Raw genomic sequence first — 104749 nt, forward strand, 5'->3', positions numbered from 1 at the left:
CAGCGCGGTGAGCTATCACATGATGGGCGTGCCGACCGCGATGTTCACGCCGCTGTTCGTGATCGCGCGTACGTCGGGCTGGGCGGCGCACATCATCGAGCAGCGCATCGATAACAAGATCATCCGCCCGAGCGCCAACTACACTGGTCCTGAGAACCTCGAGTTCGTGCCGATCGAGAAGCGTTGATCACATCGCGCTGACTGGGGAACGTGGATCGGGGCGCATGCGCCCTGCTCCACGCGTCCTTGTGCATTACCCCGTATTCCTCCCCACGCCATGAACACTGCACACCGCAAACCACTGCCGGGCACCAAGCTGGATTTCTTTGACGCGCGCGAAGCTGTCGAGGCAATCCAGCCGGGTGCCTATGACAAGCTGCCCTACACGTCGCGCGTGCTGGCCGAGAACCTCGTGCGCCGCTGCGACCCGGCCACGCTGACCGATTCGCTGAAACAGCTCATCGAGCGCAAGCGCGAGCTGGATTTCCCGTGGTTCCCGGCGCGCGTGGTATGCCATGACATCCTGGGCCAGACCGCCCTGGTGGACCTGGCCGGCCTGCGCGACGCCATCGCTGACCAGGGCGGCGACCCCGCCAAGGTGAACCCCGTGGTGCCGGTGCAGCTGATTGTCGACCACTCGCTGGCCGTGGAATGTGGCGGCTTCGACCCTGACGCCTTCGCCAAGAACCGCGCCATCGAGGATCGCCGCAACGAAGACCGCTTCGACTTCATCAACTGGACCAAGAAGGCCTTCCAGAACGTCGACGTGATCCCCCCGGGCAACGGCATCATGCACCAGATCAACCTGGAGAAGATGTCGCCCGTGATCCACGCTGACAAGGGCGTGGCCTACCCCGACACCTGCGTGGGCACTGACAGCCACACGCCGCACGTCGACGCCCTGGGCGTGATCGCCATCGGCGTGGGCGGCCTGGAAGCCGAGAACGTCATGCTGGGCCGCGCTTCGTGGATGCGCCTGCCCGACATCGTCGGCGTGGAGCTGACCGGCAAGCGCCAGCCCGGCATCACCGCCACCGATATCGTGCTGGCCCTGACCGAATTCCTGCGCAAGGAAAAGGTCGTCGGCGCCTACCTGGAATTCCGCGGCGAAGGCGCCTCGAGCCTGACGCTCGGCGACCGCGCCACGATCTCGAACATGGCGCCCGAATACGGCGCCACGGCCGCGATGTTCTTCATCGACGACCAGACGCTGGATTACCTGCGCCTGACCGGCCGCGAGGACGAGCAGGTCAAGCTGGTCGAGACCTATGCCAAGACTGCAGGCCTGTGGGCCGACACGCTGAAGAACGCCGAGTACGAACGCGTGCTGAAGTTCGACCTGTCGAGTGTCGTGCGCAACATGGCCGGCCCGTCGAACCCGCACAAGCGACTGCCGACCTCGGCGCTGGCCGAGCGCGGCATCGCCGTGAACCTCGACCAGGCCCAGGCGCAAGAAGCCGAAGGCCTGATGCCTGACGGCGCCGTGATCATCGCGGCTATCACCAGCTGCACCAACACCAGCAACCCGCGTAACGTGATTGCCGCAGCCCTGCTGGCGCGCAACGCCAACGCGCGCGGACTGACGCGCAAGCCGTGGGTCAAGTCGTCGCTGGCACCGGGATCCAAGGCCGTTGAGCTGTACCTCGAAGAATCGAAGCTGCTGCCGGACCTGGAAGCGCTGGGCTTTGGCATCGTCGCCTTTGCCTGCACGACCTGCAACGGCATGTCGGGCGCGCTGGATCCGAAGATCCAGCAGGAAATCATCGACCGCGACCTGTACGCGACTGCCGTTCTGTCGGGCAACCGCAACTTCGACGGCCGCATCCACCCGTACGCCAAGCAGGCCTTCCTGGCCTCGCCGCCGCTGGTGGTCGCCTACGCCATCGCCGGCACGATGCGTTTCGACATCGAACGCGACGTGCTGGGCACGGACAAGGAAGGCAAGCCGGTGTACCTGAAGGACATCTGGCCGACCGACGAAGAGATCGACGCCATCGTCGCGCAAAGCGTCAAGCCTGAGCAGTTCCGCAAGGTCTATGAGCCGATGTTCGCCGTCACCGCGCAAAGCGGCGAGAAGACCGACCCGCTGTACGACTGGCGCCCGCAGAGCACCTACATCCGCCGCCCGCCGTACTGGGAAGGCGCGCTGGCTGGCGAGCGCACGCTCAAGGGCCTGCGTCCGCTGGCAGTGCTCGGCGACAACATCACCACCGACCACCTGTCGCCGTCGAACGCGATCCTGGCTAACAGCGCCGCAGGCGAGTACCTGGCCAAGATGGGCCTGCCGGAGGAGGACTTCAACTCCTACGCGACCCACCGCGGCGACCACCTGACCGCGCAGCGCGCGACGTTTGCCAACCCGACGCTGATCAACGAAATGGCCGTGGTCGACGGCCAGGTCAAGAAGGGTTCGCTGGCGCGCGTCGAACCGGAAGGCAAGGTCGTGCGCATGTGGGAAGCGATCGAGACCTACATGGACCGCAAGCAGCCGCTGATCATCGTCGCGGGTGCCGACTACGGTCAGGGCTCGTCGCGCGACTGGGCGGCCAAGGGTGTGCGCCTGGCGGGCGTGGAAGTGATCGTCGCCGAAGGCTTCGAGCGCATCCACCGCACCAACCTGATCGGCATGGGCGTGCTGCCGCTCGAGTTCAAGCCGGGCGTGAACCGCCTGACGCTGGGCCTGGACGGCACCGAGACCTACGATGTGACCGGCGAGCGCCAGCCGCGTGCCAACCTCACGCTCGTGATCCACCGCCGCAATGGCGAGCGCGTGGAAGTGCCGGTGACATGCCGCCTGGACAGCGACGAGGAAGTGTCGATCTACGAAGCCGGCGGCGTGCTGCAGCGCTTCGCGCAGGACTTCCTTGAATCCGCAAAAGCGGCTGCTTAAGGTAGCGAAATAAGCGGGCGGTGCGGCAACGTACCGCCCGCTGCAGTTTTGACCAGGACAAAGATTTCCATGGCCCACGTACCCCAGATCAAGATTCCCGCCACCTACATTCGTGGTGGCACCAGCAAGGGCGTGTTCTTCCGCCTGCAGGACCTGCCCGAAGCCGCCCGGGTCCCCGGCAAGGCGCGCGATGCGTTGCTGATGCGCGTGATCGGCAGCCCCGACCCGTATGGCAAGCAGATCGACGGCATGGGCGCCGCCACATCGAGCACCAGCAAAACGGTGATCCTCTCGAAGAGTAGCCGCCCGGACCACGACGTCGACTACCTGTTCGGCCAGGTCTCGATCGACCAGCCTTTCGTCGACTGGAGCGGCAACTGCGGCAACCTGTCCGCCGCGGTCGGCCCGTTCGCGATCAGCGGCGGCCTCGTCGATGCATCGCGCGTCCCTCAGAATGGCACGGCTGTCGTGCGTATCTGGCAGGCGAATATCGGCAAGACCATCATCGCGCACGTGCCCATCACCAACGGCGAAGTGCAGGAGACCGGTGACTTCGAACTGGATGGCGTGACCTTCCCTGCCGCCGAAGTCCAGCTCGAATTCATGGACCCCGCTGCCGAAGAAGAAGGCGACGGCGGCGGCGCGATGTTCCCGACCGGCAACCTGGTCGACGACCTCGAAGTGCCGGGCGTCGGCACCTTCAAGGCGACCATGATCAATGCCGGCATCCCGACGATCTTCGTCAATGCGGAAGCCATCGGCTACACCGGCACCGAACTGCAGGAAGCCATCAACGGCGACCCCAAGGCACTGGCGATGTTCGAGACCATCCGTGCCTACGGTGCCGTGCGCATGGGCCTGATCAAGAACGTCGATGAAGCCGCCAAGCGCCAGCACACGCCCAAGGTCGCCTTTGTCGCAAAGCCGAAGGACTATGTCGCCTCCAGTGGCAAGCCGGTTGGTGCCGGTGATGTGGACCTGCTGGTGCGCGCGCTGTCGATGGGCAAGCTGCACCATGCCATGATGGGTACGGCGGCCGTGGCCATCGGCACCGCCGCGGCTATTCCGGGCACGCTCGTCAACCTGGCGGCGGGTGGCGGCGAACGCAATGCGGTCCGCTTCGGCCACCCGTCCGGCACGCTGCGCGTGGGTGCCGAAGCCAGCCAGGTCAATGGCGACTGGACGGTCACCAAGGCCATCATGAGCCGCAGCGCCCGCGTGCTGATGGAAGGCTGGGTGCGCGTGCCGGGCGACGCGTTCTGATCCGACGCGGCCTGACCGGCCGCTCCTGACCTTTGCCGGAGGCCGACATGCAGTCCACCGGACGTCCCGACCCGGACCAGGTCCTGGTCGACATTGCCGACTATGTGACGCGGTACAAGGTCAGGAGCGGCGTAGCCTATGACACCGCCCGGCTGTGCCTGATAGACACGCTGGGCTGCGGGCTGGAAGCCCTTTCCTACCCCGCCTGCACCAAGCTGCTCGGCCCTGTCGTGCCTGGCACCATCGTCCCGAACGGGGCCAGGGTGCCAGGCACCCAGTTCCAGCTCGACCCCGTCCAGGCTGCCTTCAACATCGGCGCGATGATCCGGTGGCTGGACTTCAACGACACCTGGCTGGCCGCGGAATGGGGACACCCTTCCGACAACCTCGGCGGCATCCTCGCCACCGCCGACTGGCTCTCCCGCACGAATCTCGCTGCCGGCCGCAAGCCGCTGATCATGAAGGACGTGCTCACGGCCATGATCAAGGCCCATGAGATCCAGGGTTGCATGGCGCTCGAGAACGCGTTCAACAAGGTCGGGCTGGACCACGTGGTGCTGGTCAAGGTCGCATCCACGGCCGTGGTCGCGCAGATGCTCGGCCTGTCGTATGACGAGATCATCAACGCGCTGTCGCTGGCGTGGGTCGACGGACAAAGCCTGCGCACGTACCGCCATGCGCCCAATACCGGCAGCCGCAAGAGCTGGGCCGCCGGCGACGCCACAAGCCGTGCCGTACGGCTGGCGCTGATGGCCCGCACTGGAGAGATGGGCTACCCCTCGGCGCTGACCGCGAAGACCTGGGGCTTCTACGATGTGCTGTTCAAGGGGCAGCCGTTCCGTTTCCAGCGGCCCTACGGGTCGTACGTGATGGAGAACGTGCTGTTCAAGATTGCCTATCCGGCGGAATTCCACGCGCAGACGGCAGTGGAAGCGGCCATGTCACTGCACGGCCAGCTCGCCGCGCTTGGCATGTCGGCAGCCCGGATCCGGGCCGTGACCATCCGCACGCACGAGGCCTGCCTGCGCATCATCGACAAGCAGGGGCCGCTCGCCAATCCGGCCGACCGCGACCACTGCATCCAGTACATGGTGGCCGTGCCGCTGCTGTTCGGCCGTCTCACGGCCGAGGATTACGAGGACAACGTGGCTGCCGATCCACGCATCGACCCGCTGCGCGCCCGCATCCGCTGTGTGGAGGACTCCACCCTCACCGCGGACTATCACGACCCCGACAAGCGCGCGATCGCCAATGGGCTGACGGTGGAACTGGACGACGGCACGGTGCTGCCTGAAGTCCTGGTCGAGTACCCGCTTGGCCATCGGCGCCGCCGCGCCGATGGTACCCCCCTGTTAGTCGAAAAATTCCGCACCAACCTGGCACGCCGCTTTCCGCCGCGGCAACAGGACGCCATCCTTGCCGTGTCGCTGGACCAGGCACAACTGGAGCGAATGCCCGTCCATGAATATGTCGACTTGTATGTGATTTGAGTTATCAACTCACCAGGGTCATGCCGAATCGGCATAACCCTGGCATTCCCCCTCCCGCGGCCATTTCTCCTACCTTATAGTTTCAGCCGCTGTCGGCAGCGGCCCTGAAACCCAGGCCGTGCCCGGCAGCCACTGACCGAACATGGACGGCGGCGTCCTGCCCAAAAGGCGCGCCATGCCCTTCCGACACCGAGGAGAATCATGAAACGTCTTGCCCGAACCACGACGCTGGCCGCCGCCCTGCTCGCCGCCAGCCTGCTCACCGGCACCGCCCACGCACAGCTTGCCCCGGCCAGCCAGCCATCGGGTACGCCTGCCGCGGCCCAGGCAGAAGCCCGCAAGGCCAATATCGTCATTATCGGCACGGGTGGCACCATTGCAGGCGCCGGCGCGTCGGCCATCAACACGGCGGCCTACCAGTCGGCGGTGGTGCCCGTCGACAAGATCATTGCTTCGGTCCCGGAGATCTCGAAGGTGGCCAACGTCAAGGGCGAACAGATCTTCCAGATCGGTTCGGAGAGCTTCAACAACGAGCGGCTGCTCAAGCTGGCCAAGCGCGTCTCTGAACTGCTCAAGCAGCCCGACGTGGACGGCATCGTCATTACCCACGGCACGGACACCATCGAGGAGACCTCCTACTTCCTGAACCTTACGCTCAAGAGCGATAAGCCCGTTGTGGTGGTTGGCTCGATGCGCCCCGGCACCGCACTCGGCGCGGACGGCGCGCTGAACCTGTATGACGCCGTGCTGGTGGCTTCGAACCCGGCCTCCAAGGGCAAGGGCACGCTGGTGGTACTGAACGATGAAATCCACACCGGCCGCGACGTGACCAAGAGCAACACGTTCAAGACTGAGACGTTCCGTTCGCCGTTCGGTCCGCTCGGCTATGTGGTCGAAGGCCGTACGCTGTTCTTCCGCCTGCCGGCACGCCCGCACACGGTGCAAACGGAGTTCGACATCGACAAGATCGACAAGCTGCCTGAAGTCGCCGTGGTCTACGCCTACGGCAACGTGAACCCGGCCAGCATCGATGCCGCCGTGAAGAATGGCGCCAAGGCCATCGTCTACGCCGCCACCGGCAACGGCAGCGTCGGCGACTACATGGTCGAGCCGCTGAAGGCCGCGCGCGCCAAGGGCGTGCAGATCGTGCGCGCCTCGCGCACCGGCAGCGGCGTGGTGATCCGCAACGCCGAGCAGCCGGACGACAAGTACGACTGGATCGTCACCGACGACCAGTTGCCGCAGAAAGCGCGCATCCTGATGGCCCTGGCGCTGACCAAAACCAACGACAGCAAGCAGCTGCAGCAGATCATGTGGAAGTATTGAGCTCGCGTGGATACGCCAGTCCTTGTCGTCTTGGGTTGCTGCCGGCCTTCCCGGGCTGGCAGCCAGATGGGCGCGCCGAATTTCCGGCGCGCGTTTTGGTCTGGGCTTTTATCTGTCGGTTAATTGCGTTAATGCAATGAACAGGCGTGGCTTGGCGCCCCGCGCATTGCAGCATCACCCGAACAGCGTGCTGCTCATCAGCGCCTTCGCCACCAGGGTGCCGCCATCCGAATCCTCGGCATACACCTCGACATCGCTGATCACCTGCCGGCGGCCGCGCCGCACCACGCTCGCGACGGCACGAAGGCTGGTACCGTTTGCCGGCGCCAGGTACTGGATACTCAGGGACCCGGTCGCCCCGCCCTTCACCTGCCCGGGGTCGGCGCCAGAGGCTGCGGCAGCGGCACCCGCAATGTCGATCAGCGTTGCGATCACCCCGCCATGGACCGTATTGCCGAGGGTGACGTTTCCGGCGCTGTACGGCAACACCAGTTCGACATGTTCCGGCATCAGCACCTCGAGCTGCACGCCCAGCGTACGCGCGACGGGAGAGCCCATCAGGACCTCCTCCACCATCTGCCGCATGCGCGGATGCGTCACGGCGGGAACAGGAACGGCTTGGGCGACGGCTTCACGCATCTCTGGCTCCTTCGGATCGATGGTTGACGGAATGCAGCGTACTGGGCATGGCGCAGCCGCTCAACGACCTTTGAGGTAATCGGGACGATTCCATGCCGGGCTGGCGGCAAGGGCCACAAGCCTGGCCGCCGGTGAAACCCGGGACGTCCGGGCGGCCCGTTTATAATGCCGGACTGCCTGTCCCTTTCACTTCTGCATGTCGTCCTCCCCCTCCGATTCCGCCCTGCCCGCCGTCCAGTCCGACGCCACGGGACTGGCTGACCGCCCTGACAGCCCCTGCATCGGCATCTGCTCGACGCTGTTCGACGAAATCTGCCAGGGCTGCGGACGCACGGCGGCCGAAGTCAGCAACTGGGTGTTCCTTAGTGATGAGGAAAAGCAGGCGGTCTGGGAACGCATCATCTGCGAGGGCACGGCCCGGCGCTTCCGCCAGGGCTGAGCACGGCCAGCCGCTTCAGCCGCCGGCCAGGCGTTTTTCCATGTCTTCCACTTCATGCCTCGCGACGCGCTGGCGGGCCAGCTTGCGCCAGCTCTCGGCCAACGGCGGCAATTCGGCCATCCCGGCCAATGCGGCGTAGTCCAGGCGATCCACATAGAGCACCCGCAGCAAGCGCGAGAGGCTCCAGTCCGGATACGGACGGCTGACCAGCGTCAGCGCATCGCCCACGCGCAGTTCTCCCTCCTCCAGCACGCGGTAGTACCAGCCCGTGCGCAGGCTCTGCTGCACCGCGCGCGACATTCCCGCATGGCCGAAGCGATGATTGAGCTTCCAGCACGGTTGGCGTGCCTGTGACACTTCGACCAGGGCGGTGCCAAGGCGGAAGCGGTCGCCAATGCAGACGTCCGCTTCGGTCAGACCGGTTGTGCTCAGGTTCTCGCCAAAGGCCCCCGGCGCGGAAAGGACCGTGCCCGCCTGTGTCGAGATTTCCTCAAGCTCGGCCCGCCAGGCCGGGTAATGGTCATACGCATAGTGATGCAGCGCCTTCTCCGGGCCGCCATGGTGCTTCGGGTCGCCCTGGCCATCGCCGGACAGCCCGAGCGCGGCCACCGGCACGGGACCAGCAAGCGGCAGCTTGCCGATGCCGCTCGGCACGCCCTTCGGGCCGAACGGGCGAACCTGGCCGATCAAGACTGTATCGACCGTGACTGCAGGCGGCAACGCTGCCAGGGCTGTCCGGTTCACAGGCCGACCTCGTCCAGCCAGCGCGCGAACATGCGCCGGCCCGCCGCCGCAACCCGCTCGCCGACCTCCGCAGTACGGGCACGGATGGTGCGCGGATCGATGCCAGCCTTGCCCAGCTCAACCGTGTGGCCGATCAGCCAGGCTTCGATATCGCGCGGCAGCACTTCGGGATGGAACTGCAACGCCAGCACTTGCTTGCCGATGGCGTACGCCTGGTTGGGCACTGCAGCGGTCGACGCCAGCAGCTCGGCCCCCTCTGGCAAGTCGAAGGTATCGCCGTGCCAGTGCAGGACTTCCCAATTGGCGGCGGCCAGTTCGGCCAGCGCGGAATCGTGGCCGCGGGCTGTCGGCACAATCGGTGCCCAGCCGATTTCCCGGGTTCCCGGGTAGACGCGTGCCCCACAGGCTCTCGCAATCAGCTGTGCGCCGAGGCAAACCCCGATCGCCTTGCCACCGGCTGCGAGGCGCGCGCGAATCAGCGCGATTTCCTGCTCCAGCCACGGATAGGCCTCGGTCTCGTAGACGCCAATCGGCCCGCCCAGCACCAGCAGCAGGTCGGGCGAGTTGTCAGCGATGGACTGGAGGTCATCCACGCCCGCCTGGAACACCTGCAGGGCGTGGCCGCGTGCGCGCAGCGCTTCGGCAATCACGCCGCCATGCTCAAAGGCGACGTGCTGGATGATGTGGGTGGTACGCGAAGGGGTGGACGTTGCCATGCACGGCTCCTGCCGAGGGGATGGCCCGAAATGGTACCGCCATTCGGCAAGGGACGTCCGACACCGCGGCTATTTGCCGCGACTGGCCCCATCCCGTGTCGCCGCGGGCTCGAGCACCAGCGTGTCGAACGGTTCGCGCACCGGTTCCCGCCGCCGCGCAAGCGTGATGTATTCGACGGCGGCCCACTTGCCAGTCCAGTCCCGGTAGTTCGGCGACACCGGGTTGCCCGACTGCCCGGTCGAGTCCATGAAACGCGACGCATCCAGGTCAGCCAGGTCATAAAGCGCCCGCAGGCTGGCGGCATGCGTGCTCTCGAACGGAGCCTGCTCGTCGCGCAGGTTGTTGCGGCCGACATTGACCGTGTACGTATCGCCCCCCGTCGGCACGCGCAGGTTGAACAGCCCCGACAGGTACGGTTGCTTGCCGAACGGCTTGTGTTCGGAGCGGGCCGCGTGCGCCTTGCCCCAGCGCCATTTGCCCGGGTTATCGCCATAGCGCCGCGACAGGTCGGCGACCGCGAGCGTCCAGGCGTCCGCAACGGCATCGGCGCAGGACTCGTGCTCCGTCGTACCGGACCTGTCGCACCAGAAGCTGCCCAGCGAGCCGGAGCCGGCGGCATTTCGCAGGATGTTCAGCATCGGCTGCTGCACGTTGCGCTGCTCCCACATCCGCATGAACAGCGCCTCGCCCACCTTGTCCTCGAACAGCCGGCGCGACAATTCGCGCAGCCAGGCGGAGATCACGAGCGGCTCCGACGCCCCCGCATCCATGGTGCCGTCCCACTTGCGCAAGGCATCGAAGAGTTCGCGCTCGCGCTGCGGCCGGGTCGTGTCACTGGCCACGGGCGATGCCAGCAGCAAGGGCAGGAAATCACGCACGGCCAGCGAGACCACATCCTTCTGGATCGCGCCGAACGACTCGAACGTATGGCGCGGCACGGCATCGAGCAACGACCGGATACGCTGGTAGCGATACGGCACGGTCCATTCGCTCGTGATGAAGTACGGATAGTCCGTCCCCACGATACGCTGGTTGGCCGTCGCGATGATGCCGCTGGCCGGGTTGTAGGCGCGCGGCAAGTGCTCGAACGGAATAAAGCCATTCCAGTCGTAGCGCGCGTCCCAGCCTGGCGCCGGCGCCAGGCCCTTGAGATCGTTGTCGGCACGGCGCAGCGGAATGCGCCCCGGCGCGATAAAGCCGATGTTGCCATCGACATCGGCATAGACCATGTTCTGCTGTGGCGCGTGGAAGTCCCGCAGCGCCTGCGTAAAGCTGGCCCAGTCCGTGGCCAGGTTCATCTTCAGGCTGGCCTGGAAGGTACGGTCGTCGGGGCGTAGCGCCGTCCACTGGAACGCCACGACGTAGCGCGCACCCAGCGGCGAAGCGGCATTGGCCACGGGCTCGGACACGTCGGAGATGACTGGACCGTGCCGCGTCTGGCGCACCGTCAGCACGACATCCGCCGCGCCTTTGACATGGATGGTCTCGGTACGCGTCACGAACGCCGCCCAGCCGTCCGGTGTCTGGTAGTTGTCGGTGCTGCCCGGCTGCAGGCGTTCGAGGAACAGATCCTGCACGTCCGGCGCAGTATTGGTGAAGCCCCACGCGATGCGCGCGTTATGGCCCAGCACCACCAGCGGCGCGCCCGGCAGTGTGGCGCCCGCCACGTCCAGCCCCGGTGCCTGGAGCCGCGCCAGGTACCACAGGGCCGGAGCCTGCAGGCCCAGGTGCGGGTCATTGGCCAGCATGGGCTTGCCAGACTGCGTATGCGCGCCGGATACCACCCAGTTGTTCGAGCCCATTCCTTCCACGTAGCTGGCCGGCGCCACTTCGCCGACACGGGCGAGCGCCGAGGCGAGCGGCGCCAGATGCCGGTACAGGCTGCCGTAATCCAGCGTCCGAACGGGCCGCTCGCCCGGATACGGCGCCAGCAGCTCACTGATGCGAACAGTAGGCAATGCCTGCGACAGCGACATGCGCAGGGTTTCCTGGGTCCAGTTGCCGCCCAGGTCCCAGGCCATCATGGTCTGCCATCCCAGCGTATCGGCGGGCTCCCAGTGCTCTGGACGCGTACGCAAGATCAGGAACTCCGGCGGCAGCGGCCCTTTGCGCTGGTCGATATAGGCATTCACCCCTGCCGCATATGCCTGCAATGCGGCACGTGTGTCGGGCTCGAGCTGCGCGAAGATGGCCTCGGCGTTACGGCGCACGCCCAGTGTGCGCAGGAAGCGGTCGGTATCGAGCGCCTTGGGGCCGAGGATCTCGGCCAGCCGGCCCGCCACGACGCGCTTGTTCATCTGCATCTGCCACAACCGGTCCTGCGCATGCACGAAGCCCAGCGCGTAGTACGCATCCAGGCGCGAGGCTGCGCGGATGTGCGGCACGGCGTTGCGGTCGCGCACGATCGTGACGCGTCCCTGCAGCCCCGGCAGCGCCAGGGTGCCCGCGGCCTGCGGCTGCGATGCCTGCCGGTACCAGATATAGCCGCCCGCCAGCGCTGCCGCCGAAACCAGTAACAGCACTGCCACCAGCCAGGCCAGCCGTCGGAACCAGCGCATCTGTCATCTCCCCCAGAGGATTCTTGTTTGCCGGCAATTATCGCCACCAATGCGGTCAAATAAGAAGCCCCGCATGCTGCCATGCGGGGCTTTGTGCAGAAATGCCCGTGCGGGCAATCAGGCCGGCTTCTTGAGTTGCAAGGCCTTGTACTCCAGGAACTCCTCTAGCCCGTACCTGCCTGCCTCGCGCCCGTTGCCGGACTGCTTGTAGCCGCCGAACGGCGCCTGCATATTGAACGGGCCGCCGTTGATGTCGACCTGGCCGGTACGGATGCGTCGTGCCACGCGAATCGCACGCGCCTCGTCACCGCCCCACACCCCGCCGCCGAGACCGTAGATGCTGTCGTTGGCGATACGCACGGCGTCTTCCTCCGTGTCGTAGCAGATGATGGACAACACCGGGCCAAAGATCTCTTCCTGCGCCACGATGGCACGCGGCTCCACATTGCCCAGCACGGTCGGCTTGACGAAAAAGCCCTTCTCCAGACCCGCCGGTGTCTCCGGACCGCCCGCGACCAGATCCGCGCCCTCTTCCAGGCCGCGACGGATATAGCCCGTCACACGGTCCTTCTGCACAGCGGAAATCAGCGGTCCGAGCTTGGTGGTTTCCTGCAGCGGGTCGCCGACGGTGAAGCCTTCGACCACCTTGGCGGCAATCGCTTTCACTTCGTCATAACGGCTGCGCGGCACCAGCATTCGGGTGTGCGCCGAGCAGGTCTGGCCGGAGTTCAGGAAGCACGCATTGATAGTGCCCTTGACCGCGGCAGGCAGGTCGGCATCGTCCAGGATCACCGAAGCGGACTTGCCGCCCAGCTCCAGCGCCACGCGCTTGACGGTCTGCGACGCCAGTTCGGACACGCGCTTGCCGGCACGGGTCGAACCGGTGAACGACACCATGTCCACCTCGGGATGGCTGGCCAGCACCTCGCCCACCACCGGCCCGTATCCGGTCACCAGGTTGAACACGCCAGGCGGCAGGCCCGCCGCTTCGATCACCTCGGCCAGCACGAACGCATTGAGCGGAGCCACTTCCGACGGCTTGAGCACCACCGTGCAGCCAGCCGCCAGCGCGGGGGCCACCTTCAGCGTGATCTGGTTGAGCGGATAGTTCCACGGCGTGATCGCCGCCACGACGCCAACCGGCTCGCGCACGACCAGCGAATTGCCGACTTCCTCCTCAAAGGCAAAGCCTTCCAGCAGTTTCGCGGCCTGGCCCCAGTTGTAGACGGGGCCGCCCACCTGGATCGCGCGCGCCAGCTTGATCGGCATGCCAACTTCGCCCGCGATCAGTTGGGCCAGTTCTTCGGTCCGCGCCTTCAGCCCTTCGGCGATTTTCCTGATATAGCCGGCGCGTACCGCCGGCGGCGTGCTGGCCCAGCCGTCAAACGCGGCGCGGGCGGCCTGGATCGCATCTTCCGCGTCGCGCGCGCTGCCTTCGGGGATGCGGCCCATGACCGCTTCGGTGGTGGAGTGGATGACGTCGATCAGCCCCGTGCCGTGCGGGGTGACCCATTTACCGTTTATGAAGAGTTTGTCTCGTTGTTGCATGGCCACAGTTGTCAGATTGGTCAATCAGCGGTTGCAAGTTTTTTGTTACTTTTATGGTGCACGCACATTGTAGAGCGGATTGCGGCGGGCGTTTTTTTGCGCCGCGCAAACGCCGGAACAACAGATGGCGATAATCGGCCGCACCTCAAGGGATCTCGCAAGCGCGGCCGATACATAACAAGGAGCGAGACGTGGTCAATCCGATTTACCGCAAGACAGAAGCCGGCCTTGACGAGATCAAGACCCGCGCACGCAAGCTGGATCACAAGCTCCGCGCCCTGCTGTTGATCGTCAATGGGGAACGGCGCGCACAGGAACTGCTGGCACAGCTCGGCGACATGGGCGTGGGCCCCGAATCGCTCAACCAGCTCCTGCAGATGTCACTGGTCGAACCGGTGCCGGAGCCTGCGCAGACCACACCCGCCGCCGTGCAGGCAGCGCCGCCTGCCGAGGACAGCAATCTCTTCTCGCTGTACGCCATGCGCCGCGTGGAAACCTCGGCGCCCGCGAGCCGGGTTGCAGCTCTAGCTCCGGCCAGTGCCGACACACCATATTCGCAGGCTGAGATCCAGGCCTACCAGCGCCTCTACCACTTCTACACAGAGGTTATCGGCCAGCACCTCGGCCTGCGCGGGTACCTCATGCAGGTCAAGGTGGAAAAAGCCACGGATCTCCCTGCGCTGATCGCCCTGCGCGACCCGCTGCACGCGGCGCTGCTCAAGGCCAAGGGCGAGATTACGGCGAAGGCGATCACCGGGCAGCTCGATGAGATTGTCGAGTCGATCGAGATGCAGGCAGGGGAATAGAACGCGCGGCCCCGGCAAGCACAAAGGCCGCCCGTAGGCGGCCTTGTCATGTCTTGGTTTCCCTGGCGCTCAGCCGTCGATCCCCTGCGACTGCAGGTACTCGTCATACGTGCCGAGGTAATCCGTCACCGTGCCGTCGGTACGCACTTCGATCACCCGCGTGGCCAGGCCGCTCACGAACTCGCGGTCGTGCGAGACGAAGATCAGCGTGCCCTGGAACTTGTCCAGTGCGATCTGCATCGACTCGATCGATTCCATGTCCATGTGGTTGGTCGGCTCGTCCAGCGCCAGCACGTTATGGCGGCCCAGCATCAGCTTGCCCCAGATCATGCGGCCCTTCTCGCCGCCGGACAGCACCTTGACGTTCTTCTTGATATCGTCCGCCGAGAACAGCAGGCGGCCCAGCGTGCCGCGCAGCGACGTTTCATCGTCGCCCGCCTGCGTCCACTGGCTCATCCAGTCCATCACGTCGCGGTCTGCAGGGAATTCCTCGTACGTGTCCTGCGGCATGTAGCCGACGTTGGCGTTCTCGGCCCACTTGACCGTGCCACGATCGACTTCGACGCCACGCTGCACGCCGGTCTGCACGGCACCATTCAGCAGGCTGCGCAGCAGCGTGGTCTTGCCCGCGCCGTTCTCGCCGATGATCGCCACGCGCTCGCCTGCCTGGATCGCCATCGACAGGTTGTTGATGATCTTGCGGTCGTAGGTCTTGGTGATACCTTCCACCTCAACGGCAAGGTTGTGCAGCTTCTTCTCGAACTCGAAGCGGATGAACGGGTTCTGGCGCGACGACGGCTTGATGTCCTCGACCTTGATCTTCTCGATCTGCTTGGCGCGCGAGGTGGCCTGGCGCGCCTTGGACTTGTTGGCCGAGAAGCGGCGCACGAAGTCCTGCAGTTCGCTGATGCGTTCCTTGGCGCGCGCGTTGGCGGCCATCTGGCGCTCGCGGGCCTGCATCGACGCTTCCATGTACTCGTCGTAGTTGCCCGGGTAGACCTTCAGCGTGCCGTAGTCCATGTCGGCCATGTGGGTGCAGACCGAGTTCAGGAAGTGGCGATCGTGCGAGATGATGATCATGGTGGAGTTGCGCTCGTTGAGCACGGTCTCCAGCCAGCGGATCGTGTTGATGTCCAGGTTGTTGGTCGGTTCGTCCAGCAGCAGCACGTCCGGGTTCGAGAACAGCGCCTGCGCCAGCAGCACGCGCAGCTTCCAGCCCGGCGCGACGTCGCTCATCGGGCCCTGGTGCTGGCTGGTGGGGATGCCTACGCCCAGCAGCAGTTCGCCGGCACGCGCCTCGGCGGTGTAGCCGTCGTACTCCGCATACTTGGCCTCCAGTTCGGCGGCCTTCATGTAGTCTTCGTCGGTCGCTTCCGCGTTGGCATAGATCGCGTCGCGCTCCTGTGCGGCGGCCCACATCTCCGTGTGGCCCATCATCACGACATCCAGCACGCGCATGTCTTCATAGGCGAACTGGTCCTGGCGCAGCTTGCCCAGGCGGATGCCCGGCTCCAGCATGACATTGCCCGACGACGACTCGAGGTCGCCACCCAGGATCTTCATGAAGGTGGACTTGCCACAGCCGTTCGCGCCGATCAGGCCGTAGCGGTTGCCCTCGCCGAACTTGACCGAGATATTCTCGAACAACGGCTTGGGGCCGAACTGCATGGTGATGTTTGCGGTAGAAAGCACGTCTGGAACCTTGTCTGGAAACGGGGTATGGCGCCAATGCGCCAGGCTTGCCGGAACGGGGTGGCGTCGATGCGCCCCGGTTCATGGGAGAACCCGGCAGGAAATGGGGAAATAACCGATTATTTTACCATCCGGACGCCTTTCCGGCGACCGGTTGGCGCGGATCGAAACGCTGTCAGGACAGCGCCGGAAGCACCGGATAGCCTGACATGGCCAGCTTGAAGCCTTCCGCGTGTGCGCTGAGCTGCGCCTGACCGCCTACCGGCAGGGTCAGCTTCTGCGCGCAGTGGCCAAACGGCAGGCCGGTCAGTATCGGCACCTGCAACTGGTCGCGCAGATAGGCAACCACGGCATCCATGTCGTAGCCGTTGTCGTAGTCCGTCACGCGGTAGTTGGAGAAATCACCGAGGACAATGGCCCGCTGCGCGCCCAGCACGCCAGCCTGGTGCAGTTGCACCAGCATGCGCTCCACGCGGTACGGAGGCTCGTTGATGTCCTCCAGAAACAGGATGCCACCTTCCACCCGCGGCATGAACGGCGTGCCGAGCAGGCTGCACAGCATGGCCAGGTTGCCGCCCCACAGCGTGCCCGCGACCGTGCCCGAGAATGGTTGCCCGCCGTCCTGCGGCGCCAGCACCGTCACCGTGTAGGCCGGATCGCGCAGGATGCCCTCGAAGTGCTCCCACATGAACGGGTCGACCGTATCAGCGCCAAAGTCCGCCAGCAGCATCGGGCCGGCGAAAGTCACGCCGCCGGTGGCCGCCAGGTAGGCCAGCTGGAACGCCGTGAAATCGCTATGACCGACGATGGGCGTGCCGCTGGCGCGCGCCTGTTCGGCGATCTGCGCGAAATCGAGCCGCGCCAGCAGCCGCGCAATGCCGTAGCCGCCGCGCACGGCCAGTGTCAGCTCATGGGGCGTACCGGTGCCGATCGCATGCAGGTCCGCGAGCCGTTCGGCATCCGTGCCGCCGAAGCGCAGGTAGCGCCGCGCCAGCACGTCGGGGTTGGTCGTGTGGTACCCATGCGCCTTGAGCCAGGCACAGCCGCGTGCCGCAATGGCGACATCATGCGGGTAACCGGACGACGCGATCAGGCGGACTTCGGTATGCGGCTGGATGCTCGGTGTGCTCATGCGGGCTCGCTATCGTCAGGTCGCCAGGTTTCGTCAGGGTTGTTCGGGATCGGACAGCGTTCGTGCGGCGAGCTGCGCGGCCTTCTGCGCGCGGCGCCGGGCACCGAAGAAGTCCTTCAGCATCTGCCCGCATTCAGCCGCGAGCACGCCGTTCGTGATGGTGGTCTGGTGGTTGAGCTGCGCCTGCTCGAACAGGTTCACCACGCTGCCGGCCGCACCCGTCTTCGGATCCGTCGCGCCGAACACCACATGACGCAGGCGCGCATGGAGGATGGCGCCGCTGCACATCGCGCATGGTTCCAGCGTCACGTACAGCTCGCACTCGGGCATGCGGTAGTTGCCGAGCACCTGGGCGGCCGCACGCAGCGCCTGCATCTCGGCATGGGCCGACGGATCCATCGACTTGATCGGCAGGTTGTGGCCGCGCGCGATGATGGCATCGTTCCACACCACCACCGCACCGACCGGCACCTCGCCCGCGGCTTCGGCCAGGCGCGCCTCGTCCATGGCGGCGCGCATGTAGCGCTCGTCGCGCGCGATTTCCTCCGCCCTGCGGGTATCCGTCATTGCTGGCTCAGTCCTGTGCCGGCAGCTCCGCCGTGGCGGTGACTTCGGCCCAGCAGTTGGGCGTTTCGAACAGGACCAGGCGGGTCAGTTGCAGATGGTGGCCGAAGCAGTCCTTGAACACGGGCGCCAGCATGTCAAAGGCGATCTGCGCCAGGTTCTCGACCGTCGGGATGGCGTCCAGCACCACGGTCTTGTGCCCTTCCATCGATTGCAGGAAGTTCAGCAGCGCCGTGTCGCCACGATAGATCAGGAACGCATGGTCCCACTTCGACACTAGGTGCTCCTGCGCCAGCGTCTTGATATCGCTGAAGTCGAGGATCATGCCGTCGTCCGACGCGCCCTCACGGTGCAGTACCTCGCCCGACAGGGTCAGGTCCAGGCGATAGCGATGGCCGTGGATGTTGCGGCACTGGCCGCAGTGATTCGGGATACGGTGGCCGGAATCGAATTCCAGCCTGCGAGTAATGGAAACTTGTTTGCTCATGAGTACGGGCGCTTGCAAGGCGGCCTGCATTGGGTGGACTTCGGGCCGGGGTCCGCGGGCTCTATTGTGGCCCACGGTGAGACCGCACGGCAGCAATCAGCGTCGATCAGCGGATGCCAAGCAGCTTGTGGGTCTGCAGCGACAGGCGCCAGCGCGGATGCTGCTGGCAGAACGCCACGGCGGCGGCGGTATTTTCGCGGGCCAGCGGGCCGTCCATGGCCTGCACCAGGAAATACTGGAAATCCAGCTGCTCGTATGCGGCGAAGTCCTGCCCGGCCTGCGGAATGACGACCTTCAGCTCGTTTCCCTTCCGGACCACCAGTTCGGAACCCATCTTCGGACTCACGCAAACCCAGTCGATGCCCGGCGGCACCGCGATCGTGCCATTGGTTTCGATCGCGATCTCGAAGCCCTGCGCGTGCAATGCGTCGATCAGCGGGGCATCGATCTGCAGCAGCGGTTCGCCGCCTGTGCACACCACCAGCGGCTTGCCACCGGCGCCCTGCGGCCATTCGGAGGCGACCGTGGCGGCCAGCTCCCCAGCCGTGCGGTACTTGCCGCCCCGCGTGCCATCGGTGCCGACAAAGTCCGTGTCGCAGAACTGGCAAACCGCCATCGCCCGGTCCTCTTCGCGCCCGCTCCACAGGTTGCAGCCGGCAAAGCGGCAGAACACCGCGGCACGGCCGGCGTTGGCGCCTTCGCCCTGCAGCGTATAGAAGATTTCCTTGACGGCGTAAGTCATGCTTTGCGGCGCGCTCCGGTCGGGAACGCAGTGGTTTCGGCGCCCGATGGCGGCCGTTCTTTCATGGGTCGGGAGAGCGAGGCCAGGACTCCGGATCAGAGATGGCTTGAGGGAAGGCGGCCTCCGGCAGTTGATCGGGGCGGTGGTCCGCATGGCCTCTCGCAGGCTGTATCCGGCAGCGGCCAGACATCATGCAAGTATACCAGACGAGTCAGGGTTTCCGCTGATATGGCGACCGGACGGCACGTGGCGCGAAGGCAGACGTCATCACTCCGCCCCTCGCCGGATCCACGATGCCGCATAGTGGCTCAAGACCTTATTCTTGAATTTTTCTCAAATATATTCTGCCGATCACCACGTTAATCTGCAAAGATATTGCAGGCACACTGCCGCCATCCCATCTTCGGAGTCTGGAGGCAGACCATGCCCATTGCCCTGTTAGCGCTGACCATCAGCGCATTCGCCATCGGTACGACAGAATTCGTGATCGTCGGCCTGATCCCCACTATTGCCGCGGACCTGCACATCAGTCTGCCGTCCGCCGGGTTGCTGGTCAGCCTGTACGCGCTGGGCGTGGCTGTCGGCGCGCCCGTGCTGACTGCGCTGACCGGCCGCCTGCCCCGCAAGATGCTGCTGCTGTCACTGATGGCACTCTTTACGCTCGGCAATCTTCTGGCCTGGAAAGCGCCCAGCTATGAATCCCTGGTCATGGCGCGGATCCTGACAGGCCTTGCCCATGGCGTGTTCTTCTCGATCGGCTCGACCATCGCTACCGGCCTCGTACCGAAGGAAAAGGCGGCCAGCGCCATCGCCATCATGTTCACCGGGCTGACCGTCGCGCTGGTGACGGGTGTCCCGCTGGGCACGTTCATCGGCCAGCATTTCGGCTGGCGCGAGACCTTCCTGGCCGTCTCCGGGCTCGGCATGATCGCCTTCGTCGGCAGCCTGCTGTTCGTGCCGTCGTCGATCCGGCACACGCCGCCGGCATCGCTGCTGCAGCAGGCGCGCGTGCTGGCGGAGCCACGCTTGTTGCTGGTGTACGCCAAGACGGCAATCGGCTATGGCGGCTCGTTCATCCCGTTCACCTTCCTGGCGCCGATCCTGCAGGACGTGTCGGGTTTTAGCGCCAACGCTGTCGGACTGGTAATGCTCGTGTATGGCGTATCCGTGGCCGTGGGCAATATCTGGGGTGGCCGCCTGGCCGACCGCCATGGCCCGATTCCGGCACTGCGATTGGTGTTCCTGCTGCTGGCGTTCGTGCTGTTCGTGCTGACCTTCACCGCGCCGCACCCATGGCTGGTCGTGGCTACGGTGCTGGCCTGGGGCGCCGTGGCTTTCGGCAATGTGCCGGGCTTGCAGGTCTACGTGGTCAAGCAGGCAGAGCGCCATACACCGCACGCTGTCGATGTGGCCTCCGGCCTGAACATCGCGGCATTCAATCTCGGCATTGCAGGGGCAGCCTGGGCTGGCGGCCTGATCGTCACGCACCTGGGCCTGATGCATACGCCGTGGATCGGTGCGCTCGTCGTGCTGGTGGCGCTGGGCCTGACGGAATTGAGCGGCCGGCTGGACCGCGCCGCCGGCTTCGATGCACGCGGCAGCCTGCCTGCCGGCGCCGCCATGCACTAAACCCCGGCGTGGCCGGGGCAAGGACAGAGCTTCAGCGTGTGCCGAGGAAGTCCACCTTGCCGATCTGCACCCCCTTATGGCGCAGGATGTCGTACGCCGTGGTGATATGGAAATAGAAGTTCGGCAGAGCAAAGCCCAGCAGGTAGCTCTTGCCGTCGAAGGTCATCGTGCCCTGCCGCAGCTTCAGCTCGATGACTCTCGACTCGCTGCCTTCGAGCTGTTCGGGGCGAATCGACTTCAGGAAACCCACGGTTTTCGCGATACGCTCCTGCAATTCGGGAAAGGTTGCCTCGTTGTCGGCATAGGACGGCACATCGATACCTGCGAGCCGCGCCGCGCAGCCTTTCGCGGCATCGCTGGCACGCTGCACCTGGGCCGGCAGCGCGTCCATGTCCGCGATCAGGCGCGTCTGGATCAGGTCGGCTGGATCCATTCCCTGCGCCTGCGCATGCGCCGCCCCTTTCTCGAGGATGGCGGACAGGTTGGTCAGGGCGCGGATGAACGCGGGAATCGATACGTCATACATCGAGAGGGCCATGTGGTCTCCTGGCATGGGTCGTGTCTGGTTTTCCTGTGCGGCGGCTCGGCACCGCCGGTGGCAGCATAAATCGAATCGGCGCCGCGTGCAGTCATCCTGCTGCCGTGCCCGGCCACCGCTTCCTGCCTTAAGATATCCGGTTACCAGCCCCAAAACGGGGCCACGCGAAGCCGCCACGCCCCGATGAACGCCCCCTTCCCGATCCGCACGGAATGCCCGCCCGGCGCCTGCACCTGCCGCAGGGAAGAACTGCTGGCCGATCCGAACGCCGATATCCGCGTCCTGCGCCTGACACGCGAGGAGGAAAAACGGCTGGTGGCACGGCTGGAAAGCGTGACGAGCCTGGCGGACTTGCGGCACGTGGGCAGCCGCTTGCAAGCACAACTGGGCATCGTCCTGACCATCACGCCGAGCGCGAACGGCGTGCGTACGCTGCGCGGGATCAATATCCAGCTGGAGGACCAGCCAGGGCTGTGCCGGAAGACGAGGCAGGCGATTCCTGCCGCGGTCCGGCGGGCGATGGAGGCTACGCCGGAGATTGCTTATGCGCTGCTGGATGAGCAGGATCTGTTGGGTGGGGGGTGAACCTGCCGGGTTCGCCCGGTTTGGAAAGTCAGGATTTTGATAATCCTGAGTGCTCTTTTTCCAACAATTTCAAACCACAGGGACAGGCGCCGCCCACGGCTGCGAAATCCCGTGATCGCCAAGAAACACGAAGCCCGCGCATCAGCACGGGCTTCTGGGGCAAGCTCAATCGTTCGATCAACAGCCTGGAGTAGCTATCGGCTCACGCCACATCACTCCCACTCGATCGTCGCAGGCGGCTTGCCCGACACGTCATACACTACCCGGTTCAGCCCACGCACTTCATTGATGATCCGGTTCGAGCACCGTCCCAGCAGCGAATACGGCAGGTGCGCCCAGTGCGCCGTCATGAAGTCCGTAGTCTGCACTGCGCGCAGCGCGACGACGTAGTCATAGGTACGGCCATCGCCCATCACCCCCACCGACTTCACCGGCAGGAACACGGCAAAGGCCTGGCTGGTCAGGTCGTACCAGCTCTTGCCGACCTGCTGCGGCTCGCACAGGCCGGCGGCAGCGTCTTGCTCCGTCGCGATGGTCTTGCGCAGTTCCTCGATGAAGATGGCATCCGCACGGCGCAGCAGGTCGGCGTAGTCGCGCTTGACTTCGCCAAGGATGCGCACGCCCAGGCCCGGACCCGGGAACGGATGGCGGTACACCATCTCGGGTGGCAGGCCGAGCGCCACGCCCAGCTCGCGGACTTCGTCCTTGAATAGGTCGCGCAGCGGCTCCAGCAGCTTCAGGCCCAGCGTTTCGGGCAGGCCACCGACATTGTGGTGGCTCTTGATGGTAGTAGCCTTCTTGGTCTTGGTGCCGCCCGACTCGACCACGTCGGGGTAGATCGTGCCCTGGGCCAGCCACTTCGCGTTGGTGAGCTTCTTCGCTTCGGCCTGGAAGACCTCGACGAATTCGCGGCCGATGATCTTGCGCTTCTGCTCGGGGTCGGTCACGCCGGCCAGGTGGCCGAGGAACTGTTCCGAGGCATCGATATGCACGACCTTGGCATGCAGGCGGCCGGCGAACATCTCCATCACCATCTTGCCTTCGTCCAGGCGCAGCAGGCCGTGGTCGACGAACACGCAGGTGAGCTGGTCACCGATCGCACGATGGATCAGCGCGGCAGCCACCGACGAATCCACGCCGCCGGACAGGCCGAGAATCACCTCTTCGTCGCCCACCTGCTTGCGGATCAGCGACACGGCTTCCTCGATGTGGTCCTGCATCACCCAGTCCGCGTTGGCGCGGCAGATGCCCAGGACGAAGCGCTCGAGCATCTCGCGGCCCTTCGACGTGTGCGTGACTTCCGGGTGGAACTGCACAGCGTAGTAGCCGCGCGCCTCATCTGCCATGCCGGCGATCGGGCAGCTCGGCGTGGATGCCATCAGCTTGAAGCCCGGCGGCAGCGCGGCAACCTTGTCGCCGTGGCTCATCCAAACCTTCAGCATGCCGTGGCCTTCGGCCGTGGTGAAATCCTCGATGTCCTTGAGCAGCGGGGTGTGGCCATGGGCACGCACCTCGGCGTAGCCGAACTCGCGGTGATCGCTCCACTCCACCTTGCCACCCAACTGCACGGCCATGGTCTGCATGCCGTAGCAGATGCCCAGCACCGGCACGCTCAGATCCCAAACCGCCTGCGGCGCGCGCAGCTGGTGGTCTTCATAGGTGCTGGCGTGGCTGCCCGACAAAATGATGCCCTTGGGCGCGAATTCGCGGACGAATTCGTCGCTCACGTCGTTCGGATGGATCTCGCAATAGACGTGCGCCTCGCGAACGCGGCGGGCAATCAGCTGCGTGACCTGCGAGCCGAAATCAAGAATAAGGATTTTGTCGTGCATGATGGGCGGGTGGCGTATCTTCCGGTTCGGGTTCGGTTGTCACTTCCGTGCCCGGGCCATAGCCGGGCGGCGGCGTGATGACCGGCTCGCGCCGGGTGTCGGGGAATTTCGATGTTTGCGCGCGGCGCACGGCGCCGGATTGGTTGCGCGGGTCATTGGCTTCGGTGGCCTGCTGCAGCTCACGCTCCGCCTTCAGTTGCCGCTCCCGGTTGCGTACACGCTTGGCCGCTGGTATCTGCACCAGCGCGAAGAAACCAAGCATGACCACAAGCACGGGCAGCCAGACTTTGCCAGCGCCCTCAAGCGGCAGCTCCAGGAAAATCATCCAGGAGAGAATCAGCAGCGCGCTGGCCAGGTTGACATAGCCGGCGGTCCGCGCCACCGTCACCGTCATTTGTCCGTTGAAAGTCGCGTGCCACAGCAGCCAGGCCAGACCTATGAGCGCCACGCCCAGCAGCTGTCCGAACAGCGCCGGTTGTGGCTGCGGCAACTGCAAGGCCGCATACAGCGTGGTAAACGGCGACATCAGCAGCAGCACACCGAGCAGCAGGTCGAGCAAGGCATCGAAGAACAGCACGGCTCGCAGCAGTACCTTCATGAGCGTTCCTCAGCGGGCCCGGCAGGCTTGCCTGCCGGGATGCCCTGGCATCTGGCCTGGCACGCCTGCCGCGCGGGTCAGTCGATGTGGTAGTTCGGCGCTTCCTTGGTGATCTGCACGTCGTGCACGTGCGACTCACGCATGCCGGCCGCAGTGATCTGCACGAACTGGGCGTTTTCGTGCCAGTCGGCGATCGACTTGCTGCCGCAGTAGCCCATGGAGGCGCGCACGCCGCCGGTGAGCTGGTGGATGATGGCCATGACCGAGCCCTTGTAGGGCACGCGGCCTTCGATGCCTTCCGGAACCAGCTTGTCGACGTTGGCGGTGTTGTCTTCCTGGAAGTAACGGTCGGCTGCGCCGTCCTTCATGGCGCCCACCGAACCCATGCCGCGGTAGCTCTTGAACGAGCGGCCCTGGTACAGGAACACTTCGCCCGGCGCTTCCTCGGTACCCGAGAACATGCCGCCCATCATCACGGTGTGGGCGCCGGCTGCCAGCGCCTTGGCCACGTCGCCGGAGTAGCGGATGCCGCCATCGGCAATCAGCGGCACGCCGGTGCCCTCCAGGGCCTCGGCCACGTTCGACACGGCGGTGATCTGCGGCACGCCCACGCCGGCCACGATACGCGTAGTGCAGATCGAGCCGGGGCCGATGCCGACCTTGACGCCGTCCGCGCCATGCTCGACCAGTGCCCGTGCGGCATCGCCGGTGGCAATGTTGCCGCCGACCACCTGCACCTGCGGGAAGTTCTGCTTGACCCAGCGCACGCGGTCCAGCACGCCCTGGCTGTGGCCGTGCGCGGTATCGACCACGATCACGTCCACGCCGGCCTTGACCAGCAGTTCAACGCGCTCGTCATTCTCCGGGCCCACACCGACGGCCGCACCGACACGCAGCTGGCCGTGGTCATCCTTGCTGGCCAGCGGGTTTTCCACGGCCTTCTGGATGTCCTTCACCGTGATCAGGCCGCGCAGCTCGAATGCCGAGTTGACCACCAGCACGCGCTCCAGGCGGTGGCGATTCATCAAGCGCTTGGCTTCTTCCAGCGGAGCGCCTTCGTTGACGGTCACCAGCTTCTCGCGCGGGGTCATCTTGGCGCGCACCGGGGCATCCAGCTCTTCCTCGAAGCGCAGGTCGCGGTTGGTGATGATGCCGACAACCGTCTTGCCTTCCAGCACCGGGAAGCCCGAGATGCCATGCTGCTGCGACAGCGCGATCACTTCCCGCACCCTCATCTCCGGAGAAATGGTGATTGGATCACGCAACACGCCCGATTCGTAGCGCTTGACGCGAGCCACTTCGCGGGCCTGGTCCGCCGGCTTGAAGTTCTTGTGGACGATGCCGATGCCGCCGGCCTGCGCCATGGCAATGGCCAGGCGGGCTTCCGTCACAGTATCCATGGCGGCGGACACCAGCGGAATGTTCAGGTCGATCGAACGAGTCAGGCGGGTACGAAGGGAGACATCCCGGGGCAGGACGGCCGAATAGGCCGGCACGAGCAGCACATCATCGAACGTGAGTGCTTTCTGGACAAGACGCATAGCAAATCCTCTAGGCGCAAAACCGAATTATACAGGAATGCGCGTGTCTTGACGCGGCGCAAACGCCCGCGCACGACGGTCTCTGCTATGCTCGACGTCTTTTTCTTCGAAGCGTGGCAGGAATGGGGATCGGCGTACTGTGCGGACTGCTGGCGGGGGCATTCTGGGGCATGGTATTCATCGCACCCAAGCTTCTGCCGGTGTTCTCGCCCTGGGAACTGGCCATCGGGCGCTACCTGGCCTACGGGCTGGTCGCGTTCGTCGCCGCCCTGCCCCTGATGAAGCGCCTTGCGCGCAAGCTCACGCGCGCCGACTGCGTGGCGCTGCTGCGCCAGGCCTTCACCGGCAACCTGCTGTACTACGTGCTGCTGGCCTTTGGCGTGCAACTCGCCGGGGTGGGCCCGACCTCGCTGATCATCGGCATCCTGCCGATCTCCGTGACCATCATGGGCCGGCGCGACCATGGCGCGGTGCCGCTGGGCCGGCTGATCTGGCCGCTGCTGGTGGTCGCGGCCGGCATTGCCTGCATCAATATCGACCTGTTCGGCGGCGGCCAGAGCGCCCATGGCGCTGCGGCCGGCGCCGTGGCCCGCCCAGTCTGGCAGAAGCTGGCAGGCGTGGCCTGCGCAGCAGGCGCGCTGGTCTGCTGGACGCTCTATGCCGTGGACAACGCGCGCTACCTGCAGCGCAACCCGCACTACAGCGGCAACGAGTGGTCGGCGCTGTACGGACTGTCGACCGGCGCGGTCTCCGCCGTGCTCGCCGTAGTGGGTTGGCAGCTCGCAGGCGACACACTCAGTGCCCCGGACACCGGGCGCGACTGGCAATGGTTCTGGATGGTCAACGCCGCGGTAGCACTCGGAGCGTCGCTGATTGGCAACAACCTTTGGAACATCGCCAGCCGCCGATTGCCGCTGACGTTGTCGGGCCAGATGATCGTATTCGAGACGCTTTTCGCGCTGGCATACGGGTTTGTGTTCGATCACCGCTGGCCACGGCCACTGGAAATCGCCGCCATCGTCCTGCTCATGGCCGGCGTCGCCTGGTCTGTCCGCTTGCACGCCAACGACAAGTCTGCGTAGACTTGCATGCGATGCCGCCGGGGTCACATCGATGACGTCCGGCCTGGCCGGCAAGCCATTGCCGGCCACCGAAAATCGTCCAGTCACTACCGACACCCAGCCATGATCCGTTCGTCCGCGCTGTCGCTTTCGCTGCTTGCCGCCGCCCTCGCCACCGTGCCGGCACCGGCATCCGCCCAGTGGCAATGGCGCGATGCCAGTGGCCGCATGGTGTACAGCGATATCCCCCCGCCGCCGTCGATCACGCGCATCGTGAAGTCCCCCGGACAGCTCTCAGGAGAATACAGGCCCGTCGAGGCACCCCCCGCGAATGCCGAAAGCGCTCCCGCCAGGCCGGCTCCCGTAAAGGCGGCCGCAGCACCAGCGCCCACGGCCGAGGAGGCGTTCCAGAAGCGCCGCGCGGAGCGACTCGAGGCGGCTGCCAAGGAAGCACAGAAAGAGGCTGAGGCCAACGAGCGCACCACGCGCTGCGCCCAATTGCGCAACTACGCGCAGGGTCTGCAACAGGGCGTGCGCACCGGCGTAATGACCGCTGACGGCAGCGTGCAGTATCTCGGCGGCGAAGAGCGCCAGGCCGAGATACTGAAAACGAACGCCAATATCGAGAAGAACTGCGGCTGAGGCTCGTACCGGGCGCCAACCCCGGCGCGCCCCGGATTCAGCCGCCGCGCAACCACTTCTGCCCCTCGCGCGTGCCGCTCTCGCGCGTTTTCTGCACGCGCCGGCGCCGGGCCAGTTTCGGATCAGCGGTCAGGGGCCGATAGACTTCCACGCGGTCGCCTGCACGCACGACGGTATCGGGTGTCTTGAGCTTGCCGTAAATGCCGACCCGCATGGTCGAGGGATCGACTTCCGGACAGGCCTGCTGCAGTCCGGAGCCGACGATGGCCGCGGCAATCGTGGTGCCCACCGGCACGTCGAGTTCCTTCAGGAACACCGAATCCGGCCTGGCGTAGCACACCGAGATGCGCACCGTACCCGGTGCGGCCTCAGCTTGCGCCATAGACCACCTCCGCGCGCTTGACGAAGGCATCCACGAAGGTATTGGCGATGATGCTAAATACCGGGCCGATGATCTTTTCCAGCAGCAGGCTGGAGAACTCGTAGTGCAGGTGGAATTCGATCTTGCAGGCGTCCTCGCGTAGCGGCGTGAAGCGCCAGGAGCCATTGAAGGTCTTGAACGGACCGTCGGCAAAGGTCATGTCGATGCGGGTTGGCCGCTCCTGCGTGTTGCGCGTGTGGAAGAACTGCTGGATGCCCTTGAACTGGATGTGGATCTTGGCGTCCAGCGTGGCCTCGGTCTGCTCGAACACCTCCACGCCGCCGCACCACGGGAGGAACTTGGGGTAGTCCTCCACGCGCGTGACCAGGTCGTACATCTGCGCGGCCGAATAGCCGAGCAGCACGGATTTATGGACGTCTGCCATGAATGGGAAAATCAGGCATCCGGCCATACCGCACTGCAATATCGCGCCAGTCGGACCTGGCGCGCCGCGGGCATGGACCGGTACCGGGGCTGGTTTGCTAAAATCCGGATTTTAGCCGACGCAGGCCTCCGCGGCATCCCCGCCGCAGAACGGGCCACTGCCGGCAAGACATTCCACTTACGAATCCCTTACCCGCACGCATGACCATCGCAGATAACAAGAAGGCCTTTTTCGACTACTTCATTGAAGAGCGATACGAGGCCGGCATCGTGCTGGAAGGCTGGGAAGTCAAGGCGATCCGCGCGGGCCGCGTGCAGATCAAGGAAGGCTACGTGGTCGTGCGCGATGCCGAGATGTACCTGATCGGCGCCCACATCAGCCCGCTGCAGAGCGCCTCCACCCACGTGACGCCCGACCCGGTGCGCACGCGCAAGCTGCTGCTCAAGGCCGACGAAATCAAGAAGCTGATCGGCAAGGTCGAGCAGCGCGGCTATACGCTGGTGCCGCTGAACCTGCACTACACGCGCGGCCGCGTGAAATGCGAGATCGGCCTCGCCAAGGGCAAGAAGCTCTTCGACAAGCGCGAAACCGAGAAGCAGCGCGACTGGCAGCGCGAGAAATCGCGCATCATGAAGGGCGGCGGCAAGGAATAAGAGCCTTTGCGTCGTTCCCGCGAAAGCGGGAACCCAGTGGCTTTGAAAGGCACTGGATTCCCGCCCACGTGCCCTTTGGGTATGCGCGGGAATGACGGTCGGTCAGTGCGGACCGTGCCCTCAGCTGGCCTTCTGCCCTTTCACGATCTGCAGCGCGGAGGCAATCATGCTGCTCATCTCACCAAGGTTGCCCGGCACGATCAGCGTATTGCCCTGCTTGGCAAGGTTGCCGAAGGCCGTGACGTATTCCTCGGCCACCTTGAGGTTCACGGCTTCCATGCCGCCTTCCACACGAATGGCCTGACCAATTTTCTGGATCGCCTGCGCATTGGCCTCGGCCACCGCCAGGATGGCCGCCGCCTCGCCCTGCGCCTTGTTGATGGCGGCCTGCCTCTCGCCTTCGGATTTCTGGATGGCCGCTTCGCGCGCGCCGGCAGCGAGGTTGATCTGCTCCTGGCGCTTGCCCTCGGACGCGGCGATCAACGCCCGCTTCTCACGCTCTGCCGTGATCTGCGCCTGCATGGCGTGCAGGATTTCCTTGGGCGGCGTCAGGTCCTTGATCTCGTAGCGCAGCACCTTCACGCCCCAGTTGGCAGCGGCCTCGTCCAGCGCGTTGACCACGCTGTGGTTGATGAACTCGCGCTCCTCGAAAGTCTTGTCGAGTTCCAGCTTGCCGATGACCGAGCGTAACGTGGTCTGCGACAGCTGCGTGATCGCCACCACGAAGTTGCTCGATCCATACGAAGCCTTCATGGGGTCCGTGACCTGGAAGTACAGCACGCCATCGACCTGAAGCTGCGTATTGTCCTTCGTGATGCAGACCTGGCTGGGCACGTCGAGCGGGATTTCCTTCAGGATGTGCTTGTAGGCGACGCGGTCGATGAACGGCACCACGATCGATAGCCCCGGTGTCAGCGTCGCGTGATAGCGCCCCAGGCGCTCGAGCACCCAGGCATGCTGCTGGGGCACGATCTTGATGCCCTTCGCAATCAGCACGATCGCGGCAATCAGGATGATCAGCGGCAACAGGCCAAGCTGAAAGACTTCCATGTAAGACCCTCCGGACAATGGACAGCGTCGCCGCACCAGCGCGGCACAAGAGAAAAGGGGAATCAGCGCGGCGATACGATCAACGTCGCGCCTCGCACCTCGACGATGCGGAAGCGGCCCGGTGCGGGCTCGGCGCCCGGCACCAACTCGACAGTCCAGTCAGCGCCGCGGTACGGCACGCGGGCGCGCCGGTAGACATCCCACGCGGGCACTTCGAGTTCCTGGCCGATGTCGAGGTTCACGCCCGGATCGGCAGCGGCGTTCCCGCGCCGCTGCCTGCCGAAGCGCGAGCGGCGCAATACCGCAATACCGATGACGGCCACCACGGCGGCCACCAGCGTCTGCGCCGGCGGCGCCAGCCCGGACAGCGCCGCCAAACCACCCGCGGCGAGCCCGAGCGCGACCATCAGCAGATAGAACGTACCGGTAGCCAGCTCCGCGATCACCAGCGCGACCACGGCCACGAACCACATGTAGTGCGAAGCCATCCGTCCCCTTCCCGCCCGGGCAGCCGGGCATCCGTCATCCAATGCAGAAGGCAAAGAAAAACCCCCGCAACGCCAGCGGCGCCTGCGGGGGCCTTTGTTCACACCTGCCGCAGGGCCGGTGCTACCCGGCACACAACGGCGCCGGCAGTTCTCGTTATTGTGACGCCAAATGCATCAGGACGCCAGCTGTTGCCAGGTTTCCACCACGGAATCCGGGTTCAGCGAGATCGACTGGATGCCTTCCTTGGCCAGCCAGACAGCGAAATCCGGATGGTCCGAAGGGCCCTGGCCGCAGATGCCGACGTACTTGCCGAGGCGGTTGGCCGTGGAAATCGCGCGCGACAGCATGAAACGCACGGCAGGATCGCGCTCGTCGAAGTCCTTGGCCAGCAGCTCCATGCCGGAGTCGCGGTCCAGGCCCAGCGTGAGCTGGGTCAGGTCGTTCGAGCCGATCGAGAAACCGTCGAAGTACTGCAGGAATTCCTCGGCCAGGATGGCGTTGGACGGCACTTCGCACATCATGATGATGCGCAGGCCGTTCTCGCCGCGCTTCAGGCCGTGCTTGGCCAGCAGCTCGACGACCTTCTCGGCCTGGCCCAGGGTCCGCACGAACGGCACCATGATCTCGACGTTGGTCAGGCCCATTTCGTCGCGCACGCGCTTCATGGCCAGGCATTCCATCTCGAACGCCTCGGCGAAGTCCTCGGCAATGTAGCGCGAGGCACCGCGGAAGCCCAGCATCGGGTTTTCCTCATCCGGCTCGTAGCGCGAACCGCCGATCAGCTTCTTGTACTCGTTCGACTTGAAGTCCGACAGGCGCACGATCACGGGCTTCGGATAGAAGGCCGCGCCGATCGTGGCAATGCCTTCGGCCAGCTTGTCGACGTAGAACGCGCGCGGGCTAGCGTGGCCGCGGGCCACGCTCTCCACGGCCTTCTTCAGGTCGGCATCGACCTGCGGATAGTCGAGGATAGCCTTCGGGTGTACGCCGATGTTGTTGTTGATGATGAATTCCAGGCGGGCCAGCCCCACGCCCTGGTTCGGGATCTGCGCAAAGTCGAACGCCAGCTGCGGGTTGCCGACGTTCATCATCAGCTTGACGTCGATCTCGGGCATCTCGCCGCGCTGGACTTCGGTAACTTCCGTTTCCAGCAGGCCGTCGTAGATGCGGCCTTCGTCGCCCTCGGCGCACGACACGGTCACCAGGGTGCCATCCTTCAGGATGTCGGTCGCATCGCCGCAGCCGACCACGGCCGGTACGCCCAGTTCACGCGCAATGATGGCTGCGTGGCAGGTACGGCCGCCGCGGTTGGTGACGATCGCCGAGGCGCGCTTCATCACCGGCTCCCAGTTCGGGTCGGTCATGTCGGCCACCAGCACGTCGCCGGGCTGCACGCGTTCCATTTCGGACGGGTCGTTGATGACGCGCACCGGGCCGGTACCGATCTTCTGGCCAATGGCGCGGCCGCTGGTCAGCACGGGAGCGGTGCCCTTCAGCTTGAAGCGCTGCTCGGCCTTGCCGGCCGACTGGCTCTTCACGGTTTCCGGGCGGGCCTGCAGGATGTAGATCTTGCCGTCCTTGCCGTCCTTGCCCCACTCGATGTCCATCGGGCGGCCATAGTGCTTCTCGATGATCATGGCGTACTTGGCCAGTTCCGACACGTCTGCATCGGTGATCGAGTAGCGGTTACGGAGTTCGGCGGGAACGTCCACCGTCTTCACACGGCCGGCTTCACCCGGCTTGGTGAATTCCATCTTGATCAGCTTGGAGCCGATCGAGCGGCGGATGATCGGGTACTTGCCGGCTTGCAGCGTCGGCTTGAAGACGTAGAACTCGTCCGGGTTCACGGCGCCCTGCACCACCGTCTCGCCCAGGCCGTAGCTGGAGGTGATGAAGACCACGTCCGGGAAGCCCGACTCGGTGTCGATGGTGAACATCACGCCCGAGGCAGCCAGGTCCGAGCGGACCATGCGCTGCACGCCGGCCGACAGGGCCACCACGTCATGGGCGAAGCCCTTGTGCACGCGGTAGGAAATGGCGCGGTCGTTGTACAGCGATGCGAACACGTGCTTGATCTTGTCCAGCACGTCGTCGATGCCGCTGACGTTCAGGTAGGACTCCTGCTGGCCCGCGAACGAAGCGTCCGGCAGGTCTTCCGCGGTAGCGGAAGAACGCACGGCGAAAGATGCCTCCGCGCCTTCGCGTTCGGCGGCGCGTGCGTAGAACTCGCGGATTTCCTGTTCCAGGCGCGGCTGGAACGGCGCCTCGACGACCCAGCGGCGGATCTCGGCGCCGGCTTCGGCCAGGGCCTTGACGTCATCGACGTCCAGGCTCTTCAGGCGGTCGGAAATACGGTTGGTCAGGTCGTTGTGGGCGAGGAAATCGCGGAATGCCAGTGCGGTGGTGGCGAAACCACCGGGGACGCGGACGCCGGCTTCGGCCAGCTGGGAGATCATCTCGCCCAGCGACGAATTCTTGCCGCCGACCGTTTCCACATCCGACATGCGCAACTGCTCGAACGGCTGCACGTAGGCGCCGTTATTTGCCTGGTTAGTCATGAAAGCCTCAAAACAAAGTAAGAAATCTGGCGCGGGTGTCCGGTATGTTCTTGGTGTTCTGTTCCCGGAACGATCGCTTGGCTAAACAACCCCGGAGATCTCAGGGGAATTGCGTTTTGTGGCTCTCATCTCGCAGCGCACATTGTCAACAATTCCAGCCGGGATGGCCGCACCGGCAAAGGCTCACCGGAATTGCTTAGCGAAAAGATCGCCGCTATTCTACCGTGCTGTGCCGCACTTTTCTGCGGAAGATTAAATCTATTTACTCTGCTCGCCCATGTCTGAGCCAGTCGCGCCGGACGGCGCCCAACCGGCCACCGCCGGTGCCACGCCGCAGTCTCCCCAACCTGCCGCGGGCGACCGCCCCGCCACCCGAACCGTATTCATCGTCTCGGACGGCACCGGCATTACCGCCGAAACCTTCAGCCATTCGATCCTGGCACAGTTCGAGATGCGCTTCCGCAAGGTGCGCATGCCATTTGTCGACACCCCGGAAAAGGCACATATCGCCGTCGGCAAGATCAATGAGGCATTCCAGACCGAAGGGGTGCCGCCCATCGTCTTCACCACCCTGGTCAACCAGGAAGCGAACAAGGCACTGCGCCGCGCCAAGGCGATGATCCTGGACATGTTCCAGACCTTCATCGAACCGCTCGAAAAGGAACTCGGGCTGAAATCGACGCACGCCATCGGCCGCTTCCACCAGAATGCGGATACCGAGGCGTACAAGAACCGCATCGAGGCCATCAACTTCTCGCTGGCGCATGATGACGGCCAGTCACACAAGAACCTCGAGGAAGCCGATGTGATCCTGGTGGGCGTATCGCGCAGCGGCAAGACACCGACCAGTCTCTACCTGGCCATGCAGTACGGCCTGAAAGCGGCGAACTATCCGCTGATCCCGGACGATTTCGAGCGCGGCAAGCTGCCCAAGGCCCTGTACCACTACAAGAACAAGATCTTCGGGCTGTCCATCGATCCGCAGCGCCTCACGGAAATCCGCAACGAGCGCCGCCCCGGCAGCAAGTACGCCGCGCTGGAAAACTGCCGTTACGAGGTCAACGAGGCCGAGGCCATGATGCGCCGGGAAGGCATCAAGTGGCTGTCTTCGACGCACAAGTCGATCGAGGAAATCGCCACGACCATCCTGCAGGAAATCAAGGTCGACCGCGACAACTACTGAACGCTGAACGGCGCTACCGAGCCGTGCGCCGCTGTCGCACTGCCTCGAACAGGCAGATCGCGGTGGCAGCGGCCACGTTCAGCGATTCCAGGCCGCCCGGCTGCGGAATGCCAACGGTGCGCGTGACGCGCTCCATCCATGCCGCGCTGACGCCGGCGCCTTCGTTGCCGACAATCCATGCCACCGGCCCGCGCAGGTCGGTATCGAACACCGCCGCGTCGGCATGCGATGACGTCGCCAGCAGCGGTACCGCCAGCCGTGGCGCCAGCATGTCGATAGTGCAGTGCTCGACAATGTTCAGGTGGAAATTGGCACCCATGCCTGCACGCAGCGTCTTGATCGACCACGCAAACGCGCAGCCGGTACCCAGGAAGGCGTGACGGATGCCCGCCGCCGCGGCGCTGCGCAGGATCGACCCGACATTGCCGGCATCCTGCAGGCCATCAAGGATGATGCAGTCTTCCTCGATACGCGCCGGCAAGTGCCCCGACGGCGTCTCGATCACCAGCATCAGGTCGATGCCGTTGGCCACGCCACTGATCTGCGTGAACAGCGCATCGGCGAGCACCACGATCCGCTGGCTGTCCATTTGCGCCAGCAGAGGCGCCACTTCGGCATGGTCGTAGTGCCGCTCCGACACCAAGCAGCTGACCGGCTGCCCCAGCGCCGCGATATAGGCCTGCGCGAGGTGCACACCATCCAGCAGCGACTGCCCCGCCTTGCGGCGCTGATGCGTCGACGTGGCCAGGGCCTTGAGATGTTTGAACAGCGCGTTGTCGCGCGATGTAACGTGCTTCACAGGTGTAATTCTCGATTCGCGCGCCGCGCTCAGAAGGCCACCGGGCCGCGGGCCAGCGCCTCGCGCACGGGTGCGAAGGAACGCCGATGGTGCGGCGTGGCGCCGAACTGCGCGAGGGCCGCAAGATGCTGTGGTGTCGGATAGCCCGCGTGAGCGTCGAAGCCGTACTGCGGATAGGCATCGTGCAAGACCAGCAGCTCACGGTCCCGTGCCACCTTCGCCAGGATGGACGCTGCCGAGATTGCCTTGACCAGCGCATCGCCCTTGACCACCGCCTCGACCGGGAACGGCACCTGCGGGCAGCGGTTGCCGTCCACCTGGACCAGATCTGGCGTGACGCCTTTTGCGGCCAGCCCTTGCACCGCGCGTTGCATCGCAAGCATGGTGGCATGGAGGATATTCAGCGTATCGATCTCCTCCACGGTGGCGAAGGCGATATGCCAGCCCAGGGCGCGCTCGCAGATCTTGTCGTAAAGGTCTTCGCGCTTGCTGGCGCTGAGAACCTTCGAATCCGCAAGCCCGCGAATCATCGGCTTGCCCGGATCGAGCACCACCGCGGCGGCGTACACCGGCCCGGCCAGCGGCCCCCGGCCGGCCTCGTCCACACCGCACAGGAGCTGAACGCTTGCCGCGACCGGCGCAAGGTCGAGCCCCATCTGCGGCGACGGCAACTTGCGGCGAACCATCAGAGCAGCCCCCTCGCGCGCACCAGGTCGATGACCACATCGGCGGCAATCTGCGCCGTATTGCACTTGAGCGTTTCGTGCATCCGCGTGAAGTGTTCGTACAGGAAGGCGATATTGCCCTGGTCATTGAGCTGCAGCAGCGTCTCGCGCGCCAGCGCTTCCGGCGTGGCATCGTCCTGCAGCAACTCGGGCACGACGAAGCGCCCTGACAGAATATTAGGCAAGCCCACGTATGGCAGGTAGCCCTGCCGCTTCATGATCTGCGCGGTGAGCCACGGCACCTTGTACGAGATCACCATGGGCTTCTTGTAGAGCGCCGCTTCCAGCGTCGCGGTGCCGCTGGCCAGCAGTACCACGTCGGCCGCCTCCATTGCCTGGTGTGACTTGCCGTCGACAATGGTCAGGCGGAGCTCGGGGTACTGCTGGTGCAGGCTTTCCACGATGGCGCGCAACGGGGCGCTCGCGGCGGGGAGCACAAACGCCAGGTTCGGGTCCATGCGCTGCATCTGCGCCATGGCGGCGAAGAACGTCGCGCCAAGATTGCGCACCTCGGACTGCCGGCTGCCCGGCAGCACCGCCACCACGCGGTGGCCGGCAGGCAAGCCCAGCGCCGCGCGCGCGCCTGCGACATCGGGCACCATCGGAATCACGTCGGCCAGCGGATGGCCGACATAGGTGGCCGGGATGCCAGCCTTGGCATAGATCTCGGGCTCGAACGGAAACAGGCAGAGGATGTGGTCGACCGCGCGCGCGATGGTGCGGATGCGGCCGCCTCGCCAGGCCCAGATCGAAGGACTGACGAAATGGACCACCGGAATCCCGGCGCGCCGCAACGGCACCTCCAGCCCGAAATTGAAGTCCGGCGCATCTACGCCGATGAAACACATCGGCGGATTCGCCAGCAGCGAATCACGGATGGCGCGGCGCGTTGCCAGGATCTCGCGCAGCGAGCCCAGGACTTCGACGTACCCGTTGACCGACAGCGTCTCCATCGGCCAGTGCGAGACAAATCCCTCCGCCATCATGCGCTTGCCGCCAATGCCGGCATAGCTGACCGTATCGCCCAGGCGAGCCTTGAGCCCGCCCAGCATCAGCGATGCCAGCAGGTCGCCGGAAGCTTCGCCGGCCACCATGGCAATCGTGCCACGCTGGCTGGCATTGGTTCCGGTACCGGCAGGCAGCGTACCCCGAATCGCGGCGTCGACCATGTCCAGGCCAGTCTCAGCGTACGATGCCGCGCTGGGTAGCGGCAATGAAGTCGAGGAACGCACGCAGCGGCTCAGCGGCACTCGCATCGGCCTGCGTCAGCAGATCGCCGATTTCCTTGCGCGCGTCGTCGAAGCTGAGATCCGACTTGTACAGCAGCTTGTAAGCCTGTCGCAGCACGGCAATCTGCCCGGCGTCGAAGCCGCGGCGGCGCAAGCCCTCCACGTTGACACCATGCGGCGTGGCCTTGTTGCCGTTCTTGTCACTGGCCGCGATCACGAACGGCGGCACGTCCTGCACCAGGGCCGACGCACCGCCCAGCATGGCATGCGCGCCGATGCGCACGAACTGATGCACGCCGCTCATGCCGCCGAGGATGGCCCAGTCGCCCACTTCCACGTGTCCGGCGATCTGCGCATTGCTGGAGAACACCGTGTTGTTACCCACCGTGCAGTCATGCGCGATGTGTACGTAGGCCATGATCCAGTTGTCGCTGCCGATCGTGGTCACGCCGCGGTCCTGCACCGTGCCGGTATGGATCGTGGTGAATTCGCGGATGGTGTTGCGGTCGCCGATGTCGAGCCGCGTCGGCTCGTTGCGGTATTTCATGTCCTGCGGCACGCCGCCCACCGACGCATAAGGGCCGATATTGTTGCCCTCGCCGATCGTGGTATAGCCTTCAACCGTGGAATGCGCGCCGATATGGGTGCCGCTGCCAATCCGCACATTCGGGCCGACAATGGAAAACGGGCCAACGGTCACGTCGGCCGCTAGTTCTGCTTTCGGGTCGACCAGTGCGGTGGGATGGATTTGCGTCATACGTCCTGTCCTGTTGGTCTGGTGTCTGGGGGGCTGAACCGCCCGGCCCTGGCGTGGCGGTATGAGGCCGCCATGCCCGCAGCGCTGCCGCGGGCGGGCGGACTCAGGCGTCAGCCTGCTTGACGGTGCACATCAGCTCCGCCTCGCATGCCACCTTCTCGTCCACCGTGGCGAACGCCTTGAACTTCCAGATGCCGCGGATGTAGCGCTCCACGGTCACGTTCATGTGCAACTGGTCGCCCGGGTAGACGACCTGCTTGAAACGCGCGCCGTCGATGCCGACGAAGTAGTACAGCGCGCCTTCCTTGCGCTCCAGGTCGGCACCAAATGTCAGCAGGCCGGCCGACTGCGCCAGCGCTTCCAGGATCATCACGCCGGGCATCACCGGCTGCTCGGGAAAATGCCCCTGGAAGAACGGTTCGTTCATGGTGACGTTCTTCAGCGTCTTGATCCTCTGCTGCGGTTCGAACTCCAGCACGCGGTCCACCAGCAGCATCGGGTAGCGATGCGGCAACAGCTTGAGGATCTGGCGGATGTCGATTTGGGCGGCGGTCATGATGTTTCTCTTAGTCTTGTGAGGTTTGGGTCCCGGCGGGCTGACCGCGCAGGCGGCGCTCCAGTTGCATGACGCGTTCACGCAGCTTGGTCAGGCCACGCACGATGGCAGCGTTGCGCTCCCATTCGCCGTGCGGCAGGAACGGGAACACGCTGGTGAAATGGCCACCGGGCTTGGTAATGGATTTGGTGATCGAGGTCCCGCCGGACACCGTGGTGCGATCGGCAATGGTCAGGTGCCCCGCGAAGTTCGCGGCGCCGCCGATCACGCAGAACCGTCCGATGCGCGTGCTGCCCGAGACCGCGGCACAGCCCGCAATCACCGTATGGGCACCGACCCGCACGTTGTGTGCGATCTGTACCTGGTTGTCGATCTTGCAGCCGTCTTCAACCACGGTGTCTGCCATCGCACCACGATCGATGGCGGTATTGGCGCCGACTTCGACATCGTTGCCGAGCACGGCCCGGCCGGTCTGCGGAATCTTCACGTACTCGACGCCGGCGGGGCCGATGTCCGGCGCAAAACCGAACCCGTCCGCACCGATCACGACCCCGCTGTGCAGGATCGCCCGCGCGCCGACCACGCAATGGTGGTAGACCGACACGTTGGCGTAGATCAGCGAGTCGTCGCCAATCTGTGCATTCGCGCCAACAAAGCTGTTGGCCAGGATGCGCACACGCTCGCCAATGCGCGCGCCGGACTCGATGACCACGTTCGGGCCGACAAAGCACGAAGCCGGAATCGTGACATCCGGGGCAACGCTGGCCCGCGGGTCGATGCCTGTGCGCGCGTCGCGGCTGGCCTTGTCAAAGCGCTGCGCAATCCGTGCGAAGCAGACATATGGATTGCGTGCCACCAGCCAGTTGCGGCCGTCGGCCTGCCCTTCGGCGCGGATGCGCTCCAGGTCGGCCGCGGACACGATCACCGCGCTTGCCTTGGAAGACAGCGCCTGCGAAAGGTAGAGCGGATTGGAGAGAAACGAGAGTTCGCCGGGACCGGCCTGGTCCAGCGGGGCCAGGCCCGTGATCGCGAGGTTGGGATCACCCACAACCTGCGCGCCGTTCTCGGTGGCGAGCTGCCCCAGTGTGGGTGTCTGCATGGCGGTACTTCCTGAAAAAAGAACGGCCAGCGGCTTACTTGCCACCAGCGTTCAGCGCCTTCATCACATCGTCGGTGATGTCGATGCGCGGGTTCACGTACACCGCTTCCTGCACGATCAGGTCGTACTTGCGCTGTTCGGCAAGCTGACGGATCACGCGATTGGCGCGCTCGAGCACCTGCGCCAGTTCCTCATTGCGGCGCTGGTTCAGGTCCTCTCGGAATTCGCGTTGCTTGCGCTGGAACTCGCGGTCCAGGTCGGCCACTTCACGCTGGCGGCGCTGGCGGTCCGAATCGGCCAGGACGGCCGTGTCCTTGTCCAGCTTGTCGGCCATGGCCTTGATCTTCTGGGCCATGTCCTGCAGCTCGCGGTCGCGCTTGGAGAACTCCTGCTCCAGCTTGACCTGTGCCTGCTTGGCGGGCTGCGAATCACGCAGGATGCGCTCGGAATTCACGGCGGCAATGCGGGCTTCCTGGGCCATTGCGGGAGCCGCTGCGCACAGCGCTGCGGCAGCCACGGCGGCGGCGCTCAGGGATTTGACCAATTTGGATTTTGTATTCATGAAACGGATCCTTTTACAGAATCAGAACGCAGTGCCGATCTGGAACTGGAAGCGCTGAACCTTGTCGGTATCGTCCTTCTTCAGCGGGAAGCCCATGCTGATCTTCAGCGGGCCGATCGGCGACAGCCACGACATACCGAAACCAGTGGAGTACTTCAACTCGCTGAACGACAGCGGCGCGCCTTCCTGGTACACGTTACCGAAGTCGAAGAAGGTGAACAGGCGCAACGTGCGGTCCACGCCCGAACCCGGCAGCGGGAAGATGAATTCGACGTTACCGATCATCTTGGACGCACCGCCCACAGGGTTGCCGTTCTGGTCCTTCGGACCCAGCGTGCTGGTCTGGTAGCCGCGCACCGAGCCGATACCACCGGCATAGAAGTACTTGTACACCGGGAACGGCGTGTTGCCATAGCCATGGCCATAGGCAACTTCGCCGTTAAGGGCCAGCGTGAAGGCCTTCGACAGCGGATAGAAATACTGCTGCTGGACGCTGGCACGGTAGTACTGCACGTCCCCGCCGGGGATGCCTACTTCCAGGTTGGCCTGGGTGTAGGGGCCCTTGGTCGGAACCAGCGCCGAGTCGCGGCGGTCGCGTGCCCAGCCGATCGTGAACGGGAAGTTGTTGATCGGCGAAGCCGTACCCACGGTCTGGCCAGGCGACATCTTGCCGATGTCCTGCAGGAACTTCACGTACTGGCTCGGCGTGTTCGGCGAGACCGAGATACGAGTCCATTCGTAGCCGATGCCGAAGAACACGGTATCGACTTCCGAGAACGGCACGCCGAACTTGAAGCCGCCGCCGGCCGTTTCGATCTTGTAGTCCTGGTCGCCGGTGTAGTACAGCGGGCGGGACGTACGGTAGTAGACGTCGGTCGAGCGGCTGATCCCGTCCACCGTGAAGTACGGGTCGTACTGCGTCAGCGCAATGGTACGGAACGACTTGGCGGTGTTCACGTCCAGGCCCAGGCTGGTACCGGAACCGAACACGTTGTCCTGGCGCAGGCCTGCCTGCAGCACCAGCTTGTCCGTGGACGAGAAGCCCACGCCCAGGCTGATCTGGCCGGTCGGCTTTTCGGTCACATTGACGTTCACATCGACCTGGTCGGGCGCGCCCGGCACGTCCTCGGTGGTAATGTTGGTGTCGGTGAAATAGCCCGTGCGGTTGATACGCGCCTGCGACTGCTGCAGCTTTTCGCTGTCGAACCAGGAGCTTTCCATCTGGCGCATTTCACGGCGCACTACTTCGTCGCGGGTCTTGCTGTTGCCGACCACATTGACGCGGCGCACGTACACGCGCCTGCCCGGGTCGACCATCAGCGTCAGCGCGACTTCACGCTTTTCCTGATCGATCTGCGGCTGCGGGTTGATCGTGGTGAACGCGTAGCCATAAGTGCCCAGCAGGTCGGTAATGGACTTGGTACTTGCCGTCAGCTTCTCGGACGAGAAAATATCGCCCTTCTTCAGCTGCAGCAGCTTTTCCATTTCCTCCTGCTTGCCGAGCAGTTCGCCGGCCAGGCGGATATCGGACACCTTGTACTGCTCGCCTTCCTTGATGTTCAGCGTCAGGTAGATGTCCTTCTTGTCCGGCGTGATCGAAACCTGAGTCGACTCGATCGCAAATTCCAGGTAGCCACGGTTCAGGTAATACGAACGCAGCGCTTCCAGGTCAGCCGTGAGCTTCTGCTTGGAATAGAGGTCGTTCTTGGTGTACCAGGACAGCCAGTTCGGTGTGGAAAGCTGCATCTCGTCGCGCAGCGTGCTTTCCTTGAATGCCTTGTTGCCGACGATATTGATCTGCTTGATCTTCGCGACCGGGCCTTCTTCCACGTTGAACACCACTGACACGCGGTTGCGGTCGACCGGCGTCACCGTGGTCTGCACGTCGGCCGCGTAATAGCCGCGGGCCACGTACTGGCGCTTGAGTTCCTGTTCGGCCTTGTCGATCAGGGCCTTGTCGTAGTAACGCGCTTCGGCAACGCCCACCGCGCGCAGCGAGCGGCGCAGCGTGTCCTTGTCGAATTCCTTGATGCCGACGAATTCGAGCTGCGAAATGGCGGGGCGCTCTTCCACCTGCACGACCAGCACGCCGTCTTCGGCGCGGATCTGCACGTCCTTGAAGAAACCGGTGTTGTACAGCGCGCGGATGGCGTCGGCGCCTTTGTCGTCGGTGAACGTCTCGCCGACGCGGACAGGAAGGTAGCCAAAGACCGTACCGGGTTCCACGCGTTGCAGGCCCTCAACGCGGATGTCCTTGACGACAAACGGATCGGCGGCCCAGCCCGCCGGGCTCCAGGCTGCAATAACGGCACTCGCGAGCAAGCCCAGCGAGACGCGCTTATGTCTGATCAATCTTGATCCCCTCTTTGATTCCATCCAGGATTGCGCTCCGATGCTTCGTGGGGCTGCGCCTGCCAATAGCGTCCCGGGCGACGGTGTCGGCAACACGATCGCCCTGTTTGCCGTTACCTGTTTCTAGCCATTGGCCAGGAACATCCGGCTGACGTCATTGAACAAAGCGAGCGAAGTCAGGAGCAAGATGCAGGCGATGCCTACCTTCTGCAGCATTGCCTGCCAGTGGTCTGGGACGGGCCTGCCGGTCAAAAATTCCACGCAATAATACAGCAAATGCCCCCCATCCAGAACCGGAATAGGTAACAAATTCAGCACGCCGAGGCTAACGCTGACCAACGCCAGGAAGCTGATGAAGGCCTGCAATCCCAGATGCGCGGCACGTCCGGCATAGTCGGCCACGGTCAGCGGACCGCTCAGGTTCTGCAACGAAGCCTGCCCGATCAGCATCTTGCCGAGCAGCTTGAGCGACAGCACGCTTGTGTTCCAGACCTGCCCCACGGCGCGGCCCAGGGCCTGCGCCGGCGCATAGCGCACGGTCTCCATCTCCACCGCCTGGCTGAGTGCCGCGCCCAGCTTGCCGGTCACCGCCGTCCCGGGGGCATCGCCCTCGCGGGGCTTCGCGCTGTCGAGCGTTACCGGGATATCCAGTCGCTGGCCGCGGCGCTCGATGCCCAGCGCCACGCGCTGCCCCGGCTGCGCACGCACCGCCTTGATCAGTTCGGCAGCCTGCGTGAGCGGCTTGCCCTGCCATGCCACCACCCGATCGCCCGGTTTCAGGCCCGCACGTTCCGCTGCGGAACCGGGCAGAACCTCGGTGATCGTCACAGGGCCGCCCTTCAGCGAAAGGCCGAGCATGGCCAGCGGATCCTGCTCCGGATTGCTCCCGGTGCTGGGCAGCCGCGCCAGCGCCAGGTCGCGCTCGCCGCCGTCGGTACCGCGCACCCGCAGCACGGCGCGGGCGTCACCGAAGCCTTCGGCGAATACCGCCATGCGCAACTCGTTCCAGGAACGCACGGCCTCTTCCCGGCCGTTGGCCCGCAATGACAACACCCGGTCGCCTTCGCGCACGCCGGCCTGGGCGGCCATGGTGCCGGCAGCAGGTGCCGCGAGGATCGGCGCCGGCTCGCGCATCCCGCCGGTAAAGAGGCCGAAGTACAGCACGATCGCCAGCGCAAAATTGGCCAGCGGCCCCGCCGCGACAACGACAAAGCGCTTGCCCACGGGCTGCCGGTTGAAGGCGCGCGGCAACTCGGCCTGGTCGATGGGCGCGTCATGCTCGGGGTCCCGCTCGCGCTCGTCCAGCATCTTGACGTAGCCGCCCAGCGGAATGGCCGCGACGGTCCATTCCGTGCGGTCCCGCCCCTTGGAAGTCCAGCGCAGCAGTGGCCGGCCGAAGCCGATCGAGAACCGCAGCACCTTGACCCCGCACGCGCGTGCGGCAAGGTAGTGGCCCATCTCGTGCACGAAGATCAGCACGCAGAGGGCGACGACAAAGGCGATTACGGTTTGCATGGCAGGGTCGTCAGGAAAATTGGCCGGACTGGCGGTGGCCAGGCCGCACGGCCGGCCGTCCCATCATGGGCGCCAGCCGCCGCGGCACTGCCATTGTCGCAGATGCCACCGGCCGCACCGTCAGCGCAGGACGCTTGTTGTCAGCTCCTGCAGACATGCACGCGCCGACTGTCGCGCCCTCTGGTCGGCATCGAGCACGGTTTCGAGCGAGTCGGCTGCATTATTGGGTGCATTTTCCAGCACATTGCCGACGATCCGCGCGATGTCGGTAAAGCGGATGCCGCCCTGCAGGAATGCCTCAACAGCCACTTCATTGGCAGCGTTCAACACGGCAGGCGCCACGCCGCCTGCGCGCAGCGCGTCGAAGGCCAGCGCCAGGCAGGGAAAGCGCGCCAGGTCGGGCTTCTCGAAATTCAGCGCACCGGCCAGTGCCAGATCCAGCTGCGATACGCCTGCGTCGATCCGCTCCGGGTATGCGAGCCCGTAGGCGATCGGCGTGCGCATGTCCGGATTGCCCAGTTGCGCGAGCACCGAACCGTCCATGTAGGCAACCATCGAATGCACGATGCTCTGCGGATGAATCAGCACTTCGATGTGCTCGGCAGGCGCCTCGAACAGCCAGTGGGCCTCGATGACCTCCAGGCCCTTGTTCATCATGGTCGCTGAGTCTACCGAGATCTTGCGCCCCATGACCCAGTTAGGATGGGCGCAGGCCTGGTCTGGCGTGATGTCGTGCAGCGTAGCCGGATCGCGCGTACGGAACGGACCTCCCGACGCGGTCAGCACGACCTTGGCCACTCCGGCACGATAGCGCTGATCGTTCGCCGGCAGGCACTGGAAGATAGCGTTGTGCTCGCTGTCGATCGGCAGCAGCGTGGCGCCGTGTTCGCGTACCGCATCCATGAAGATACGCCCTGACATGACCAGCGCTTCCTTGTTGGCCAGCAGCACGCGCTTGCCGGCACGCGCGGCAGCCAGGGTCGGGCGCAGCCCCGCCGCGCCGACGATCGCAGCCATGACCGAGTCGGTTTGCGCGTCGCTGGCGACCGACTCCAGAGCGGCCTCGCCATGGCTGACTTCCGTCGTGACACCGGCCGCGCGCAGCAGCGCTTCCAGCTCGCGTGCGGCTTCCGGCGTTCCCACTACGGCGCGGGCGGGCCGGAACTCGATGCAGCTCGCCGCGAGCTTCTGCACCTGCCGGTGCGCAGTCAGGGCATGCACGGCATACCGGTCGGCGTGGCGCCGCACCACATCGAGCGTGCTTTCGCCGATCGAGCCGGTTGCGCCGAGGATGGTAATTCGATGCATATCAGAACAGAACGGCTTCAGAAATAGGTCACCATCAGGGCTGCCAGCGGAAACACCGGCACCAAGGCGTCAATGCGGTCAAGCACGCCGCCATGGCCCGGCAACAGCCGGCTGCTGTCCTTCTTGCCGACCTGCCGCTTGAGCAGCGACTCGAACAGGTCGCCGACAATACTGGCGGCAACCAGCAGCGTGGTCAACAGCGCCACCAACACCAGGCCGCCGCGGTCGGCCATGACCGAGAACCAGGTCGGCGCAAACGCATGCGTAGCCGCCAGCCCCAGGCCAATCAGCATCGCCAGCAGCCAGCCGCCGATGGCGCCCTCCCAGGACTTGCCCGGACTGATGGACGGAGCGAGCTTGCGCCGGCCGATTGCCTTGCCGACGAAATAGGCGCCGATGTCGGCCGCCCACACCAGCACGGCCGCCGTCAGCAACACGCCGATGCCGGCGCCGCGCAGGATCATCGTGGCGTGCCCGAATGCAGGCAGCATGATCAGGCCGAGGATGGCGCCCAGCACGGTGAACCCCGGCGTCGCCGTCCGCACGCCGCGCGCGAGGAGCACCAGCGCCACGCCCCAGCAGACCACGGCTGCCTGCAGCAGCCAGGTCAGGCCGTGGCGGGCCGGCAGGTCATGCCAGGCGATCAACGCGATCAGGCAGGCCACCGCATAGACGTACGGCCAGACGCCGCCCAGCCCGATGAGCCGCCCGAATTCCCAGCCGCCGAGCAGCACGATCACGGCGATGAGCCCGGCCAGCGCCGCGGGCGGTGCCAGGAACAGGATCGGCAGAATCAGCAGCAACAGGCACAGGGCGGTGATGACGCGGGTGAGAAGCATGCGCTGCTAGTCCCGTGGAAAGGTGGATTGGCCCGACACTCAGGCAGTGCCGGACAGCCCCGGCGCAACCAGCTGGGCGCTGGTGCGGCCAAAGCGGCGTTCGCGCTGGCGGTACGAGGCAAAGGCCTTGTCCAGCTCGGCGGCATCGAAATCCGGCCAGAAGACGTCGGTGAAGTACAGCTCCGAATACGCCAGCTGCCACAACAGGAAATTGCTGATGCGCTGCTCGCCCCCGGTCCGGATGAACAGGTCCGGCTCCGGCGCGTAGGACATGGCCAGGTGCGGCGCCAGCACCGATTCGTCGATCGACTCGGGGTCGAGCATCGGCGAGCGGGCCAGCATCTTGCGCATGGCCTGCAGCAGGTCCCATCGGCCGCCGTAATTTGCGGCGATGGTCACTGTCATGCCAGTGTTGCCCGCCGTGCGCGCTTCGGCGTCCTTGATCAACTGCTGGATGCGCGGGCTGAAGCGGCCCAGGTCGCCCACCACGCGCAGGCGGATACTGTTCGCGTGCATCTTGACCACTTCGCGGCGCAGAGCGGTCATGAACAGGCGCATCAGGAACGATACTTCGTCCGCGGGACGGCGCCAGTTCTCGGAGCTGAACGCAAACAGCGTCAGGAACTGCACGCCGCGCGCGGCGCTGGCCTCCACCACGGCACGCACGGCGTCCAGCCCGCGGCTGTGACCGGCCACGCGCGGCAGATGGCGCTGCGTCGCCCAGCGGCCGTTGCCATCCATGATGATGGCAACATGGCGGGGCACATAGGCGGTGTCGGGGACGGCGAGCGTAGAACTGATGTGCTGCATGATGGCAGACGACACTGAAGGTTCCGGCGGCAAGCCGCCGGACGGCCTCAGACCGTCATGATCTCCTTCTCTTTTTCGGCGACCATCTTGTCGATCTCGGCCACGTACTTGTCGGTCAGCTTCTGAACGTCCTCCTGGCCACGGCGCTCGTCGTCCTCGGAGATGGCCTTGTCCTTGACCAGCTTCTTGAACTGCTCGTTGGCGTCGCGGCGCAGGTTGCGCACGGCCACCTTGGCGCCTTCGGCTTCGCTCTTGACAACCTTGGTCAGCTCCTTGCGGCGCTCTTCGGTCAGGGCCGGCATTGGAACGCGAATGACTTCGCCCAGGGTGGCCGGATTCAGGCCCAGGTCGGAGTCGCGGATGGCCTTCTCGACCGCGCCGACCATCTTCTTTTCCCAAGGCTGGACAGTAATGGTACGGGCGTCGCCCAGGCCGATGTTCGCCACCTGGCTGATCGGCACCATCGAACCGTAGTAGTCCACCTGTACGTGGTCGAGCAGGCCGGTGTGGGCACGGCCGGTGCGGACTTTGGCCAGATCGGCCCTGAAGGCCTCGATCGACTTCTGCATCTTCTGCTCGACGCTCTTCTTTGTTTCGGCGACGCTCATGATTACCTCCGGAAATCAGCTACCAGGATCCCGGCATCCCGGGACCGAAAATGAACCATTCTACTCTTTGCCGGACCGCGCACCAGATTCCGCGCCCGGCACCCGCGTTCAGACGTGGACCAGCGTGCCTTCGTCCTCGCCCAGGATCACCCGCTTGAGTGCGCCCGGCTTGACGATCGAGAACACCTTGATCGGCAGCTTCTGGTCGCGGCACAGCGCGAAAGCCGTGGCATCCATGACCTGCAGGTTGCGCGAGATGGCCTCGTCGAACGAGATCGTGGTGTAGCGTGTGGCGCTCGGATCCTTCTTCGGGTCAGCCGTATACACACCGTCCACCTTGGTCGCCTTGAGCACGATCTCGGCGCCGATCTCGGAACCCCGCAGCGCCGCGGCCGTGTCGGTGGTGAAGAACGGGTTGCCGGTACCCGCGGCGAAGATCACAACCTTGCCCTCCTCAAGCTGACGGATGGCGCGGGGACGGATGTAGGGCTCGACCACCTGGTCCATGCGCAGCGCGGACTGGACGCGGCCTTCGATATTGGCGTGGCGCATGGCGTCCTGCAGGGCCAGCGCGTTCATCATGGTGGCCAGCATGCCCATGTAGTCGGCCGTGGCGCGGTCCATGCCGGCGGCACCGCCCGCGACACCGCGGAAGATGTTGCCGCCGCCGATCACCACCGCCACCTGGACGCCGAGCTTCACGATCTCGGCAATGTCATTGACCATCCCTTCGATGGTGGCGCGGTTGATGCCGAAGGCATCATCGCCCATGAGGGCTTCACCGGAGAGTTTCAGTAGGACGCGCTTGTAGGCTGGCATGTTCACCCTCGGACAGGAGCAATTCGCTCGATTTGAGACGAAATTTGAGACGTATTGTTTTGATACACCCATGTGGCCTGGGCCAAGTGGATGCCGGAGATAAGCCGGTTTTCGGGGGCACCCGCGACAGGCGGATGGCCCCGGAAACTGGCTGGCTGTTGCATTGCACACGGCTCACGCCATGTGATCCTACTTAAGCAGAGGGGCACCTTGCGGCGCCCCTTCGGCATTATAGGCGGCGTGCCACCCCCGAAGGGAGGCACCGAACCGCCCCGGACATCAGCCCTTCTGTGCAGCGGCCACCTGGGCGGCCACTTCGGCAGCGAAGTCGTCCTGCTTCTTCTCGATGCCTTCGCCCACGACGTACAGGGTGAAGCCCTTCACGGTCGTGTTGGCAGCCTTGAGCATCTGCTCGACGGTCTGCTTGTCGTTCTTCACGAACGGCTGGTTGAACAGCGACACTTCCTTCAGGTACTTCTGGACCGAACCTTCCACCATCTTGGCGACGATTTCGGCCGGCTTGCCCGACTCGGCAGCCTTCTGCTCGGCGATGCTGCGCTCCTTGGCGATCAGATCCGCGGGAACCTGCTCGGCCGACAGCGACACCGGCTTCATGGCGGCCACGTGCATGGCGACGTCCTTGGCGGCGGCTTCATCGCCGTCGAACTCGACCATCACGCCGATGCGGGTGCCGTGCAGGTACGAAACCAGCTTGCCGCCATTGGCATAGCGGGTGAAGCGGCGGATCGTCAGGTTCTCGCCGATCTTGCCGATCAGGGCGGTGCGGGTGGCTTCCACGCTCACGCCGTCGATTTCCAGCGCCGACAGCGCAGCCACATCAGCCGGATTCTGCTTGGCGATCAGCTCGGCGACCGTGGCCGAGAAAGCCAGGAAGTCGTCGTTCTTGGAGACGAAATCGGTCTCGCAGTTCAATTCGACCAGGACACCGGTGGTGCCATCGATGAACGAGGCAACCACGCCTTCCGCGGTCACGCGCGATGCGGCCTTGCTGGCCTTGTTGCCCAGCTTGACGCGCAGCAGTTCTTCAGCCTTGTTCAGGTCGCCGTCGGCCTCGGTCAGGGCCTTCTTGCATTCCATCATCGGCGCGTCGGTCTTCGCGCGCAGTTCAGCCACCATGCTTGCGGTAATTGCCGCCATTTGTCACTCCTTGAATGGTTCGCGCCGGGTGCCCCAGTTTCCTGTCTGGCAACCGGCCGGGGGGTGTACAGCCTCACCCGCGGCAGAGCTTGCCTGCGGCGGATGACAACAATCCAGATACTGCAAATTCAAAAAAAGGGGGCGCCGGATGTGCCCCCTTTTTCTTTCCGACTTGCCGAGGCCGGCATTCGCCGGCTCCGCGCAACGCCCCGCACCTTTTGTCAGGTCCGGTGGCCGATGCCTTGTGATCGTTCCGTGGCGATGCGCGTGATCGGGGTCCTCTCGGCAGCCGGCAATCAGCCTTCCTGCACTTCGACGAAATCGTCACCGCCGCGAGCGGCTTCGACGACTTCCTGCACGGCGTTGGCACGGCCTTCCAGGATCGCGTCAGCCACGCCGCGCACGTACAGGGCCACGGCCTTGGACGAGTCGTCGTTGCCCGGGATCACATAGTCGATGCCTTCCGGCGAGTGGTTGGTATCGACCACACCGATCACGGGAATGCCCAGCTTGTTGGCTTCGGTCACGGCGATCTTGTGGTAGCCGACGTCCACCACGAAGATGGCGTCAGGAATGCCGCCCATTTCCTTGATGCCGCCGATCGATTTTTCCAGCTTGAGCATCTCGCGCTCGAACATCAGCGCTTCCTTCTTGCTCATGGTTTCCAGCGCGCCGGCTTCCTTGGCGGCTTCCATGTCCTTCAGGCGCTTGATCGAAGTCTTGACCGTCTTGAAGTTGGTCAGCATGCCGCCGAGCCAGCGGGCGTCGACGTACGGCATGCCGGCACGGCCAGCTTCTTCAGCCAGGATTTCGCGCGACTGGCGCTTGGTGCCCACAAACATGATGGTGCCGCGATTGGCAGCCAGCTGACGCACGTACTTCAGCGCGTCCTGGAACATCGGCAACGTCTTTTCGAGGTTGATGATGTGGATCTTGTTGCGATGGCCGAAGATGAAGGGGGCCATCTTCGGGTTCCAGAAGCGGGTCTGGTGGCCGAAGTGGCAACCGGCTTCCAGCATTTCGCGCATGGTAACGGACATGTAATTCTCCAATAGGGTTGGGTCTGAAGTCCGCCCCGACATTCCTGAAGAGGAACACCCCGGATGGGCGGACCAGCGATTTCACGACTTCAAAAATCGACCGGCAGCGGCAAATGCTGCGCCGCAAACAAGTCAGCCCGCTATTCTAGCAACAAATGCCCGCACCACTCAAGCGGACCACAAATCTGCCAGTGCAGGCACGGGGAAGCGGGAAGTGCCGCTCATCTGACCCCGATTGCACGGACAACCGCTGCGATCAAGCGCCGATGGTGCGATAATCCCACATTACCTATCTGATTCCGGCGCGGCCCATGGCCCCGCCTTCACTTTTTCTGGCGAAGCAGCATGAGCATCCACCTGAACACCGCCGAAGACGTCGCCCAAATGCGCGTGGCTTGCCGCCTTGCCTCGGAAGTCCTCGACTACATCACGCCGTTCGTCAAACCCGGCGTGACCACCGGCGAACTCGACCGGTTGTGCCACGCCTATATGCGTGACGTGCAAGGCACCGTACCGGCGCCGCTGAATTATGCGCCCCCGGGCTACCCACCCTTCCCCGGCGCCATCTGCACTTCGGTCAACGACGTGATCTGCCACGGCATTCCCGGCGACCGCGTGCTCAAGGGCGGCGACGCCATCAACCTGGACATTACGGTCATCACCAAGGAAGGCTACTACGGCGACACCAGCCGCATGTTCATCGTCGGCGAGGGGTCGATCCTGGCCAAGCGGCTCGCGCAGGTGACCTACGAATGCATGTGGAAGGGCATCGCGCAGGTGCGCGCCGGAGCCCGCCTGGGCGATATCGGCCACGCCATCCAGGTGCACGCGGAAGCTGCCGGCTACAGTGTGGTGCGCGAGTACTGCGGCCACGGCATTGGCAAGAACTTCCATGAAGACCCGCAGGTCCTGCATTACGGCCGCGCGGGAACCGGCGCCGAGATCAAGGCAGGCATGATCTTCACCATCGAGCCGATGATCAACGCTGGCAAGCGCGACATCCGCACCATGCCAGACCAGTGGACGGTCAAGACCCGCGACCGCAGCCTGTCCGCGCAGTGGGAACATACAGTGCTCGTGACCGAAACCGGCTACGAGGTGCTGACGGTGTCCGCCGGCACGCCCGCGCCGCCCGCATTCATTACGGAGTCGGTCGCGGCCTGAGCCGCAACCTGGTTGGGGGCGCCTGACGGGCGCCTTTCTTTTTCCAGCCGTGCCCACGAACCATCCTGCCCAGCCCATGGACACCACGCCGGAACTCCTGCTCGCCGCACGCGTTCGCGACCAGTTGAAGGCCGACAAGCAGGCCCTGTTTGCCGATTTTGGCCAGACCGTCCAGGTCGGCACGCTCATCACGCGCCTGCGCCGCGCCGTGGACGCCGCGCTCATCGAGGCCTGGCGCGGGCTGGACATGCCCGCCGACGCCGCGCTGGTGGCCGTCGGCGGCTACGGCCGCGGGGAACTGTTCCCGTACTCTGACGTGGACGTGCTGCTGCTGCTGCCGTCCGAACCCGATGCCGGCACCGCGAGCCGGCTCGAACGGTTCATCGGCATGTGCTGGGACCTGGGGTTGGAGATCGGCTCCTCGGTCCGCACCGTGGAAGACTGCATCCGTGAAGCTCGCGCGGACATCACCATCCAGACCTCGCTGCTGGAAGCGCGCCTGCTGACTGGCGAGCGCAAGCTGTTCAACGCGCTGCGCACGCAGCACCAGGCCGACCTGGACCCGGCAGCCTTCTTCCAGGCCAAGCTGCTGGAGATGCGCCAGCGCCACGCCAAGTACCAGGACACACCCTATTCGCTCGAGCCCAACTGCAAGGAGAGCCCGGGCGGCCTGCGCGACCTGCAGGTAATCCTGTGGATGACCAAGGCCGCAGGCCTCGGCGACAGCTGGAAAGAGCTGTTCGAAAAAGGGCTGCTGACGCAGCGCGAAGCGCAGGAACTCGCCCGCAACGAACGCCTGCTGAAGACCATCCGCGCCCGCCTGCATCTCGTCGCCGGGCGCCGCCAGGACGTCCTGGTGTTCGATCTGCAGACCGCGCTGGCCGAATCCTTCGGCTACCGCCAGAACGACAACAAGCGTGCCAGCGAGCAGCTGATGCGCCGCTACTACTGGGCCGCCAAGGCAGTGACCCAGCTCAACAGCGTGCTGCTGCTCAACATCGAGGCCCTGCTGTTCCCGAGCGAATCGCAGGTGACGCGCGTGGTCAACGAACGTTTCGTCGAGCGCCAGGGCATGCTGGAGATCACCAGCGACAGCCTCTACGAAAGCGACCCGCACGCCATCCTCGAGACCTTCCTGCTGTACGAGCGCACGCCGGGCATCAAGGGATTGTCCCCGCGCACGCTGCGCGGCCTTTACAACGCGCGCACCGTGATGGATGCACGCTGGCGCAACGACCCCGAAAACCGCCGCCTGTTCCTGGCCATCCTGCAGGAACCGCAAGGCATCACCCACGCGCTGCGCCTGATGAACCAGACCAGCGTGCTGGGCCGCTACCTGATCAACTTCCGCCGCATCGTCGGCCAGATGCAGCACGACCTGTTCCACGTCTACACCGTGGACCAGCACATCCTGATGGTGGTGCGCAACATGCGCCGCTTCGCCATTGTCGAGCACACGCACGAATTCCCGTTCTGCAGCCAGCTGATGGCGAGATTCGACAAGCCCTGGGTGCTGTGGGTCGCGGCGCTGTTCCACGACATCGCCAAGGGCCGCGGCGGCGATCACTCGAAGCTGGGCACCGTGGATGCACGCCGCTTCTGCAAGCAGCATGGCATTGCGCGCGAGGACGCTGACCTGATCTGCTGGCTGGTGGAGCACCACCTGACCATGAGCCACGTGGCGCAGAAGCAGGACCTGACCGATCCCGAAGTCGTGCACGCCTTCGCACGCGTGGTCGGTGGCGAACGGCACCTGACGGCGCTGTACCTGCTGACCGTGGCCGATGTCCGCGGCACCAGCCCCAAGGTGTGGAATGCCTGGAAAGGCAAGCTGCTCGAAGACCTGTACCGCATCACGCTGCGCGTGCTGGGCGGCGCCAGGGTCGACCCGCATTCGATCTGGGCGCAGCGCCAGGAGGAAACCATCGCGCAGCTGCGCCTGAAGGCCTTCGACCCGGAGCTGGGCAAGCCACTGTGGGCGCAGCTCGACGTGGCTTTCTTCCTGCGCCACGATTCGCGCGATATCGCCTGGCTGACCCGTCACTTGTTCAACAAGGTGGACAGCCCGGTGCCGGTGGTGAAGGCACGGATTTCCCCTGCCGGCGAGGGCTTGCAGGTAGCGGTCTATGTCAAGGACCAGCCTGACCTCTTCGCCCGCATCTGCGGCTACTTCGAACGCAAGGCATTCTCGATCCAGGACGCCAAGATCCACACCACCCGCCACGGCTACGCACTGGATACGTTCCAGGTGACCGACCCGGGCATGGCCGGCGATGGCGGCAACTACCGTGACATCCTTGCGCTGGTAGAGCACGAACTGGGCGACCGCCTGCAGCAACAGGCCGCACTCCCGGAACCCAGCCAGGGCCGCCTGTCTCGCCAGTCGCGCAGCTTCCCGATCAAGCCGCGCGTGGACCTGCGTCCGGACGAGCGCGGCCAGTATTACCTGCTGTCGCTGTCGGCCAACGACCGCACCGGCCTGCTCTACGCCATCACGCGCGTGCTGGCCAAACATCGCGTGTCCGTGCATACGGCGCGCATCAACACCCTTGGCGAACGCGTCGAAGACGTGTTCCTGGTCGACGGCAGCCGTCTTGCCGCCGATAACCGATTGCAGATTCAGCTTGAACAGGACCTGCTCGCCGCGCTGGAAATCTGACCCGGCCGCGCAGCATTGAAGATATGACCGACAGCAATTCGCCGAAGCGCAAGACGCTCGGCATCAAGCCGCCCGCCGGCACTGCCCCCCGCAAGCCGGCCGGCAACCGGCCCGTGCGCGTCTCCGACCTGAACCGCAAGCGCGTCCAGGCCGTGGCCGAAGGCATCCGGCGCGCGCAGGGCGGCGCTGGAGCCAAGTCCGCCAAGGGCGCGACGTCCCCCGCCGACCCTGCCGCGGGCCGCTCCCCGCGGCCTGCTCGCGGCGACGGAGAACGTCCGCCGCGTCACGGCCGTCCCGCCGACGGCGAGCGGCAGGCACGTCCGCGCCGTTTCGACGATGACCAGCCACGTCCTCGCCGCTTTGGCGACAACGAGGCCCGTCCACGGCGGTTCGGCGATGACGACCGTGCACCGCGCCGGTCTGGTGATGACGAGCGCCAGGCGCGCCCACGCCGCTTTGCCGATGACGACGCACGCCCTCGGCGTTTCGGCGACGACAACCGGCCGCCGCGCCAGCAGCGCACCGAAGGCCGCGAACCGCAGCGCCGTTTCCGGGATGATGAGGCACGCCCTCGCCGCTTCAGCGACGACAGCCGTCCGCCGCGACCGCGACGCACCGAGGGCGGCGAGACGCCGCGCCGTTTCAGCGATAACGAGGCACGCCCACGCCGTTTTGGCGATGACGACACGCGCCCCCGGCGCTTCAGCGACGACAACCGCCCGCCGCGCCAGCGACGCACCGTAGGCGGAGAACCGCCGCGGCGCTTCCGTGACGACGAGGCACGCCCACGCCGTTTTAGCGATGACGACGCGCGCCCCCGGCGCTTCCGCGACGACGAGTCGCGCCCACGCCGCTTCGGCGATGACGATGCGCGTCCGCGACGTTTCAGCGATGACAATCGCCCGCCGCGCCGCTATGGCGACGACGACCGCCAGCGCCGCGCACCGGGCACCGGTGGCAGGCAAGGCGATGCGCCGGCGCGCCGCTTCAGCGACACTGCCGACCGCTCGCGCCCGGCCCGCGCCGACAAGCACCCCGCCCACGCCGGCGGCAGTGATACACCCGGGTCCAGCCACGATGACGGCCTCGTCCGCCTGTCCAAGCGCATGTCGGAACTGGGCCTGTGCTCGCGGCGCGAAGCGGACGAATGGATCCCGCGCGGCTGGGTGCTGGTCGACGGCAAGCCCGTGACCGAGCTCGGTTCGCGAGTGCGGGCCGACGCCAACATCGAGATCCTGCAAGCCGCGCGCTCCGAGCAAGGCGAGCGAGTCACGGTGCTGCTGCACAAGCCTGTGGGCTATGTCTCCGGCCAGGCTGAAGACGGCTACGAGCCAGCCGTCGTCCTGTTCACTGCGGAAAACCAGTGGTCGGAAGACCCCACGCGCAAGCGCTTTGCGCCGTGGCAGCGCAAGAGCCTGGCTCCTGCCGGCCGCCTGGATATCGATTCGACCGGCCTGCTGGTCCTGACCCAGGATGGCCGCGTGGCCCGCGCCCTGATCGGCGAAGACTCGACCATCGAGAAGGAATACCTGGTGCGCGTGCAATGGCACTCGCCCGAGGGCGTGGTCGAACGCAATGTCAGTGAAGTCTTCCCGGCAGAGAAGCTGGAACTGCTGCGCCACGGCCTGTCGCTCGACGGCGTGGCGCTCAAGCCGGCCAAGGTGAGCTGGCAGAACGAGGAGCAGTTGCGGTTCGTGCTGCGCGAAGGCCGCAAGCGCCAGATCCGCCGCATGTGCGAGCAGGTGGGCCTGCAGGTGGTGGGTCTCAAGCGCGTGCGCATGGGCCGCGTCGTGCTGGGCGACCTGCCGCCGGGGCAGTGGCGCTTCCTTGGGCCGTTCGAGAAGTTCTGAGACACTTGCATCGCATTGTCGGCGCGTCGCCGGCGACGACGTACCAATAGAAACGGGGCGCCAGTTGGCGCCCCGTTTCTATTGTGGACATGCTGCCCTTCAGTCGTCGCTGTTCGGCGGCAGGTCCGGGAACAGCACCTCGGTAAAGCCGAAGCGCGTGAAGTCGCGCACACGCATGGGATACAGGATGCCTTGCAGGTGGTCGCACTCATGTTGCACGACGCGTGCGTGAAAGTCTTCCGCCACGCGCTCGATGCGGCTGCCCATCAGATCGTAGCCACTGTATTTGAGGCGCGTGTAGCGCGGCACGACGCCGCGCAAGCCGGGCACCGACAGGCAGCCTTCCCAGCCATCCTCCAGCTCGTCGGACAGCATCTCCAGCACCGGGTTGATGAGCACCGTCTTAGGCACTGTCGGCGCGTCAGGATAGCGCGGATTGCGGTCGAAGCCGAAGATCACCACCTGCAGGTCCACGCCGATCTGCGGCGCCGCGAGGCCTGCACCGTTGGCATGGTCCATGGTGTCGAACATGTCTTCGACAAGCGTGCGCAACTCCGGCGTATTGAAGCGCTCGACCGGCCGCGCCACCTGCAGCAGGCGTGAATCGCCCATCTTGAGAATCTCGCGGATCATGGCTGTTCCCCCGGTTGGTCCACGCCGGCCGATTCCAGCAGCGCCAGCATGCCGGCCTCATCGAGCACCGGCACGCCCAGGGCCTCGGCCTTGTCGAGCTTGCTGCCGGCCTCGGCGCCGGCCACCACGTAGTCAGTCTTCTTCGAAACCGAACCGGCCACCTTGGCGCCCGCGGCCTCCAGCATTTCCTTGGCGGCCTCGCGCGACAGGCTCGGCAACGTGCCGGTCAGCACAAAGGTCTTGCCTGCCAGCGGTGCGGGCGCCCGTGCGGCAGGCTCGCTTTCCGGCCAGTGTACGCCTGCCGCGCGCAGCTGCTCGATGACCTCCACGTTGTGCGGCTCGCCGAAGAAGTTGACGATCGACTGCGCCACCACCGGGCCCACATCGTTGACCTCCAGCAGCGCCGCCTCATCGGCCGCCATCAAGCCGTCGAGCTTGCCGAAATGGCGCGCGAGATCCTTGGCCGTGGCCTCGCCCACGTGACGGATGCCCAGCGAAAAGATGAACCGGTTGAACGTGGTGCTGCGCGAAGCTTCGATTGCCGCCACCAGGTTCGTGGCCGACTTGTCCGCCATGCGATCGAGCGCCGCCAGCTTGGCCACACCGAGCTTGTAGAGATCGGCCGGCGTGCGCACGATGCCCTGGTCGACCAGCTGCTCGACCACCTTGTCGCCCAGGCCCTCGATATCCATGGCACGGCGCTGCGCGAAATGCAGCAGCGCCTGCTTGCGCTGCGCCGCACAGATCAGGCCGCCCGTGCAGCGCGCGATGGCTTCGTCTTCCAGGCGCTCGATGTGCGAACCGCACACCGGGCAGGTGGTCGGCATCACGAATGCTCGCGCACCTTCCGGACGCCGCTCCAGCACCACGGCGACGACCTCCGGAATCACGTCGCCGGCGCGGCGTACGATCACGGTATCGCCGATATGCACGTCCTTGCGGCGCACCTCATCCTCGTTGTGCAGCGTGGCATTGGTCACTGTCACGCCGCCGACGAACACCGGCTGCAAGCGTGCCACCGGCGTAATGGCACCGGTGCGGCCGACCTGCACTTCGATGTCCTCGACGATGGTGGTCATCTCCTGCGCAGGGAACTTGTGCGCCAGCGCGAAGCGCGGCGCGCGCGACACGAAGCCGAGCTGGTCCTGCTCGGCCAGCGCGTTGACCTTGTAGACCACGCCGTCGATGTCATACGGAAGCTGGTCGCGCTGCTCGCCCACCTTGCGGTAGAAATCCAGCAGGCCTTGCGCGCCCTTCACCACCGCGCGTTCCTTGCATACCGGCAGGCCCATGGTGGCAAAGCCGTCCAGCATGGCGCTATGGGTCGCAGGACGATCGATGCCCTGCAATTCGCCCAGCCCATAGGCAAAGAACGACAGCGGACGCTTCGCGGTAATGCGCGGATCGAGCTGCCGCAGGCTGCCGGCCGCGGCATTGCGCGGATTGACGAAGGTCTTCTCGCCGGCCTCGGCCTGGCGCGCATTGAGCTTGTCGAAATCGCGGCGGTACATGAAGACTTCGCCGCGCACTTCCAGCACCGCGGGCGCAGCACCGCGCAGCTTGAGCGGGATTGCCTTGATGGTGCGCACGTTGGCCGTCACGTCTTCGCCGGTCTCGCCGTCGCCACGTGTGGCCGCCTGCACCAGGCGGCCGTCCTCGTAGCGAAGCGACATCGCCAAGCCGTCGAACTTCAGCTCGCATGCATACTCTACGGCTTCCGCGGCACTGAACAGGTCCTGCTCGGCGCCGGCCGCAACGTTGCGGCCGAGTCCTTGTGCGCAGCGGCGGTCAAAGCCGACCACATCCTCGTCGGAGAAGCCGTTGTTGAGCGACAGCATCGGCACGCGGTGACGTACGGTATCGAACGCCGACAGCGGAGCGCCACCCACACGCTGCGTCGGCGAATCGGGCGCCAGCAGTTCCGGATGCTCGGTTTCCAGCGCCTGCAGCTCGGAGAAAAGCGCGTCATACTCGGCATCCGGGATGGTCGGTGCATCCAGCACGTAGTACTGGTAGTTGTGGCGGTCCAGCTCCTCGCGCAGCCATTGCACACGTTCGGCGGCGGCTACGGGCGGCAAGCCGCCGGCCGGCGCGGAGGCATCAGCCGGCGCACCGCGATGGGTTGCGTTCATGACAGGCTCCGGCTAGACGCTGAACAACCGTGCCGCCACTGGCGAACCGGCGGGCATGCCCCGCGCTTCCAGCTTCTGGTAGAGGGTCTCGAGCTGGTTGAAGATCGCGACGAACGACGCCTCGGTCAGTGGCCGCATATTGTCGTCGACCAGTTGCGCGCCCATGCGCTGGGCCAGCGAGTAGCCGTATTCGCAGACGGTCTTGAACGGCTTGCCGCCCTGGTCCGCCTGCGGCACGTCAAGCAGCAGCGTGATCTGTCCACCGCCCTTGACGGTCAGGTCATCGCGCAGGAAATTCGTGTCGCCGAACTGCAGCGCGAACAGCGGGCGCTGTACGCCCTCTGCGTTGGCGTGGTAGCGAATGAAGCGCGTACCGTCGCGCGACAGCACCAGTCCGTCCTGCGTCGCCACGCTCTGCACGTAGGCGGCCGACCACGGCGCGCCGTCCGAAATCACGTTGACGCCGAGCTGCACGTCACTGCCCGCCGCGAATGCATCCAGCTCGCGCGCATTGGCCACGGTCTCGGTCATGTCCGGCAATTCGGCCGAAGCATCCAGCGACTCGGCCAGTGCTTCGACGGCGTTCACGAATTCCGAGAATTCCAGCGCATTGAGCGGGCCGCTGCGGTTGGCAAGCTGCACGGCTACCTGCAGGTCCTCGTACTGATGGCCTGCCGTCACCGGCTCCCACGCATTGGCTTCCGCGCGCAGGCCCTCGATATGGATCTGCTTGGTGCCGGCGCGGCGCAGCCGGCCAGTCAGCGGCAGGATACGGTCGCCCGACGCCTTGCGCTCCAGGTGCAGCGGCACGATGCAGTCGATCAGCGGATCGATCGTGGCCGGCTGCGGCTGGCCGTCAGGCACCACCGGCTCGGCCGCCCTGGCCGGCGGCACTTCGGCTTCCACCTGGCTCTCGGTTTCCGACTCGGGTTCGGCCTCCGCAACAGCGGAGGCGGCTGGCGCGGCCGCCAGCGCCACCTCGTCGGCCACGGCATCGTCGGCGTCGGCCGAGCTGGCGGCTGCCGAAGCGGCCGCCGCCGCAACCTCATGCTGTGCCGGGCGTGCGGCAGGCGTCAGGGTCGGCTCGCGGCGCTCGACGTGCTCGGGCGCGGGCGCCTCATGCAGCTTGGCGGCCACCTCCGGCGAGGTCGACTGGCCGACCACGGGCTCGCGCATCGGCGGGAGGTCGTCCTCGGGGCGCAGTTCGCGCGGGCGGCGCGCCTTGCGGATCTGCCACTGGTTGTAGCAGAACAGCAGCGCCAGGAAAACAAGACCGGTGACGATCAGCGCGGTCTGCAGGTCCATGTTGAAGCTCATGCTGCAATCTCCGAAGCGCCCATGTTGGTCACAGCACTGTAGTGTCGGTTGCGCGCAGCATTCGCGGGCGTGCGCCGCCCCGCTGCGCGGGGCCCCTGCTTACTGCTCATGCTGCCTCCGCCATCGACACTGCCGCATCCATGTCCACCGCCACGATGCGCGACACGCCCTGCTCCTGCATGGTCACGCCGATCAGCTGGTGCGCCATTTCCATGGCGATCTTGTTGTGCGAAATGAAGACGAACTGCGTCTTGTCCGACATGCGGGCCACCATATTGGCGTAGCGCTCCGTATTGGCGTCGTCGAGCGGGGCGTCCACCTCGTCCAGCAGGCAGAACGGGGCCGGATTCAGCTGGAACATGGCAAACACCAGCGCAATCGCGGTCAGCGCCTTTTCGCCGCCCGACAACAAATGAATGGTTGAGTTCTTCTTGCCCGGCGGCTGCGCCATCACCTGCACGCCGGCATCGAGGATTTCCTCGCCGGTCATGATCAGGCGCGCCTGGCCGCCACCGAACAGCGACGGGAACAGCTCGCCGAAATGGTGGTTGACCTGGTCGAACGTGCCTTGCAGCAGCGCGCGGGTTTCCTGGTCGATCTTGGCGATGGCATCTTCCAGCGTCGTGATCGCATCGTTCAGGTCAGCCGACTGCGCGTCGAGGAAGGTCTTGCGCTCGCGCGCCGCGGCCAGTTCGTCGAGCGCGGCCATGTTCACCGGGCCCAGCGCATTGATGGCATTGTTGATGCGCGTGACTTCGCCCTGCAGGTAAGAGGGCTTGAGATCCCCCGTCAGCTTGTCGGCCAGCGCCACCTCGTCGACCTGCGCGGTCGTCAGTTGCTCGCTGTATTGCTCCTGGTTCAGGCGCGCGGCCTGTTCCTTGAGCTGGCATTCGGTGATGCGGTCGCGCAACGGCTGCAGGCTGCGCTCGGCGGCCAGGCGCTGCTCGTCGTGCTGGCGCAGCTGGGCAGACAACGCATCGAGCTCGATGCGCGCGGCGCCAAGCTTCTCTTCCTTCTCGGCACGACGTTCGAGTGCGTCCTGCAGGCCAGTGTGGGCGGTCTGCTCGTTGATCGTTTCGAGTTCCGCGCGTGCGTTCTCGAGCGATTCGGCGATGCGTTCGGCCTGGTCGCTGGCCACCTGGATATTGCGGTGCAGTTCCTCGATGCGGCTGGCCAGGTTGCGTTCGGCAAAGACCGCCTCCTGCGCCGCGCGTTCGAGGTCGCGCAACTGGTGGCGCGCTGCCGACAGCTTGCTGTCCAGCGCTTCGAACGCCATCTGCTGGTCTTCATGCGTGGCCTGCATCTCGGCCAGCGCGGCATCGTGCTGCTCGAAGCTCGCTTCGGATTCGGCGCGGATCGCACGCTGCTCGTCGATCTGCGCGCCGATTTCCTCGAGTTCCTCGCGGATCTGGCCGCTGCGCGCTGCGTAGCGCTCCATCGCCTGCGACAGCTTGAGCACGTCCATTTGCAGCGCATGCACGCGGCGCGTCGCCTGCTCGCCGCGCGTGCGAGCCTCGGCCAGGGCCTGGCTCGCCTGGGTATAGGCGGCTTCAGCGCGGACGGCCTGGCTCTTGGCTTCATCCGAGAGCAGCATCTGCGCACGGGCCTGCTTCTGCAGGTTCTCGATTTCCTGCTCGCGGGCCAGCATGCCCGCCTGCTCGGAATCGGCGGCGTAGATCTGGATGGCGTTGCGGCCAATCAGGTGTCCTTCCGCCACCACGAACGACGCACCTTCGGGCAACGTGTTGCGGGCGGCCAGCGCCTGCGTCATGTCCGTGGCCGTGTAGATATCGGCCAGCCAGTCCTGCATCACGGCGCGGATGCCCGGCTCGGCGACCTGCACGAGCGACATCAGCGGACGCAGGCCGGCAGGGGCCTCCGCCGGCCGCGCCGCGGGCGGCGGCGAATAGAACGCCAGCTTGGCGGGCGGCGCATCCGAAAGGAAGGCCTTGACCCAGTCCAGGTTCGACACCTCGAGCGCGGCGAGCTTCTCGCGCAGCACCGATTCCAGCGCGTTTTCCCAGCCCGGCTCGATATGAATCTTCTTCCACAGCCGCGGCAGCTCCGCCAGGCCATGCTTGGCCAGCCACGGTTGCACCTTGCCGTCGGTCTGCACGTTCTCCTGCAGCTGCTTCAGCGCGGACAGGCGTGCCTCCAGGGCGGCAATCGCGGCGGCTTCGCCCTGCACGCGCTCCTGGGCGGCGCGGCGCTCGCCATCGAGGCGCGGCACGCTGTCCTCGGCATCGGCCAGGATAGCCTGCGCTTCCTCCAGCACGGCTTCCTGCTCGGCCAGTTCGGCGCGCGCCTGCTCCAGCCGCGTCTCGTCCGGACGGTCCAGTCCCTTTTCCTCGCCCGACAGGCGTTCACGGCGCTGTTCGAGCTGCTGCAGCATCTGGTCGGCGCTGCGCTGCTGCGCGGCTTCGAGCTTGAGCGCCTGTTCGGCCTGCATGATGCCGGCGCGCTGCTCGTTGAGCAGTTGCTGCGCGTCGCGCCACTGGGCTTCCAGCGTGGGCAACTCGTCGTTCTTCTGGGCCACCGCTTCCTGCGCTTCCACGGTGCGCCCTTCAGACACGGCCAGGTTTTCCTCGGCCTGCGCGAGTTCGTCGCTGGCCTGCTCCGACTTGGCCTGCCACTGCTCGCGCTGGGCGGTCAGCGCCGCGATCTGGGCCTGCACGCGGTTGCGCGATTCCACCACGTAGCGGATCTCGGCTTCCAGCTTGCTGACTTCCGCATTGGCCTCGTACAGCGCACCCTGCGCCGCGTGCATGCCATCGGATGCCGCGTAGTGCGCGGCGCGCATGGTTTCTAGCTCGGCCTCGACATGGCGCAGTTGCGCCGTCTGGGCTTCCAGGTCGATCTGGGCTTGTTCGATGGCGCGCTGGTGGCGCTCCTGCTCAACCTGTGCCTCGCGCTTGCGCAGCAGCCACAGCAGTTGCTGTTTCTCTTCGCCGTCGGCCTGCAGCGTCTTGAAACGCTGCGCAACCTCGGCCTGCCCTTCGAGCTTCTCCAGGTTGGTGCCCAGTTCGCGCAGGATGTCTTCCACGCGGGTCAGGTTCTCGCGCGTGTCGGACAGGCGGTTTTCGGTTTCGCGGCGGCGCTCCTTGTATTTGGACACGCCCGCGGCTTCTTCCAGGAAGATCCGCATGTCATCGGGCTTGGCCTCGATGATGCGCGAGATCATGCCTTGGCCGATGATGGCGTAGGCCCGCGGCCCCAGGCCCGTGCCCAGGAAGATGTCCTGGATGTCGCGGCGGCGTACCGGCTGGTTGTTGATGTAATAGGACGAAGTGCCGTCGCGAGTCAGCACGCGCTTGACGGCCACTTCGGTATATTGGCTCCACTGGCCGGCGGCACGTCCCTCGGCATTGTCGAACACCAGTTCGACGCTCGCCCGGCCGGCCTGCTTGCGAGCCGTGGAACCGTTGAAGATGACGTCCTGCATGGACTCGCCACGCAGCTCGGACGCACGTGACTCCCCCAGCACCCAGCGGACTGCATCAATGATGTTGGATTTGCCGCAGCCGTTGGGACCTACGATGCCCACCAGCTGGCCGGGCACCTGGAAATTGGTCGGATCGACGAAGGATTTGAAGCCCGCCAGCTTGATCGAAGATAGTCGCACGGTTGTCGTGTGGTATCGGCGCTGATGGCAGCGCGCGCAGCATTAGAGCGTTCAGGAATGAGCGGCGCACGCGGACGGGCGGACGCGGCGTGCCGCCGGCGTCCCTTCTCGCCCCCCGTGCCCGAGAATTGGCGGTAATCATACCATCGCGACCCGGCCTTCCGGCCGCTTCGGCAGTGGGTTCCACGGCATTTTTCCGGGGCGGTTTTCCTTTGCGAGCGGCCATTTACGAGCGTTTCCGCAAGCACTTTTGCGGTTTGCCCGCACCAGCCCAATTGCAGCAGTTATGTAACAACCGGGAAACTTACTAGGGTAAATGCTAGTCTCTCAAACATGCCAGCGTGACGCCGAATGCTCTCCGGATCGGGAGTCCGGCGCTGCATCCGGCCTTTTGCGGAGGATCGAGCATGAGCCAGTCGTCAGAGGCAAACCTGCCGTGGTCTGTCAGCGAGATTGATTACCGGGCAATCCAGTCCGAACGCGTGCGGGGCAACCGCGACCTGTTCTACCTGCTGGTATCGGCATCGTTCATCGAGAGCGGATCCGACACCTATGCCGGCAACCTTGCGACCTATTACGCCGGGGTGCCCGACGCGGCCGGGTGGCTATCCGACCACTGGGAGGCAGAGGAACTGCAGCACGGCCTGGCGCTGCGCCGCTATGTCGAGCACGTCTGGCCTGAATTCGACTGGGAGCGCGGCTACGAACGCTTCTTCGCCGAATACAGCCAGACCTGCTCGATCGACCAGTTCGAGCCGACCGGGGCACTGGAAATGGCGGCCCGCTGTGTCGTCGAAACCGGTACGGCGGCCTACTACCGTGCGCTGGAACAGGCCAGCAACGAGCCGGTGCTCCGCACCCTGACGCGCCGCATTGCCAATGACGAGGTGCGGCATTACAAGCACTTCTTCCGCTTCTTCAACCGCTTCGCCGAGTGCGAGGGGCTCGGCCGCGCCAGGGTGTTGGGTGCGCTTGCGCGCCGGCTACTCGAGATCAAGAACGAGGATGCGGCCATCGCGCTGCGCAATGTGCTGCGCATGGAACGCGGGCAGGAAGACATCCCGGATCACGAAGTGAAGGCGCTCAACTCGCGCGTCAGTGCCGTGGTCCGGCGCCACCTGCCAGTGGAAATGACCGTGAAAATGCTGCTGCGGCCGCTGCGCCTGCACAGCACCGTGGAGCGCGTCGTGCGCAAGCCACTGGTGGCAGTCGTGACGCGGGTCATGCTGCACTGACCCGCGTACCCGCTCAGACGGCGGCTTCCGCCCCTGCCACGGCTTCCGGTCTGCGGCGGCCGCGATGGACCAGGCCCGACAAGGCGCCGGCAGCAACAATGCAGAGGCCGCCGACGGCCTCCTTCCAGCTCAGCGTCTCGGTTGCCAGCCACCACGACGACACGGCCGCCACCACGATCTCGAACAGCATCAGCAGCGACACGCGGTTGGCCGGGAGGCGCTGCAGGCCATACTGGACCACCGAGTTGCTCAGCACCAGCACCGCCGCGAGCCCTGCCACCAGGGCCGCCACGGCGGCGCCCGCCCCCGGCACGATTGCCGCCGATGGCGCGTCGAGCAGCAGCGCGCAAGGCACGCCGACCGCGGAGCAGCCTAGGTACACCACCACCGTGCGCAGGCGCGCATCCATGTCGGGAAACCGCTGCCCGGCGCGCCGCGACAGCACGTTGTTGACGGCGAAGCCCATCCCGCCCGCCAGCCCGGACCATTCCGCGGCGCTGCCCGGCAGCGGCACGCCAACCTCGGGCGTCCAGAGCATCAGGCCGGCACCGGACAATGCAAGCGCGATCAGCGCCAGGCCACCTGTCGACAGCCGTTCGCCAAGGAATAGCCGCGCAAACAGCGCGGTCCAGACCGGGGTCAGGTAGAACAGGAGCAGCACGCGCATGACATGCCCATTCACGCTGCCCCAGACAAAGCCTGCATTGGTCACGCCCGCGGCCAAACCGATTGCCACGAACAGCCACGATGCGCGCATGCCGCGCAGGTGCTTGCGGAACGCCAGCAGCGAGACGACGGCCGCCGCGCAACTCACGAGTGCCGCGGCGCTCATGCCACCGAGGCCCCAACCGGCAAGCACGCGGTATGGGAACCACGCAATGCCCCAGACCGAGGCACCGATCAGAATGGAAAGCGAGGACTTGACCGAATGATGGTCGGCGGCGCCATGTTGCGCCGCAATATTATTCTTGGTCATTTAGGAATGGCTACGGAAGGGCCGGCCAGCAGGGAAGCGCGCTCATCCGCCGCCGGCATCACATGCCGGTGATGCCCGGCATCCGCACACCGGATGCGCCGCGCGGGCCGCGCCGTCGCACGGGAAAGCGCGCCGTTCCCTTATAATGCTGCGTTTCAACCGGCCCCATCCAGAACGTGAATCCGCGCCTCGACCTGCTCCAGCCCTACCCCTTCGAGAAACTGCGGGTGCTCTTCGCGGAAGTGAAGCCGGCCGACAAGCCAGCGATCAGCTTCGGCATCGGCGAACCCAAGCATCCCACGCCAGAATTCATCAAGAAGGCGCTGGCCGAGGCGCTGGCGGGGCTGGCGAATTATCCCACAACGGCCGGTTCCGATGCACTACGACAGTGCATCGCCGCCTGGCTGGAACGCCGCTACGGGCTGCCCAAGGTCAATGCCGCGACCGAAGTGCTGCCGGTGACCGGCTCGCGCGAAGCGCTCTTCGCGTTCGCCCAGACCGTGGTGGACGGTACCCGCCCCGGCGCGCTGGTGCTGTGCCCGAACCCGTTCTACCAGATCTATGAAGGCGCCGCGCTGCTGGCCGGCGCCACGCCGGTGTTCGCCAACAGCGACCCGGCCCGCAACTTCGCCCCGGCGTTCGAGCGCATTGCCGACGATGTCTGGCAGAAGGTGCAATTGCTCTACGTCTGCTCGCCGGGCAATCCGACCGGCGCGGTGCTGTCGCTGGAGGACTGGAAACAACTGTTCGCGTTGTCGGACAAGTACGGCTTCGTGATCGCCTCGGACGAGTGCTACTCGGAGATCTACTTCGACGAGAGCCGCACGCCGCTGGGTGCGCTGGAGGCTGCCCACAAGCTGGGCCGTGGCTTCGAACGGCTGGTGATGTTCTCGAGCCTGTCCAAGCGCTCGAACGTGCCCGGCCTGCGCTCCGGCTTCGTCGCCGGCGATGCCGCCCTGCTGAAGAAATTCCTGCTATACCGTACCTACCACGGCGGCGCGATGAACCCGGCAGTGCAGACCGCCAGCATTGCCGCCTGGAACGACGAAGCCCACGTGCGCGAGAACCGCGCCGCCTATGTGCGCAAGTTCAGCGAAGTGACGCCGATGCTCGCCGAGGTGCTGGACGTGGCGTTGCCGGACGCCGGCTTCTATCTGTGGGCCGATGTCTCGCGCACTGGCCTGACCGATGTCGAATTCGCCGCGCGACTGCTGGCCGCGCAGAACGTCACGGTGCTGCCGGGCAGCTACCTCGCGCGCGAAGCCGATGGCATCAACCCCGGTGCGAACCGCGTGCGTATGGCACTGGTGGCCACGCCGGAGGAATGCCTGGAAGGGGCGCGGCGAATCGTGGAATTCTGCAAGTCGCTGGGCTGAGGGCTTTGTCTCAGCCACTGGTTTGCGCCCCTCTCCCGCTGAGGGGAGAGGGAGAAAACAATTGGGCCAGTCCACCAGATCGCCAGACCGAAACTTTCAACCATTCAACACCTGAGAAGACGAACATGACGCAAGCTCTGCAAGCCCTGATCGACCAGGCCTGGGAAGACCGCACCAGCCTGTCGCCGAAGTCCGCCCCCGCCGATATCCGCGAGGCGGTCGCCAACGTCATCGGCCAGCTCGATGCCGGCACCCTGCGCGTGGCCGAGAAGCAAGGCAAGGACTGGATCGTCAACCAGTGGGTCAAGAAGGCCGTGCTGCTGTCGTTCCGCCTGGAAGACAACGCGCCGATGAGCGCCGGCGGCTTCGCCCAGTTCTACGACAAGGTCCCGACCAAGTTCGCCAACTGGAGCGCCGACGACTTTGCCAAGGCCGGCTTCCGCGTGGTGCCGCCCGCCGTGGCACGCCGTGGTTCGTTCATCGCCAAGAACGCCGTGCTGATGCCGTCGTACGTGAACATCGGCGCCTATGTCGATGAAGGCACGATGGTCGATACCTGGGCCACCGTCGGTTCGTGCGCGCAGATCGGCAAGAACGTCCACCTGTCGGGCGGCGTGGGCATCGGCGGCGTGCTGGAGCCGCTGCAGGCCAACCCGGTCATCATCGAGGACAACTGCTTCATCGGCGCGCGTTCGGAAGTCGTGGAAGGCGTGATCGTCGAAGAGAACTCGGTCATCTCGATGGGCGTGTACCTGGGCCAGTCGACCAAGATCTACGACCGCGAAACCGGCGAAATCCACTATGGCCGCGTGCCGGCCGGCTCGGTCGTGGTGGCGGGCAACCTGCCGTCCAAGGATGGCAAGTACAGCCTGTATTGCGCCGTGATCGTCAAGAAGGTGGACGCGCAGACCCGCGCCAAGACCAGCCTGAACGACCTGCTGCGCGGCGACTGATCGCCCGCGGCCGGCCGGCTGGCTGCCCCGCGCATGGCGGGGCAGCCAGCCGGGCCATCCCCTGCATCACCCCGCCACACCGCCCGCGACGTGCCCTCCCTCCGCAAGCGACTCATGGCCCTGGACCCTACCACCGTCAGCACCGTCCTCTCCCTCCTGCCCACGATCCTCGAACAGGCCAACAAGACCATCGACAAGATCAAGAAAGGCCGGCGCAAGGATGACGGTCCGGAAGGTGCCGCGCCGGAAACGCGCGACCCGGCCGCACGCATCGCGGAGCTGGAAGCTGCCGCCGTGCAGCAGGCCGAGGCGGTCAAGCTACTCGCCGAGCAGCATGCCATCACCATCGACGCCCTGCGCAAGGAAGCGGCGCGGCTGGACCGCCGCCTGCGGCTGATGACGACCGTGGCCATGGCCGGCGTGGCGCTCGGCCTGGGCGGCCTGGTGATTGCCCTCAACCTGCTTTTCCGCTGAACCGCTGAACCTCGGCACAAGACCCGACACGCCATGACCGTCCTGCTCTACGGCATCCCGAACTGCGACACCGTCAAGAAGGCTCGCACCTGGCTGGACGCCAACGGCGTCCCCTACACCTTCCACGATTTCAAGAAGCAAGGCGTCGACGAAGCCATGCTGCGCGGCTGGCTGAAGCACGTGCCGCTGTCGACGCTGCTCAACCGCAAGGGCACCACCTGGCGCGCGCTGTCGGACGCCGACAAGGCCCGCGCCGAGGAGGAAGCCGGCGCCATCGCGCTGATGCAGCAAAGCCCTTCGCTGATCAAGCGCCCGGTGCTCGCGCACAATGGCAAGGTCAGCGTGGGTTTTTCCGCCGACCAGTACGCCAGCCAGTTCTGATTTTTTCCGTCCTCCCATGACCGCCACCCTTGCCCTCACCGAAGACCTGATCCGCCGCCGCTCCGTCACACCCGCGGACGAAGGCTGCCAGGCCGTGCTGGAAGCCCGCCTGAAGGCGCTCGGCTTCGCCTGCGAAGCCATCGTCAGCGGCCCGGACGATTTCCGCGTGACAAACCTGTGGGCCGTGAAGCGCGGCACGCAAGGCAAGGACGGCAAGCTGCTGGCCTTTGCCGGCCACACCGACGTGGTGCCGACCGGCCCGCTCGAACAGTGGCGTTCCGACCCGTTCGAACCGACGCACCGTGATGGCCGCCTGTTCGGCCGCGGCGCCGCGGACATGAAGACGTCGATCGCCGGCTTCGTCGTGGCGGTCGAGGAATTCGTCAAGGTGCATCCGACCCATGCGGGCTCGATCGCGTTCCTGATTACCAGCGACGAGGAAGGCCCCGCGCACGACGGCACCATCAAAGTCGTCGAAGCGCTGAAGGCACGCGGCGAACGGCTGGACTACTGCGTGATTGGCGAGCCCACCTCGGTCGACACGCTCGGCGACATGGTCAAGAACGGCCGCCGCGGCTCGCTGTCGGGCAAGCTTGTCGTCAAGGGCGTGCAGTGCCATATCGCCTACCCGCACCTGGGCCGCAACCCGATCCACGAAGCGGCTCCTGCGCTCGCCGAACTGGCCGCCGAGGTGTGGGACCAGGGCAACGAATACTTCCCGCCCACGAGCTGGCAGATGTCGAACATCCACGGCGGCACCGGCGCGACCAACGTCATCCCGGGCCACGTCACGATCGACTTCAACTTCCGCTTCTCCACGGCAAGCACGCCCGAGGGCCTGAAGGCGCGCGTGCATGCCATCCTGGACAAGCACAAGCTCGAATACACGCTGGACTGGACGCTCGGCGGCGAGCCCTTCCTGACGCCGCGCGGCGACCTGTCCGAGGCGCTGTCGGCGGCCATCGAAGCCGAGACCGGCGTCAAGACCGAACTGTCGACCACGGGCGGCACTTCCGACGGCCGCTTCATCGCCAAGATCTGCCCGCAGGTGATCGAGTTCGGCCCGCCCAACGCGAGCATCCACAAGATCGACGAGAACGTCGAAGTCCGCTTCATCGAACCGCTCAAGAACGTCTACCGTGGCGTGCTCGAACGGCTGATTGCCTGATCGCCTGCCGATCGCTCCTCCATCGACCACAGGACCCACGACCATGGCAACTCCCTCCCCGCTGCGCACCGTACGCGACCTGCTGCGCCTGGCGGTGTCGCGCTTCACCGCGGCCAAGCTCTCATTCGGCCACGGCAGCGCCAACGCCTACGACGAAGCCGCCTACCTGGTGCTGCATACGCTGAACCTGCCGCTCGACACGCTCGACCCGTTCCTCGACGCGCGCCTGCTGCCCGAGGAAATCGACGCGGTGATGCACGTCATCGACCGCCGCGTGAACGAACGCGTGCCGGCCGCCTACATCACGCACGAGGCCTATATGCACGGCCTGCGCTTCTACGTCGATTCGCGCGTGATCGTGCCGCGCAGCTTCATCGGCGAGTTGATGCAGGAAGGGCTGGAGCCGTGGATCGGCGAAACCTCCCAGGTCGGCCCGGTGCTGGAGCTTTGCACGGGGTCCGGCTGCCTGCCGATCCTGGCGGCCCACGTCTGGCCCAACGCACAGGTCGATACCGTCGACATCTCGCCCGACGCGCTCGCCGTGGCGCGCCGCAACGTGGCCGACTACAAGATGGAGGACCGCATCCACCTGTACGAAGGCGACCTGTACGCGCCGCTGCCGCCGGGCGCCACGTACGACGTGATCCTGACCAATCCGCCGTACGTCAACGAAGCCTCGATGCAGGCGCTGCCGCCCGAATACCTGGCCGAACCGCGCATTGCGCTGGCCGGCGGCGACGATGGCATGGACGTGGTGCGCCGGATCATTGCCGGCGCCAAGGCGCGGCTGAACCCTGGCGGCGTGCTGGTCGTGGAAATCGGCAACGAGCATGCGAATGTGGAAGCCGCCTTCCCGGACCTGGAAATCGTCTGGCTGCCCGTCAGCGCGGGCGAGGAGCAGGTTTTCCTGCTGACCTACGATGCCCTGCCCGGATAAGCGGCAACCGGCAGTACGGGGCGCGGACAGGCGCTGCGCCCCGAGTTCTGAAGCCTTGAAACTGCAGCACCCATAACAAAAACAATGACCGGAGACGACCTCCAGACCCTGCGCACCGGCAGCGCCGCTTCCTCCCGGGATGCCGCGACGCGCGGCATCGCCGCCCTGACCTTCGCCTTTGTGCTCAGCCAGTTCTTCCGTTCCTGCCTGGCGGTAATGGCCCCGGAACTGCAGCACGATTTCGGCCTGTCTCCGGCCGGCTTCGGCGCCCTGTCCTCCTCCTTCTTCCTGGCCTTTGCCGTGGCCCAGATCCCGGTTGGCATTGCTTTCGACCGGTATGGCGTGGGCAGGCCCACGGCATGGCTGCTGGCGGTCGGCGCGGTATCGTCGATCCTGTTCGTCGCCGCGCCCAACGGCGCCATGGCCACGCTGGCGCAGATGGGGCTCGGGCTGGCCTGCGCGCCGGTGTTCATGGGCCTGCTGCATTTCGCCTCGGAACAGCTTTCCGAGCGCGATTACATGCGCGTGGTCAGCAGGTCGAACGCCATGGGCATGATCGGCGCGTTGTGCGCGACCGCACCGCTCGGCTGGGCGATCGAGCTTTTCGGCTGGCGCGCGTCCATGTCCGTGTCGGCGCTGTGCACGATCGCCGCCGCCTATGGCGTCTGGCGCTTTGTGCGCGACACCGGCCATGCGGAGGCGCGCTGCGCCTCGTGGCCGTCCATGCTGACGCAAAGCGCCCGTCTGCTGGGCCTGGTCCCGCTGTGGACGCTGATCCCGCTATGCGTGGCCATGGCAGCGGGCACGGCGTTCCGCAACGCGTGGAGCGGCCCCTATCTGGCGGACGTCTACGGACTCAGCTCAGGCCCCCGCGGCGTGGCGCTCACGCTGCTGAGCGTGGCCGGCTTCCTCACCGCCTTCGTACTGCCCGTGCTGGTGCGGCGCAGCTCGCTCAAGGCAACCATCCTGGCGTGGTCCTGCCTGTCGATGTCGGGCGCGCTGATGCTGGTGCAGTGGCCCGATTCCGGCGTGGCCAGCGGCGTGGCACTGATGGCGCTGCTCTCGACCATCGGCATGCTGCACCCGCTCGTCATGGCGCAGGGCCGCAGCCTGATCCCGCCGTCAAAGCGCGGGCGCGGCCTGGGCCTGCTCAATACCTTCGTGTTCCTTGGCTCCGCGCTCACGTCGTGGGGCTTCGGGCTGATTGCCAATATGGGGCACGTAGAGCACTGGGGCGAGCCTGCGACATACGCAGCCATCTTCCTGTCGGCGGCCGTGCTGGTGGTGACAGCACTGGTGCCTTACTTCTTCAGTCCGGCGCACGGCAAACATTAGTCCGCAGCGCCGCCCATCGGATCGCCATGCTGCCTATTGCACCAGCGGCGTAGCCGCACCGTCCAGCGCGATGCCATGCACGCGCGCGCGGCCGGCGAGCACCTGGACGTACTGCGAAAGTGCCGTGGCAAAGCTTGCGTGCCAGAGCGACTGCGCCACGGCCTGCCGCACGGCGGCATACGGCTGGTCGTGACCAGGTTCACGCGACAGGATCTCCACCACGTGCAGGCCGAACCGGCTGTGGACAAGGCGCGGCAGCACGCCGACTTCCGCCTTGCCAAAGATCTCCCGCGCGAACTCCGGCGCGCATTCTTCCGAGGTCAGCCACCCCAGGTCTCCACCCTGCGCGCCACTCGGGCAATTGGATGTCGAGGCTGCGACAACGGCAAACCGATCACCCGCCGCCTGCTCCTCCGGCGTGCGGTTTCGCACATCGAGCAGGCAGGCCTCTGCGCGCTGGCGCAGGGCGTTGACGTCAACCCCCGGCGTCACGGCAAACAGGATGTGGCGCGCATGAACGCGTTCGCCCACGCGGTATCGCGCGGCATGTGCAGCATGGTGGCGCTGGCAGGCCTCGTCAGTAGGCTGCGGAACCTGCACCATCCTCTCGATCAGCAGCTCGATCGCCGATGCGGCGGCTTCCGAGATAGCACCGCCGACGGGCACAGGATCGTCCGCGGCCAGCAGTCCCGCTTCGATTGCTGCCTGGCGCAGCAGCTCCGTGCAGGCACGCTGGCGCAGCGCCTGAACGTCAACGCTTTCCGTCGGCGCAGTCAGCGCCACGTCGTTGACGTGCGGCAGCGCGGATTCCGTGGCAGTGGTCATGGCAGCTCCCTCACGCTTGCTTCTTGCCCGGCTGGGCCTGCGCCGGGACGTTCAGCTTGCGCGAGCGCACGAGCTGGTACGGTCGGACCAGGTACACCACGGTGGCGAAGCCGCTCCATACGTGCACGAGACGGCTGAACGGGAACAGCAGGAAGATGGTCATGCCGAGCACCAGGTGCACCTTGAACGGCCACGCCACGTGCAGCAGTCCCGTGGCATCGGGCCGGAACGTGACCACCCGTTGCGCCCAGTCCGCCAGGATCAGCATGTCGGTGGCATCGGCAAGATGCGCGTACGAGAACGGCAGCGTCACGAGGCCCAGCACCAGTTGCACCCAGAGGATGATCAGGATGGCCAGGTCGGTGCGATGGCTGGTCAGCCGGATCCGTGGGTCAAAGATGCGCCGGTGCAGCAGCATGCTCAGGCCGATGAAGCAGATGAAGCCGGCAATGCCGCCCGAAATCATCGCCAGCATCTGCTTGTTCGATGCGGTGATGATCCACTCGTAGAACACGTGCGGTGTCAGCAGGCCGACGGTGTGGCCAAAGAACAGGAACAGGATGCCGATATGGAACAGGTTGCTGCCCCAGCGCAACTGCCGCGCGCGCAGCAGTTGCGAGCTGTCGCTCTTCCACGTGTACTGGTCGCGGTCGAAACGCGCCAGGCTGCCCATCAGGAACACCGCGCCGCACAGGTACGGGTAGACGTTGAAGAGGAAGTTGTGCAAGGTGAGTGGCATGATGCGCTCCTCTTGTGTCAACGTTGACCGGCGCCCTGCCCGGACGCGCGGCGGACGACATGGACAGGTTGCTCCGTGCCCGGCCCCGCCTGGCCGGCGCTGGAACAGCCGTCGAACGCAGGCGGCTCGGCCCAGGTCTCATCCAGCGCAGGCTCTTCCGCGATGGCGACTTGCCGCAGCGGCTGCCCGGCGAGATCGAGGACAGCCGCAAGGACGGCCACGTAGCCACTCCTGCGCCGACGCAACGCTTCGGCGATCGCCTGCACGATGTGGGCGAACTCGTTCAGGAAGGCCCGGGCGGACTTCGCCGGCTGCGTGGATGCATATTCGAGCAGGACGGTCAGGTGATCCGGCAGCTCGCCCGGTGCAAGATGCAGGCCGGCCTGTTCATAGGTCAGCACAAGATCGACCATCGCCTGGCCGCGATCGCGCGAATCGCCATGCACGTGCTCGAACAGGTGGAGCGCGGTAGCGCGGCCGCGATCGAACAGGTCGACGTATGCCGCTTCCGCTTCCAGGCCCTCCGCTTCGAGTCGGTGCGCCAGCGCGATCAGTTCGGCGCGCCGGCCGGCGTTCAAGGCGCCATCGGCATCGATGGCCTGCCGGACTTCCGGCAAGTGCGCGCGCATGGAGGCATCCGGGTAGCGCAGCAGATGTGCCAGGCACCGCAGCGTGTAGGTGATCGCTGCCATGTCAAAGCTCCACCCGGATCGGGATGGTCCGCTTCTTCTCGCTGCCGAAAAGGCTGGTCTCGGTGACGCCTTCACTGCAGCCATTGCCGAACGAGAACCCGCAGCCGCCGCGCACATTGAAGGCATTCTCGGCATACTCGCGATGCGTGGTCGGAATGACGAAGCGGTCCTCGTAGTTCGCGATGGCCATGATGCGGTACATGTCCTCGACTTGTTCGATCGACAGGCCCGCCTGGCGCAGCGCGGCCAGGTTCGGCTCGCCTTCCACGTGCTTGCCGCGCTGGTACGCGCGCATGGCCAGCATGCGTTCCAGTGCGCGCACGACCGGCGGGATGTCGCCGGCGGTCAGCAGGTTGGCCAGGTACTTCACCGGGATGCGGAGCTGGCTCACGTCCGGCAGTTCACCATAGGCGCCGATCTGCCCCGCGTTGGCCGCGGCGGTGATCGGCGACAGCGGCGGCACGTACCACACCATCGGCAGCGTGCGGTATTCCGGATGCAGCGGCAACGCCACCTTCCAGTCCACGGCCATCTTGTAGACCGGGCTGGTGCGCGCCGCCACCAGCCACGCGTCGGGCACGCCATCGGCCCGCGCCTGCTCGATCACGGCCGGATCATTGGGGTCCAGGAAAATGTCGAGCTGCGCCTGGTACAGGTCGATGTCCTTCTCGACCGAGGCTGCCTCGGCAATGCGGTCGGCGTCATACAGCAGGACGCCAAGGTAGCGGATACGGCCAACGCAGGTCTCCGAGCAGACAGTAGGCTGCCCCGCCTCGATGCGCGGATAGCAGAAGATGCACTTCTCCGCCTTGCCGCTCTTCCAGTTGTAGTAGATCTTCTTGTACGGACAGCCCGACACGCACATGCGCCAGCCGCGGCATTTGTCCTGGTCGATCAGCACGATGCCGTCTTCCTCGCGCTTGTAGATCGAGCCCGACGGGCAACTCGCCACGCAGGCCGGGTTCAGGCAGTGCTCGCACAGCCGTGGCAGGTACATCATGAAGGTGTTCTCGAACTGACCATAGATGTCCTTCTGGATGTCGTCGAAGTTGCGGTCGCGGCTGCGCTTGCTGAATTCGCTGCCCAGGATCTCCTCCCAGTTCGGTCCCCATTCGATCTTTTCCATGCGCTGGCCGGTGATCAGGCTGCGCGGCCGCGCCGTGGGGGCCGCCTTCATCTCGGGCGCCGTGTGCAGGTGGTCGTAGTCGAACGTGAAGGGCTCGTAGTAGTCGTCGATCTCCGGCAGGTTCGGGTTGGCGAAGATCTTCATCAGCAGTTGCCACTTTCCGCCCTGGCGCGGCACGATGCTGCCGTCGGCCTTGCGCGTCCAGCCTCCGTTCCAGCGGTCCTGGTTCTCCCACTCCTTCGGGTAGCCGATACCAGGCTTGGTCTCGACATTGTTGAACCAGGCGTACTCCACCCCAGGACGGCTGGTCCATACGTTCTTGCACGTCACGCTGCAGGTGTGGCAACCGATGCATTTGTCCAGGTTCAGGACCATGCCGATCTGTGCGCGGATTTTCATCGTGGGGCTCCGTCTTTTAGGGGTTTTCGCCCTGTGCCTGATATGCGGCGGCAAGATAGTCGTCGCGCGGGGTATCGAGCCAGTCGACCGTCCTCATCTTCCGCACCACCACGAACTCGTCGCGGTTGGTGCCGATCGTGCCGTAGTAGTTGAAGCCGTAGCTCAGCTGCGCATAACCGCCGATCATGTGGGTGGGCTTGAGCACCACCCGCGTCACCGAGTTGTGGATGCCGCCCCGCACGCCGGTGATCTCGCTGCCCGGCGTGTTGATGATCTTCTCCTGCGCGTGGTACATCATCAGGATGCCCGGCTGGATGCGCTGGCTGACCACCGCGCGCACGGTCACGGCGCCGTTGGCGTTGAACAGCTCCATCCAGTCGTTGTCTTCGATCCCGGCACGTTTCGCGTCTTCCTCGCTCAGCCACGCCACCGGACCGCCGCGGTTGAGCGTCAGCATGATCAGGTTGTCGGTGTAGGTGCTGTGGATGCCCCACTTCTGGTGCGGGGTCAGGAAGTTCAGCACGATCTCCGTGTTGCCGTTCGGCCGTATGCCGGCCATGCGGTTGGTCGCCTTCATGTCCACCGGCGGCCGGTAGGTGGAAAAACCTTCGCCGAAGGCGATCATCCAGGGGTGATCCTGGTAGAACTGCTGGCGCCCCGTCAGCGTCCGCCACGGAATCAGCTCATGGACATTGGTGTAGCCGGCGTTGTAGCTGACCGTCTCGCTCTCGATGCCGCTCCAGGTCGGGCTGCTGATGATCTTGCGCGGCTGCGCCTGGATGTCGCGGTAGCGGATCTTCTCGTCCTCGCGGTAGAGGGCCAGGTGCGCATGCTCGCGCCCCGTGGCTTGCGACAGCGCCTCCCACGCCTTGACCGCGACATGCCCGTTGGTCTCGGGAGCGAGCAGGAGGATCACCTCGCACGCGTCGATATCGGTCAGGATGCGCGGCCGTCCCTGGGTCGCCCCGGGCTCCTCGACCACGCCATTTAGCTGCCCGAGCTGCTCCACCTCCGTGCCGGTCTTCCAGGCGATGCCCTTGCCGCCGTTGCCGAGCTTGTCCATGAGCGGGCCGAGCGCGGTGAAACGCCTGTAGAGGTTCGGATAGTCGCGCTCGACGATGGTGACCTGGGGCGCGGTCTTTCCGGGAATCAGGTCGCACTCGCCCTTCTTCCATTCCGCCACGCCGTAGGGTTGGGCCAGTTCGGCCGGCGTGTCGTGCATCAGCGGCGTCATGACCGTGTCGCGCTCCACCCCCAGGTGGCCGACACAGACTTCGCTGAACGCCTTGGCAAAGCCCTTGTAGATCTCCCAGTCGGAGCGGGACTCCCACACCGGATCCACGGCCGCCGACAACGGGTGGATGAACGGGTGCATGTCGCTGGTGTTCAGGTCGTTCTTCTCGTACCAACTGGCCGTCGGCAGCACGATGTCCGAGTAGAGACATGTCGTGCTCATGCGGAAGTCCAGCGTCACCAGCAGGTCGAGCTTTCCTTCCGGAGCCTGTTCGTGCCACTTCACCTCATGGGGCCGCGCCTCGTCGGCCCCGAGATCCTTGCCCTGAACGCCGCTTCCGGTACCCAGCAGGTGTTTGCAGAAGTACTCGTGCCCCTTGCCGCTCGAGCCCAGCAGGTTGCTGCGCCACACGAACATATTGCGCGGCCAGTTCTCCGGCGCATCGGGATCTTCGCAGCTCATCCGCAAGGTTCCGTCCTTGAGCCCGCGCGCGATGAAATCTCGCGGCGCGAGACCGGCGGCGTCCGCTTGCGCGGCCACGTCCAGCGGATTGATGTCAAGCTGCGGCGCGCTCGGCAGCCAGCCCATGCGCTCGGCGCGCACGTTGTAGTCGATCATGCTGCCGCCGTACAGGCTCCGGTCGGCCAGCGGCGACACGATCTCCTCGATGCCGAGCTTCTCGTAGCGCCACTGGTCCGTATGCGCATAGAAGAAGCTGGTGCTGTTCTGGTGGCGCGGCGGCCGGGACCAGTCCAGCGCAAAGGCCAGCGCCGTCCATCCGGTCTGCGGACGCAGCTTTTCCTGTCCGACGTAGTGCGACCAGCCGCCACCGCTCTTGCCGATGCAGCCGCACATCATCAGCAGGTTGATGACACCGCGGTAGTTCATGTCGCAGTGATACCAGTGGTTCATGCCGGCGCCGATGATGACCATCGACCTGCCCTGCGTCTTGTCCGCGTTGGCCGCGAACTCCCGTGCCACGGTAACGATGTGCTGGCGCGGCACACCGGTAATGGCCTCCGCCCAGGCAGGCGTGTACGGGGCATTGGCGTCGTAGCTCGCCGCGCCGCTGCCCAGGCCGCGGTCAATGCCGTACTGCGCTGCCTGGAGGTCGAACACAGTTGCCACAAGCGCGGTGCGGTCGCCGATCTGCATGCGCACGGCCGGGATGCGGGCGCGGTTGACGTCGCTGCCCTGCTCATTGGCCGGAAAGTGCGGGGTCTCGATGCCGCCAAAATAGGGAAAGCCTGCCTCGACGACCTCATGCCCCGGGTCCGCGCCTTCCAGCACGGACAGGCGGAGCCTGAGCGGCGAGCCGTCGCGCGCGTCCTTTTCCTCGAGGTTCCATTTACCGGTATCGTCGCGCCCCTCGGCTCCCCAGCGAAAACCGATCGAGCCGTTGGGCACCACGACGCGGCCCTCCGTATCGAAGGCGACGGTCTTCCATTCCGGGTTGTTGACCTGGCCGAGCGTATCGCCGAAATCGGCGGCCCGCACATAGCGGTCCGGCACCTGCACCACGCTGCCGTCAGGCAGGCGATGCTCGCGCAGCAGGACCAGGTTGGGCAGGTCGGTGTAGCGGCGGGCGTAATCGTCGAAGTATTCGCTGCGCTGCTCGAAATAGAACTCCCGCAGAACGACGTGTCCCATCGCCATCGCTACCGCTGCATCGGTGCCCTGCTTGGGATGGAGCCACAGGTCAGCCAGCTTGGCCACTTCGCTGTAGTCGGGCGTCACCGAGACGATCTTCGTGCCCTTGTAGCGCACCTCGGTAAAGAAATGCGCATCAGGGGTACGCGTCTGCGGCACATTGGAGCCCCAGGCGATGATGTAGCCGCTGTTGTACCAGTCCGCGCTTTCCGGCACGTCGGTCTGCTCGCCCCAGATCTGCGGGCTTGCCGGGGGAAGGTCGCAGTACCAGTCGTAGAAACTCATGCAGACGCCGCCGATCAGGCTCAGGTAGCGGCTGCCCGCGGCGTAGCTCACCATGCTCATCGCGGGAATCGGCGAGAAACCGATGATGCGATCTGGCCCATGCTTGCGGATCGTGTAGACATTGGCTGCCGCCACCAGCTGGTTGACCTCTTCCCAACTGCTGCGCACGAAGCCTCCCATGCCGCGCACGTGCTGGTAGTCGCGGCGCGCGACGTCGTCCTCCACGATCAGCGCCCATGCCTCGACCGGGTTCTTCGCCGCCGCGAGAGCTGCGCGCCAACGCTTGAGCAGGCGCCCGCGCACCATCGGATACTTCACGCGATTGGCGCTGTAGAGATACCACGAGTAGCTGGCGCCGCGCGCGCAGCCTCTCGGTTCATGGTTGGGCATGTCCCAGCGCGTGCGCGGATAGTCGGTCTGCTGCGTTTCCCACGTCACGATGCCGCCCTTGACGTAGATCTTCCAGGAACAGGAACCCGTGCAGTTGACCCCATGGGTGCTGCGCACGATCTTGTCATGTGACCAGCGGTTCCGGTATGCGTCCTCCCAGGTCCGGTCTTCGCCAGTGGTCCGCCCGTGATCGCCCGCGAAGTTTTCCCTGGGCAACGTGAAATGCGTCAGTCGGTCGAGGAAATGGCTCATGGAATCATGATCTCCGGATCAGGACGGGCTCAGCACGGCATGCTTGCATTGCGTCTTGCATAGCACCACCACGTGATCGCCACGCACACCAGGTAGAACACCGCGAAGATCCATAGCGCGGCCTCAGGGCCGCCCGTCGCGTCAATGGACGAACCGTAGCTCTTCGGAATAAAGAAGCCGCCGTAAGCGCCCAGGGCGCCCGCGAAGCCGACCGCGGCCGCTCCCAGCACGTTGCCCGTCTTCTGTGCCGCGGCCCGGTCCGCACCGGAGTCGCCGGCCACCTTGCGCATCGACAGTTCATGGAAGATCGCGGGGATCATGCGGAACGTCGAACCGTTGCCGATGCCGGTCGTCACGAACAGGACCAGGAACATGACAAAGAAGCCGGCGAAGCTGCCTTGCTCAGGTCCGAACGGGAACGCCAGGGTGCCCGCGCCCTTGGGCAGGAAGCACAGCACGCCGAGGACCGCCAGGGCCATGGCCAGGAAGTTCCACATCGTTACCACGCCACCGCCGGTCTTGTCGGCAAGCCAGCCGCCGAACGGGCGCACGATCGCACCGACCAGCGGCCCGAGCCAGGCGTAGGCCAGTGGATTGACATCGGGAAACTGACTCTTTGTCAGAAGCGGGAAACCTGCCGCAAACCCGATGAAAGAGCCGAACGTGCCCAGATAGAGCAGGCACATGATCCAGTTGTGCTTTTCCCGGAAAATCGCGCTCTGCTCGGCAAACGATGCCTTGGCGTCGGCCACGTCGTTCATGGTGAACCACGCGACGACGGCGGTGATGGCAATCCATGGCACCCAGATGAATGCCGCGTTCTGGGTCCATACCTGCATCGCCTGGCCGTTCCTGGTGACTGTCTGCGGGTCGCCGCCGAAGATGCCGAACATGCCGATCGTCACCACGATCGGGCTCAGGAACTGCACCACCGACACGCCCAGATTGCCGAGCCCGGCATTGACGCCAAGCGCCGAGCCCTTGCGGTCCTGCGGGAAGAAGTAGCTGATATTGGCCATGCTGGAGCTGAAGTTCCCGCCACCGAAGCCGCACAGCAGCGCCAGGATGAGCATGGTCGAATATGGGGTCGACGGATCCTGCACGGCGATGCCGATGCCGACGGCAGGGATGAGCAGGGACACCGTCGACACCGCAGTCCAGCGCCGCCCGCCTACAAGCGGCACGATGAACGAGTAGAAGATGCGCAGCGTAGCGCCGCTGAGCGCAGGTACCGCGGTCAGCCAGAATAGCTGGTTGGTGGAATACGGAAAGCCCAGCGAAGGCAGGCTGACTGCAACCACGCTCCAGACTTGCCAGATGGCAAACGCCAGGAACAGCGCCGGCACCGAGATCCAGAGATTGATCTTGGCGATTGCCTCGCCTTCCTTTTCCCAGAACGCCTTGTCTTCGGGAGTCCATACGTAAAGCGTGGACCCGCGCCGAATTGGCAGATCGTCGTTGCGCATTGGCATGGGCTCCGTCATGGAGTCTCGGGGCGGCCGGACAGATATCTGGCCTGGGGACCTTTTGATGCTAGAGCCAGCCATCCGGACTTGTCCAGATGGTCTTGCGGGCAGCTTACTCAGCTGATTCGCGCAATCGCCCTCTCCTCGGCGCACGGAGCCGATATGAAAGTTTTATTGGTAAATATGAAATATTTCGCGGCACCCCAGGAAGGGCCGCACAAGCGTATGAGACTGCCTCGAGTGCCGCCCGCCGCGTCAGCGCTTGCCCATCACGCACTTCATGCAGCAATTCTGACAGCTCGGTACTCGGTATTGAGTCGGCCGGACATGCTTGACCATCGGCTAGACGACGGGCCGTCGCACCGTCCGCGCCAGCGGCCACCAATGCAGGAAGCCGAACAAGAGCGTCAGGACGATGCTGGCGAACAGCGACCCGTCATATAGCCTGACATACCTGAAGGCAATCACCACTTCGAGGGCATGCACCACCAGCAGCACGACCGCGGTCGTCTGGATCATGCTGGCGAACGCGCGGCCAACGAGTCCAGCCGTGGCAGCCAGGGCCAGCGCGTAGGCCAGCATGCAAGTCAACTTCATCAGTCGCATCATCACTTCACTTCCTCGATTTCACCCGGCTTCCAGCGCTTGTCGAAAAACGCCTGCTCTGGGCCATAGAGACGCAGAATCACGCTCCAGCCCTTTTCCCGGCGCGTCTCCACCCAGTTGGCTTCCTTGCCCGGCGGCGCCTTGGGGCCAAAATACACGTCCACGGAGCCGTCGGGATTGGCCACGATCCCGTTCCGCTCGCTGCCGATGCTCGGGAATCGCTGGTTGGTCTGGAGCATCGAGCGGGTCTGAGTGTCATACAGCACGAGCGACCAGAAATTCTTCGCGGGGATGTTCGGTGGCAGGTGCAGCTTGTAGGTCTTCGCGCCATCGAGGGGCTTTCCCTTCGCGTCCACCGTTGCGAATGCGTATTGCGATCCTGCGCCGGGCATCTTCAGCGCCATCGCAGGTGTGATGCCAATGGCGCAAAAGAAGAAAAAGGCGCGGGCGTCCAGCAGGCGTGCGCCATTGCGCAGGAACTCGTGGCTGCCGCCGACGAATGGCGTCTGCCAGGCGCTGTTCGCATAGAGGTAGGCCTCCGGATCCCGGGAACGGTAGGCCAGGGTCCGCGCAGTCGCGCTGCCAACCGCCGCCGACTCCGTCAGGATCTGCGTCATGCGCTTGTCGGGTGCGAACGGCTTGCCCTTCACCATGCCAATCGCTGCCAGCAGCCCGAGCGTCTCGGGGTCCGCCGAGGACGTGGGCTCTTCCTGGACGACTTCGTTCACCTCCTTGTAGAAGGAGAAGTCCATCGAATGAATGGTATTGAACGCCTTGCCGGAGACGCTGACGAAGTTCGTTGACGGCGGATTTCCGGCTTGCGCGAGCGGGTAGATGCGCAGGTGTTGCCGGATGCTGTCCGCGCCCGGCTTCGGATCGCCTTGTTGCTGGAACCCGCGCGTGATGAACCAGTTGCCATAGGTCGGCGATTTCACGGCGGTGTAGCCACGCGGCACTTCGTCCGAGTAGTTCGGCGGAAGGAGCACGTACTTTCCGCCCTTGCCCTTGTCCGGGCCTGCGTTGCCAAGGTCGGCGACATACCCGAACCAGAAGTTGTTAACGATGCCAAGCGTGTTCGGCGGGCTCTCGATCACGACGGGTCCATTCTTCAGGTCGACCCAGGCCGACGCGTAGATGCTATCGGCGTTGGGCGTGAGGAACAGCGAGCGGGAATCCACCAGCGAGTCGAAGATGATGACGGTCTGGTTGTCGGGTCCGAAGCCACGGATGCCCCTGCGCATCGCCGCGAGCGACGCGGCAGGCATGGAAGTCAGGAAGGCCTCGACTCCACGCTGGAAATCCAGATTGTCGTAGACCTTCCTGACCGTGGCGTCGTCAGGGAAGCCGTCGGTAAAGCGAAGCGTGCCGAGGCGCGACTCCAGAACGTGCGGCGTCACGATGGACTGCGGGATCTCGGTCTTGTATTGCTGCGCCATGGCCGGCGCCAGGACCGACATCGCAGCAAGCGCCATGATTCTTTTCATGCGGCTGGTTTTCATTGTTGTCTCCTGTTGGTGCTACTCTCGCGACGCACCCGGGGATGGCAGGGCGCCGCCTCAATGACCCATCGGCTATGGGAGCGCTCGCCCGGGCGGCCGACGGCATCAGTTCTGTGTCCAGCCTTCCTCTTCAAACAGCCGATGGGCCACCAGCCCAAGGCGCGTGGTCAGCATGTAGTTCTCACCGTCCTCGATCAGCGCCGCCCGCGCGTCGCGCAGCAGCTTCTCGATCGGGTACTCGCGCGAGGTTCCGCAGCCGCCAAACAGGCGGAAAGCTTCACTCGTGACATGCATGGCTTCCTCGGTCACTGTGACCTTGGCGGACGCCGTGGCCCAGGGATGCCCCTGCGGCGTCATGCGCGCATAGGCGAGGATGCGGCGCGCCGTCGCGCGGGCCAGTTCCACGCGGCGCAGCATGTCGCCAAGGCGGTAGCGTGTCAGTTGATGGTCGATCAGGCGGGCTCCGCCCTGACGGCGCTCGTGGCAGTACGCCAGCGCCATCTCGAATGCGGCGCGCGCGACACCGGTGAAGATCTGGCCCATGTGCGTGCCGGCGAACGACCAGGCGGCGCTCAGATTGCCGTAGTAGGTGTCCGTCGTCGTCACGGCAAACCGGCGGGGCAGCCGCACGTTGTCAAAGTAGATCTCGCCCTGCGGCAGCGAGCGCTGGCCGATCTTGTCGAGCGGCTTGCCGCGCGACACCCCGGGCAGGTCAAGGGGGATGATGGCTGCCACACCGTAGGGCAGGCCCTCCGCGTCATACAGGCCGTCGCCATAGTCGGCATTCATGTAGGCCAGCGCCACCTGTGCCGACACGCCGTTGGACACCCAGGCGGACGACTGGCCATTGATGACGATCTCATCGGCGTCCACCTTGGCGATCAGGTTGCCACGGTTCACGGGCACGCCCTGTGGCCACTCCTGCTTTGGGTAGAACGCGCCGAAGTCTGTTCCCTTGTCGGGCTGGGTGGCGATCCAGCAGCCGATCTTGCCGGCGCAGAGATCGATCAGTTCCTGGCTGCCGACAGCCTGCGCCATGTGCATCGGCATGCCTGCGGCACCAAGCGAGACGCCCAGCCCGGCATCGCCCCAGCCGAGTTCCTCGCCAATCAGGGCCTCGATGCGCACCGCGGTCTCCGGTGGGAACTGCGCGATCAGCGCGGGATCGAGCCCGAGCCTGGCGAATTCTGCGAACACCGTCCAGTAAGGCGACGTCGACGCGATGACCTGATCCGGCTGCATCCGGTCGAGCTCCTGCGCGGCAGGCCTCAGTACATCCCGGGCAAAGCGATGCACGCTTTCCTGGATCGCCCGTTCCTCCTCGGTCAGAGGCGTTTCGAAGCCGGTCAGCCCGACGGCTGGCAGCCTGATCCTGTCGTTCAGTTTCATCATGGTTTCGTCTCCTTGTGTTGGCGCCGTGTTGGCACCATTTCCGCGCCTCTGATGCAGTGGACTAATCCTTGCTGAGGATGTGCACGGCCAGCGCCGCTTCCTCGACCCCTTGCAGCCCGCCGCCGTTTTCCTGGATGGCATGCCGCGCTCCCCGCACCTGCCGCGCACCCGCCTCGCCACGCAGTTGCGTCACCAGCTCGAATAGCTGGGCGATGCCGGTAGCGCCGAGCGGGTGCCCCTTCGATTCGAGGCCGCCTGATGGATTGATCGGAATGCGGCCGCCGAGGGTGAAATCCCCGCGCTCGGCACAGGGTCCGCCCTCGCCCGGCGGCGCGAGGCCGAGGTTTTCCGCCTGGATGATTTCGCCCATCGCGGAAGCGTCGTGCACCTCGGCCACGTGCATGTCGTCCGGCCCCAGTCCCGCTATCTCGTAGGCACGCTGCGCTGCGAGATACCCGATGCCATCGTGCGGCGCGTCGGGATCGCGGCGGGTGAAGCTGCGGATCACGCTGGAGGCGACCCGGATGCAGCGCGTGCGGTCAGTGCCGATGCGGCGCAGGCCTTCCCCGGTGCAGAGGATGACTGCGGCTGCCCCATCCGACAGCGGCGCGCACATGGGCACCGTGAGCGGGTAGGTCACGGGCGGTGCCGCGAGCACCTCCTCCACCGACAGCGGCTTGCGGAACTGCGAGTACGGGTTGTGCACCGAGTGCTGGTGGTTCTTCGCCGAGACGGCGGCAATCTGGCGCTGCGTGGTGCCGTACGTCTTCATGTGGTGACGGCACAGCGCCGCATAGATCGCCATGAAACGGCTGTAGGGGCGGTCCGACTCCGAACCGGCGGGCGGTATCACGCCTTCCCCGAGCCTCGACAAGAGCTGGAAGTTCTCGTCCGCGCGGGAGACATCCCAGCCGGCATCGAACAACGCGAAGGCCTTCGCCTTGTCGGCGACGTTCATCTTCTCGGCACCGATCGCCAGTGCAACATCGGCACTGCCCGCTTTCAGGCTCTGTACCGCCAGATGCACGGCCGAGCTGCCGGAAGCGCACGCATTCTCGACATTGAATACCGGGATGCCTTCGATGCCGATCTTGCTGAACACGACCTGGCCAGGGATCGTCAACTGGCCCTGCAGCGGGCCGTTGGTTACCCCGGCGTAGTAGGCGATATCGAGATCCGCGGCATGGCAACCGGCATCATGCAGGGCACCTTGCAGCGCTTCTCCAGCGAGACTGTGCAGCGCGCGCTCGGGGTGTCGGCCGAATACCGTCATCGCGATACCGGCAATGTAGACGTTGCTCATACCGCCTCCTTACCCGATCATCCTCAGCAGCCGCGGATAGCGATTCGGCACGAAGCGCGACAGCCAGTACAGCGTGCTCGAAAACTTGCCTGTGATGATGCGGCGCTTGCCCCGTTCGATGCCGTTGAGGACGTCGCGCGCCACCACTTCCGGCGGGGACTTCAGCAGCTTGTCGGCCAGCGCCGCGAAGCCCTCCTCGGCCTTGCCGGCGTTCGCCGAGCGTCGCCCGGACTTCTCGATATTGGTGCGGATGCCGCCCGGGTGCACGCAAACGGCGTTCACGCCGGTACCTTCCAGTTCCGACCACAGGCATTCTGTCAGTCCGCGCACACCGAACTTGGAGATGTTGTAGGCGCCCTGCGCCGGATAGCCCACCAACCCGAACACGCTCGAGATGTTGACGATCCAGCCATGCTTCTGTGAGAGCATCGTGGGCAGGAACGCCTTGGTGCCGTAGATCACTCCCCAAAGATTGACGTCGAGCAGCCATTCCATCTCGTCGAGCGTGAGGTGCTCAATGGTGCCGACCAGCGTCGCACCGGCGTTGTTGATGACCAGATGCGCAGCGCCGAAATCGCGCTTGACGTCCTCGGCGTGGGCCAGGAACGCATGGCGGTCGGATACGTCGAGCCGGTAGGTACGTACCTGCGCGTCGCCGCAAAGACGGCGGGTTTCTTCGAGGCCCTGCTCGCCGATATCGGACAGGGCAAGGCGTGCGCCGCGGCGCGCCAGTTCCAGGGCAAAGGCCCGGCCGATGCCGGAGCCGGCGCCCGTGACGACGGCGACTTTTCCTTTCAGGATACTCATGGTGTTCTCGTGCTCTCGTGCTATGCCGGTGCTTCGGCGACTCAGATCTTGCGTTGGGCGCCGGTCCAGTACTGGTCGCGCAGGTCTTTTTTCAGCACCTTGCCCACCGTACTGCGCGGCAGCGCGGCCACGAACTCGATCGACTTCGGCGCCTTCACGCTGCCCAGCTTCTCCTTGCAGAGTGCGATCAACTCGTCGGCGGAAACGCTCTTGCCAGCGTTCAGTTCCACGACCGCCTTGACAGCCTCGCCCCACTTCTCGTCCGGGACGCCGATCACCGCGCACTCCTGCACGGCCGGATGGCTCCAGATCACCTGCTCGACTTCACTCGGATAGACGTTGAAGCCGCCGGAAATGATCATGTCCTTCTTGCGATCCGTGATGTGCAGGTAGCCTTCAGCATCGATGTGGCCGATGTCGCCGGTATGCAGCCACCCATCGACGATCGTCTCGGCGGTCTTCTCCGGCGCCTTGTAGTAACCCTTCATGACGAGGTCGCCGCGCACGCAGATCTCGCCGCTCTCGCCCGGTGGCAGGATGCGGTTGGCGTCATCCATGATCTCTACCCGGATCAGGGGATTCGGCCGGCCGACGGACGAAAGGCGCGAGTCGGCGGCCAGCGCGCCATGCGAGAAATGCTCCGACGGCGGCAGGTTGGCGATTGCCGCTGGCGCCTCGGTCTGGCCGTAGCCGCCCGCCATGACCGGACCGAAGACCTCGATGGCGCGCTTGAGCTTTTCCACCGACATCGGCGCGGCGCCGTACAGGAAGTACTTCAGCGAGGAGAAGTCCTGTTTCTCGATGCCGGGAATCTCCAGCAGGCGATAGATGACGGTCGGTGGCAGGAAGAACTCGGTCACGCGGTGCGTGGCGATCGCGCCCAGGATCAGACCCGGATCGGGCCGGGTCACGACCACGACGGTGCCGCCGCGGGCGGTCGTTGGCAGGGAAAGCAGGCCGGCAGTGTGCGTCATGGGCGCCGCCGCCAGGTTGACCGGCGTCTCGCCAGCGCCATAGGAACAGGCCAGCATGAAATGCCCGATGAAGGTCTGCAGGCTGCGATGCGTGTTCATCACGCCCTTGGGCTTGCCGGTCGTACCGCCGGTGGGCGACAGTGCCACCACGTCGTCGGGGTCTGCTCGGACCTGCGGCGCCGTAGCCGGCTGACCGGATACCCATGCGGCCAGCGACTGCGTGCCCTCGTGCTCCCCGTCGATGCAGAGCCAGAGTCGGACGCGGGGCAGCCGGGGACGCAGGCTGTCGATCACCGCCGAAAATGCCTGCTGGAAAAAGACGATGTCGCAGTCGAAGGCATCGAGGATGTGCAGGTTTTCCTCGGCGGCGTTACGCGCGTTGACCGGAATCCAGGTCATGTTCGCGCGCCACAGTCCGAGGGTACAGGTCCACGCGGACACGTCGTTGCCCGCCCAGATGGCACCCTTGGTCTCCTTGGGAAGACCGGCAGCGATCAGGGCGTTGGCGATGCGGCACGACAGTTCGCCCACCTCCCGGAATGAATAGCTGCGCCCATCCTGGATGTACGCGGGACCGCCGGGGCTGATTCGCCAGCCGCGATCGAAGAAGTCGATGATAGCCATAAGGATCTACATGCGAGACGGGTGCCCGGCAGGCAAAACGGACCCATCAGCCCGCGTGCCATGAGAGGCTCGGCGGGCCGGCAAGTCACCGGGTAGCCCTGTTGATTCGGAAAGCGCTTGTCCGCCTGAAGCAGGCACTCAAAGGCGCGTCACGTGCGAGCCGGCCAGTCCGCGCTGCTCCAGGAAGCCGAGCAGGTAGCGATGGCCGAACGCCTGGCAGCCCGAAGCAAAGCCCGTCTTGCGCACGTCGCCCTCGATCAGCTTGATCGCCGCGGCAACCTGCAGGGCGCCGGTAGTGATGTAGGGCGTGATGGACGTGACAGTCGCGCGCACGCTGGCAAGCTGGCCGCGGCCAATGGCGATGTCCACCGATCGGTTCATGGTGGTGCGCTCGCGCGGCGGCATCGAAGGCGTGGTCGACGCAACGATGTCGGAAATGACGGCGTCCTGCTGCGCTTTCGGCAGGTGGCGGATCTCGTTTTCCCACTTATTGGCCACCGCATGGACGCTGCGCATGGCGGGGTTGTCGTAGAAGCCGACCACGGAGCGGCAGTAGCGCACGCGTGCGTCGTGCTGGTAGATCACCGGCAGGGAAGTCCCGCCCCATGGCAGCACGAAGACCGGCAGCAGGAACTCGGGCACCGTGATCTCGTGGGCCGCGGTGGTCGGCCACTCGACCATCTGGTTATCCCAGAGGTGGTACTGCTTGCTACGGAACAACTCGAAGATCGAGGCGGTCGAGCCTACCGTCACGCCGGAGCCTTGCATCGGGCCGCGCGACAGGCTGGCCGTCTCGATGGCATCGACGCCCGGTGTTTCCAGTGCCAGTTCGGCCGCGATCTCGCTGTTCGTGTACATGTAGGAAAGCGAGGGGCACAGCAGCAGGCCCGCCTCGGCATAGGCCTTGCCGAAGCTGTCGCGCGCCTCGAGCACATAGGCCTGCTCGCCGGTCGTGTCCAGGTGATGGCAGCCAGCCTTCAGAGCAGCTTCCACGGCGGTGAGACCAAATTTCACGAACGGGCCGACGGTGTTGCAGACGACCCTGGCGCCCTTGAACGCGGCGACAAGGCTCTCCACATCGTGCTCGCATTCGATGATCTCGTACTGCGCCGACTCCAGGCGCACCACGCGCTGCGTCATCATCTCCTGCGTGCGGCGCGCATTGCGCGACACCGCGGTAAAGGGAATGTTCTGGTCGATCAGCCAGTCCATCGTGAGCATGCCGGTATAGCCGCTGGCACCGTAGACGACGACGGGGTACTTTGCCATTTCTTGTCTCCTGGATGTAGTCGAAGGATCGAAGAAGTCCGATCTCTTGGGACTTGATTCTAGGAGTCGCCATCACGGTACACTTTGTGATTACACGCCAACTATTTGTGATTTAATGACAGCCATGGTGCAATAAAAGAAGTGGAGATACAGGCATATGACGCCCTACATGCGCGCGTGGGTACTGCAAGGACTGGCGCCCCTGATCGAGGAGATGGGCGGCGATGTGGACCACTATGCAAAGCGCTTCCGCCTGCCGCTGAAAGCGACCGACCAGAGCGACCAGATCGTTCCGGCAGCGTCGCTGGTCCGGCTGATGGAAGCCTGCGCGGAAGACCTGGCCTGTCCGGACTTCGGCATCCGTACGGGCTCCAGGCTCGGCCGCGCACCGCTGGGGCCGGTCATGCTGGCACTGATGCAATGCGCCAACGTCGCCGAGGCGATTGAAGCCGCCGCACGCTTCCTGACCATGCTGAACCCCGCGCTGGGGCTTCACTACGAGCGCCTTCCCACCGGTCCCCGCTTGACCTACCAGCTCAAGCTTCCCCGGATCGGGCTGGCGCGCCAGTTCGAGGAATGGTGCATCGCCATCAACATCAAGATTCTGCAGATACTCGCCGGGCCGCAGGCACGCCCGCGGTTCGTCTTCTTCTCACATCCGGCGCTGTTGCCGGATGCGTATTACACCGATGCCTTCGGCTGCCCCGCGCGATTCTCGCAGGCAGGATTCGGCGCGGACTACCTCGCGAGCGACGGCGCGCGCCCGATGAGCGGTAACAATCCGGAATTGAAGGCGCTCGTCACTGACTATCTCGAACGGATTGCAGACGCCTCGGGACTCGATCTTGAGCATCAGCTGGACGCCCTGATCCGGCAGCTGCTTCCTACCGGTCGCTGCACCCTGAACATGATCGCAGGTCATTACTATGTCAGCGTGCGGACCATGCAGCGCCGGCTGGATGAGAAGGGACTGGTCTTCGAGAAGCTTGTCGACGACATCCGGCGCGAACGCGCCGCGTCATACCTGGATGATCCCGCGCTGAGGATGTCCCAGGTGGCCGGGCTGCTCGGCTATGTCGAGCAGAGTTCCTTTTCCCATGCGTTCAAGCGATGGTATGGGATGTCGCCGAGTGCCTGGAGGCAGAGGGCGCGGTAGTGGCAATCGCGAAGACCAGGCTGACGTACATGCCCGCCCCCAGGGTCATACGGTCATACGGACATCCGGATCTGAAGGATGAACGGTCATGCCAAAGATCCCATTCCCGGGCAGCCAAACCAACTCCCGCCATCCGCGCGGTGGCGACTCTTCTCAGCTTGGCGATCAGCAACGTCTGCAGGGCCCTGAAGTGGAGGACGCCGCCCGCCACCAGCGTGCGCATGGCTTGCATATGGCTGACGGTCCAGCGCAGCGTGGCGCCCAGCCAGCCATCGTCGCGCGGGTTAGCCTGGCCGGAGTCGCGCAGCACCACCTGCATTTCGCGGCTCAGGTCTTCGGCAGCCAGCTCCCGGCCAAGCTGGTGCAGCGGATGCGCGGGATGGGCCGCAGCGACGAACGGAATGTCCAGCAGGCACTCGCCGAAGTGTCCGGTCGGTATGCGTGTGCCAACCGCCAGGTCAGCCTGCCGCTGCAGCAAGGCCTGATCGGCGCCGGACAGCACCACTTCGGTGAGGTGCACGCGCGTCTGGGGCGCAAGGCCCGCGAATGCCTTCAGCGCCGACAGCAGCAGATCGGCAGGCAGCGCAGCGTCCACTGCAAGCCGTACCTCGGCTTCCCAGCCCCGTTGCAGGTTGTCGGCAAGTTGTTCGAGGCGGTAAGCATCGCCCAGCAGCTCATTGGCGCGCGCCAGCAGCGCCGCGCCGTTCTCGGTCAGCCGCGCCCTGCGGCCTTCCATTGAGAAGAGCTCCACGCCAAGTTGCTCCTGCAGCCGGGCTAATGCCGTTTCTAGAAAGACCGGGCGCAATGGAACTGCGACAAGGATAAGCAGCCGCAAACGCCGAATCTCTTTACCGCGACAGCATCTGCACTACGTCGGCAACGATCGTAAAGCGAATCACCCGCAAACAGGCCAGCTCGCCAACCAGCCCGCCACGCAGCGCGGGATCGTGCGCTGCCATAGCCATGTTTTCCTGTTCCGCCTGCGCATAGAGTCCTTCGGCAGCAGGCCCAATGCCCTTCAGCATGACATCAAGGCGCCGCTCCGCAGTCGCCGCCGCCAGTCCCATCATGCGCCCCGCCTCGAGCACAAGCGCACGAGAAAAATCGCCATAGAACTCCACGCCCAACACCGGCCACGCGAACCTGTGCCCGTCAGGCCAGCCGGTCTTGTCATACGTGCGCGTATCGTACGCAGCCTCACTCAGCAGGTCATAAAACGGCGCCAGCGCAATCCCTTCATCAGAAACCAGGAAGCTCAGGTTCTTCAGGTGCGCATCGGAATTGCCGGTCAGGATATTGAACACCAGCCAGTCGAACAGCCGCGCCCGCGCCAGCGCCGGCATACGGCATAGTCCGGCCAGCTCCGCGAGCCTTTCCACGCTGCCCTGGTCGTACTTGAACGCGCGAGAGAGGTTCAGCAACTGGCACGCGTCGATGGCATGCAGCCGCTGCCAGCCCTGCTGAAGACGGTGCCGGTCGAAGCGATCGACGAGGTAGACGGGGGACGGCACGTAGCGCCGGTGCACCGCCGGCACGTCCAGCTTCAGCCGGGCGGCCAGCGACATCACGAACCACTCGTTCACGACCGAATGCGGATAGAACGTGTTTTCCTGGTGCGCCGGCTTGAGGATGTGCGTCGACGGAGCATCCGCACCGGGTTCATACAGTTGCCCGTCCTGCAGCACCACGGTCAGCTTGTGCTGGGCGCCCGCCAGCGACATGCGCTTGAGCGCAGCGTGCCCACCGGTGCGCCGTTGATGCTCGCCACCAGTACACGATCAGCCATGCCCGTCCTTCGCCGCCTTGTCGGGTGCCGTTCCAACCGAAGCCTGGCGCCGCAGGCTGCGGGCCTGGCGCTGCCGGAGCTTGTCGCGCTCGGTGGAAACCAGCGGGACGGCGGCCTCAGGCACGTCCGCCACGATGCGGATGCCGAGGCCGCTCAGCACCTGGAATAGCTTGCCCCACTGGATTCCCTCAGCGCCATTCTCGACACGGACCATGAAGTTTTCGCTGACGCCGATCGCACCGGCGGCGTCGTCCTGGCGCATGCCGTGTGCCTTGCGCGCGGCACGCACGAGGGCGCCAATATCGGCGGCATCACTAAGCGGAATCTGCACGAAAATCTCCTTGATTGCGAAGATTTTAGGCGACCACTGCCGGAGAATCAAAAAATCTCCCTGATTACAAAGATTTTTCCGATGATGCATGGAGCCAAACACAGCCTTAGCCATTCCCGAATTCCCCTCCTCGCGCGCGCGATTTAAGGTTTCCGACACAAGTGCCCCGCACTCCACGCGCGGAGGCACCCCCCCGGCGCAGGCCGGCACAAGAACACCGAAGGAGACAGCGATGAACACGCTTTCACGCACAGCTCAGCAGCGCCGCGCCTGGCTGCTCGCAGCCGGCCTGGCACTCGCCGCGGCCACCACGCTCGGCCACGTTGGCCCGGCCAGGGCCGGCACACCGGCGCCCGTGGTCGACCGGCTCAGCCGCGAGATTGCGACTGTCCTGCAGGAACCCGAGCTGAAGGCTACGCTGGCATCCAACGGTTATGAACCCGTGGGCTCGACGCCCGACGCACTGCGCTCGCACATCGACGCGGAGATCACCCGATGGAGCAAGGTCGTCAAGGACTCCGGCGCCCAGGTACAGTAAGCCGTTCCAGAACTAAATCCCCCAATGCCGGCGCACGGGGAACCTCCGCCGGCCCGCATGCCATGACCGACTCTTCCGTAATGCAACGCCCCTTCACCAGCATGTCCGTCCTTGTACGCGGCCACGCTGCGAGCCAGCCCGTGCATGCCGCCCTTGTGCAAGGCGAGCGCTCCATGTCCTATGGCGAGCTCGATGCCACCATGAACCGCATCGGCGCCGCGCTCCAGCGCGACGGCGTGCAGCCCGGCGGCACGATCGCGATCTGCGCGACCTCGTCCATCGAATATGCCGCGGTGTACCTCGGCGCGATCCGCGCTGGCGTCGTCGTCGCCCCGCTCGCGCCGTCTTCCACGGCGCAGAGCCTGGCCGACATGGTGGCGGACGCGGGCGCCGGCATCCTGTTCGTCGATGCCGCAGTCGCCGACGCGCTACAGCCGGTGCTGCCGCAGCTCGACGCCACGCGCCTGGTGACGCTGGACGACAGCGCCGCGGGGCAGACGTTCCAGGCGTGGCTGGCACCGGCTGGCGCGCCGTTTGCGGAACCGGAGGTACGGCCGGAACTGCCGCTCAACATCATCTACTCGTCCGGCACGACCGGCGTGCCCAAGGGCATCGTGCAGTCCCACGGCATGCGCTGGGCGCACGTGTCGCGCGGCGCGATGACCGGATATGGCATTGACGCCGTCACGCTGCTCTCCACCCCGCTCTACTCGAACACCACGCTCGCCAGCTTCTTCCCGACCATCGGCCTGGGCGGCACGGCTGTGCTGATGCCGAAGTTCGATGCCGGCAAGTACCTGGAACTGGCCCAGCGCCACCGCGCCACGCACACCATGCTGGTGCCGGTGCAATACCAGCGCCTGATGGCCCATCCGGATTTCGACCGTTACGACCTGTCGAGCTTCCGGCGCAAGTTCTGCACGAGCGCGCCGTTCAGCCCCGCTCTCAAGGCCGAGGTACTGCGCCGCTGGCCCGGCAAGCTGACGGAGCTGTATGGCATGACCGAAGGCGGCGGTGGCTGCATGCTGGCTGCCGACGAATTCCCCGACAAGCTGCACACGGTCGGCCGCCCGGCACCGGGCGCGGACGTGCGCATCATCGACGAAGACGGCAAGGAACTGCCACCCGGCAGCACCGGCGAAGTCGTCGGCCGTTCAGCCGCCATGATGAACGGCTACCACAACCTGCCGGCCAAGTCCGCCGAGATCGAATGGCATGACGCCGAAGGCAATCGCTTCATCCGCACGGGCGACATCGGCCGCTTCGACGAAGACGGTTTCCTGGTGCTGATGGACCGCAAGAAGGATGTAATCATCTCCGGCGGCTTCAATATCTACCCGAGCGACATCGAAGCCGTGGTGCGCACGCATGAGGCCGTGTCGGACGTATCCGTGGTCGGCGTGCCGTCGGAGCGCTGGGGCGAGACGCCGGTCGGCTTCGTCGCGCTGCGCGACGGGCACGGCGCCACGGCACAGACGGTGCTGGACTGGGCCAACGAACGCCTTGGCAAGACCCAGCGGCTGAGCGCGCTGCACGTCGTCGACAGCCTGCCGCGCAGCGCCATCGGCAAGGTGCTCAAGCGCGAATTGCGGGACCGCATCACCGGCTGAACAAAAACATTTCCGAAACACTTGCACAGCCGCAAAGGCATCTCTATAATTCGCGGCTTCGCTAGGCTCGTAGCTCAGCTGGTTAGAGCACCACCTTGACATGGTGGGGGTCGTTGGTTCGAGTCCAATCGAGCCTACCAACGCACAATGCAAACACGGACGGTCGCCACTTCGGCACCGTCCGTTTTTGTTTTGGCAGCCTGTTCTGTCAAGTCAGGCCTGCCAGGCCGACGCATCCGGCACGACCGTGGCAAAGCGGTCGTGCAAGGCCGCCAGCGTGGCCCGGTGCAATTGCGCCGCGCTCAGCGGCTCGCCGCCAAGCGGGTCCGGCAGGTCGCGCGTCGCGCAGGCATTGGCCACCAGCGTGACGCGATAGCCATGATCGAGCGCCGAACGCACCGTCGCGCTGATGCACATATGGGTCTGGAAACCGGCCACGATCAGTTCCTTGCGGCCCAGCGCCGCCAGTTGCGCGGCCAGGTCCGTGCCGGCGAAGCTGTTCGGCAGGTGCTTGACCACGGTCTGCTCGCCAGCCTGCGGCGTCAGTCCTTCGATGATCCCGGCATACGGCCCCGCCGGGTCGAAGGCGCCCTTGCTCTTGCCGTGGTGCACCACGTGAATGACGGGCGTACCGTGCCGCCGCGCCAGCGCCAGCAGGTCGGCACAGGCGGCCACTGCCGCGGGCATGCCGACCAGCGGCAGCACGCCGTCAATGTATTCGCGCTGGTGGTCCACCAGCACCAGCACTGCGTCCTCCCACGTGGAGGGCTTGCGGGTCGCGCCGGCGGCATCGAGCAGGGTGAAAGGCGTGGCAGCGGTCATGGCGGGTTCTCCTGTTGTCCAGTCTGTGCAGGCATCGTAGATCAGGCTATGCTGTGCGCCAATTCCCCACTCATACACAGCTGCTGTGCAAAAACGTACAGTCTCGTGGGACGACCTGCTGACCCTGTCCACGCTGATCCGCGCCGGAAGCTATTCGGCCTGTGCGCGCGAGCTCGACATCACCCATGCCACGGCGATCCGCCGCATCCGGCGGCTGGAAAACGCCTTGGGCAAGCCCGTGGCCACCCGCGCCGAAGGCGCCTTCGAGCTGACGTCGGCTGGGCGCAATGCGCTGACGGCAGCGCGGCAGATGGAACAATCGGCCGACCGTCTCATGCGCGAGATCGAAGGCACAGGCAGCGGCGTATCCGGCGTGGTGCGCGTTGCCGCCACGGCGGCGCTGGGCAGCCACTTCCTGATACCGCGACTGCCAGGGCTGTATGCAGCCAATCCGGATATCGTGGTCCGCCTTGAACTGGACGACCGCGTGGCCAGCCTGGCCCGGCGGCGCGCCCACCTGGCCGTGCGGCTGGCACGCCCGCAGGAAGACGATGTCGTGGCCCAGCGCGTCGGCACGGTACGATTCGGGCTCTACGGCTCGGCCGCCATCCCCATGGACGACAGTACCCCGCTATGCGCCCTGCTCGACGAGGGCTATGGCATTCCCGAGGCTACCTGGCCGCACGGCGCGAAGCGCCGCATCGCCTTTCACTCCAACAATCTGCTGGCCGTGCGCGAAGCCGTGCGCGCGGGCCTCGGAACGGCCTTGCTGCCGCACTACGTGGCCCGCGACGATGCCGGGCTCCGGCTGCTGCGCGAGGTACCCGAGGTCATGCGCGAGATCTGGTTGGCCTACCCCACCGAGTTTCGCGGTGCGTCGCGCTTCCGGCCGGTGATCGAATGGCTGGCCGATACGCTGTCCCAATGCTGACAACGGCCGGCCAGTAGGGCACTAAGCGCCGATACCGAACTCGGCGAGTACCGATGCCGTGTGCTCTCCCAGCAAGGGAGCCGGCCCATGCGGCCGATCGGTTCCCGCCAGGCCCGGCAGGTTCGCCCACGGCAACTCGCCGAGCCCGGCCTGCGCCACGTTGCCGAACACGCCGGCCTGCGCGCACTGCTCGCTCGCCAGCAGCTCGCGCGGACGGCTCACGCGCGCGAACAGCACATCCTGTTCGGTGAAGACCGACTCCCAGTACGACAGCGGCCGCTGCACCAGCGCGGCGGCCAGTCGCTGGCACAGTTCGGCCGTCCGCGGCAGGCGGCCCGCGCTGGTGCGCAGGCTGGCGTCGGCAAGCCAGTCGTCAAATCCGAGCACAGCGGCCAGGCGCGCGAACATGGCGTCGTTGAGCATGCTGACGTACAGCGGCCCATCAGCGGCCTGGAACAGGCCTGTGGGCGCATTGGCGGCAGCAAACTCGGCATCCGGGAACATGGCATCGTCCAGCAGCAGGTACGACTGCAACGCCGCGCTGGCTTCCAGCAGCGACATCTGCACATGCCGCCCCTTGCCGCTGCGCGCCGCGCGGAACAGCGCCGCCGACGCGTGTTGCGCCGCGTACAGGCCGGTGCTCAGGTCCACCAGGAAGAAGCCGATGCGGCGCGGCTGGCCGGCCGCGTCGCGGTTCACGTGCATCAGGCCGCTGAAGGCCTGGATGGTGGTATCCACCGCCGGCAAGGCTGCCAGCGGGCCATCCTGTCCGTAGCCGGTGATCGAGACATAGACCAGCGCGGGGTTGCGCGCCGCCAGCGCTTCATACCCGACTCCCATACGCTCGGCCACGCCCGGGCGATAGTTCTGGATGATCACGTCGGCCTGCTCGGCCAGCCTGCGCAGCGCGGCCCGGCCAGCTTCGGTGCGCGTATCGAGCACCACGCTTTCCTTGCCGGCGTTGTAGGCAATGGCGATCGCCGTCTGCCCTTCGCGCGCGCGGCCCATCTGGCGGCCCCAGTCGCCCGCCGGCGGCTCGACCTTGATCACGCGCGCGCCCTGCTGGCGCAGGATCAGGCCGCAATACGGACCGGCAATGCCCTGGCTCAGGTCCAGCACGGTCAGGCCGGCCAGCATGGCATCGTCATCGGGTGCAGTGGCTGCCAAGGGGGTCTTGTTCATGTCTGTCTTCCGGTTGTTCTTTTGCTGGTTCCGTTGCCTCAGGGCATGTCGAGCATGACCTTGCCGATTGCGCGGCGCGACATGGTGGTGTCGACGGCCTCATGCCACTGATGCAGGCCAAAATGCTGCACGACCGGCTTCGGCATCTCGCCTTGCGTCACGGCATGCATGATCTTGCCTACCACGTCCTGCACCCGTGGTGCTAACCGGCGGCGTTCGTCGGTCAGGCCCCAGCCGATGTAGTAGCCGTAGTTGAAGCCGATCACAGACAGGTTCTTGACCAGCAGCAGGTTGGCAGGCACCTCCGGAATGCGTCCGCTCGCATAGCCGATCGACAGCAGACGCCCACCTGGAGCCGCGCAGCGCAACGAGGCATCGAAGAGATCGCCGCCGACCGGGTCGAACACCACGTCTACGCCGCCGGACGGACACAGGCCCTTGACCGCCGCCGCCAGCGACTCCGGATCGGACGGCAGCGCATGCGCGGCGCCATTGCGCAAGGCGGCGTCGCGCTTGGCCGCAGTACTGGCCGTGGCGATCACGCGCGCCCCCATCAGGCGGCACACCTGCACCGCCGCCGTCCCCAGCGAACCGCTGGCGCCGTGCACCAGCATGGTTTCGCCGGGCTGCAACGCTGCGCGCCATGCCAGCGCGGCCCAGACCGTCCCATAGGTCACAGGCAGCGCCGCGGCACTGGCGAGATCCAGCGCATCCGGCACGGGATACACGGTATCGGCGGTCGTCACCACTTCCTGAGCGAACCCGCCCCAGTCCAGCGCGGCAGCCACGCGCTGGCCGGGCCGCAGGCGCGTCACGTCGGGCGCCACCTCGATGATCTCGCCCGCGGCCTCCGTACCAGGCGTGAACGGCAGCGGCGGCTTGCGCTGATACTTGCCCGACACGAACAGGCTCAGCGCAAAGCCCACGCCGGCGTGCCGCACGCGGATGCGCACCTGGCCCGACGCCAGCGGGCGCCGCCCGATACGCTGCAGTTCCAGTTCGCTCCAGTGACACCAGCGCGAGCACACCAGTCCAAGGTAATCGCTCATACCGTACTCAAGCCTCCCTCATTCCATCACGATGCCGACGTCCCGGATGATGCGGCTCCATTTTTCCTGGTCGCTCTTCATGACCGCGGCAAACGCTTCAGGCGAGTTGCCGACTGGCACCAGGTTCAGGTCCTTCATGCGTTTCGCGATCTCGGGCATGCGCACGATGCGCGCGACTTCACGCGACAGCGCATCCACACGTGCCTTGGGTACGCCTGCCGGGAACATCAGGCCCATCCACGCATCGGGCTCGAACCCCTTGTAGCCAGCCTCGCGGAACGTCGGCACATTGGGCAGCAATGCCGAACGCTCGGCGCCAGCCAGCGCAACGGGGATGATCTTGCCGCTCTGCAGCAGCGACATGGCCGTGCCGACCGGCACCAGGCCGATCTTCACGTGGCCGGCGGCCAGGTCCGTCACCAGCGGTGCGCCGCCCTTGTAGGCCACGTGGGCCATGTCCAGCCCGGCCTCGCGCTTGAACAACTCGCCAAGGATATGGCCCGTGGTGCCGGCGCCATAGGAGCCATAGGGATACTTGCCCGGATTGGCCTTGACGAGCGCCACCACGTCCTTCAGCGTGCGCGCCGGGAAGTCCGACGACACCGCCAGCACGGTATAGGAAATAGCCACCTCGCTCACCGGCGCGAAGTCGGCGATCGGGTCATAGCCAAGGCGCTGGTACAACGACGGGTTCTGGACGTGCGCGGTGAACGTCAGCAGCACGGTGTAGCCGTCTTTCTCCGCCCGGGCGACGTACTTGGTGCCCGTGGTCGTGCCGGCTCCTGGCTTGTTCTCGACGATGACCGGCTGGTTCCAGGTCCTGGTCAGTTCTTGCCCAATCAGGCGCGCCGCGGCATCGTTCACATTGCCGGCCACGGAAGGCACCACAATGGTCAGCGGCCGCGAAGGATAGGGCTCGGTATCTGCCGCCATGGCGGCAGTCGCGGTCACGGCACTCAGCATGAGGCCCAGCAAGGCGGCACGCAGGCGCGTGGCGGATTGGTTCTGCATTGGTTTGTCTCCTGTGTGTGGCGCCCTTTTTCTGCAATGCATTGCCTGTCAGCGCCTTGGCCGCAGTCTAGGGCAGCCACCCGGCCCGCGCGATTCCCGCCAGTACCGGCGCGATTCCCAACGGGAATGGTCCGTGTCGGGCTGCTATACAATGCCCCGACGCCACTCTCGCGCCCGCCTGCCGACGCAATGCGATTCGAGGACCTGGAAGCCTTCCTGGTAGTAACCCAGCATGCCAACCTGCACCGCGCCGCTACTGCGCTCGGCGTGACGCAGTCAGGCTTGTCCAAGACGCTGGCGCGGCTCGAGGCGGAGGCCGGCATGCCGCTGTTCGAGCGCACGCCGCGCGGCTTGGTGCTCACCAGCGTGGGCAAGACACTGCATGCCCATGCGCGCAAAATCTCGCTCGCCGCGAGCGACATGCGCCAGGAACTGGCCGAACAGCGCGTGGCCCGTGCCGGCACCGTGCGGCTCGGGGCAATTCCGTACCTGGTGCCGTCGCTGCTCTCGCCGCTGCTGGCGCAGTTCTTCGTGAGCCGGCCGCTGGCCGTGTTCTCGATCGAAACCCACCTGAGTGCACGCCTGATGGCCGTGCTGCAGAACGGCGACGCCGACCTGATCCTGGCCGCGCGCCCTACCACCGTACCCGAGGATGTGTGCGGCCTGCCGCTGGGGCCGCTGACAATGCAGATCGTGGCGCGCAGCGAGCATCCGCGCCGCACGCGCTTCCATACGCTGGCAGACCTTACCGAAGAACGCTGGGCCGTGCCCGCGAGTTCGCTCTACCTGCGGCAATGGCTCGAGGAGCGCTTCACCGCCGTGGGCCTGCCGCCACCGCGCGTGGCCGTGGAGAGCACGGCGTCGCCGGTGGCCTTCGGCGAACTGCTGCGCCATTCGGACCTGCTCGGCATTATGCCGCCGCGCATCCTCAGGCAGGCGGAGGGACAGGGGCTGGAAGCCATCGAAGGCCCCGGCATGGCCTGGCAGCACGAACTGGCCATCTTCTGGCGCGCGGATGGCTATCTGTCGCCGATCTGCCGGGATTTTCGGGATGCGGTAGTGAACTGGTGTGAGCGGGCGAATATCTAAGGACCGAAACGTTTGCAAACGGGGGCCACGATTTCGAAGGAGGTGCCCCTACTGCGGCGCATGTCTTCGGTGATCTAGAGTCAACTCTGCCGAGGAGCCGGTCGCTTGATGGACTCCGGCCCGGCCAGTTCGAGCACGTTGTCGCGGACTTCGATCTTCACGGGATCTGTTTTCTTCCACTGCTTCTTCGGGATGGTCAGTCTCCACACGGCTTCCTTTCCGGCTTCACGGAACAACGCGACGACACCGACATATTCGGTGCCGTCCTTCATAGGCTCGCTGATGCTCACCACCGCGCCTGGCCGGAGCACCACATCCTTGACCGCCAGCAGGTCTGGCCTTAGTAGTTCAAGGTCGGTGGCCTGAAGCTGCTCATAGCTGAGCTGCTCAAAGCCCTGCGCGTTCTTCAACTGATAGAGCCGTACCACCGTCGAGAGCGATTGTCCGCCGCCATTTGAATTTAACGACGACCGGCTGATGAGGTCGAGGTTCATGGTCTTGACTTGGGTCGTGAAGGCCCACTTTGCCGCCTCCACTGTGCTGTCCTTCACCGCCTGCCCAACGCCGCAACCGGCGATAAGCGTGACAAGCAGTAGTGCGGCGCCGTGCGGAAGCTGTCGCCTCATCATCTTTATCCTCAACATATAACAAGTGACTGTGTCGCATTCGTCTTGCGTACTGCTGGCTTGGCATGAGCACGGCTATGCGGAGCCGTGCCCATTCCAGATCCCGAGTTGCACGCGCGTTGTTTGCTGTATGACGCTACCTGCGTCATTGGCTTCTGTTTTCGCCGGGCTCCTGAGTTGTGTGGTGTACCCCAGGCTTACCTGGTCCGAATTCAAGGCCGGGACTGGCATCAGCGCCGGCCTCACCTGCATCTCCAGATGCGCATGCGCTGCATAACCCAGATAGAAACGCAGCAGGGCCATCACTTCCCGGTGCATGGCCCGGCCCGGCATCAGGCCCAGCACCGATTCGCGCGTCTGCGGCGTAATCACGACTCGCACGGTGTTCGCGCGATCGTAGAAGCCGCGTCCCAGCACACAGTTCTCGCCGAGTGGCATGCGCTCGGTGGCATCGAGGCGCACCCACACGGGGTAGAACTCCTCCACCGCGACGTGCGCGTCTGACACGGCGTGCTGCAGCACGCCGGCGAGTCCTTCGGCGGTGCGCGTGCGCTGGCTGGCCAACCCCAGCATCGACAGCAGCTTGCGCGGGCCGACGGACTCTTGAACCCCATTCTGTCCACCGCCCTGCTGACCGAGGCCCAGCCCCAACAGACCTAGCAGATAGCGCGATACCTCATCCTGTCCACCCGGCCGAAAGCCCATCGGATAGCGATACTTGCGCGCGACCCGGAAGAACTGCGTGACGATGCGGTGGTGAAACATATCCAGGAACGCCGCCAGCGGCTCCGCGCCATCGCGACGCTGTGCAATCTCGTCCACGAAGTGAGACGGCATGCGTGCATCGACGCCATACAGGCCCAGGAAGGTCGTCCGGATCACAGGGGGCAAATCGGGGCAGTCACTGTCGCGCTCAACCGCTTGAATTTCCCTTCCCGGAAAGCCGAGCCGCCCATGCGAGCGGAAACGCACCGGTTCGTTGGCCGGGGAATCGGTCGTACCCAGCGGCGATCGCTGCGATGCGGATAACTCGATCAGCTCGCAGAACCGGAAGAAGTTCATCCGTGGTGCGTTAGCGAGCAACGCCGGCAACAGGGCGCCCGCCGAGGGGGATGGCGACGTCAGATCCGGCGCGCTCAAAACGGAGCCCCTTCAACCTTGCTGTCGGGCCAGGTCTGACGCTTTCCGCTTGGCTGCGACACGATCACCAGTCGGGTATAAAGATTGACGGCGGCGTACAGCGACAGGAAACGATTGAGCATTTCCCCAAACAGTTCTACGTCGCCCTCGCCCGCAAAGCGGGTACTGTCCAACGTCACCTCGATCTCTACGCCGCGCAGCAGGCCGCCCTTGACGAGTTTCTGGAGCGGCCGGTGCCGTACATCCGTGATGGCATCGATACGCCGGCGGTTCAGTTCCCCATCGGTCCAGTCGTACAGCGCCAGGCTGCCGCGCAAGACCTCGGCGTCGAGCAACGACAGATAATTCGGCGCCAGGTGCGACAGCACGCGCCAGTGGAAGCGGTCCCCGGTGGGAGGATAGACCGGCAGGGTCGGCGCGGTCAGGTTGCGCACTGTGCCAATGTTGGTGAAGCCGCCGCGCATGCGGCTGATACCCGCCTCGCGCAGGCCCTTGCGCGGCAGCATGCCGTTGGTGCCCGTGACTGACAGCGACAACGTCTCTTCGGGCAGGGACTGCTGTTGGTCCCAGGCATGGCCGCCCAATACGACCCAGGTGTCAAACCTTCCCGATGGACCGCGGCGCACGCGTGTGTGGAAGTAGCGCTCTGGCATCTCGTGGCGCAGCATGCCTCCCCGGTGGCGGAAGGCGGCGAACGGCGCATACTCGAAGCGCTTGCCGCTGCCGGCTTCGAAGCCCCGCACGGCGTCGACCGAATAGGCCTCCACATGCTGCCCATGCTGCTCCATCGCCCGCACCCGGTACTCGGTCTCGAAGTGTGTGATGGTGATCGGGTCGGCTTCCAGTTCGAACAAATTGATGATGGGCGTGCAGAAGAGCCGCACATTTTCGGCCGAGAAGCGCATGTCGTCCGGAAACGGCCTGGCCAGCACCACTTCCACGTCGAAGTGCATCGCGTTTTGCGGAATGACGTCCATGTCCAGCCCCACAAGGTCCACGAACATGAACTTCTCGGGGAAGGTGAAATACTCCAACAGCAACTGGTAGCCGCCGAAGGCGTTGTCGGGCTTCGGCCACAGGCGCTCCCCGGCGGCAAATCCTGCGGGCTCCAGGTGCAGATCCGCCATCGGCTGGGGCGTGCCGGGCCGGTCGGGCGGGTAACCAGGGATGCGCACCTGCACGGCCAGTGGCTTGGCGGTAAGCGCTGCATAGAGCGCCAGCGCCAGCGGACGGTCTGCATGGAGATAAACACAGCGTCTTAAATAATGCAGCATAGTCTTCGAAGTACCTCGTTTGGTCTCTTCCAGTGCCGGAAGCAGCCGTCGACCGCCGAGAGGACTTCGCCAAGTGTGGCAA

92 protein-coding genes, 1 tRNA gene and 1 pseudogene are annotated in these 104749 nt (G+C 65.4%); 31 read left to right on the top strand and 63 right to left on the bottom strand.

What is annotated here, in order from left to right; translation table 11 throughout:
* The 5 genes from LDO29_RS23165 to LDO29_RS23185 all read left to right on the top strand — a co-directional run.
* A partial coding sequence (locus tag LDO29_RS23165; protein ID WP_290369619.1) for a citrate/2-methylcitrate synthase occupies positions 1 to 187 on the top strand: 187 nt, incomplete at its 5' end.
* A gap of 90 nt (positions 188 to 277) precedes the next feature.
* On the top strand, positions 278 to 2890 hold the full coding sequence (gene acnD, locus LDO29_RS23170) for a Fe/S-dependent 2-methylisocitrate dehydratase AcnD (RefSeq protein ID WP_224082080.1): 2613 nt from the start codon (positions 278 to 280) through the stop codon (positions 2888 to 2890).
* Between the two features lie 69 nt (positions 2891 to 2959).
* Positions 2960 to 4153, top strand: coding sequence for a 2-methylaconitate cis-trans isomerase PrpF (prpF, locus tag LDO29_RS23175; protein WP_224082081.1), 1194 nt, complete (start codon positions 2960 to 2962; stop codon positions 4151 to 4153).
* Between the two features lie 47 nt (positions 4154 to 4200).
* Complete coding sequence (locus LDO29_RS23180) at positions 4201 to 5643, top strand: bifunctional 2-methylcitrate dehydratase/aconitate hydratase (protein WP_224082082.1); 1443 nt, start codon at positions 4201 to 4203, stop codon at positions 5641 to 5643.
* A gap of 201 nt (positions 5644 to 5844) precedes the next feature.
* Entirely contained in the window at positions 5845 to 6969 is a 1125-nt protein-coding gene (locus LDO29_RS23185; protein WP_224082083.1) for an asparaginase, read from the top strand.
* 174 nt (positions 6970 to 7143) lie between these two features.
* Here LDO29_RS23185 and LDO29_RS23190 read toward each other — a convergent pair whose 3' ends face one another.
* Entirely contained in the window at positions 7144 to 7608 is a 465-nt protein-coding gene (locus tag LDO29_RS23190) for a PaaI family thioesterase (RefSeq protein ID WP_224082084.1), read from the bottom strand.
* Between the two features lie 196 nt (positions 7609 to 7804).
* Here LDO29_RS23190 and LDO29_RS23195 point away from each other — a divergent pair, with 196 nt between their 5' ends.
* Positions 7805 to 8047, top strand: coding sequence for a DUF1289 domain-containing protein (locus LDO29_RS23195; protein ID WP_224082085.1), 243 nt, complete (start codon positions 7805 to 7807; stop codon positions 8045 to 8047).
* A gap of 15 nt (positions 8048 to 8062) precedes the next feature.
* Here the strand turns inward: LDO29_RS23195 and LDO29_RS23200 are convergent, their stop codons facing one another.
* From LDO29_RS23200 to LDO29_RS23215, 4 genes are all read right to left on the bottom strand, one after another.
* Positions 8063 to 8791 (bottom strand): MOSC domain-containing protein, encoded by a 729-nt coding sequence (locus LDO29_RS23200; protein ID WP_224082086.1) that lies wholly within the window; start codon positions 8789 to 8791, stop codon positions 8063 to 8065.
* A complete protein-coding gene (locus tag LDO29_RS23205; RefSeq protein WP_224082087.1) occupies positions 8788 to 9507 on the bottom strand; it encodes a glutamine amidotransferase in 720 nt (239 codons plus the stop codon). Before LDO29_RS23205 ends, LDO29_RS23200 begins: the two co-directional genes overlap by 4 nt.
* A gap of 69 nt (positions 9508 to 9576) precedes the next feature.
* Positions 9577 to 12066, bottom strand: coding sequence for a penicillin acylase family protein (locus tag LDO29_RS23210; protein ID WP_224082088.1), 2490 nt, complete (start codon positions 12064 to 12066; stop codon positions 9577 to 9579).
* A 117-nt stretch (positions 12067 to 12183) separates the two neighbouring features.
* Positions 12184 to 13614: an aldehyde dehydrogenase family protein gene (locus tag LDO29_RS23215; protein ID WP_224082089.1), complete on the bottom strand. Its 1431-nt coding sequence runs from the start codon at positions 13612 to 13614 to the stop codon at positions 12184 to 12186.
* A 191-nt stretch (positions 13615 to 13805) separates the two neighbouring features.
* On the opposite strand from LDO29_RS23215, the gene LDO29_RS23220 reads away from it, so the two are divergent.
* Positions 13806 to 14420, top strand: a complete 615-nt coding sequence (locus LDO29_RS23220) for a hypothetical protein (RefSeq protein WP_224082090.1) — start codon at positions 13806 to 13808, stop codon at positions 14418 to 14420.
* Between the two features lie 69 nt (positions 14421 to 14489).
* Here LDO29_RS23220 and LDO29_RS23225 read toward each other — a convergent pair whose 3' ends face one another.
* From LDO29_RS23225 to queE, 5 genes are all read right to left on the bottom strand, one after another.
* On the bottom strand, positions 14490 to 16112 hold the full coding sequence (locus LDO29_RS23225; RefSeq protein ID WP_224082091.1) for an ABC-F family ATPase: 1623 nt from the start codon (positions 16110 to 16112) through the stop codon (positions 14490 to 14492).
* A gap of 175 nt (positions 16113 to 16287) precedes the next feature.
* Entirely contained in the window at positions 16288 to 17244 is a 957-nt protein-coding gene (gene ldcA, locus LDO29_RS23230) for a muramoyltetrapeptide carboxypeptidase (protein ID WP_224082092.1), read from the bottom strand.
* A gap of 33 nt (positions 17245 to 17277) precedes the next feature.
* Positions 17278 to 17811: a tRNA adenosine(34) deaminase TadA gene (gene tadA / locus LDO29_RS23235; RefSeq protein ID WP_224082093.1), complete on the bottom strand. Its 534-nt coding sequence runs from the start codon at positions 17809 to 17811 to the stop codon at positions 17278 to 17280.
* A 7-nt stretch (positions 17812 to 17818) separates the two neighbouring features.
* Positions 17819 to 18295, bottom strand: coding sequence for a 6-carboxytetrahydropterin synthase QueD (gene queD / locus LDO29_RS23240; RefSeq protein ID WP_224082094.1), 477 nt, complete (start codon positions 18293 to 18295; stop codon positions 17819 to 17821).
* A gap of 106 nt (positions 18296 to 18401) precedes the next feature.
* On the bottom strand, positions 18402 to 19037 hold the full coding sequence (queE, locus tag LDO29_RS23245) for a 7-carboxy-7-deazaguanine synthase (RefSeq protein ID WP_224082095.1): 636 nt from the start codon (positions 19035 to 19037) through the stop codon (positions 18402 to 18404).
* Positions 19038 to 19460: 423 nt separating this feature from the next.
* Between queE and LDO29_RS23250 the strand changes: the two genes are divergently transcribed.
* Positions 19461 to 20666, top strand: coding sequence for an MFS transporter (locus LDO29_RS23250; protein WP_224082096.1), 1206 nt, complete (start codon positions 19461 to 19463; stop codon positions 20664 to 20666).
* Positions 20667 to 20697: 31 nt separating this feature from the next.
* Here LDO29_RS23250 and LDO29_RS23255 read toward each other — a convergent pair whose 3' ends face one another.
* Positions 20698 to 21204 (bottom strand): DUF1993 domain-containing protein, encoded by a 507-nt coding sequence (locus tag LDO29_RS23255; RefSeq protein ID WP_224082097.1) that lies wholly within the window; start codon positions 21202 to 21204, stop codon positions 20698 to 20700.
* Between the two features lie 183 nt (positions 21205 to 21387).
* Here LDO29_RS23255 and LDO29_RS23260 point away from each other — a divergent pair, with 183 nt between their 5' ends.
* A complete protein-coding gene (locus tag LDO29_RS23260) occupies positions 21388 to 21789 on the top strand; it encodes a hypothetical protein (RefSeq protein WP_224082098.1) in 402 nt (133 codons plus the stop codon).
* Positions 21786 to 21983 carry a hypothetical protein gene (locus tag LDO29_RS23265; protein WP_224082099.1) on the top strand — a complete coding sequence of 66 codons (198 nt, stop codon included), beginning with the start codon at positions 21786 to 21788 and terminating at the stop codon, positions 21981 to 21983. Before LDO29_RS23260 ends, LDO29_RS23265 begins: the two co-directional genes overlap by 4 nt.
* 18 nt (positions 21984 to 22001) lie before the next feature.
* Here LDO29_RS23265 and guaA read toward each other — a convergent pair whose 3' ends face one another.
* The 3 genes from guaA to guaB form a co-directional block, all read right to left on the bottom strand.
* Positions 22002 to 23621 carry a glutamine-hydrolyzing GMP synthase gene (guaA, locus tag LDO29_RS23270; protein ID WP_224082100.1) on the bottom strand — a complete coding sequence of 540 codons (1620 nt, stop codon included), beginning with the start codon at positions 23619 to 23621 and terminating at the stop codon, positions 22002 to 22004.
* Positions 23596 to 24219 (bottom strand): hypothetical protein, encoded by a 624-nt coding sequence (locus LDO29_RS23275; RefSeq protein WP_224082101.1) that lies wholly within the window; start codon positions 24217 to 24219, stop codon positions 23596 to 23598. Before LDO29_RS23275 ends, guaA begins: the two co-directional genes overlap by 26 nt.
* A 77-nt stretch (positions 24220 to 24296) precedes the next feature.
* Entirely contained in the window at positions 24297 to 25760 is a 1464-nt protein-coding gene (guaB, locus tag LDO29_RS23280; RefSeq protein WP_224082102.1) for an IMP dehydrogenase, read from the bottom strand.
* 122 nt (positions 25761 to 25882) lie between these two features.
* Here guaB and LDO29_RS23285 point away from each other — a divergent pair, with 122 nt between their 5' ends.
* Together LDO29_RS23285 and LDO29_RS23290 are read left to right on the top strand one after the other, a co-directional pair.
* Positions 25883 to 26842, top strand: coding sequence for a DMT family transporter (locus tag LDO29_RS23285; RefSeq protein ID WP_224082103.1), 960 nt, complete (start codon positions 25883 to 25885; stop codon positions 26840 to 26842).
* Between the two features lie 102 nt (positions 26843 to 26944).
* A complete protein-coding gene (locus LDO29_RS23290) occupies positions 26945 to 27463 on the top strand; it encodes a DUF4124 domain-containing protein (RefSeq protein WP_224082104.1) in 519 nt (172 codons plus the stop codon).
* A gap of 37 nt (positions 27464 to 27500) precedes the next feature.
* Here LDO29_RS23290 and LDO29_RS23295 read toward each other — a convergent pair whose 3' ends face one another.
* Positions 27501 to 27845 carry an RnfH family protein gene (locus tag LDO29_RS23295; RefSeq protein WP_224082105.1) on the bottom strand — a complete coding sequence of 115 codons (345 nt, stop codon included), beginning with the start codon at positions 27843 to 27845 and terminating at the stop codon, positions 27501 to 27503.
* A complete protein-coding gene (locus tag LDO29_RS23300) occupies positions 27832 to 28269 on the bottom strand; it encodes a type II toxin-antitoxin system RatA family toxin (protein WP_224082106.1) in 438 nt (145 codons plus the stop codon). Before LDO29_RS23300 ends, LDO29_RS23295 begins: the two co-directional genes overlap by 14 nt.
* 200 nt (positions 28270 to 28469) lie before the next feature.
* Between LDO29_RS23300 and smpB the strand changes: the two genes are divergently transcribed.
* Entirely contained in the window at positions 28470 to 28922 is a 453-nt protein-coding gene (smpB, locus tag LDO29_RS23305; protein WP_224082107.1) for an SsrA-binding protein SmpB, read from the top strand.
* A gap of 120 nt (positions 28923 to 29042) precedes the next feature.
* On the opposite strand, the gene LDO29_RS23310 is transcribed toward smpB, so the two are convergent.
* From LDO29_RS23310 to ppsA, 3 genes are all read right to left on the bottom strand, one after another.
* Positions 29043 to 29972, bottom strand: a complete 930-nt coding sequence (locus LDO29_RS23310) for an SPFH domain-containing protein (protein WP_224082108.1) — start codon at positions 29970 to 29972, stop codon at positions 29043 to 29045.
* A 62-nt stretch (positions 29973 to 30034) separates the two neighbouring features.
* Positions 30035 to 30460, bottom strand: a complete 426-nt coding sequence (locus LDO29_RS23315) for an NfeD family protein (protein WP_224082109.1) — start codon at positions 30458 to 30460, stop codon at positions 30035 to 30037.
* 174 nt (positions 30461 to 30634) lie between these two features.
* Complete coding sequence (ppsA, locus tag LDO29_RS23320; RefSeq protein WP_224082110.1) at positions 30635 to 33019, bottom strand: phosphoenolpyruvate synthase; 2385 nt, start codon at positions 33017 to 33019, stop codon at positions 30635 to 30637.
* A 277-nt stretch (positions 33020 to 33296) separates the two neighbouring features.
* Here ppsA and ppsR point away from each other — a divergent pair, with 277 nt between their 5' ends.
* Positions 33297 to 34202, top strand: a complete 906-nt coding sequence (gene ppsR, locus LDO29_RS23325; protein WP_224082111.1) for a posphoenolpyruvate synthetase regulatory kinase/phosphorylase PpsR — start codon at positions 33297 to 33299, stop codon at positions 34200 to 34202.
* Between the two features lie 13 nt (positions 34203 to 34215).
* Here the strand turns inward: ppsR and LDO29_RS23330 are convergent, their stop codons facing one another.
* The 16 genes from LDO29_RS23330 to rpsB all read right to left on the bottom strand — a co-directional run bounded on the left by LDO29_RS23330 (position 34216) and on the right by rpsB (position 50378).
* Positions 34216 to 35001, bottom strand: coding sequence for a TrmH family RNA methyltransferase (locus LDO29_RS23330; RefSeq protein WP_224082112.1), 786 nt, complete (start codon positions 34999 to 35001; stop codon positions 34216 to 34218).
* A 29-nt stretch (positions 35002 to 35030) separates the two neighbouring features.
* The gene (gene rnhB / locus LDO29_RS23335) at positions 35031 to 35687 is read right to left on the bottom strand and encodes a ribonuclease HII (RefSeq protein WP_224082113.1); all 657 of its coding nucleotides are present in this window, start codon (positions 35685 to 35687) and stop codon (positions 35031 to 35033) included.
* A complete protein-coding gene (gene lpxB / locus LDO29_RS23340; protein WP_396022710.1) occupies positions 35687 to 36820 on the bottom strand; it encodes a lipid-A-disaccharide synthase in 1134 nt (377 codons plus the stop codon). Before lpxB ends, rnhB begins: the two co-directional genes overlap by 1 nt.
* An 88-nt stretch (positions 36821 to 36908) precedes the next feature.
* Complete coding sequence (lpxA, locus tag LDO29_RS23345) at positions 36909 to 37712, bottom strand: acyl-ACP--UDP-N-acetylglucosamine O-acyltransferase (protein ID WP_224082114.1); 804 nt, start codon at positions 37710 to 37712, stop codon at positions 36909 to 36911.
* 103 nt (positions 37713 to 37815) lie between these two features.
* Positions 37816 to 38268: a 3-hydroxyacyl-ACP dehydratase FabZ gene (gene fabZ / locus LDO29_RS23350; protein ID WP_224082115.1), complete on the bottom strand. Its 453-nt coding sequence runs from the start codon at positions 38266 to 38268 to the stop codon at positions 37816 to 37818.
* A 10-nt stretch (positions 38269 to 38278) separates the two neighbouring features.
* Positions 38279 to 39367, bottom strand: coding sequence for a UDP-3-O-(3-hydroxymyristoyl)glucosamine N-acyltransferase (gene lpxD / locus LDO29_RS23355; protein WP_224082116.1), 1089 nt, complete (start codon positions 39365 to 39367; stop codon positions 38279 to 38281).
* 34 nt (positions 39368 to 39401) lie between these two features.
* Positions 39402 to 39929, bottom strand: a complete 528-nt coding sequence (locus LDO29_RS23360) for an OmpH family outer membrane protein (RefSeq protein WP_224082117.1) — start codon at positions 39927 to 39929, stop codon at positions 39402 to 39404.
* Positions 39930 to 39950: 21 nt separating this feature from the next.
* The gene (bamA, locus tag LDO29_RS23365) at positions 39951 to 42305 is read right to left on the bottom strand and encodes an outer membrane protein assembly factor BamA (protein WP_224082118.1); all 2355 of its coding nucleotides are present in this window, start codon (positions 42303 to 42305) and stop codon (positions 39951 to 39953) included.
* 99 nt (positions 42306 to 42404) lie between these two features.
* The gene (gene rseP / locus LDO29_RS23370; protein ID WP_224082119.1) at positions 42405 to 43796 is read right to left on the bottom strand and encodes an RIP metalloprotease RseP; all 1392 of its coding nucleotides are present in this window, start codon (positions 43794 to 43796) and stop codon (positions 42405 to 42407) included.
* 120 nt (positions 43797 to 43916) lie between these two features.
* Positions 43917 to 45104, bottom strand: coding sequence for a 1-deoxy-D-xylulose-5-phosphate reductoisomerase (gene ispC, locus LDO29_RS23375; RefSeq protein ID WP_224082120.1), 1188 nt, complete (start codon positions 45102 to 45104; stop codon positions 43917 to 43919).
* Positions 45105 to 45121: 17 nt separating this feature from the next.
* Complete coding sequence (locus LDO29_RS23380) at positions 45122 to 45943, bottom strand: phosphatidate cytidylyltransferase (RefSeq protein WP_224082121.1); 822 nt, start codon at positions 45941 to 45943, stop codon at positions 45122 to 45124.
* A 39-nt stretch (positions 45944 to 45982) separates the two neighbouring features.
* Entirely contained in the window at positions 45983 to 46753 is a 771-nt protein-coding gene (gene uppS / locus LDO29_RS23385) for a polyprenyl diphosphate synthase (protein WP_224082168.1), read from the bottom strand.
* Between the two features lie 47 nt (positions 46754 to 46800).
* On the bottom strand, positions 46801 to 47361 hold the full coding sequence (gene frr / locus LDO29_RS23390; RefSeq protein ID WP_224082122.1) for a ribosome recycling factor: 561 nt from the start codon (positions 47359 to 47361) through the stop codon (positions 46801 to 46803).
* A 108-nt stretch (positions 47362 to 47469) separates the two neighbouring features.
* On the bottom strand, positions 47470 to 48180 hold the full coding sequence (gene pyrH / locus LDO29_RS23395; protein WP_061958363.1) for a UMP kinase: 711 nt from the start codon (positions 48178 to 48180) through the stop codon (positions 47470 to 47472).
* 279 nt (positions 48181 to 48459) lie between these two features.
* Positions 48460 to 49338 carry a translation elongation factor Ts gene (gene tsf / locus LDO29_RS23400; protein WP_224082123.1) on the bottom strand — a complete coding sequence of 293 codons (879 nt, stop codon included), beginning with the start codon at positions 49336 to 49338 and terminating at the stop codon, positions 48460 to 48462.
* Positions 49339 to 49634: 296 nt separating this feature from the next.
* Complete coding sequence (rpsB, locus tag LDO29_RS23405) at positions 49635 to 50378, bottom strand: 30S ribosomal protein S2 (protein WP_224082124.1); 744 nt, start codon at positions 50376 to 50378, stop codon at positions 49635 to 49637.
* A gap of 345 nt (positions 50379 to 50723) precedes the next feature.
* Between rpsB and map the strand changes: the two genes are divergently transcribed.
* From map to LDO29_RS23420, 3 genes are all read left to right on the top strand, one after another.
* Complete coding sequence (gene map / locus LDO29_RS23410) at positions 50724 to 51542, top strand: type I methionyl aminopeptidase (protein WP_224082125.1); 819 nt, start codon at positions 50724 to 50726, stop codon at positions 51540 to 51542.
* 76 nt (positions 51543 to 51618) lie between these two features.
* Complete coding sequence (locus LDO29_RS23415) at positions 51619 to 54201, top strand: [protein-PII] uridylyltransferase (RefSeq protein WP_224082126.1); 2583 nt, start codon at positions 51619 to 51621, stop codon at positions 54199 to 54201.
* Positions 54202 to 54224: 23 nt separating this feature from the next.
* Positions 54225 to 56051, top strand: coding sequence for a pseudouridine synthase (locus LDO29_RS23420; RefSeq protein WP_224082127.1), 1827 nt, complete (start codon positions 54225 to 54227; stop codon positions 56049 to 56051).
* Positions 56052 to 56150: 99 nt separating this feature from the next.
* Here LDO29_RS23420 and def read toward each other — a convergent pair whose 3' ends face one another.
* From def to smc, 4 genes are all read right to left on the bottom strand, one after another.
* A complete protein-coding gene (gene def, locus LDO29_RS23425) occupies positions 56151 to 56684 on the bottom strand; it encodes a peptide deformylase (protein ID WP_224082128.1) in 534 nt (177 codons plus the stop codon).
* Positions 56681 to 58816 (bottom strand): NAD-dependent DNA ligase LigA, encoded by a 2136-nt coding sequence (ligA, locus tag LDO29_RS23430; RefSeq protein ID WP_224082129.1) that lies wholly within the window; start codon positions 58814 to 58816, stop codon positions 56681 to 56683. The genes def and ligA overlap by 4 nt, the downstream gene beginning before the upstream one ends.
* Before the next feature lie 12 nt (positions 58817 to 58828).
* Positions 58829 to 60133, bottom strand: a complete 1305-nt coding sequence (locus LDO29_RS23435; RefSeq protein ID WP_224082130.1) for a cell division protein ZipA C-terminal FtsZ-binding domain-containing protein — start codon at positions 60131 to 60133, stop codon at positions 58829 to 58831.
* Positions 60134 to 60239: 106 nt separating this feature from the next.
* A complete protein-coding gene (gene smc, locus LDO29_RS23440; protein WP_224082131.1) occupies positions 60240 to 63755 on the bottom strand; it encodes a chromosome segregation protein SMC in 3516 nt (1171 codons plus the stop codon).
* A 407-nt stretch (positions 63756 to 64162) separates the two neighbouring features.
* Here smc and LDO29_RS23445 point away from each other — a divergent pair, with 407 nt between their 5' ends.
* Positions 64163 to 64990 carry a ferritin-like domain-containing protein gene (locus LDO29_RS23445; protein WP_224082132.1) on the top strand — a complete coding sequence of 276 codons (828 nt, stop codon included), beginning with the start codon at positions 64163 to 64165 and terminating at the stop codon, positions 64988 to 64990.
* 13 nt (positions 64991 to 65003) lie between these two features.
* On the opposite strand, the gene LDO29_RS23450 is transcribed toward LDO29_RS23445, so the two are convergent.
* Positions 65004 to 65966 carry a DMT family transporter gene (locus tag LDO29_RS23450; protein ID WP_224082133.1) on the bottom strand — a complete coding sequence of 321 codons (963 nt, stop codon included), beginning with the start codon at positions 65964 to 65966 and terminating at the stop codon, positions 65004 to 65006.
* A 176-nt stretch (positions 65967 to 66142) separates the two neighbouring features.
* Between LDO29_RS23450 and dapC the strand changes: the two genes are divergently transcribed.
* The 7 genes from dapC (at position 66143) to LDO29_RS23485 (ending at position 72590) form a co-directional block, all read left to right on the top strand.
* A complete protein-coding gene (dapC, locus tag LDO29_RS23455; protein WP_224082134.1) occupies positions 66143 to 67342 on the top strand; it encodes a succinyldiaminopimelate transaminase in 1200 nt (399 codons plus the stop codon).
* Between the two features lie 125 nt (positions 67343 to 67467).
* Positions 67468 to 68295: a 2,3,4,5-tetrahydropyridine-2,6-dicarboxylate N-succinyltransferase gene (dapD, locus tag LDO29_RS23460; protein ID WP_224082135.1), complete on the top strand. Its 828-nt coding sequence runs from the start codon at positions 67468 to 67470 to the stop codon at positions 68293 to 68295.
* 114 nt (positions 68296 to 68409) lie between these two features.
* Positions 68410 to 68769 (top strand): hypothetical protein, encoded by a 360-nt coding sequence (locus LDO29_RS23465; protein ID WP_224082136.1) that lies wholly within the window; start codon positions 68410 to 68412, stop codon positions 68767 to 68769.
* Between the two features lie 33 nt (positions 68770 to 68802).
* Positions 68803 to 69150, top strand: coding sequence for an ArsC family reductase (locus tag LDO29_RS23470; protein WP_224082137.1), 348 nt, complete (start codon positions 68803 to 68805; stop codon positions 69148 to 69150).
* Positions 69151 to 69166: 16 nt separating this feature from the next.
* Positions 69167 to 70318 carry a succinyl-diaminopimelate desuccinylase gene (gene dapE, locus LDO29_RS23475; RefSeq protein WP_224082138.1) on the top strand — a complete coding sequence of 384 codons (1152 nt, stop codon included), beginning with the start codon at positions 69167 to 69169 and terminating at the stop codon, positions 70316 to 70318.
* 43 nt (positions 70319 to 70361) lie between these two features.
* Positions 70362 to 71255 (top strand): 50S ribosomal protein L3 N(5)-glutamine methyltransferase, encoded by an 894-nt coding sequence (gene prmB / locus LDO29_RS23480; protein ID WP_224082139.1) that lies wholly within the window; start codon positions 70362 to 70364, stop codon positions 71253 to 71255.
* A gap of 84 nt (positions 71256 to 71339) precedes the next feature.
* On the top strand, positions 71340 to 72590 hold the full coding sequence (locus LDO29_RS23485; RefSeq protein ID WP_224082140.1) for an MFS transporter: 1251 nt from the start codon (positions 71340 to 71342) through the stop codon (positions 72588 to 72590).
* A 33-nt stretch (positions 72591 to 72623) separates the two neighbouring features.
* On the opposite strand, the gene LDO29_RS23490 is transcribed toward LDO29_RS23485, so the two are convergent.
* The 13 genes from LDO29_RS23490 to LDO29_RS23550 form a co-directional block, all read right to left on the bottom strand.
* Positions 72624 to 73415: a peptidylprolyl isomerase gene (locus LDO29_RS23490; RefSeq protein WP_224082141.1), complete on the bottom strand. Its 792-nt coding sequence runs from the start codon at positions 73413 to 73415 to the stop codon at positions 72624 to 72626.
* Positions 73416 to 73425: 10 nt separating this feature from the next.
* Complete coding sequence (gene narI, locus LDO29_RS23495; protein ID WP_224082142.1) at positions 73426 to 74154, bottom strand: respiratory nitrate reductase subunit gamma; 729 nt, start codon at positions 74152 to 74154, stop codon at positions 73426 to 73428.
* A gap of 17 nt (positions 74155 to 74171) precedes the next feature.
* Complete coding sequence (gene narJ / locus LDO29_RS23500) at positions 74172 to 74846, bottom strand: nitrate reductase molybdenum cofactor assembly chaperone (protein ID WP_224082143.1); 675 nt, start codon at positions 74844 to 74846, stop codon at positions 74172 to 74174.
* A gap of 1 nt (position 74847) precedes the next feature.
* Positions 74848 to 76371 carry a nitrate reductase subunit beta gene (narH, locus tag LDO29_RS23505; protein WP_224082144.1) on the bottom strand — a complete coding sequence of 508 codons (1524 nt, stop codon included), beginning with the start codon at positions 76369 to 76371 and terminating at the stop codon, positions 74848 to 74850.
* 16 nt (positions 76372 to 76387) lie between these two features.
* A complete protein-coding gene (locus LDO29_RS23510) occupies positions 76388 to 80182 on the bottom strand; it encodes a nitrate reductase subunit alpha (protein ID WP_224082145.1) in 3795 nt (1264 codons plus the stop codon).
* Between the two features lie 29 nt (positions 80183 to 80211).
* Positions 80212 to 81666, bottom strand: coding sequence for an MFS transporter (locus LDO29_RS23515; protein WP_396022708.1), 1455 nt, complete (start codon positions 81664 to 81666; stop codon positions 80212 to 80214).
* A gap of 324 nt (positions 81667 to 81990) precedes the next feature.
* Entirely contained in the window at positions 81991 to 82257 is a 267-nt protein-coding gene (locus LDO29_RS23520; RefSeq protein WP_224082146.1) for a hypothetical protein, read from the bottom strand.
* Positions 82257 to 83753, bottom strand: a complete 1497-nt coding sequence (locus LDO29_RS23525; protein WP_224082147.1) for a DUF1254 domain-containing protein — start codon at positions 83751 to 83753, stop codon at positions 82257 to 82259. The genes LDO29_RS23520 and LDO29_RS23525 overlap by 1 nt, the downstream gene beginning before the upstream one ends.
* Before the next feature lie 105 nt (positions 83754 to 83858).
* Positions 83859 to 85145: an acyl-CoA dehydrogenase family protein gene (locus tag LDO29_RS23530; RefSeq protein WP_224082148.1), complete on the bottom strand. Its 1287-nt coding sequence runs from the start codon at positions 85143 to 85145 to the stop codon at positions 83859 to 83861.
* 61 nt (positions 85146 to 85206) lie between these two features.
* A complete protein-coding gene (locus LDO29_RS23535; RefSeq protein ID WP_224082149.1) occupies positions 85207 to 86448 on the bottom strand; it encodes a thiolase family protein in 1242 nt (413 codons plus the stop codon).
* Between the two features lie 9 nt (positions 86449 to 86457).
* Positions 86458 to 87255, bottom strand: coding sequence for an SDR family NAD(P)-dependent oxidoreductase (locus tag LDO29_RS23540; RefSeq protein ID WP_224082150.1), 798 nt, complete (start codon positions 87253 to 87255; stop codon positions 86458 to 86460).
* Positions 87256 to 87296: 41 nt separating this feature from the next.
* Positions 87297 to 88853 carry an AMP-binding protein gene (locus LDO29_RS23545; protein WP_224082151.1) on the bottom strand — a complete coding sequence of 519 codons (1557 nt, stop codon included), beginning with the start codon at positions 88851 to 88853 and terminating at the stop codon, positions 87297 to 87299.
* Between the two features lie 138 nt (positions 88854 to 88991).
* Positions 88992 to 90122: a saccharopine dehydrogenase family protein gene (locus LDO29_RS23550; RefSeq protein ID WP_224082152.1), complete on the bottom strand. Its 1131-nt coding sequence runs from the start codon at positions 90120 to 90122 to the stop codon at positions 88992 to 88994.
* A 157-nt stretch (positions 90123 to 90279) separates the two neighbouring features.
* Between LDO29_RS23550 and LDO29_RS23555 the strand changes: the two genes are divergently transcribed.
* A complete protein-coding gene (locus LDO29_RS23555; RefSeq protein ID WP_224082153.1) occupies positions 90280 to 91278 on the top strand; it encodes an AraC family transcriptional regulator in 999 nt (332 codons plus the stop codon).
* Here LDO29_RS23555 and LDO29_RS23560 read toward each other — a convergent pair.
* The 3 genes from LDO29_RS23560 to LDO29_RS23570 form a co-directional block, all read right to left on the bottom strand.
* Positions 91226 to 92029 (bottom strand): LysR substrate-binding domain-containing protein, encoded by an 804-nt coding sequence (locus LDO29_RS23560; protein ID WP_224082154.1) that lies wholly within the window; start codon positions 92027 to 92029, stop codon positions 91226 to 91228. The genes LDO29_RS23555 and LDO29_RS23560 overlap by 53 nt on opposite strands.
* A gap of 97 nt (positions 92030 to 92126) precedes the next feature.
* Positions 92127 to 92999, bottom strand: a complete 873-nt coding sequence (locus LDO29_RS23565) for a HipA domain-containing protein (protein ID WP_224082155.1) — start codon at positions 92997 to 92999, stop codon at positions 92127 to 92129.
* Positions 93000 to 93056: 57 nt separating this feature from the next.
* Positions 93057 to 93395 (bottom strand): helix-turn-helix domain-containing protein, encoded by a 339-nt coding sequence (locus tag LDO29_RS23570; RefSeq protein ID WP_224082156.1) that lies wholly within the window; start codon positions 93393 to 93395, stop codon positions 93057 to 93059.
* 331 nt (positions 93396 to 93726) lie between these two features.
* Between LDO29_RS23570 and LDO29_RS23575 the strand changes: the two are divergent.
* From LDO29_RS23575 to LDO29_RS23585, 3 genes and pseudogenes are all read left to right on the top strand, one after another.
* A pseudogene (locus LDO29_RS23575) lies at positions 93727 to 93933 on the top strand (tripartite tricarboxylate transporter substrate binding protein); the annotation flags it as partial.
* Between the two features lie 80 nt (positions 93934 to 94013).
* A complete protein-coding gene (locus LDO29_RS23580; protein WP_396022709.1) occupies positions 94014 to 95543 on the top strand; it encodes a class I adenylate-forming enzyme family protein in 1530 nt (509 codons plus the stop codon).
* Positions 95544 to 95606: 63 nt separating this feature from the next.
* Positions 95607 to 95683, top strand: a tRNA-Val gene (locus LDO29_RS23585).
* A gap of 73 nt (positions 95684 to 95756) precedes the next feature.
* On the opposite strand, the gene LDO29_RS23590 is transcribed toward LDO29_RS23585, so the two are convergent.
* Positions 95757 to 96365, bottom strand: coding sequence for a cysteine hydrolase family protein (locus LDO29_RS23590; RefSeq protein ID WP_224082158.1), 609 nt, complete (start codon positions 96363 to 96365; stop codon positions 95757 to 95759).
* A gap of 85 nt (positions 96366 to 96450) precedes the next feature.
* On the opposite strand from LDO29_RS23590, the gene LDO29_RS23595 reads away from it, so the two are divergent.
* On the top strand, positions 96451 to 97296 hold the full coding sequence (locus tag LDO29_RS23595) for a LysR family transcriptional regulator (RefSeq protein ID WP_224082159.1): 846 nt from the start codon (positions 96451 to 96453) through the stop codon (positions 97294 to 97296).
* A 21-nt stretch (positions 97297 to 97317) separates the two neighbouring features.
* On the opposite strand, the gene LDO29_RS23600 is transcribed toward LDO29_RS23595, so the two are convergent.
* The 3 genes from LDO29_RS23600 to LDO29_RS23610 are packed head-to-tail and all read right to left on the bottom strand — an operon-like array spanning position 97318 to position 100538.
* On the bottom strand, positions 97318 to 98478 hold the full coding sequence (locus tag LDO29_RS23600) for a CaiB/BaiF CoA transferase family protein (RefSeq protein ID WP_224082160.1): 1161 nt from the start codon (positions 98476 to 98478) through the stop codon (positions 97318 to 97320).
* 38 nt (positions 98479 to 98516) lie between these two features.
* A complete protein-coding gene (locus tag LDO29_RS23605) occupies positions 98517 to 99527 on the bottom strand; it encodes an NADPH:quinone oxidoreductase family protein (protein ID WP_224082161.1) in 1011 nt (336 codons plus the stop codon).
* A gap of 18 nt (positions 99528 to 99545) precedes the next feature.
* Positions 99546 to 100538, bottom strand: a complete 993-nt coding sequence (locus LDO29_RS23610) for a Bug family tripartite tricarboxylate transporter substrate binding protein (RefSeq protein ID WP_224082162.1) — start codon at positions 100536 to 100538, stop codon at positions 99546 to 99548.
* Between the two features lie 189 nt (positions 100539 to 100727).
* On the opposite strand from LDO29_RS23610, the gene LDO29_RS23615 reads away from it, so the two are divergent.
* A complete protein-coding gene (locus LDO29_RS23615; RefSeq protein ID WP_224082163.1) occupies positions 100728 to 101627 on the top strand; it encodes a LysR family transcriptional regulator in 900 nt (299 codons plus the stop codon).
* A gap of 80 nt (positions 101628 to 101707) precedes the next feature.
* On the opposite strand, the gene tssJ is transcribed toward LDO29_RS23615, so the two are convergent.
* The 3 genes from tssJ to tssF form a co-directional block, all read right to left on the bottom strand.
* On the bottom strand, positions 101708 to 102253 hold the full coding sequence (gene tssJ / locus LDO29_RS23620; protein ID WP_224082164.1) for a type VI secretion system lipoprotein TssJ: 546 nt from the start codon (positions 102251 to 102253) through the stop codon (positions 101708 to 101710).
* Between the two features lie 75 nt (positions 102254 to 102328).
* Entirely contained in the window at positions 102329 to 103315 is a 987-nt protein-coding gene (gene tssG / locus LDO29_RS23625; protein WP_224082165.1) for a type VI secretion system baseplate subunit TssG, read from the bottom strand.
* A 74-nt stretch (positions 103316 to 103389) separates the two neighbouring features.
* Positions 103390 to 104749, bottom strand: a 1360-nt coding sequence (tssF, locus tag LDO29_RS23630; protein ID WP_224082166.1) for a type VI secretion system baseplate subunit TssF, incomplete at its 5' end; no start/stop codon positions are given.

It is taken from the genome of Cupriavidus laharis, from assembly GCF_914271435.1.
In the GTDB taxonomy this organism is placed as follows: domain Bacteria; phylum Pseudomonadota; class Gammaproteobacteria; order Burkholderiales; family Burkholderiaceae; genus Cupriavidus; species Cupriavidus laharis.

What these genes read in the sequence shown, in the direction of transcription:
- acnD (WP_224082080.1), top strand. Translation starts at nt 278, where the DNA reads ATGAACACTGCACACCGCAAACCACTGCCGGGCACCAAGCTGGATTTC.
- prpF (WP_224082081.1), top strand. Translation starts at nt 2,960, where the DNA reads ATGGCCCACGTACCCCAGATCAAGATTCCCGCCACCTACATTCGTGGT.
- LDO29_RS23180 (WP_224082082.1), top strand. Translation starts at nt 4,201, where the DNA reads ATGCAGTCCACCGGACGTCCCGACCCGGACCAGGTCCTGGTCGACATT.
- LDO29_RS23185 (WP_224082083.1), top strand. Translation starts at nt 5,845, where the DNA reads ATGAAACGTCTTGCCCGAACCACGACGCTGGCCGCCGCCCTGCTCGCC.
- LDO29_RS23190 (WP_224082084.1), bottom strand. Translation starts at nt 7,608, where the DNA reads ATGCGTGAAGCCGTCGCCCAAGCCGTTCCTGTTCCCGCCGTGACGCAT.
- LDO29_RS23195 (WP_224082085.1), top strand. Translation starts at nt 7,805, where the DNA reads ATGTCGTCCTCCCCCTCCGATTCCGCCCTGCCCGCCGTCCAGTCCGAC.
- LDO29_RS23205 (WP_224082087.1), bottom strand. Translation starts at nt 9,507, where the DNA reads ATGGCAACGTCCACCCCTTCGCGTACCACCCACATCATCCAGCACGTC.
- LDO29_RS23210 (WP_224082088.1), bottom strand. Translation starts at nt 12,066, where the DNA reads ATGCGCTGGTTCCGACGGCTGGCCTGGCTGGTGGCAGTGCTGTTACTG.
- LDO29_RS23215 (WP_224082089.1), bottom strand. Translation starts at nt 13,614, where the DNA reads ATGCAACAACGAGACAAACTCTTCATAAACGGTAAATGGGTCACCCCG.
- ldcA (WP_224082092.1), bottom strand. Translation starts at nt 17,244, where the DNA reads ATGAGCACACCGAGCATCCAGCCGCATACCGAAGTCCGCCTGATCGCG.
- tadA (WP_224082093.1), bottom strand. Translation starts at nt 17,811, where the DNA reads ATGACGGATACCCGCAGGGCGGAGGAAATCGCGCGCGACGAGCGCTAC.
- queD (WP_224082094.1), bottom strand. Translation starts at nt 18,295, where the DNA reads ATGAGCAAACAAGTTTCCATTACTCGCAGGCTGGAATTCGATTCCGGC.
- queE (WP_224082095.1), bottom strand. Translation starts at nt 19,037, where the DNA reads ATGACTTACGCCGTCAAGGAAATCTTCTATACGCTGCAGGGCGAAGGC.
- LDO29_RS23250 (WP_224082096.1), top strand. Translation starts at nt 19,461, where the DNA reads ATGCCCATTGCCCTGTTAGCGCTGACCATCAGCGCATTCGCCATCGGT.
- LDO29_RS23255 (WP_224082097.1), bottom strand. Translation starts at nt 21,204, where the DNA reads ATGGCCCTCTCGATGTATGACGTATCGATTCCCGCGTTCATCCGCGCC.
- LDO29_RS23260 (WP_224082098.1), top strand. Translation starts at nt 21,388, where the DNA reads ATGAACGCCCCCTTCCCGATCCGCACGGAATGCCCGCCCGGCGCCTGC.
- guaA (WP_224082100.1), bottom strand. Translation starts at nt 23,621, where the DNA reads ATGCACGACAAAATCCTTATTCTTGATTTCGGCTCGCAGGTCACGCAG.
- LDO29_RS23275 (WP_224082101.1), bottom strand. Translation starts at nt 24,219, where the DNA reads ATGAAGGTACTGCTGCGAGCCGTGCTGTTCTTCGATGCCTTGCTCGAC.
- guaB (WP_224082102.1), bottom strand. Translation starts at nt 25,760, where the DNA reads ATGCGTCTTGTCCAGAAAGCACTCACGTTCGATGATGTGCTGCTCGTG.
- LDO29_RS23285 (WP_224082103.1), top strand. Translation starts at nt 25,883, where the DNA reads ATGGGGATCGGCGTACTGTGCGGACTGCTGGCGGGGGCATTCTGGGGC.
- LDO29_RS23290 (WP_224082104.1), top strand. Translation starts at nt 26,945, where the DNA reads ATGATCCGTTCGTCCGCGCTGTCGCTTTCGCTGCTTGCCGCCGCCCTC.
- LDO29_RS23295 (WP_224082105.1), bottom strand. Translation starts at nt 27,845, where the DNA reads ATGGCGCAAGCTGAGGCCGCACCGGGTACGGTGCGCATCTCGGTGTGC.
- LDO29_RS23300 (WP_224082106.1), bottom strand. Translation starts at nt 28,269, where the DNA reads ATGGCAGACGTCCATAAATCCGTGCTGCTCGGCTATTCGGCCGCGCAG.
- smpB (WP_224082107.1), top strand. Translation starts at nt 28,470, where the DNA reads ATGACCATCGCAGATAACAAGAAGGCCTTTTTCGACTACTTCATTGAA.
- LDO29_RS23310 (WP_224082108.1), bottom strand. Translation starts at nt 29,972, where the DNA reads ATGGAAGTCTTTCAGCTTGGCCTGTTGCCGCTGATCATCCTGATTGCC.
- LDO29_RS23315 (WP_224082109.1), bottom strand. Translation starts at nt 30,460, where the DNA reads ATGGCTTCGCACTACATGTGGTTCGTGGCCGTGGTCGCGCTGGTGATC.
- ppsA (WP_224082110.1), bottom strand. Translation starts at nt 33,019, where the DNA reads ATGACTAACCAGGCAAATAACGGCGCCTACGTGCAGCCGTTCGAGCAG.
- ppsR (WP_224082111.1), top strand. Translation starts at nt 33,297, where the DNA reads ATGTCTGAGCCAGTCGCGCCGGACGGCGCCCAACCGGCCACCGCCGGT.
- rnhB (WP_224082113.1), bottom strand. Translation starts at nt 35,687, where the DNA reads ATGGTTCGCCGCAAGTTGCCGTCGCCGCAGATGGGGCTCGACCTTGCG.
- lpxB (WP_396022710.1), bottom strand. Translation starts at nt 36,820, where the DNA reads ATGGTGGCCGGCGAAGCTTCCGGCGACCTGCTGGCATCGCTGATGCTG.
- lpxA (WP_224082114.1), bottom strand. Translation starts at nt 37,712, where the DNA reads ATGACGCAAATCCATCCCACCGCACTGGTCGACCCGAAAGCAGAACTA.
- fabZ (WP_224082115.1), bottom strand. Translation starts at nt 38,268, where the DNA reads ATGACCGCCGCCCAAATCGACATCCGCCAGATCCTCAAGCTGTTGCCG.
- lpxD (WP_224082116.1), bottom strand. Translation starts at nt 39,367, where the DNA reads ATGCAGACACCCACACTGGGGCAGCTCGCCACCGAGAACGGCGCGCAG.
- LDO29_RS23360 (WP_224082117.1), bottom strand. Translation starts at nt 39,929, where the DNA reads ATGAATACAAAATCCAAATTGGTCAAATCCCTGAGCGCCGCCGCCGTG.
- bamA (WP_224082118.1), bottom strand. Translation starts at nt 42,305, where the DNA reads ATGGAATCAAAGAGGGGATCAAGATTGATCAGACATAAGCGCGTCTCG.
- rseP (WP_224082119.1), bottom strand. Translation starts at nt 43,796, where the DNA reads ATGCAAACCGTAATCGCCTTTGTCGTCGCCCTCTGCGTGCTGATCTTC.
- ispC (WP_224082120.1), bottom strand. Translation starts at nt 45,104, where the DNA reads ATGCATCGAATTACCATCCTCGGCGCAACCGGCTCGATCGGCGAAAGC.
- LDO29_RS23380 (WP_224082121.1), bottom strand. Translation starts at nt 45,943, where the DNA reads ATGCTTCTCACCCGCGTCATCACCGCCCTGTGCCTGTTGCTGCTGATT.
- uppS (WP_224082168.1), bottom strand. Translation starts at nt 46,753, where the DNA reads ATGCAGCACATCAGTTCTACGCTCGCCGTCCCCGACACCGCCTATGTG.
- frr (WP_224082122.1), bottom strand. Translation starts at nt 47,361, where the DNA reads ATGAGCGTCGCCGAAACAAAGAAGAGCGTCGAGCAGAAGATGCAGAAG.
- pyrH (WP_061958363.1), bottom strand. Translation starts at nt 48,180, where the DNA reads ATGCCAGCCTACAAGCGCGTCCTACTGAAACTCTCCGGTGAAGCCCTC.
- tsf (WP_224082123.1), bottom strand. Translation starts at nt 49,338, where the DNA reads ATGGCGGCAATTACCGCAAGCATGGTGGCTGAACTGCGCGCGAAGACC.
- rpsB (WP_224082124.1), bottom strand. Translation starts at nt 50,378, where the DNA reads ATGTCCGTTACCATGCGCGAAATGCTGGAAGCCGGTTGCCACTTCGGC.
- map (WP_224082125.1), top strand. Translation starts at nt 50,724, where the DNA reads ATGAGCATCCACCTGAACACCGCCGAAGACGTCGCCCAAATGCGCGTG.
- LDO29_RS23415 (WP_224082126.1), top strand. Translation starts at nt 51,619, where the DNA reads ATGGACACCACGCCGGAACTCCTGCTCGCCGCACGCGTTCGCGACCAG.
- LDO29_RS23420 (WP_224082127.1), top strand. Translation starts at nt 54,225, where the DNA reads ATGACCGACAGCAATTCGCCGAAGCGCAAGACGCTCGGCATCAAGCCG.
- def (WP_224082128.1), bottom strand. Translation starts at nt 56,684, where the DNA reads ATGATCCGCGAGATTCTCAAGATGGGCGATTCACGCCTGCTGCAGGTG.
- ligA (WP_224082129.1), bottom strand. Translation starts at nt 58,816, where the DNA reads ATGAACGCAACCCATCGCGGTGCGCCGGCTGATGCCTCCGCGCCGGCC.
- LDO29_RS23435 (WP_224082130.1), bottom strand. Translation starts at nt 60,133, where the DNA reads ATGAGCTTCAACATGGACCTGCAGACCGCGCTGATCGTCACCGGTCTT.
- LDO29_RS23445 (WP_224082132.1), top strand. Translation starts at nt 64,163, where the DNA reads ATGAGCCAGTCGTCAGAGGCAAACCTGCCGTGGTCTGTCAGCGAGATT.
- LDO29_RS23450 (WP_224082133.1), bottom strand. Translation starts at nt 65,966, where the DNA reads ATGACCAAGAATAATATTGCGGCGCAACATGGCGCCGCCGACCATCAT.
- dapD (WP_224082135.1), top strand. Translation starts at nt 67,468, where the DNA reads ATGACGCAAGCTCTGCAAGCCCTGATCGACCAGGCCTGGGAAGACCGC.
- LDO29_RS23465 (WP_224082136.1), top strand. Translation starts at nt 68,410, where the DNA reads ATGGCCCTGGACCCTACCACCGTCAGCACCGTCCTCTCCCTCCTGCCC.
- LDO29_RS23470 (WP_224082137.1), top strand. Translation starts at nt 68,803, where the DNA reads ATGACCGTCCTGCTCTACGGCATCCCGAACTGCGACACCGTCAAGAAG.
- dapE (WP_224082138.1), top strand. Translation starts at nt 69,167, where the DNA reads ATGACCGCCACCCTTGCCCTCACCGAAGACCTGATCCGCCGCCGCTCC.
- prmB (WP_224082139.1), top strand. Translation starts at nt 70,362, where the DNA reads ATGGCAACTCCCTCCCCGCTGCGCACCGTACGCGACCTGCTGCGCCTG.
- LDO29_RS23485 (WP_224082140.1), top strand. Translation starts at nt 71,340, where the DNA reads ATGACCGGAGACGACCTCCAGACCCTGCGCACCGGCAGCGCCGCTTCC.
- LDO29_RS23490 (WP_224082141.1), bottom strand. Translation starts at nt 73,415, where the DNA reads ATGACCACTGCCACGGAATCCGCGCTGCCGCACGTCAACGACGTGGCG.
- narI (WP_224082142.1), bottom strand. Translation starts at nt 74,154, where the DNA reads ATGCCACTCACCTTGCACAACTTCCTCTTCAACGTCTACCCGTACCTG.
- narJ (WP_224082143.1), bottom strand. Translation starts at nt 74,846, where the DNA reads ATGGCAGCGATCACCTACACGCTGCGGTGCCTGGCACATCTGCTGCGC.
- narH (WP_224082144.1), bottom strand. Translation starts at nt 76,371, where the DNA reads ATGAAAATCCGCGCACAGATCGGCATGGTCCTGAACCTGGACAAATGC.
- LDO29_RS23510 (WP_224082145.1), bottom strand. Translation starts at nt 80,182, where the DNA reads ATGAGCCATTTCCTCGACCGACTGACGCATTTCACGTTGCCCAGGGAA.
- LDO29_RS23515 (WP_396022708.1), bottom strand. Translation starts at nt 81,666, where the DNA reads ATGACGGAGCCCATGCCAATGCGCAACGACGATCTGCCAATTCGGCGC.
- LDO29_RS23520 (WP_224082146.1), bottom strand. Translation starts at nt 82,257, where the DNA reads ATGATGCGACTGATGAAGTTGACTTGCATGCTGGCCTACGCGCTGGCC.
- LDO29_RS23525 (WP_224082147.1), bottom strand. Translation starts at nt 83,753, where the DNA reads ATGAAAACCAGCCGCATGAAAAGAATCATGGCGCTTGCTGCGATGTCG.
- LDO29_RS23530 (WP_224082148.1), bottom strand. Translation starts at nt 85,145, where the DNA reads ATGATGAAACTGAACGACAGGATCAGGCTGCCAGCCGTCGGGCTGACC.
- LDO29_RS23535 (WP_224082149.1), bottom strand. Translation starts at nt 86,448, where the DNA reads ATGAGCAACGTCTACATTGCCGGTATCGCGATGACGGTATTCGGCCGA.
- LDO29_RS23540 (WP_224082150.1), bottom strand. Translation starts at nt 87,255, where the DNA reads ATGAGTATCCTGAAAGGAAAAGTCGCCGTCGTCACGGGCGCCGGCTCC.
- LDO29_RS23545 (WP_224082151.1), bottom strand. Translation starts at nt 88,853, where the DNA reads ATGGCTATCATCGACTTCTTCGATCGCGGCTGGCGAATCAGCCCCGGC.
- LDO29_RS23550 (WP_224082152.1), bottom strand. Translation starts at nt 90,122, where the DNA reads ATGGCAAAGTACCCCGTCGTCGTCTACGGTGCCAGCGGCTATACCGGC.
- LDO29_RS23555 (WP_224082153.1), top strand. Translation starts at nt 90,280, where the DNA reads ATGACGCCCTACATGCGCGCGTGGGTACTGCAAGGACTGGCGCCCCTG.
- LDO29_RS23565 (WP_224082155.1), bottom strand. Translation starts at nt 92,999, where the DNA reads ATGTCGCTGGCGGGCGCCCAGCACAAGCTGACCGTGGTGCTGCAGGAC.
- LDO29_RS23580 (WP_396022709.1), top strand. Translation starts at nt 94,014, where the DNA reads ATGCAACGCCCCTTCACCAGCATGTCCGTCCTTGTACGCGGCCACGCT.
- LDO29_RS23590 (WP_224082158.1), bottom strand. Translation starts at nt 96,365, where the DNA reads ATGACCGCTGCCACGCCTTTCACCCTGCTCGATGCCGCCGGCGCGACC.
- LDO29_RS23600 (WP_224082160.1), bottom strand. Translation starts at nt 98,478, where the DNA reads ATGAACAAGACCCCCTTGGCAGCCACTGCACCCGATGACGATGCCATG.
- LDO29_RS23605 (WP_224082161.1), bottom strand. Translation starts at nt 99,527, where the DNA reads ATGAGCGATTACCTTGGACTGGTGTGCTCGCGCTGGTGTCACTGGAGC.
- LDO29_RS23610 (WP_224082162.1), bottom strand. Translation starts at nt 100,538, where the DNA reads ATGCAGAACCAATCCGCCACGCGCCTGCGTGCCGCCTTGCTGGGCCTC.
- LDO29_RS23615 (WP_224082163.1), top strand. Translation starts at nt 100,728, where the DNA reads ATGCGATTCGAGGACCTGGAAGCCTTCCTGGTAGTAACCCAGCATGCC.
- tssJ (WP_224082164.1), bottom strand. Translation starts at nt 102,253, where the DNA reads ATGAGGCGACAGCTTCCGCACGGCGCCGCACTACTGCTTGTCACGCTT.
- tssG (WP_224082165.1), bottom strand. Translation starts at nt 103,315, where the DNA reads ATGAACTTCTTCCGGTTCTGCGAGCTGATCGAGTTATCCGCATCGCAG.